Raw genomic sequence first — 114,284 nt, 5'->3', positions numbered from 1 at the left:
CCGCCGCCTTCAGCTGCGCATGCTCACGGTGTACTGGCACTTTATTGATGTGCTTTGGCTGGGTTTGTTTATGTTGTTCCTGTTCCTTTATTAGCCGCTGGCTGGTTTTGTAGAAAAAAATGAAAGAAGCCCTGATGCGCATCATCAGGGCTTCTGTGTTTTAGAATACAAAGCTAGGTTCTACAAAACAGCTACTTGACGATAGTGACCGTGCCGCGGAAGCGTTTCTTGTCCGTGTATTCAATCAGGTAGTAGTACACGCCGGCCGGCAGACCGTGGCCATCCCAATGCAGGTCGCGGTTGGTGGTGCGGTATACCTCATTGCCCCAGCGGGTGAAGATTTTGATACTCGCCAGGTAGGAGCCGCAGAAATCGGGGGGCAGACTCGGCAGCTCGAAGAAGTCGTTTTTCTGGTCGCCATTGGGCGTGAAGACATTGGCCGGCAGAAACGAGGCCGTGTCGGTGCTGAACACTTCGAAGCGCACGGTGCGGGTGATGGTTCTGGGCGAGCAGCTGGCTTCCTGCAACCGGAACGTCACCTCTAGGCCACCGCGGGCCACGGCTTCGCAGGAAGGCTCCCAGCGAAAAATAGCCTGTGCCCGGCCATTGGCATTCACCGGCACGAAGCTCATGCCAAGCGGAGCCAGGTCAAAGCCGTTGCCGGTCGCCGACAGCACCAGCGCATCCTGGTCGATGTCCAGAGCGGTGAGGGTGGCCTCGTAGGTGCCGCCCAGCGGCCGTCGCACCACGGCAACCGCGGTGGCATTAGGCTCTGTCGGGGGTAGGGTAGAGGTGAGCACCGGCGGGCCGTTGATGTACTCCACCTGAATGGGTATGACCACGGTAGTAGCCTGACGCTCAGCGCAGGGTGAAGCCGCTGCTGTGAACACAAACTCGTAGAGCGATGTGCCAACGGCCGCGCATGTCACGCGCCACGAGAAGCGCCCGCGGCTGGTATTGGCAGTGCCGGCGCCGGGCGTAAACTGCGCCCCTAGGTTCGCGGGCGTAAAGTTGCGCCCGGTCATGTCCAGCGTTACAGCGTCATTGTCCGGGTCGGTGGCAACAACGTCGAAGGTAACCACATCACCTAGGTGCACGCGCAGGGGCAGGGCCGCGCTGGTGGTCAGGAGTGGGGCGGTGTTCGGCTCGGGCTTGGCCGTGAAGGCGACGCGCACCGTGTCGCGGCGGGGCAGGCTACAGCCATTGTCGGCCACAATCACATCGAGCAGATACACTTTCCCCTTGGTATCGAAGCACGTAGGGAAGCAAAGCTGCGAAGCCAGGGTGTCGGGGGCGCCGGGCGTGCGTACGGTTCCCTGCACGGTGCTGAGGGTGGGAAGCAGGCCCGAGAAGTTAACTGGACTCAGCGACAACGTGAGCGTCGATGCCGGGTCCGAGTCGGTGAAGCGCAGGTTCAGGCAGCGGTTGCTGCCCTCTACCAGGCGCAGCGTGTCGCGACTGGCCTGGTAGAGGGTGCGGGTGCCGGGCTTTAGCACCTGCACGCTCGGGTCGGTATTGGAAGAGCAGGTAATAACCTTCAACTGAAAGTCGCGGCGCACTTCCCCGATCTTTTCCCCGTTGCGGTATTCGCTGCACCGGATGCTGAAAACAAACAAGCCAAGCTGCGTAGGGCGCACCTCCAGGCGGCCTGTCGTGCGGCCGACAGAGAGAGCTGGCGCTCCCGGAATCTGATTCTGCTCGCTGAAGCCCGGCAGCCAGCGGATAGGATCGTACGGCAGCGGTTCGGCCTGAATCGGCATGGTGTTGCCCGCGCCGCAGTGGCCATTCAGCGGCGTCGCCAGCTCGTACACCAGCGAATCGCCATCGGCATCCTGCCCGCCAAAGTTGTAGTAAAACAGCTCGCCCCGGCAGGCATAGTCGCTCAGGGGCGGAAAAATATGCGGCGTTGAGTTGATGAAGGGCCGGCCATTGCGCACGACGGCCGGAAAATCGAGGTAGAACGCCTGCCCGGAACCGCCCGGATTTACGATGTTGCTGATGCCGTTGTTGCGGTAGCAGCTTTCCACGGCCACGTAGTAGCCGCTGGGGTTTGAGTAGACGGCGGCCGGCAGCTCCACGTCGCTGGTGTACACCATCAGGCGCGTGCTGAGGCTAGGTATCGTGCAGGCCGGGTTAGAATACGCCACGAAGGTGTCGCTGACGCGCGGCAGCCGCACGTTCTGCATCCGCTGGTTGCTGGTTTTAGCGAAAATACTTGCTGTCAGGCTGAGTGCTTCCGCGCTCCGGTTGCCGTTAATGGCATCGAAGTACAGGTTTAGCGTCAAGCGGTAGGTGTTGCCGGAGCGGTATTGCAGTTCCAACTCGCCCCCAACGATGTGCGTCGCCTGCCCGGTCCGCAGCAGGAACAAGAAGGGCAGCAGAAGCAACAAGCGTTTTGAGAAGAAAAAGGAGTACGAATTTGGCATAGGTAGCAGGTTAGCAGGTAAATAGCTTCTCTCGAAAGATAAGCAATATGGTGAGATGGCGAAGTGGTGAAATGGAGCGGTGTTGAATCTTCTTGCAAAGAGTTTATTTATATTTTCTCTTATTTACATCTTATTCTTCCTCAGTTCACTATCTCGCTAATTCACCACTTCACCACTTCACCATCTCACCACTTTCGTATGCGTCAATACTTTTACTCAGCTTTTGCCAGCTTGCTTTTAATGACGTCCCCGGCGTGGGGGCAGGAACCTAGCCCTCCGTCCGGCAGCTTCCTGGATGCGGCAGAACGGTGCGCAGCCGGACACGTAGCGGCTGCCCGGTTCGAGCCAGCTACCACCGTGCGCCATCGGCAGAAGATGGAGCGCTACGACGTAAGCTACTACAAGCTTGATATTTCCCTGGAAAATAATTCGCGCGCCGTTGGTGGTGTTGTTCGGATGCAGGCGCGTGCTAAACAGACGCTCGACTCTCTGGCTTTCGAACTGTACCCGACCTTTACCATCGACTCGGTGGTGGTGAATGGGCGCCGCTCGCCGGGCCTGCGCCGCGCCGCCGGCGACGTAACGGCGGGCCTAAGTAGCGCAGTGGCGGGCAACACGGTGTTCAACGCCTTGATCTATTACCGGGGCATTGCGCCCAACAGCAACACTGGCGGCGCGGCTATCGGTAATGCCCTGAACACCGGCCGCCGGGCGCCCTGGAACGTAGACGTGACCTGGAGCCTGAGCGAGCCTTTCGGGGCCTACGAGTGGTGGCCCTGCAAGCAGGTGCTCACCGACAAAGCCGATTCATCGGACGTTTGGGTAACGACAAGCAACCCGAACAAAGTCGGTTCCAACGGTGTGCTGGAACGTGTAACGCCGCTGCCCGGCAACAAGAGCCGCCACGAGTGGAAGTCGCGCCATCCGATTGATTATTATCTGATTTCGGTGGCTGTTGGTCCCTACGTGGAGTATGTGAACTACGCTAATCCAGCCGGCGGACCTAGGATTCCTATCGTCAACTACGTGTATAATGCGGCGGCCCTGGATTCGTATAAGGTTGAGATTGACCGCACGCCGGGCTTCATCGAAAACTACTCGTCGCTGGTGGGCTTGTATCCGTTTGCCGACGAGAAATACGGGCATAGCATGGCCCCGCTCGGGGGCGGCATGGAGCACCAGACCATGACCACGCAGGACGGCTTCGACTTCACGCTCACGGCCCACGAGCTGTTTCACCAATGGTTTGGCGACAACGTGACCTGCGCTTCGTGGCAGGATATCTGGCTCAATGAAGGCTTTGCGTCTTACGGGGAATATCTTTCCTACCAGCGCTTTATCCCCGGTAATGCTAGGCCTTGGATGGACCAGGCGCATAGCAGCGCTATGAATAACAACGGCAGCGTGCTCGTGACCGATACCACCAACACCAACCGCATCTTCAACTCGGCGCTGAGCTACAAGAAGGGCGCGGCCGTGGTTCACATGCTGCGCTACCTGCTCAACGACGACACCAAGTTCTTCCGGGCGCTGCGTACGTATCAGACTATCTACCGTGGTAGCACCGCCCGCACCAGCGACTTGCAACGCGTTTTTGAGGCCGAAGCGGGCCGTTCGCTCACCTACTTCTTCCAGCAGTGGTACGTTGGGCGGGGCTATCCTACGTTCAGCGTGCGCTGGAATCAGGTTGGGGCTAGCCTGTACCTGCAAACCACCGAAACGGCCTCTTTCCCGAGCGCCACGCCCTTCTTCGATACCGACCTCGACTACCGCGTCAGCTACAGCAACGGCACCAGCCAGATCGTGCGCTTACGGCAAGGGCAGGCGGTTTCCTCGTTCAGCGTACCGGCGGCGGGCACCGTCAGCAGCATCGACCTAGACCCAAATCAGTGGGTGCTCAACGGCGTGGGCACCATCGTGCGCGACAATACCCTGGTGCTGGCCAATAAGGCGCTGGCCCAGGCGGCTCCGCTGCACGTTTACCCCAACCCCTGCCACGACTTCCTCCAACTGCCCGACCTAGGTTTGGGTCGTACGGCGGCTACGGCCGAAGTGCTGGATGCCACAGGGCGCGTCGTGCTGCGCCAAACAATGCGCGCCGAGCAGCAGCAACTGGATACGCGTGCTTTAGCCTCGGGGCTGTATCAGCTGCGCTTCACCACCGCAACGGGTGAGGTACTGCGCGGGCGTTTCGTGCGGGAATAACTCTAGACAGACCTAGCTCTTCTTGACTTTTGAGGAGAGCTGGGTTTGTTTTTGTTTAAGCGGATTAGAAATGTGAGTAATGGGGTTTATTGAGATTGTATTTATAACTACCACTATGTTGAGCAACTTTTTCAAGAATCATGAAAGCTAGCCTTCTTTAGCTTTTTGGATAACCATTAGTAGCCCATAGGCCACCAAGGTGCTGCCGAGTGGAACAGCTCCTACTAAGACATTAATTAAGCGTCGAGTATCATAATAAGGCCATTCGTCCGTCAGCCTCCACACCAAGAAGGTTGCAAGCAGGTAAATAGTGACCAGCAGTGCTTTTTTAGCGTAGGATATTCTAATTAAGAGAACCGTTACTAGGAAGAGGAAGAACGAGCTGATCTGTAGGAAAACAGTTTCTAGAATTTCTTCCCCATGCGCGAAAGCTCCGAGCGGTAGGAGCAAGAGCAGCAAGAGCAGCAGATTTCCTTTGCGGTCAGCCATGTGGGAGAAAAAGTAGTAGCTAGAAGTCTCTGGCTTATGGAGCTAAAGATTCGCTGTCCGAGAAGTAAAGGCTATGCCAAGTAGAGAGGATTTTTCCCTTATTACTCAGTTACCAGCCATTCAATTGGTTGCCGTACGATGGATTCTGCTAATGCGAGGGTTTCTGCTAAGTCTAATCCTCCTACTGTGAAGCTTTCACGCGTGGTAAAGGTCTGGTCCATCCAGAGCAGCATGTACATCTCTCCCTGTGCATTCAACTGCGGGGTTTCTCCTGTTTGATCAACTCCTTCCTCCTGTTCTAATTCATACCAGTAATCGTAGTTGATGGCCTGAATGAGGATTCCTTTACGCAGGAGCCCGTCATAGTGCCAAAAGCCTCTTTTAACTTCTCGCTCTTGGTGTTCAGGCATATACTAGCTTATAGGAGGCTGGTAGCTTGGTCTCGTAAGGAAGTCTAAAATAGAACAAAAGACCTATAATGGCCTGCTGCCTAGGCTGCTTACTAACCCTTCGCGTACTGCTTAATCTTAGCTTGAACCTCAGCCGGTGCAGCCGGCAGATTCAGCACCAGATCCAGCAGCTCATCGAAGGTGTGCGCGGGGGTAAAGATGGCGTCCTGGTAGGGGTTGCTGGAGAAGCGAATAAAGCCAGGCTGCTTATTAATCATCACCAGATCAATCGTGACCGTGCCGAAACGCTGATTGCAGCGGCCAGTTTCGGTGCAATCCTTGGGTTGCGGCTTCAGAAAGTGCTTGTAAATCGTCTCGGTGTAGCTTGGCTGGTGGTGCGTGCGCTGGTCGGAGGTAGAGAGGTTGTAACCTAGGTCCAGCACTCGGTCGCGCAGAAAATCGAAGAAGTGCTGAAAGTTGCCGGGCCCGATGCTCGTGTCGTAGAAGAACACGGCACCGTGTCGGCCGCCGTCATTCAGGAGCTGCGCGCGCAGGCCTTGGCCGCTGGTAATGTGAGCTTTGCAGAAGTGGTAGGCCTTAAAATAAGGGCCGGCCCAGTTGAGGTATACCTGTTGAGCTACCCATTGGGTATGCGCCCGCTGCTCGGCGGCGGTCCGAGTCAGGGGTTGCCATTCGCTCTTGGAGGTGGGAGAAGAGCGACGCGAAAAAAGGTCGTTGAAAAGCTTAAACAAGGCTGAGGTTACTACTTGAAGGACAAACACTAGCCGCCTGAAATAGTTTTCTCTATCCCATTGCATCTTGCCTGCTGGCAGCTGCGTCTTTTGCGTCCTGATCTATCCCACTCAAAACCATACCATGACGACCAAAGAACCTACTACGCTCAAACAACAGCTCTTGGCCGAGTGCCGCCGCGTGCAGCAGCAAAAGGCGGATACGGCCCGCCAGGCCATGCTCGATGTGCAGGAAAGCGCCAACGAAAGCCAGGGCGCCATTGAAGATAAGTTCGAGTCGTTCCGGGAGGCCTGCCAGATTCAGCGCGACCTCTACGCCCGCCAGCTCGACGAGGCGCTCAGCAGCTTGCAGGTGCTACAGCGCCTGCCCGAAACCCGCACGCCCCGCGAAGAACCCGGCCTGGGTAACATTGTAGTTACCAACGCCCAACGCTTCTACATTGCGGTAAGCCTGGGCGAAATTGCGGTGGAAGGCGAAAAATATTTTGCCATTTCGGCCTTCTCGCCCATGTACCAAGCCATGGCCAAAAGCCGCGTCGGTCAGACCTTCAACTTCCGCGGTAAGCCCTACCGCATCGAGGCTATTTTTTAGGTGCTTAGTACCTGGGTCTCAGGACAGGGAAGATAAAAGAAGAGCTGCATGAATGAGTTCATGCAGCTCTTTTGCAACCTGGCTTTTTAAAAGTAGCCCCTAAGCTCTATTTAACCCGCGTCCAGGTTTGGGAGCGCCCAATCACGGAGAAGCCGATGTAGCCTTTTACTTCCATCGTCGTAGCGTTTAGCACTTTCATGTAGCACGAATAGGTTTTGCCGTTCTCGGGATCGTAGATCTTACCGTCGTCCCACTTGTTCTCGCTATCGTAGGAAAAGTCCCGCATGAAAACCAACCCTAGCAGTGGCTGCGTGCGAAGCTTAGGTTCAGGGTTGTTCTTATCTAATTTCGGCTTGCCGGTCGCCGGGTCGTTGGGGGCCGCCACCGTGATAATCTTGCCGCAGAGCTTATCGCCGCACTTATAGATTTCGAAGGTAGCTTTTTTGTCGGCGTTGGTCCACAAGCCCAGAGGCGAGAGCTTCTGTGCGGAGGCTATTCCCGTAAAGCCCAGTAGAAATGCCAGGCAGAGGAACAAGTGTTTTTTCATGTTAGGAAAAGATTGAATGGGTTTTGTGGGAAAAAGATACTTCAAAAGTTTCTAATCTGTGATAATATCCTAGGGTGTACCTAGGTAGTTAGAGCATCTGCAGACCTGGCTAAAGATCTTTTAGCAGGCTAAAGTGGTAATGCCCGAATTTTTTTGAACAAAAACTACCTGACAATCAAGGGGCTGGAAGAAAAGCTACCGGATTTGCTTAAAAAATGAGGTTTTTGTTTTGAACCATCCGGCCCGCTTTTAACTTTACCAACCAGTAGTGAGTGCTACAGCCTCACCCAAGCAAGCCCTAAGGTGCTGGGTAACACGGGTGAGGAGATGTCGAACGTAAAGAAAGGAGGTACAAAATGTCTAGTAGTCCCAACCAAATCCTGCCAAGCCTGTCGAATGTAGTCTGCTTCACCGCCGGACGCGCTTAACAACAGCTTTCGCGCGGAACATCTGTTAGCCCCTCAGGGCGTGTTCCCGCATTCTGGCAAGGTCTTACCTCCAAGGATGACGGGGCTGTACCCCAGACTCGTCGCTTGGTAAGATTTGAAGGATTAGATACCCGGTTTGCCCAGCAGCCTCCGAAGTGAGGTTCTGCATAGGCGAACCGGGTATCGCTTTTTATAGGTGAATTGGTGAACTGGTGAGTTTGCTGTTCTGTTTGTGTGAATCGCGGAGTTTGGACAGCAACTCACCAGTTCACCACCTCACCAATTCACCTAATCACTCGCCGTACGCTCATAAAGCGGCGCTCGTAGTCGGTGCCTGCTACTTCGCTGATCTTCACGCCGGAGTCGCGGCGGGCCGAGGAAGCGTGCACAAACCGGATCGGCTCACCTGGATTGGAAATGACAATGCCAGCGTGACCCGGTATAGTGGAAGTGGCCGCCGTGCCCGTGAATACCACAATATCGCCCTTGCGGGCCTGTTGGCGCGGCACCTCGCGCCCCACGTTGATCAGTTGCGCCGTGGAATGCGGCATGGCAATGTCGAAATGGCCATACACGTACATCACGAAGCCTGAGCAATCGAAGCCGCCATGTGGCGTGCTGCCGGCATATGTGTAAGGCGAACCTAGCTGCCTAAGCGCGAAGGTGATGATGCTATCGGCCTGCGACACTGGACGCGGCAGGACCAGCGCAGTCATCTGCACCGGCAGATCGGTGGCCGCTTGAGTCGCCACGGGCGCATGGATCGGCTGGCTATGCCGCCAACCAATCAGGCCGAGTAGCACCAGAGTCAGACTAATGAAGGTAATCCAGACGTAGCGCATAAGTTTCGGTCGTAGCGGCGTGAGGCTGCTGCCGTTCTCCCAGACAAACGGCGGAGCTAGGATCGGGGTTCCGGGAGTGGTGAGGTAGTAGGAATAGACTTAACAAGATAATGCGTGCAAAACGAAGCGTTATCTTGCAACCTCTGTCATTTTTTCGGGTCGGAAAAGTAGGTGAGGCCTTGTTTTTACTCACCATCTCACTAGTTCACCATCTCACCAGTTCACCCTTCATGCTCCCCAAACGTTTACGCCTGCTGCTAGTCGCGGCTCTGGTGCTGATTCTGAGTCAGTTTAGCCTAGCTTTAGCGGCGCCCACGCTGCGCTACACCCTTTCGATGTCCGCGCCGCAAACTCACTACTTTGAGGTTGAAATGACCCTGGGTGGCTTCGGCAAGCAGTATACTGATGTGAAAATGCCCGTGTGGGCTCCCGGTTCTTACCTCGTGCGGGAGTTTGCCAAGAACGTAGAAGGCTTCACGGCCCAAGCTGGCGGTCAAGCATTGCGCGCCGAGAAAATGGATAAGAACACGTGGCGCGTATATCACCCGAGGGCCAAAGATTTTACGGTGCGCTACAAAGTGTACGCCTTCGAGTTGAGCGTGCGCACCAGCTTCATTGATGCTTCGCACGGCTACCTGAACGGCACGAGCGTATTCATGTACCCGGCTGAAAACAAAATGCTGCCGAGCACCCTCACGGTGCAGCCCGCTACCGGCTGGACGCAGGTTTCAACCAGCCTGAAGCCCGTGGCTGGCGGGGCACCCTTCACGTTCAGCTCGACGAGCTACGACGAGCTGGCTGACTCGCCCATTGAAATCGGCACGCACAAGGTGCTGTCGTTCGTGGCCAATGGCACCCCGCACACGGTAGCCATGTACGGCAACGCTTTGTACGACGAAGCTAGGTTGCTTGCCGATATGAAGCGCGTGTGCGAGGAAGCACACCGGGTAGTCGGCCAGAACCCGCTGGACCGCTACGTGTTTATTGTGCACAACATTGAGCGTGGTACGGGTGGTCTGGAGCACCTATATTCTACCACGTTGTCGGTGTCGCGCACGGCGTACAGCTCCGAGAAAGGCATTAAGGATTTCTTAGGGCTGGTGGCGCATGAGTACTTCCACCTTTGGAATGTGAAGCGCATCCGCCCCATTGCCCTGGGGCCGTTCGACTACGACCACGAAAACTACACGCACATGCTGTGGGTGAGCGAAGGTGGAACCGAGTATTTCAGCAACATCATCAACCAGCGCGCCGGCGTCGTGACGCCGGAAGGCTACCTGGCCGACCTAGGTAACAGCATTGGCCGCGTGGAGAATACGCCCGGTAACAAGGTGCAATCAGCCGCCGAATCGAGCTTCGATGCCTGGATTAAGTACTACCGGCCCAACGAGAATTCGGCGAATACCGGCATCAGCTACTACGATAAAGGTGAGGTAATCGGGGCAACGCTCGACCTGATGATTATCAACGCGACGCAAGGACAGAAGAGCCTCGACGATGTGATGCGCTACCTTTATGCCGAATACTACCAAAAGCGCAAGCGCGGCTTCACCGATGAGGAGTATCAGGATGCCGTAGCGAAAGTGGCCGGGCAGCGCTTCGATGAGTTCTTCCTCACCCGCGTCTACGGCACCCAGACGCTGGACTATAGCACCGTGCTGGGCTACGCTGGTCTGACTCTGAATGTCGCCCAGGCGACGGGCGCGTCGTTGGGAGCTAGCTTAGCAGCTACGGGCGTCAGCCTGAGCGCGGCGGGCACCCCCAGCGGCGGGCGTTACGTCGTGACCAGCGTACTGCGTGATGGCAGCGCCTGGCAGGGCGGCCTGAACGTGAACGACGAAGTCCTGACCCTGGATGGTACCCGCGTCACCGAAGACCTGAACAAGCTGCTCGCCGACCGCTCCGTGGGCAGCGAAGTGCGTCTGATGGTGAATCGGGAAGGGCAGCCGAAGGAGCTGCGCTTTCCGCTGCTGGCCAGCCCGGCGCGGCGCTATCGTATCGAGCAGGTGGCTAGCCCAACGGAGGCGCAGCTTGTCGTGCTGCGCAAGTGGCTACGAGCAAAGTCGTAAGCTGCTGAAGTAGAAATACCAACAGAAAAGCCTCGCTGATTTCAGCGAGGCTTTTCTGTTGACAAAGGCTAGGTAAGCGGCAGTTACGAAATCCGCTTCAGGGCCACGTCGCGTACGGGTGTAATTACCAGCGGCACTTTCTCGACTTTCACCGAACTGGTATCTAAACCAAAGTATTTGTCTTCGGAAGCAATGAACTGCTTGATGTAGAAGTAGGCCTGCATCACCAACTTCTCGACCACCGGGAATTCATTCTCGACCGACAAGAATTTCTCCAGCACCACAAAGCGGAAATCGCCGGTAACGTGCTGGCGGCTCAAGGACTCGTAGCGCGAGGTGATGTCCACTTCCTTGTTGCGCACGAGGTCTTCCACCACCTTGCGGAAGTAGAGATTGATGCGCTGCTCCACGCGGAAACCTAGGCGGAATGTGATGCGGAAAGCGTCGTCGGGGGCTAGCTCTACCACTTTATATTCCATCGTGTAGGGCTCGTCGGTGGTATCAACGTGCACAAACCAGTAGATATCCGCACGTTTCGGACGCTTCTGGAAGATGGAGTAGATGATTTTGGACTCAATTTCGGAGGTGCGCTCAGCCGAAGTCATGAACACGAGGTGCGTGGAATATTTCGGCACCGTCTCGTCGCTGCTGAGCTGCTTGAGCGCTTCCATGTACGGCTCAATCTTAACGAATTCGGTGAGGCGCTTCTTGATGTAGTAAGCCCGCAGCCACACGTACATCACCCCAACCAGCGCCGTGCCGATGGCCAGCGACACCCAGCCGCCATGCGGGAACTTGATAAGGTTGGCGACCAGGAAAGAGCCCTCAATGAGCGCATAAACCAGCGCAAACAACGCTACCACCGGCACCGGCACGCGCTTGGCGCGCAGCCATACCGTCAGGAGCGTAGTAGTCATCAACATCGTAAGCGTGATGGCCAGGCCGTAAGCCGCTTCCATGCGCTCCGACTTCTGGAAGTACAGCACCACCGCAATACAGCCGATGAGCAGCAGCCGGTTCATGCTCGGCACGTATAACTGACCTTTTACATCGGTTGGGTAGTTGAGCTTTACTTTCGGCCACATATTCAAACGGATAGCTTCCGCTACCAGCGTGAACGAACCCGTAATCAAGGCCTGTGAAGCAATGATGGCGGCAATCGTAGCGATGCCAATACCGATGAGCAGAAACCAATCGGGCATCAGCTCATAAAAAGGGTTGCGACCGGCTAGCTTTTCGCCTTGATGAGCCAGCAGCCAAGCGCCCTGCCCGAAGTAGTTGAGCAGCAGGCAGAGTTTCACAAAACCCCAGCTGAGGCGGATGTTGCCCTTGCCGCAGTGACCTAGGTCTGAGTACAGTGCTTCGGCCCCCGTGGTGCACAGAAACACGGAACCTAGCAGCCAGAAGCCGCCCGGATACTCGACCAGCAACTCGTAGGCGTAGTACGGATTGGCCGCTTTCAGAATACTAGGGTGCTGGATGATGAAGGAAGTGCCTAGCACCGCCAGCATCGAAAACCAGACAAACATAATGGGTCCGAAAGCTTTGCCAACAATCTGAGTCCCAAAGCTTTGTAATAGGAACAAGCCGAGTAGAATGGCAATGACAATCGGGACGGTGTTCAGGCTAGGATATACGGCCTGCAACCCTTCAATAGCCGACGAAACCGAAATTGGGGGCGTAATAACGCCGTCGGCCAGCAGAGCCGCGCCACCCACGATGGCAGGGATGGTGAGCCACGCCGCCCGGCGGCGTACCAGGGCGTAGAGCGAGAAAATGCCACCCTCCCCGTTGTTGTCGGCATTAAGGGTGAGTATCACGTACTTAACGGTGGTTTGCAGCGTCAGCGTCCAGAGGACGCAGGAGATGCCGCCGTACACCAGGCGTGGGTCAATTACGCCCGGTACAATAGCCTTCATCACGTACAGCGGCGAAGTACCAATGTCGCCGTAGATGATGCCGAGGGCGATGAGCAGACCAGCGGTTGAAATAGCGGAGTGCTGGTGTTTGGCGTCCATGAATGAGTAGAAGTAAAAGAGGGGAAGAGTGCCTAAAGGTAGAGTAATCAACCTAAACAGAACACTCCGCAGTCTTACACATTTGGGGGTGGAAAAGTGCCGGAATCCGGGGGGAGGGTAGATGGGGCGTCGGCAAGCAGCGCGGCGGTAGCTGCGGCGGCTTCATCGTGGGCCCGGCGGATGCGGCGGTTGGTTTCGGCAGCGAGCTTTTGCCACTGGGCAGCCTCGCCGGATAAGGCAAAATGCACAGCCTCCCGACCTAGCCGGTGCAGCCGCAGCCGGTTGGTGCCTCGGCGGCCATAGGCGAGCAGAAGAGCGCCGGTTGCCAGCCCCAGCATGGCCGGAAACGTACGAAGCCAGTTTTGCAGAAAACCTAGCGCAAAGCCTGCCAGCGTCATGCCACCCAGCAGGTACCACAGCAGCCAGCGCACTGGCGTCAGTTCCACGGCCTCCAGCTCCAGCAGACCGATAGTGCTGCCATTTACCGTCAGCGAAGTGGCTGTGAGCACCAATCGTCCGTCTGTGCTTCGTAGCGTAGGCAACGGAGCCGGCTGGCTACTGGGGGCAACCGGCGTAGCAATGGGTTGCTCTAACGGGCTAGGTGGCGGCGGGTCTGCGGGTGCTGAGCTGACCGTAGCGGGCTCTTCCGGCGCAACGCCGGCCGTCGAAACGGCCGCCCCGGCCGTTGTCGTGCTCACCCAGCGGGGCTGGGTCGTAGCAGTTGCAGTCGGGGCGGTCGATTCGGTACTTCAGTTGTTCACTTTCAGCAGCTCCACGTCGAAGATGAGTGCTGAGTCGGGGCCAATATCACGGCCGGCACCGCGCTTGCCATAAGCTAGGTCGGAGGGGATGTAGAGGCGCCACTTCGAGCCTTCGGGCATAAGCTGGAGAGCTTCCGTCCAGCCGGCAATTACCTGGTTCACGCCAAACGTAGCGGGTTGGCCGCGCTGGTAGCTGCTGTCGAACACGTTGCCGTTGATCAGCGTACCGTGGTAGTGCGTCGTTACTGAGGAGCGTGGGGTAGGCTTCTTGCCGGTGCCTTCAGTCAGGACTTCATACTGGAGGCCGCTGGGCAGCGTCGTTACGCCGGGCTTGTTCTTGTTTTCGGCGAGGAAGGCTTCGCCTTCGGCTTTGTTGTTGCTCACGTCGTTGCTTTCTTGTTGAGGTTCGTTGGCTTCAAATTGTTCTTGGAGCTGGCGCATGGCCGACTCCATTTGTTCCTGGGTAAGGCGGCTAGGCTGGCCGGCCAGGGCTTCTTTCAGGCTCGCACCCAGTACGTCAATGTCTAGGTCGAGGCCTTGCTGCGAGAAATTACGGGCTAGGTCGCGCCCGATGATGTAGCTGATTTGCTCTTTGTGGCTGCTCAGATTCATAAGAGAAAGGAAAAGAAAACGATAAGAACCGCTTGGTGGGCGGCTACTACCAGGCAATACCGAATTTCGGCCCGAATGGATGTGTATTTTTCGGCCCGCAATAGTAACACTCGAATTTCAAAACCTTCTTTCTTCTGGCCGCAAAAACAAAACGGGCCTCGCTGCCAAGCGAAGCCCGTTGCCTAAAAACCTAGGATACGCCTCCTAGGCGCCCTTAAAAGCTAGCAGTAGTAAATGTCGTCGTCCTCGTCGCGCAGGTCGAAAAACAGGCGCAGGTCCAGAACTTGCGCGGCCAGGTAGGTCAGGCCTCCCAGCAGTAGCAACGACGAGAGGACAGCAGTGCTCTTTTTCATAGCGAAGAAGATAAAAGAAAGTAAGACAACAACTTGCCTGCAAATATACGGGAATTGCGTTAAAGTATCGTGATCTGGCTATAAACTGTTTATCAGCTAGCCTACGTTGCGGAGTAAGCGAACCTAGCCAGCTTCAGCGGGGTGACACCAACGATTCAACAACCAATGCTGTCCCGCGGGGGCTAGTCTGGACTACTGCGTTGGTTGCTACCGTATATTGTGCTCCGCATATTGTGCTCCGCCGGAATTAGGCCCGTCTGTTTCGCAAATCATAAGTTAGGGATGTATTTGCCTTAAATCGGATTGCTGCAAGGTTATGCAGCTTTGCCTTAACCTATCAACCGCGTGGCGCGCAGCCCGTATAGATAGCAGAAGCGACTGGCAGCACCAGCGTTGTACGCGGCGAGCTAGCTTAGGCCAGCGGCGCGGCGCTTTTCTTCCACCTCTTTCTTCCACCCCACAACCATGAGCGACACCCAAAGTAATAAGTCTTCAACGACGCCGCCTACCAACGACGGCACCCACGGCGGCAACCGGGGCGGCGACCAGCACGCTAACACTGACGGCGCCAAAGGAAGTAGTCGTCAGGGCGGCCACACCAGCGCCGACCAAAGCAACCAGGGCGGCGGCGCCGATGCTGAAAAAGCCAACCAAACCCAAAACACCACCGAGTATAAATCGGATTACGGAACGGGTAACGCCGCTTCCAGTCCCGCTAATGATGGTGGTAGAATTGACGACGAAAACAACAGCTAACCAACGCCCCTTATGAACACTCCCTCCATTCCGTCGCAAGACGACGAAGAGCAAGGCCGCATCGATTCGCCGAACACCAAAAACGCCGACGCGACCATTGCGGATGGTGCCGGCGACGGCGGCCAGCAATACACCGATTCGGCTGAGCAGGCCAAGAATAACCCGGAAGCAGGCACCGTAAGTACCCAGGAAAACATGGGCGACGGCAGCGGCATTCGCGGCGAATACGGCGACAGCAGCCAGACCAACGGCAAGGAAGGCTAGGCACCGTTCCAACCTAGGTTTATGTGGATCTAGGCTAGGTTAAACTAAGAAGGACGGCATACTGCGACAAGCGCAGCATGCCGTCCTTTCTTGTTTTTGGCTAAGCTCCAAATACGATCCTAGCTACTTTTTAGCGGCCGGGCTCTGCTGGTACGCCTTGATCTTCTCGGCCACCTCCACCATCGGTGCCACCCAGATGTCCTTTTCGTGGGCTTTCAGATAGCGCAATAGCTGGCGGTGTGCCTTCAGATCGACGTTCAGTGAATGGCCGCCGCCCACGCCGTGGAACAGGAACACCACCAGCGTGTGCGACTGTTGCGCTTTCTTCACCAAGTCAATCAGATAGTCGCCCGATTGCCCGTTGATCATGTAGCTGTCGATATTCGTCAGGTCGACTTCGGCGGCTGTTTGCAGGCCGCTCGTCACGCCGCGAGCGGCTACGAAGTCGTTTTTCAGCTGATCATAAAACTTAACGCCGCCAATCGTCAGGTCGCCACACGGGTAAGCGAAGGTGCGGACAGTTTTGCCGTCGATGGCGCTGAGCAGGGTGTTGTTCACCCTAGCCTCCATCACGGCTCGGCTCACGGTGTACTTGCTCAGGTCATTGTCGGGCGTCACGAAGCCGCGGCCGGGCAGGCTGCCGTCGCAGGGGTGCATCAGGGCGTGGTTGCCGAGCTCGTGCCCGCGCTTGGCCGCTTGCCGCCACTCCGGGAGCCGCTTCGCTACCACGGGCGAAGAGCCGATCAGGTAAAATGTGCCCCGCAGCTTCACGGAGTCGAGCGCCGGCACCGCGTTGTCGAGGTCCACGTCGATGGCGTCGTCGTAGGTCAGCACCACGGCGCACTGCTTGTTGTTCCAGGTGCTGGTGGTTTGGGCAAAGCTAGCCGACTTGCCCGTGAGCAGCAGGGCAGAAGCTAGGGTGAGGAGCTTGAGGTTGTTCATTGGGTGGAGTTGGCGCAATAGCTAGCAATCAATACAAGTTGGGCGCAAGGTAGCGCTTGCTGGTTGCTGGCAAAATAGCGCCGGCCGGTAGCACACCCGGAAATACGCATGTTGTATAATCATCCGGCTAGTATAAGCCGCGCTACTGCTTGCTTTTTTGCTCGTGCCGTTGCCGGTTCTCTGCTTTAATGCGGGCCCGCACGCCGTCATCTACGCCCTGGCCGGCTTTCATGGGCTCGTACACCGAGCCGGCGGTGGGGGGCAGGGAAGGCGCCGTCTTGATCTGGTAGTGGTGGCTGATGTTGGCTGAAATCCGCTCGGTAAAGTGCGGCAACAGGTGGTGCGAGATGGTAGCGCCTCTTGCTTTCCAGCCCACCGGCAGTTCCTGGCGCGGCCGCAGGGAAGAGCGCACCATGGCATTAACCACTTTCGTGGGCGGGTCCATGGCAGCCATGCGGGCAGTGCCGCCGCTGTAGTTAGCCGCATGGGTCCAAAACGGCGTATCGACGGCCCAGGGCTCAATGGTTACTACCTTGATGTTCTTGTAGCCGCTGAGGCGCAACTCGTTGTTCAGGGCCTGGTCCAGGTTGCGAATGGCGCCCTTCGTGGAAGCGTACACGGCATGGTAGGCGAGGGGTACTTCGCTTTCCACCGAACCTAGGTTCATGAGGGTGCCGGCGTTCTGCTTTCGGAATATGTTGATAGCCACCTGACTACCGTATACAATGCCCTTAAGGTTGACATCAATGAGGCGCGAATAATCGTTGATGGGAATCTCCCAGAACCGGCCAATACCACCCACGCCCACATCGTTCACCCACACATCCACGCGCCCGTACTGCTTCACCGCCGCATCAGCCAGGCGTTGCACCTGGTCGGGCTGGCTGATGTCGGTGGTGACGACCAAGGCGGTGCCGCCGGCTGCGCGTATTTTGGTGGCTACTTCCTCCAGCACCTCCGTGCGGCGGGCGGCCAGCACCACGTTAGCGTGATAGGCACCCAATTGCTCCGCCATGCCCCGGCCAAATCCGCTGGAAGCGCCAATGATAACGTAGGTTTTGCCTTGCACTTTTTGCTGCCCGGCCGCGCCTAGCTTAGCGGTAGCGCAACCGCCGAGCAGCAATCCGAGCAGCAGCCACGCGTTGCTCCAGGTGAGCCGATGCCGCTTGGTGGTTGCGGGTCGGATGCGGATGCTGGTGCCGTTGATGGTGTCGGCCACGCATAGTTGCCGAAGTAAGGGGTGTTTCATACAGAATTAGAGCGAGGTAGGTAGCACGCTCTGGCTCGTACGACAGGCTAGGTAACATTGATATAGCTCAGCTTGCTTAAAACAGGGCTCTGACTGGCTTTTGAATGGTTGGCCGACTGCGTGCTTCACACGGGTGCGAGCTGCAAGCTCGCGCCAGTACAGTAGTGCCAGTAGTAGCCAACAGTAACTCTAGATACGGGTGCGCCAGTCAGGGAAGAACGATTATCTTGCCGGGACTCCTTAACCTGCGCACCATAAATTTTCTCAACCGCAATGCGTATCCCCTCCGTCGCCAAGCTACTCAACCTAGGTCTGCTGTGGCTGCTGGCCGGCACTGCTTATGCCCAGCAATCTTCCCTCGTAACGGTGCCAAACTCAGAGCACCAGGTAATTCAGTCGAAAGTAGCTGGACACCCGTACGACGTGTATGTTCACTTCCCGGCGGGTTATGCGACTTCCGGTAAAAAATATCCCGTGTTGTACGTGGTAGATGGCGACAACGACTTTTCGCCCACGCTCGAATACCTAGGTCTGCTCATGGCCGAGTACCACATCCCGGAGCCGCTGGTGGTGGCCATCGGCGACGGTGGGCTGATCGGGACGCCCGGCAACCAACGCAACCGCGACTTCACGCCCACCGCCATGGCCGACCGGCCTGGCAGCGGCGGCGCACCGGCTTTTCTGGGGTTTATCGAGCAGGAATTGATGCCTTTCGTCGAAAAGAAGTACAAAGCCGACCCCGCGCAGCGCACGCTCTACGGCTACTCGATGGGCGGTTTGTTCGGCACCTACGTGCTGTTTCAGAAGCCCACGCTGTTCCAGAATATCCTGATCGGCAGCCCGGCCCTAGGTTACGACAACGGTAAAATCTTCGACATCGAAAACGCCTACCATGCAAAGCATACTGATTTGCCGGTGCACGTTTTTGTGGAAGTAGGCGAGCTGGAAACGCCCGGTCAGAAAGATCCTTACCAGAAGCTGGTGCAGCTGCTGCAAGCCCGCCATTACCAGAACCTGGATCTGCACACCGTTGTCATCGAGAAGGTTACGCACATGACCGGCAAGCCCGTCACGATGCTGAAAGCGTTGGGCTGGGCTTACACCAGCCCGCACGTTGTGTTCTAATCAGCGCACAGCGTATTGGGATATCATGTAGTTTGATTGAGCACCCTATTTCACCTCCGCCACTTCCACGCGGCGGTTGCGCACGTCGGGGGAAGGATAGATCGGGCGCGAGTCGCCGTAGCCGATGGTGCTGATGCGCTCGGCCGCAATGCCCGCCTTCACCAGATATGCCTTCACCGCCGCGGCGCGCTGCTCCGACAAGGCTAGGTTTTTCTGCGGCTCGCCAAGGCGGTCAGTGTGGCCGGCCACCTGGATGCGCAGTGTGGGCCGGGTGCGCAGCTCCGCCGCCAGCTGGTCTAGCGCCGGCAAGCCCTCGGGCAGCAAATCAGGCTTGCCCTGCCGGAACAGCACCGTCGGCAGCACTACGGGCTTCTCCGAGACAAGCGGCGCCGGGCGAGTTGTATCGGGCGGAGCCGGAGCCGGAGCTAGGTCCGGAGTAGACCTAGGTACGGGCTGAGGTTTGGTCTTGGCTGCGGCGCCACTGACTTGCACAGTAATGGGCACCACGGCGCTTTCGCGGGTCGGGTAGTAGCCCTGGGTCAGGTAGAAGGTGGTGGCTTTGCTGAGTTTGGTGCGGTACTCGTTGCCGCTGTTCACGAGCTGCTTCAGGTCGGCATCGGCGTACCAGCGCACATCCCGGCCCGACACGCGAATAGTGGTTGCCGCGCCGGCCCGCACCGTCGCTGCCGACTTCAGCTTGACGCGGTACAAGACATAAGTGCCTTTGTCACAGCGGCCAATGGGGTCGTAGTCGGCGCGACCGGTTAGCTTTTCCAGGGCCGGGTCGTAGGTGAACAGGATGATGCCTTCGCACCAGTAGCTGAATGGGCTGGCACCGGTTTCGTCCAGCTTGCGCAGGTGCTCAAGGCGCATCCCGCCGGAGGTGCGGCTAGCCTGAATCTGAAATGTGACTGTAACACCCGGCCGGCCTGTAGCCTCCTGGTACATCACACCAAACAAGCCGGTGCCCTTGCCGTTCTGCATCCGAAGCACCGACGGCCAGGAGGCGCCCGGCTGATCGGTGTCCGTTTCCACGCCCTGCCAAATGCCCGCCAACGATTGCGCCTTTACCGGCCCTGCCAGCAGGACCGCTATGCCAAGCCAAATACTGCGTTTCATACGATAAAATGAACGGAGTTTAAGGCAAATAAAAACAACAGGAACGAGTAAAACACGGTCGGCTAGTCGTGAATAGCAGATAGTTACACGTCGAGCAGGCGCCTATGGTAGTTGATCTGACCTAGGTGATACGTCAGATGCGCTGACAGATGCACCAGAAAATACTCCGTTGAGGTTTTGTGGTCAAAAACCAGAACGGGGTATTCCTGGGCCAGCACCTCGGGGGCTAGGTTGCCGAGCGCCACATCCACGATGGCGCTCGTCTCATCCAGCTTCTGTAGCAGCTCCGGGCGCGGAACATCCTTTAGCGAAAACTCTAGCTCCCGGTGCCGGGTATAGGCTACGCCGCCAAGCTCCAGCCCGATATAAGTGTTCAGATTACCAACCAGATGCAGGCACAGATTGCCGGCCGAATTGGCGATGCCGCGTTCAACGTGCCAGATTTTTTGCTCGTCTTGGTACAGCTCGATTTCCTGGCTCACCCGGTTCAGGTCGCGCCGGAATAGCAGGCGTAAGGTGTCCGTCAGCATAGGCTGCTACTGGTTTCTTGGTTCAGGTGTAAGCGCTGGCTATTCCAGATTAGCCATGTCCTCCGCACTCAGCTGGATGTCCTTCGTGCCCATATTCTCCCGGAAGTGCGCCAGCGACGACGTGCCCGGAATTGGCAGAATCCAGGGCGAATGGTGCAGCAGCCAGGCTAGGTTGATCTGCGCCGGCGTGACGTTGTACTTGCGGGCTACTTCCGCAATTTTGTCCAGCTGCTTGGGCAGAGCGTGCAGCAGCGAGAAGAACGGAATCAGTGGAATGTTGTGCTGCTCACAGAGTTCCAGTACTTCCTCGCCGCCGGGGTTGTGGCCGTGGGCGTGCGAAAGAGTGGTGCGCTGGGCATAGCTGAACATGTTTTCTACGGTGGCAATCGGACCTAGCTTCAGGCCGGCTTCCAGCTCCTCACGGGTCACGTTGCTCAGGCCTACGTGCAGAATCTTGCCTTCGCGCTGCATCTCAAACATGGCACCTAGCTGCTCATCCAGCGGCACCGCGTCGTGGCCCATCAGGCGCAAATGCACCAGCTGAACCTGCTCCTGACCTAGGGTGCGAAGGTTATTCTCGATGCTGGTGCGCAGGTTTTCGGGCGTGTTAAAAGGCACCCAGCTTTTATCGGGGCGGCGGGTGGCGCCCACTTTGGTGCAGATAACCAGATCGTTCCGGTAAGGATAAAGCGCCTCGCGGATGAGCCGGTTGGTCACGTCCTCGCCGTAGTAGTCGGCCGTGTCGATGAAGTTCACGCCGCTTTCCACGGCGGTGCGCAAAATTTGCAGGGCCTCGGGGCGGTTGGCCGGCTCGCCCCATATTTCGGGGCCAGTCAGGCGCATGGTGCCGTAGCCGAGACGGTTGACGGTGAGCGGGTGCGCGGAGTTTTGGGCGATGGTGATGGTTGAGGGCATGACGGGTGTGTTAGGTTGAGAGCTATTCGTACTTGACAAAGCCTTCTTCTGTCCACCTAAACAAAGTAGGCGTCAATTGGTAAGAGCCTGTTTCATATAATTCACGCGCTTTCTTGCGTAGTGCTTCTACGCCCTTACGGTTCTTGCTGCCCGTGATAAACAAGGCGTCCCGATTAGGAATGGCAACAATAAAATCACCTTGTACCGGAAAGTTTTCGTGCGTCCAAATAGATTTCAGTAAAAGCAAGCTTGCTTCATAATCACCACCTGCAACGATCATATAGTTGCCCTTCTCACCCATTCGCTCAATTTTGGGCAGAACTCTTTTTAAATTCTTCAGAGCTATAGGGCGTAGGGAATCTTGCTTGATTTTTTGTTTTGCAAAAACGTCTTGGTTAAAGTACCTGATGCTCTTTTCATCGTCTTCACCATAGAAGATAACTAGTTCTGAGTTATAATCTTCATAAGCCAAAGCCATAGGTTTATTCTTGTTATCTTTAGCTATTTCCTTGGCTTCTTCAAGAAATCCTCTGTCCTTAATGATTGGCACAACTCTATTGATATTTATTTGCTCATCAGACTTATATAAGTCATCAGTAGATTGTGCATACTTTTCTAATGTTTGATCAATAGACTCTGGTTCTGCTTTATATTCTTTATAAGCATTATCAAGGAAGTGTTTGAAACTGCTGCCTGAAATATTAGCGGTTATGGTTAATACGGAGTCAATAGTATATTTAACTGACGGATGATGCTTTTGCAGCAATTGTAAATAGCGCTCAGTAAATTCTTGCTCAGTTAGTCTTTCTGTTGGGCTATTGCAGCTGAAGGAAATAAAAAGCAAGAAAGTAATAAAATGCTTCATGTATTAAATTATGATGGCGTATTAGGCACAAATTACGCTATTACTGAATGCACGTAAAAGTATGCTAAAAGGAACCGTTTTAGATTCCTAATACCCGTTCCGCGCCCGATTCTGGATGCGCTTTTCCCAGCGCTTGCGCTTGGGTGCAATGTAGCCGCGCAGGTGCTTCTCCATCACCAGCACGGCGCAAGGGGCGGCGGCCGTAGCGCCGAAGCCTCCATTTTCGAGGTACACTGCTATGGCAATCTTGGGATTATCGGCCGGGGCAAAGCCGACGAACGCCGCGTGGTCGTCGCCCTCGTCATTTTGCACGGTGCCGGTTTTGCCGGCCACCTTGATGCCCACATCGGCTAAGCTGGAAGCATCAGCGGTGCCGCCGCGCTGCATCACGGCCACCATGCCGGGGATTAGCGCCGCGAAGTTGGCGCTGTCGATGAGGGTGCGGTGCTTCTCGGTGAAGCGTGGCAGCGGTCCGCTTTTGCCCACGCTACGCACCAGGTGAGGCGTGTAGTACCAGCCCCGGTTGGCAATAATGGCCGCCATGTTGGCCATTTGCAGACCCGTCAGGTTGATTTCGCCCTGCCCGATGCTGAGCGAGTAAATGGAGCGGTAGGTCCAGTTCGTTGTGCGGCGGGCTTTGTCGTAGTAGGCCGGGGTGGGCAGAAAGCCCGGCGCCTCGCGCGGCACATCTACGCCCAGCACCGAATCCAGCCCGAACGACCGAACGTAGCGGCGCCAGAGGGCTAGGTTTTCGTGACGGGCGGCCACGGTATCCACGGCCAGGCTGTCGGGCATGCGGTTGATGAGGCTCTGCATTACCTGGTAGAAGTAGGGGTTGCAGCTGTACTTCAGACCTAGGGTTAGGCTTTTGGCCGTGGGGTGGCGGTGCACGCAGTTCACCAGCGACTGGTCGCAGGGGAATCCGGTAGCGGGGCTGATGGCGCCTAGCTGCAACGCCACGGCGGCATTCACCAGCTTAAACACCGAACCGGGCGGGTTGGCCAGCATAGCGGGCCGGTTCAGCAGCGGCATGCCTTCGCTTTGCAGCAACTCGGTGCGCACGCCAGCCTGGTCGGGCGCGGTGATGGTGGCCGCCTTGTACACCGGCGCCGACACGTAGCACAGAATCTCGCCGGTACTTGGGTCCAGCGCGACCAGGTAGCCCTTGCGGCCGCCCATCAGTTTTTCGGCGTAGGCTTGCAGCTTCACGTCGATGGTCAGGTGCAGGTCCTGGCCTTGCAGGAAAGCCGTGTCGCGGGCCCAGGTGCCGTGCGTTTTACCTTGTTTATCTACTAGAGGGTGCAGAAAGCCGTGGTGGCCGTTGAGCAGGCCGTTATAATAGCTTTCTACGCCGCCGCTACGCAGCCGGTAGAAGCGGCCCCGTCGGTAGCGCATGGCTTGGCGGTAGAAGGCTTGCGCCTCCGAACCTAGGTAGCCCAGCACAGGAGCGCCCGCGTCGGTGGTGTAGGTGCGGCGGCGGCTTTCAATTAGGCTGAGCTTTGGAACGGTGGTGCTACTGTCGCGGCGCACGCGCTCAGCTTCGGTCGCGGTGAGGCGGAGCTGAACCGGGTAGCCGACCTGCCCTTTACCGTAGGGTAGGGCATCGGCAATGCGCTGCCGGACGGTTGTCGAATCCCAGCCCAGCAGCTGACCTAGGGCTAGGGTGTCGAGGGGCGGGCGACGCGGCAGCTTCAGCACGAACTGCATACGGGTGTCTACCAGCACCGAATCGTGGCGGTCGAGCACACGGCCCCGGAACAGCGAGTCGGCCACTACCACGCGGCGCCGGGTGTAGACCTCGCCCGTAGCCGGGTCCTGCGCTGGGTCGCCATTCTGCTGATCCGGGGATGAGCAGGCAGCCAGTGCTGCTAAAAGCACTGTTAGTAAGCTAAGTTTCCAATCATCAAACGCAATGCGCATGAAGGTAAAGCTAGGCAATTGTCGGGCTTCAGTCCGTACTTTTTGATGAACCAGGCTCGTCGCTGCTTACTTAAACCAGACCAGAATCGATTCCTGCCTAAGCGCTTTGCTTTCTCAACTGGCACGAGGTACGTCGCCGCCTGATGCGCGGAATGCTAAACGCGCACTCTTTGGCTCTACTGGTTTCTTGTCCACTTCACGTTCAAGATCTTCGATTCTTGGCTGGTTTGTGGATCTAACCGATAGATTTCGAGTACTTCCGTATTTGCATCTATGATAGTATAGACTTCCTTCATATCCGCGGCTTTGCCCGTGGCGTTATTCAGCTGTTGGTAGCGAAACGTCATGGTTTTCGCGGTAGCATCCCAGGGCCCTTCCATCGCTACGCCGTTGCCGCCATCTTGGATCATAGCGCGGGTGAAGATCTTTTTGTTGGCGTCGTAGCCCGTCACCCGAACCCCGGTGATGGACTTACCCATAATAACGTAGGTAATCTCCGAGACTTGGTAGAGCCCACCCATCGCCATGTGATTGGTTAGGGTAGAGGTACTCGTCATCGGAGGGGCGTCCGGGGAAAACGTCATCGTGGCCTGACCGGTCCATGCGCCGTTCGACCGCGCCAGCATCTTATGGAATTCGTCAGCAGCGCCGGGTTGCTCATTGGCTACGGAAGTAACCGGGGCAGACGTTTTTGCCTTGGTCGCGGCGAGCGATTTTTGGCCCAGCGCACCGTGGGCTAGGAAGAGGCTCGAAAGGGCAGTCAGCGCAACGAGTTTCATATACGGAGGGGCGTAATGATTTGGAAAAGGATCATTGGCTGCGTTCCTATACATAAAACCTTCCTGTGCACGGGCTCGGCGCCAAAGGGGCTAGGCCTTGCTGATTAGCCACATGAAAGTTGGATCCTACTGGTTGGAAGCACACGCCAGTTCAAGGTAAAGAACGGCTACCAGTAGAATATTATCAATCACATAAGCATGTGGTTATTAGAAAGCTAGGTCTGTATTTTTGGGCAAGCACAATTCCTGCGAGCCGCTGCGCTTTCCACTTCTTACTGAGCTCGTTGTTGCTAGTTGAACAAGCGGCACGATACTAACTTGCCGCTGGCGCGGCAGTGGAAGTACAACCTCCACTCAAAACTAGGTACGAGTTCTAAACTCGCGCTAGTTGGAGGTAGGCCACTTGTTTGCTAGGCGCGCGTTTGCCGCCGACGGAAGTACACGAAAAACGGGAGCCCGGTCAGAATCAGCCCTAGGCCCAAAAGCGACTGGGTAGGCTGCGTAATCAGTGTATGGCCGGTGAAGGTGAGGGCAAACAGGATGAGCACGATTTGCACGAACGGAAAGCCGGGCACCGGGCCTGGAATGCGGCCTTGCCATTTCATTTTCACTACGGCCACGGCCAGCAAGCCATAAAAGAGGAAGGTAGCAAAAATAACTAGGTCAGTCAGGCGCTCGAAGGTGCCGGAGATAATGAGCAGGCTACTCCACGTTAGGGTGTAAGCCAGGGCGCGGTAGGGCGTGCGGTAGCGGGGGTGCACTGTCGCGGCCGACCGGAAGAAAAAGCCTTCCTGAGCCATGCGGAAGTGCACGCGGGTGTGCGAGAGCAGCACCGCGTTAAGTGTGCCGAACACGCTCACCAGAATCAAGACCGTGACGCCCGTTTTGCCCCACTTGCCCAGCAAGGCCTCAGCCACCACGGACGCCCCGATTTCGTTTGGACCTACTGCCGCCAGCTGGGCCAGGGGCAACGTGCGCAGGTACACGTAGTTGACCAGCACGTACAGCACAATAGCGATGCTGACCCCGCCAACGATGGCCCGGGGCACATTGCGCCGCGGGTTTTTGATTTCGCCCGTGACAAAGGAGAGGTCTACCCAGCCGTCGTAGGCCCAGAACACGCTGAGCAGGGCGCCAAAAAAGGCACTGGCCAGCGACACACTTCGCGTGGGCACTACCGCCGCCGACGTGTGGCCGGAGTTTGGCGAAGCCAGAAATAAGCCCGCGAAGATGAGCAGCAGAATACCCCCGATTTTGGCCGCCGTGAAGATGTTGCTGAGCCGTCCGCTGCCGCTCACCCCACGGTAGTTTACCCAGGTGAGGGCCGCCGTGGTGCCGATGGCCAGGAGCTTGATGCCCGAGTCGGCGAAGGGGTAAACTAGTTGGCCAATGGAGAGGTGCGCCCAGGCCTGGGCCGGGTTGGGTAGGGGCACCAACGCGTTGATGGATTGGGCGAAAATGAAGGCCAGCGCCGCCACCGAAGCAGAACCGATGATGGCAAAATCCGTCCACCCGAACAGGAACGACGCGAAATTGCCAAACGACAGCCGCAGGTACTCGTAGACGCCGCCCGATTCTTCGGTGAGCGAAGCCATACCCGACAGGTTCAGGGCGCCGCAGATGGTAATCAGGCCCGCCACCATCCAGGCGGCCAGAATCCACTCCGCGCTCAAGCCACTCTGCGCCAGCGGCACAATCTTCTTGAAAACGCCGGACCCAATCACGATGCCCGCCACCAGCAACGTGCCACTAACTACGCCAAAGGCTCGAACAAGCGTTACGGGAGCAGCGACAGGTGGCTTTTCTGGAACTTTCATGCTCCAGGTAACTCGTTTTGTCGCTAAGGGGTTGCTATCAGTTTGCCGCTGGCGCGGCAAGGCTTCTAAAACGAATTTCATTGTAGCTACTCGCAACCACATCATTCACGGCTACGATTCCGTGTCGGATGAAATGGTCTGAGCATTGTCGTGCGGCACTTGCCCCAACTTAAGTTAGAAATAACAGGGCTGTTGGCGGGGAGAATAACTTAAGAAAAGAAAACGCTGCTCGGATTGCTCCAAACCGCGCAATACGGGCTTGCCGCTGACGCGGCAGTGGAGGTACAACCTCCACCCAAAGCTAGGAACGAGTCATAAACTCGCGCCAGTTTTGGGGCAAGTTGCGTTGTACCAAACTCGCTCCAAGTAAGGGTAGATCCTTTGTATATTTTAATATTGGGCTTAAAAAGAAAATAATTGTAATATGGCCTCCTGACTTAACATTCCTAACTCATGTACTCACCCAGAGAAGCCGAAATGGCGGCGCTTAACAAATGCGGAGCACTCTTAGAAGAACTCGATGATAATGCTAAGTTAAGAGTGCTAAGATATTTAGTAGATGTATTCGATTTGGCTAAACATCTACAAATGAATGGGACTTATGTAGATGACCAAAGAGCTGCCTCTAATAATCATAATGTTACTCCTGAACAAAAATTGGTTCCTGTGAATAGCAGTAGAGATTCGGATAATCCTGTTAAAGATGATGAGGTGCAGTTTGAAGAAACGAGTAACGAGTATCCTACTTTAAAGGATATTGTCATGAGGGACTTACCTAAAGTGGAAACTGATTGGGTGCTCTTATATGCGTTTTACGCTTCTAATTTTGCTAAAGATCAGTTTGTTAAATCAGATATTTCAGATAAATATGATGAAAGTGGTAGGAGAGATAAGCAAAGAATAAAAAACCTTTCGCAGAATTTCAAGAAATGTGTTATGAGAAAATGGCTTAAAAATATTAGTGGAGAGACTTATTTGATAACTGTCGATGGTAAAAGTTATGCGGAACAAATTATAAATGGAAACTCGCAGGGAAAACCCAGGAGTTTAGCTCGGAAAAAAACAGCCAAAAGCAAAGAATAGGCAATGGATGTCGCTAATTTCGTAAGGATAATTCCTGACTTCTATGAATTGAAGCAATCTGAGAAGTGCCTACATTTTGCTTTTTATAACATTGCTGTTTGTAAAAAACAATTTTTCAATAAAGATTCTATAGAATCATGCTTCAAAGATGCCAACATTCCTGTATACACCAAAGTAAGAGAATATCTGATTAACAACTCCAAGGGGCGCAATCCTAACTTTATAAAAGTAGAGGGCGGTTACAGTATTAGTCAGTATAAGCTTGATGAATTATTTAAATTACTCAAAATTGATAAGCCAATAATTGAAGTAGAGGAAGATTTGAACAGACTAAAAGATGAGGTTGCCGACGCTAACAGCAAAGATTTTTTAGAGGAAACCATTAAAGCTGTTGAAGTTGGTTCGTATAGGGCATCAGTGATTATGGTTTGGATTCTCGGTATAGATCATCTTTATAACTATATCATAGGATGCAAGCTTGATGATTTCAATGCTAAGTTGGTATTGCAAAACAATAAAAGAATAAAAGTTAGTAAGATTCAAAATAAGGATGATTTCTCTGATATACCAGAAGGGGTTTTTATCGAGCTTTGTAGAGAAGCAAAAATTATTTCAAATGATGTTAGAAAGATACTAGAAGAGAAACTAGGTACACGCAACTCCTGTGCACATCCATCTGGTATTAAGATATCTAAAAACAAGGCTGTTGAGTTTATCAAGGATATATTGTATAACGTGGTTTTTAAGTTTACATGTAAATAAAACGGGTGCTACCTTGTGAAAGATAGCACCCGTTTTATTCAGCCCAAGCAGTCGTGGTTTACATATTCCGCCGATACTGCCCACCCACCTCAAACAGCGCATTCGTAATCTGCCCGAGCGAGCAGAACTTCACGGTGTCCATCAGCTCGGCGAACAGGTTGCCGTTTTGCACGGCTACTTGTTGCAGCTGCTTCAGGCGCTGTGGGGCTTCGGTGGCGTTGCGGGCGTGGAGCAGACCGAGCATGTCGATCTGGTACTGCTTTTCGGTTTCTGTGGCGCGAATAACCTCGGCGGGGATGATGGTCGGCGAGCCTTTGGAGGAGAGGAAGGTATTCACGCCGATGATGGGGTACTCGCCGGTGTGCTTCAGCGTCTCGTAGTACAGGCTTTCCTCCTGAATCTTGCCCCGCTGGTACATGGTTTCCATGGCGCCTAGCACGCCGCCGCGGTCGGTGATGCGGTCAAATTCCAGCAATACCGCTTCTTCCACCAGGTCGGTCAGCTCCTCGATGATGAAGGAGCCTTGGAGCGGGTTTTCGTTTTTGGCCAGACCTAGCTCGCGGTTGATGATGAGCTGAATAGCCATAGCCCGGCGCACCGATTCTTCAGTGGGCGTGGTGATGGCCTCATCGTAGGCGTTGGTATGCAGAGAGTTGCAGTTGTCGTAGATGGCGTAGAGGGCCTGCAACGTGGTACGGATATCGTTGAAGTCGATTTCCTGGGCGTGTAGGCTGCGGCCGCTGGTCTGGATGTGGTACTTCAACATCTGCGAGCGGGCGTTGGCGCCGTACTTCAGCTTCATGGCCTTGGCCCAAATGCGGCGCGCCACGCGGCCAATGACCGCGTACTCGGGGTCGATGCCGTTGGAGAAGAAGAACGACAGGTTGGGCGCGAAGTCATTCACGTCCATGCCGCGGCTCACGTAATATTCTACGAAGGTGAAGCCGTTGGAGAGCGTGAGGGCGAGCTGCGTGATGGGGTTGGCGCCCGCCTCGGCAATGTGGTAGCCGCTGATACTCACCGAGTAAAAGTTGCGCACCTTCTCCTGGATGAAGTACTCCTGCACGTCGCCCATGAGGCGCAGGGCAAACTCGGTGCTAAAGATGCAGGTGTTCTGGGCCTGGTCTTCCTTCAGGATGTCGGCTTGCACGGTGCCGCGCACCTGGCTGAGCGTGCGCGCTTTGATCTGCTGGTACACGTCCGGGGGCAGCACTTGGTCGCCGGTCACGCCAAGTAGCATTAGGCCTAGGCCGTCGTTGCCCTGGGGCAGCTCGCCCTGGTAGCGAGGGCGAGGCTGGCCGTACTGCTGATACAGGGCGTCAATCTTCTGGTTGACTTCGTCTTCCAGCCCGTGCTCCTTGATATACAGCTCGCACTGCTGGTCGATGGCGGCATTCATAAAAAACGCCGCGAGCATGGCGGCTGGCCCATTGATCGTCAGGGAAACCGATGTGGCGGGGGCGGCTAGGTTGAAGCCGGAGTAGAGCTTCTTGGCGTCGTCGAGGCAGGCGATGCTCACGCCGGAGTTGCCGATTTTGCCGTAAATGTCGGGGCGCACGTCGGGGTCTTCGCCGTAGAGCGTCACCGAGTCGAAGGCCGTGCTTAGGCGCTTGGCGGGCAAGCCGGCCGACACGTAGTGGAAGCGGCGGTTGGTGCGCTCGGGGCCACCTTCGCCGGCAAACATGCGGGTGGGGTCTTCGCCCTCGCGCTTGAAGGGGAACACGCCGGCCGTGTAGGGAAACTCGCCGGGTACGTTTTCCTGCAACTGCCACTTCAGCAAGTCGCCCCAGGCCGTGTAGCGGGGCAGGCTCACCTTCGGGATTTGCAGGTGCGACAGGCTTTCGGAGTGCGTCTGGATGCGAATTTCCTTGTCGCGCACCTTAAAGATGAACTCCGGGTCGCGGTAGGCTTTTACTTTCTGCGGCCAGGTTTCCAGGAGTTTCCAGTTTTGGCCGTCCAGCCGGAGCTTGATTTCCGCGAAGGTTTTCTCCAGACCGGCGACGAGTTCTCCGGCCTGGGGTCCGTCGCTGCTGTTCCCGCCGCCATGTCCTCCGGCTTGGAGGCTTCGGACGGCGTCAATTGATTGGGAGAGCCCGAAAAGATGCTGGGCAACCTCGGATTGTTTCTGAACCCAAAGATCATAACTACGGTTGGTTTCGGCGATTTCAGATAAATACCGCGTGCGGTGCGGCGGAATGATGTAGATCTTCTCCGAGTCCTCTTTGCTGGTTTCGAGGTGGGAGGCGAAAGCTAGCCCAGTTTTTTGCTCTAGCATGCTCAGGATAGCACGGTAGAGCCGGTTCATGCCGGGGTCGTTGAACTGCGAGGCGATGGTGCCGAACACCGGCATCTCGTCCAGGGGCTGGTCCCAGAGCTGATGGTTACGCTGGTACTGTTTGCGTACGTCGCGCAGGGCGTCGAGGGCACCGCGCTTGTCGAATTTGTTTAGGGCAATAACGTCGGCGAAGTCGAGCATGTCGATTTTCTCCAACTGCGTGGCCGCGCCGTACTCGGGCGTCATCACGTAGAGGCTAGCATCGGAGTGCTCGATGATTTCGGTGTCGGACTGGCCGATGCCACTGGTTTCCAGGATGATGAGGTCGAACTCGGCGGCGCGTACCACGTCCACGGCGTCTTGCACGTAGCGGCTCAGGGCTAGGTTGCTCTGGCGCGTGGCGAGGCTGCGCATATACACCCGCGGCGAGTTGATGGCGTTCATCCGAATCCGGTCGCCGAGCAGGGCGCCACCCGTCTTGCGCTTGCTCGGGTCGACGGAGATGATGGCAATGGTCTTGTCGGGGAAGTCCATTAGGAAGCGCCGCACCAGCTCATCCACCAGCGACGACTTGCCCGCGCCACCCGTGCCCGTAATACCTAGGATGGGCGCTTTCTTCTGGTCGTCGGAATCAATACGCTGGTCAGAAGCGCTTTCCGACTGCTGGAAATCGGCAATCAACTGGCCTTTCACCCGCTCAAATTCGTCGGGGAAGTTCTCGGCGGCCGAAATGAGGCGACCGATGCTACGGGCGTCTTTCTCTTTTACGTGGGTTACTTCGCCGTTTAGGTTCTGGCCAGTGGGAAAGTCGCAACGCTGGAGCAAGTCGTTGATCATGCCTTGCAAACCGAGGGCGCGGCCGTCGTCGGGGGAGTAGAGGCGCTCGATGCCGTAGGCGTGCAGCTCCTCAATCTCGGTGGGCAGAATCACGCCGCCCCCGCCGCCGAAGATCTTCACGTGGCCAGCGCCACGCTCCTTCAGCAGGTCGTGCATGTACTTGAAGTACTCGTTGTGGCCGCCCTGGTAACTGGTAATAGCAATAGCCTGGGCGTCTTCCTGCACCGCACAATCGACGATTTCCTGCACGGCGCGGTTGTGACCTAGGTGAATTACTTCGGCGCCGCTGCTCTGGATGATGCGGCGCATCACGTTAATCGCCGCGTCGTGGCCGTCGAACAAGGCCGCCGCCGTCACGATGCGGATGTGATTTTGGGGTTTGTAAGGGGCAACTTGGGTGGGTTGCATAGTGGGTGATTTTGGGTGGTATTAGAACGATGTAGAGACGCGACACTTCGCGTCTCGTCGTTGAATCGAAGATCAGCGTAGCTAACGACCTAGGTCGCGCCGTGCAGAACAAACAACATCAGCAACGACGAGACGCAAGTATGCGCCTCTACACCGTTCGGGTGCTGTACAAACGTAAACAGGGTTCAAGGTACGAAAAAGCCCCGGCTGGGTAGGCGCGGGGCATTTAGGGTACATAATCTTATCAGGTTGTTTCTTCAGAGTCTTCTTCAGGATCAACAATAAAGTTTCTTCCTCCAGTCGTATTGAAATCGTTTAGAACAATCTCTAGTGCTTCATATGGAATGTCCATTGGCTCAAACGTTTCAAAGCTTATTTTCTTGAGGTCATCATGCCTGAATATCTCAAGGAGCAAAACTGATTTACGGTTAGTGTATTCCCATAGCTGCCAGCCAAGCCCATCCCGTGGGTTAACGTCACTGGCTAGTACCAGTCCGAAGCGTCTGTTATCTATTGTGAAGCCCATATAATACTTAAAGACCTAAACCTGAAAACTTGGTTACCGCAGCTCCGCCAGCCGCAGCCGAAACCCCGGCAGCACATCTTCCCCCGAAAGCTCCTGGTCAAACCCTTGCATTATCTCTGGCTCTGATTGCCCGGCGCGGTAGATATAAGCGGTTTCCGTTTTCGGGGCGATGAGCCAAGCTAGGCGGGCGCCATTGTGCTGCCAATCAAGCATCTTCTTTTGTAATTCCTTCACATCGTCGGAGTCAGAAGCTAGCTCTACAATGAAATCAGGGCACAGCGGGGCATAGCGACTTTGCTGCTCTGGGGTCAGGCTGTTCCATCTTTCGGCTACTATCCAAGATACGTCGGGTGATTTGACGGAGCCATCCGGTAAGGCAAAGCCGGTGCTGGAATCAAAGTATTCCCCTAGCTCCTCGTGTTGCTCGCACCATTTGCCGAGCTGGAAAGTAAGACGAGCATTGCGTTTGCCGGAGCGGCTGCCAGTAGGCGACATAATTAGAATTTCATGATGGGCAGTGCGCTCGATGCGCAGCTCAGGATGTTGCTGGCAGAAGTCGAAGAACTCGTCATCCGTCATCTTTTCCAGATACGGGCCGCGCAATACCAGACTGTGTTCGGAGAAGGAGGGAAGCATAGCAGAAAGATACTAGTTTGGCTGTAATGCCTAACGTTAGATGTGCGTCCGGCGTTTGAATGGTACCAGCTTCGGGTAATAAGCAGTTAAGGCAAGCTAGAAAGCTAGCCAACAAAAAAGCTCCTGTCAACGGCCATCGTTCGGCCGGATTTGCAATCCGTATAGGCTCTACTCTGAGTAGGCCAAGGCCGTGAAATAGAGGCTGGTATTTGCCCCCATTCGGCGCCAGCTTTCTTGGCTTTTATCTCGCAAGAAAGTACTGTGAAAGGGCGACAGGTGAGTGGCTATTCCAAAGTATTTGCTGGTGGGCTGGTCGCTCTGACTTTGTAGCCATTGCACAGATGCTACCACATCTTGGTGTCCAGCCAATTCGATAGCGTAAGGTCGCAAATCAACCTCCCGCCACCCATGCTGCCGCCCAGCTACCTCAAAAATGACGTCTTTCTGCAATAAAGGAGCTTGCGGTTGATCGTTTGCCACGGCGTAGATCGTGAGGCGAAACGTTACGGATGAGAAGTCACTGTTGAACACAAACAGATGAAAGCTCTCCAGACGAACAGGCTGTTTGACTTTCATGAGCAAGCCCACTTCCCGGCCGAGGCGGTCGTGGGGCACTGTGTCTTTGGTCGTGTAGAAGTTAAGACTAGTAAACAGGCTCCAGCTGTTATGGCCTAGGATTGTGCGCTTGGGGTGCTTGCTATGCACTACTACTTCCTGAAGCTGAGTTGCCATTGGAAGAAGCTGTACCGCTGGTTGTTGCCGTAACTGACTCATTAACATCTGACGCGACTGGTACCCTACGCATGATACAATGACGGTATCTGTAGGGGCAGTGGGCGCAAAAGTGGAAAGCGGAAAAGTACCGTCCGAAGCTGCTACTGTCCCGAGGGGTTTGCCCTTGACCCCTGCTGACGCATAGGCTACCGGGGCACCGGCAGGAGTTGTGATCTTGCCCGTTGAGATGGACTGCGCACAAGCAGGAGAGGAGATAAACAGGGAGAATACAAGCAGGCCAGTAAGCCAGAGCCGGAGATACCGCATACGCAGATACTAAATGAGTGAACTCCGCTAGGAGGCCTGCTACCCACTCAGGCGTTGCATCGAACTATAAGGCCAACAAAAAAGCTCCGGCCAACGGCCGGAGCTTTGCTATAAGGCTTGAAAACCTAGGTGCCCTCTAGACCCCGTCAGCGTTACGCAGCGTCGAACGCCTCGCGCAGTTCCTTGGCGGCGGCGGCTGGGTCAGCGGCGCCGTAAATAGCGCCACCGGCTACGGCTACGGCCACGCCCGCTTGCTTCACGGCTGCAATGTTGCTCAGGTTGACACCGCCCGCGATGGAAACCGGAACACCGGCGCGCGTGGCTTCATCAATCAGGACCTGAATGGAGTAGCCAGTCTGGGCTTGCTCATCGAGGCCGGCGTGCAGCTCTACGAACTCAACACCTAGGGCCGATACTTCCTGGGCGCGCTTCACGCGGTCGGTTACGCCGATGGTGTCTACTACCACGCCTTTGTTGTGGGCTTTGGCGGCTTTCACGGCCCCGATAATGGTGGCGTTATCTACGGCACCTAGGATGGTAACGAGGTCGGCGCCGGCTTTGAAGGCCATGTCGGCTTCCAGCTCGCCAGTGTCAGCGGTTTTGAAGTCGGCAAACACCAGCTTGTCGGGGTGGGCTTGCTTCATGGCCGTGATGACAGCCAGGCCTTCGCTTTTGATGAGGGGCGTACCTAGCTCAATGATATCCACGTAGGGCGCTACTTTCCCGGCAAGGGCCAAGGCGTCTTTGGTGGTCAGGAGGTCGATTGCAACTTGTAATTTAGCCATGTTATGGGTTGGGTTTTGAGGGGGAGAGTAAGTAGGTAAAGGATTGCCAGCCAGCGTTATTCCAAATTTGCGTGGCGCTTCCAGAGTTCTGCGGCCGGGGTGCCGTCGAGGCCCCACAGTGTCTGGAAAATGGCGTCGAGGAGCAGCAGCACGCCCTGTTCGAACAAGCTGCCGGCGTATTGCTTCGAGATTTCGCCGCCGTGGTCCTGCTTCTGGGCAGCGGGCAGCACGACCACTTGCGTGGCCAGGTTTGCCAGCGGCGACGTGGTGGTTGTGGAGATGGCCACGACTTGGGCGCCCGCTGCTACGGCCTTTTCGGCCGCTTTCACGATGCTGCTGGTCGTGCCGGAGCCGGAGCCTGCGAGCAGCAAGTCGCCGGCCTTGATGGCGGGCGTGGTGGTTTCGCCGACGACAAACACCGTCAGACCCAGGTGCATCAGGCGCATGGCGGCGGCCTTCAGGGCTAGCCCCGTGCGGCCCGCACCGACAACAAAAATCCGCTCGGCGTGTTGAATAAGCGGGATGACGGCCACCACCGCCGCTAGGTCGAGCTTCTGGGCCAGCTGTTGATTTTCCTGAAGAATGACCTGCAGATTGTCTTGTAAGGCAAGGCGCAGCTTATCGGACGTTGGGGTGCTCATCAAGTAGGTGGGTTGCATAACCGGGCGAAAGAGCCTGGCAGAAAGACGGCATATCGGCGCGCCGCAAGGTGTTCCGACGAATGCGCTGCAAAGCTAAGTCAGCCCCAAAGGAGGCCTTTGCAGAATGATATCAATCGGTGGCACTATCCTATCAAACAAGCCCGGTCGGGTGGGGCCGACCTGTTTTTGCTCGTAATCCATCCTGTACTTGCCACCCCAATCCTCGCGGATTGCTTGTTGCCTACTTCCGTAATGACCGTAACTGATTTGCTTCCTCGCATCCCGCTCACCAAAGCGCAGGACCTCGCTACCCTGATTGATCATCGCCGGGTGCAAACCCTCGAAAAGTACGAGCTCAGCATCCTCGAAACGCACCTGCAAAGTGCCCAGGTGGAGCAGTCGTACAGCGACCTGGTGCTCACTAATATGCTGCGCGGCAAGAAGGTGATGCACCTCTTCAACCAGGAGGAGTTCAACTACCTGCCCGGCAACACAATGGTGGTGCCGCCCAACCTGAAAATGGTGATTGACTTCCCGGAGGCGTCCGATGAAAACCCGACCCAGTGCGTGGCTCTCGCCATTGACCGGCTCCAAATCATCGACACGGTGAATTATCTGAACGAGCACTATCCCAAAACCGAGGATGAGAAGTGGGCTTTCGGCTTCAATCAGCACTACTTCTATAACGACGAAGAGGTAACGGCGCTTATCTATAAGCTGGTCCGCATTGGGTTTGGTGGCGGGCAGAACAAAGACATCCTGGCCGATTTCACCGTTAAGGAGCTGCTGCTGCGCATTATGCAGGTGCAGAGTCTGCACGAGAAAGAAAGTAACGTGGCGGTGCTGGCAACCTCCAATCGGTTTGCGCACATCCTGCACTACATCAAAGAGAACATTGCCGAGAAGATCAGCGTCGACGACCTGAGCGCGAAGGTGTACATGAGCAAGCCCAACTTCTACCGGGCCTTCAAGCAGGAGTTTGGCCTGTCGCCCATCGACTACATCATCAAGGAGCGCATGCGCCTGGCGAAGAAGTGCCTGAAAAACCCGGCGCTCAGCATCACCGAAATCTGCTTTAAAGCGGGCTTCAACAACCTGAACTACTTCACCCGCATGTTCCGCCAGATGGAAGGCATGACCCCAACCGATTACCGGGTGTTGTGCGCGGTTAATTAACACGCGTCGAGGTAGGCGAACCTGGCCCCCCGCCAGACGACACCCAACCTAGGTGTTGCCCTGCGGAAGTCAGGTTGTTTTTACGGGCTGTTTTCTACCAATATGGCGCCGCGCGGGACCAGGCTCGGCTGCCCTATAACGTGCGTCAAGCAGGCAACCAACCTAGGTAGCGTAGGAAAGGTGGACGCACCAGGAAGCGGGGAAGTAGCATTTGTTCGAAGTAAATGCCTAACTAATAGCCGTTAAGCACGACTATTCTCACCCTGCATGGTTTTACTTGTCATTCTGCTGGCGGTGCTGGCGCTTATTGCCCTCATCAGCTGGGGGAAGGTGAATGCTTTTCTGGCGTTTCTGCTCATCACGTTGCCCGTCGGCTTTGCGCTCGGCCTGACCTCCACTCAGGTGCTGGAGGCCGTGCAGAAGGGGCTAGGTGATACGCTCGGCTCGGTGGCGCTGGTGGTGGTGCTGGGCGCTATGCTGGGCAAGCTGGTGGCGGAAAGCGGTGCCGCTCAGCAGATTGCCACCACCATGATTAATGCCTTCGGCACCAACAACATCCAGTGGACGCTGATGGTGACGGGCTTCATCATCGGCATTCCGCTGTTTTATAACGTGGGCTTCCTGCTCATCATGCCGCTGATCTTCTCGCTGGTGTACCGGTTTAAGCTGCCGGCCGTGTACATCGGCTTGCCCATGCTGGCGTCGTTGTCGGTGCTGCACGGGTTCCTGCCGCCGCACCCGGCGCCGACGGCCCTGGTGGTGCAGTTTCACGCCGATATGGGCCACACGTTTTTCTACGGTCTGCTGATTGCCATACCGGCCATCATCCTGGCCGGCCCGCTCTACACCCGCACCCTGAAAGGCATTGTGTCGAAGCCGTTGGCCAGTTTGGTCGCCGAGCCGCTGCCTGACAGTGCCCTGCCGGGCAAGCTCAATAGCTTCTTGTCGTCGCTGCTGCCGGTGCTGGTGCTGGTGGTAGTGCTAGGTCTGCAAGCAGTGCTGCCGCCGAAAGACCCCTTAGCGCCGACCCTGGCGTTTCTGGCCGATCCGGGTATGGTGATGCTGCTGTCGGTGCTGGTTGCCACATTCAGCCTCGGTACGGCGCTGGGCAAAACCCTGCCCGAGGTGATGGAAAACTACGCCGCAGCCGTGCGCGATGTGGCGCCTATTCTTCTCATTATCGGGGGCGCCGGGGCGCTGAAGGAGGTGCTGCTCGCCAGCGGCGCCAGTCAGGAAATTGCGGCGGGCCTGCGCGGCACGGGACTGCCGCCGCTGGTGCTCGGTTGGCTGATTGCCGGCATCATCCGCGTGTGCCTGGGGTCCGCCACCGTGGCCGGCCTCACCGCGGCGGGCGTGATGCTCCCCACCATGGCGCATTCCCCCGCCGACCCCAACCTGATGGTGCTGGCCATCGGGGCCGGCAGTCTGCTGTTCTCGCACTTCAACGACGGCGGGTTCTGGCTGTTCAAAGAATACTTCAACCTCTCGGTGCACGACACGCTGCGCTCGTGGTCGGCCATGGAGACCATCGTGTCGGTGGTGGGGCTGCTGGGCGTGCTGCTGCTCGATTGGGCGTTGCCGCTGATGGGCGCTAACCTAGGTCCGCATTAGCGGCGTGCGCAGCGGCTTCTTGGAAACGGGCATTGATTACTACCCTGACGTAGCGCCTCACTCCCCGGCCCCCTCTCCGAAAAGGAGAGGGGGAGCCAGACGCTAGACAATGAACAATTTGCAATGAGCAGGGAGCAATTGTTCATTGCAAATTGTCCATTGCTCATTGTCTCTCGGCTCCCCCTCTCTTTCCGGAGAGGGGATCGGGGGGTGAGGCGAACCGCCTGAACGATAAAGACCAACTCACCCCAAGCGTTAAACCGCGTGTTAATCAACCACCTGGCTTTATGAAAACTTCCGTATTCCTCCTGCTCGCCAGCAGCTTACTGCTAACCATGAGCTGCGCTACCGCTCCCAAAACGCCGCAGGCGGAGAAAGGCTACCAAGCTATTTTCGACGGTAAAACCCTGCGCGGTTGGGAGTACGACACCACCTACTGGCACGTGCGCGATGGGGTGATGGTGGGGGAGGTCACGCCGGCGACCATTCTCAAGCGCAACACCTTTATCATTTGGCGCGGCGGGCAGCCCCGCGACTTTGAGCTGCTGGTCGACTACCGGATTTCGGCCCTCGGCAACAGCGGCATCAACTACCGCAGCGAAGAGGTGCCCGATCTGCCCTATGCCCTGAAAGGCTACCAAGCCGACCTCGACGGCCGCAACCGCTACGCCGGGCAGAACTATGAGGAGCGGGGCCGCAAGTTCCTGGCCCTGCGTGGGCAGCGCGTGCGCCTCGTGGAAGGCCAGCCGCCGCAAGTGCTCGATAGCCTGGGCGGCGGCCGCGCGGCCCTTCAGCAGCACATCAAAGCCGGCGACTGGAACCAAGTGCACCTGGTGGTGAAAGGCAACCACATGCAGCACTACATCAACGACGTGCTCATGGCCGACGTGACCGACGATGACACCGCCAACCGCAAGATGAGCGGCTGGATCGGGGTGCAGGTACACGTAGGGCCGCCCATGAAAATCGAGTACAAGAACTTTAAAATCAAGATGCTGGATTGACCTAGGTTTTGGTCTAAGGCTAAGTAATATTGTAGAATAGGAACAAAGAACTCACATTGTAAAAAAAGTCTCATGAGCTCATTACATGTCGGGCATATAAAAGCCAAATTAGAAGAAGTTTATAAGGGTAAAATAGATATTTCTGACGCTAGAAGTGAAGAAGAAAAGGAGAATTTTCTTTTAACTAGATCTTTCGCTGCATATACTTTACAGACTCTTGCTTTGCTTGATCAAGACGAAGCTTCTGCATCAATCGTTGATGGATTTGGTGATAATGGTATCGATGCAGTATACTTCGATAGGAAGAACAAAGAATTGTGGCTCCTCCAGTCTAAATGGATTAAATCTGGTAAAGGAGAACCAGAAACAGGAGAAGTTTCTAAATTTTGTAATGGTATTCATGATTTAATAGAATTTAAAATAGATCGTTTTAACGATAAGGTAAAAAAGAAGCAAGCTGATATAGAAGATGCACTCAGCGATGCTGCTGTTAAAATAAGAATCGTGTTGACCTATACAGGACAAGAGAAGTTGTCTGAACAGAATATTCAAGTGATAAATGATTTGATGAGTGAATTAAATGATCCAACTGAATTAGCTATATTTACTAAATTTACTCTTAAAAATGCCCACAAAGCTTTGCTGGGAGTCTTAAGTGGTGCTCCTATTAATGCTGATATAATTTTATCCAATTGGGGTAAAGTAGATGATCCTTACAAATCAATATATGGAATAATAGACGGAACTACGTTAGCGCAATTATGGCATGAAAACAGAGGGCGACTCTTTGCTGATAATATTCGTGAATTTGTTGGATTCAGTGATGTAAACGAGAATATGAGAGATACAGCTTTAAAAGAACCTCAGCTATTTTACTATTATAATAATGGAGTGACTGCACTGTGTCAAAATTTTGCTAAGAAAGCAATAGGAGGAGCTGATAGAACTGTAGGTAATTTTGAAGTGCGAGATATTAAAATTGTAAATGGAGCACAAACTGTTGGGAGTATAGGACATGTATTTGAAAATGATCCAACAAAGGTTGAAAATATCAAGGTCTTTCTGAAGATTGTTTCACTAGACGGGTGCGCAGAAGATTTTGGAACAAATGTTACTAAGAAAACTAATACTCAGAACCGAGTAGATAAAAGAGATTTTGTTTCGTTAGATCCTGAACAAGAGAGGCTGAAAACAGAGTTTGCTTTAATAGGCATCACCTACCATTATAAAAGGTCAAACGAAACAACAAGAATTGATGCTCTCAACGCATATGTCGAGGAGCTTATAACAGCCTTAGCTTGCTTTAAAGATAATGTCGATTTGGCTGTTCAAGCGAAAAGGGAAGTCGGTAAGTTGTGGGATGATATTTATAAACCTCCTTATACTGATATTGTTAATAGCTCTTTAACGGCCTTAAAAGCTTGGAGGTGTATACGCATATTAAGAGAGGTTAATAAGTATCTTAAGAATAAAGAAAAGACTTCCAATGGCAGAGATAAGAGTAATTGCATACATTCAAATAGGTTTGTTGCACATATGGTGTTTAGATTAATTCCATCGGAAGTTATTCATAATCCGTCGTTTGATTTTGATGGTTTTGCTAGTCGTAAACTCGACTCGCTAATTGTAGATGTTGAAGCCAAGACAATGACTGCCATAAATAAGCTGTATAAGACTTCTTTAATACATCAAGTATATAGAAATTATACAAAGTGCCGTGCTATAAAAGATAATATGCTTAAATCATTAAAGACTGTTGTGGTTTAAACTATGTTCTTTTGAAAGCTTTTATGATAAATAATGGAATTCAACAAGTTAAGCACCCTTCTCATTTAAGTCGATTGTGAGGGTTATACTAGAGGAATGTGCGCGTGCAATGGATAGCACGATAAGAACAATTTCTCCCTGAGTTTTGCTTACTCAACTTTCCACGTCGCCTCCCGTTAGGAAGAGTTGATTTTACGCAGCAGCCATTTAAGCGTCAACCCATGGCGCAACACCTAACCCGCTGCACTCTCCGTTCTTTCAACCCTAGGTTTCCAATGAAGAAACTAGCCGGCAAAGTAGCCCTCGTAACCGGTTCAGATTCAGGCATCGGCCAAGCCACGGCAATTGAGCTTGCCAGGGAGGGGGCCGACGTGGTGATTGTGTACCACACCGATCAGGAAGGCGGCGAGCAAGCGCAGAAGATTCCGATGAAGCGCGCCGGCAAGCCCGAGGAAATTGCCAAGCTAGCCCTGTTCCTGGCCTCCCCCGATTCGGACTACGTATCCGGCTCCACCTACGTGATGGACGGCGCCTTTATGCGGCTGCTCGGGCAGGGAGCCTAGGTCTGGGTGAATCGGCAAGCCGCCGTCGGACGGGTTGTCGTTCTGGTGTCCCAGGGTTGAAACCCTGGGCTACGGCGCGGCTCTCGTGCTTTACCGCTGACTACTAGCCCAGGGTTTCAACCCTGGGATGATAGAACGGCTTGTTTGGACCGGCGGGTGGTGGCTGGGTCAGAGGAGGGTGGAGCAGCAGAGCAGCAGCACCAGATCCAGCAGCACGCCGTGGGCCACGAAGTAGTGCCGCAGAAACTTGAGCGCCTGCGTCATCTGGTTTTCCACGGTTTTGATGGAGATATTCAGCTCCTGGGCAATCCGGGCGTTGGAGAGACCTTGCTGCCGGCTCATGGCAAAAATCTGGCGGCGCTTGGCGGGTAGCTGAGCCAGAGCGTTGGTGTAGAGGTCGTTGAGCTGCTCCAGCTCCAGGCCGCTGCTTTGGGGTTCGTGCTCCACCATCAGGTCGTCGGGGCAATCTTCGTACACCCAGTAGTGGCGGCGGCGCACCTGGTTCAGGATGGCGTGGTAGGCCGAGGTATAGAGGTAGCCCTTGGCCGCCCCATCGCCGGCACCGACCTCGTGGCGCTTTTCCCAGAACTTCAGAAAGCAATCCTGCACAATCTCCTGCGCCTCCGCTCGTGAGCGTAAGTGATTGTAGGCCAATTGGTACAGGCCTGGGGCGTGTTGTCTGAACAGCATTTGAAACCACTGCTGCTCATCAGCCGACGTGACAGCACCCGCTTCTTCCGGTAAGTTCCTGGAAAGCTTCACTGGGAGAGAATACGTTGAGGAGAACCCAGAGTGCGCTGGAGGCTAAGCCGTCTTTCGGGAGGCAGCAAATAGGCAGCGCTTCACTAAGATAAGTTTAAAAAAGAAGCCGTACTCTCCTGCACTCTCATGAGTGGCAGTCGAGCTGGCGGCGAGGATAGATTGTGCTAACGAGGCGCCTCACCCCCCGGCCCCCTCTCCGAAAAGGAGAGGGGGAGCCGAGCGAGAATGTGCAATGGACAATGAGCAATTGATAATTGCTAACTGCTCATTGACGACTGGCTCCCCCTCTCCTTTTCGGAGAGGGGGCCGGGGGGTGAGGCGAACCGTCTGGTTTGCTGCGAAAAATATTTTTCGCCATCAGAATAGGGGTTGCTATCCGCTTAGGTGTCGTTTGTAATAGAGGGAAACACACCTAGCCATATGTCGACTCCGGTGGATTTTGAAGCGTATCTGCGGTACCTGCGGCGCGAATCGTCGCCCGCGGAAACCCGTGCCGTCCTGAGCTGGCTCGCGCAGCCCGCCAATGCCTTGTTGGCGCAGCACTGGATGGAGCAGTACGCGCAATTGCTGGAGCAGGAACAGGCACCCAGGCAGGACGCGCCGGATTTCGACAGCATGGAAAAGATGCTCCTGCGGAAGCTAGGTTTTGTAGAGGCTGTAAATCAAGCAGAAGTAACCCGGAGCCCGCTATGGCGGCGCTGGGCGGCGGCCGCGGCGGTACTGGTTGGCGTAGCGGCGGGCGGTGGTTGGTTCTGGCAAGCCGGGCACGAGCAGCCAACTCTTACCCAACTCTCGACGCCCTACGGCCAAACCCGCGTGGTGCAGCTCCCGGATGGCTCCACCGTCACGCTCAACAGTCACTCGACGCTGTGCTACGCTGCCAACCTAGGTCAGGCGGGTGTGCGGGAAGTGTGGCTCGATGGGGAAGCCTATTTCGCCGTTAAGCACCTGCCTAATCATCGGCGCTTTGTGGTGCGCACCACGGCCGGTTTCAAGGTAGAAGTGCTCGGCACGAAGTTCACCGTGTACCGGCGGCACCGGCAGGGGCGGGTGGTGCTGCTTTCGGGCAAAGTGAAGGTTGACTTCGCCGATAGCACCCGCAGCAACGACGTGGTGCTCCGGCCCGGCGAGCTGGTCGAAACCTGGGACACGCAACCTAGGCAAGTGGTGCACAAAGCGGTAAACGTAGCGCCCTACGCCGCCTGGAAAGACGACAAGCTCGTGTTCGACGGCACCTCCGTGGCCGAAGTAGCGACCCGCCTGAGCGACACCTACGGCGTGGCCGTTGTGGTCGAAAATCCGGCGCTGATGCAGCGCAAAATCACCGGCACGTTCCCCGTCGGCGACATGGAAGCGGTGCTTCAGCTCCTGGAGAAAAGCTTTCAGCTAACTGTACGGCGGCAGCCAAATCAAATTACGCTTTCTGATCATTCTACCCACCATTTCCTATGAAACGAGACCTTACCTGCTGTTCCAGAGGCAATTGGGCGCGCGCGGCTTCGCTGAGCGTGTGCGTCCTCTGCCTCCCTCCCTTAGCCTCGTCTGCGTCGGCGCAGCTCTTGGCCTCCACCCAACAAGTGGCGCGGCAACCCACCACCACCTCGCTCAAGCAGTTGCTGGCGCAGTGGGAAACCCAATACGGCGCCTCGATCGGCTACGACACCGATCTGATCGGCGACAAAGTAGTGGTGCCGCAGGAAGCCGACGGCAGCCTGGATGCCAAGCTCAAGGCGGTCTTGTCGCAGGTGGGCCTGCGCTTCGAGAAAACCCGCTCGAAGTATTACATCGTGCTGCCCGCCAAGTCTACGGGTGCTGTACCCGCAAACGTTTCCGCTGATGTACTTGCTACTGCAAACGTTTCTTTTAAGCGCGATTTTCCTGTGTCGGGCCGCATCACGCAGAGCAACGGCCAGCCGCTGCCGGGGGTAACGGTGGTGGTAAAAGGCACCACCATCGGTACCAGCACCGATGCTGAGGGACGGTTTACGCTGAACGTGCCGCCCGGTAGCACCTTGGTCATTAGCTCGGTAGGCTTTGTGCGGCAGGAAGTTTCGGTGACGGAAGCCAGCACCGCGCTGGCCATCCGGCTGGCCGAAGACACGCAGGCGCTGAAGGAAGTTGTGGTCGTAGGCTACGGCACCCAGAGCAAGCGCACCGTCACGACGGCTATTTCGAGCGTGAAAGGGGAGCAGGTAGCCAACCTGCCCGTCACGAACCCCACGCAGGCGCTGGTCGGGCAGGTGTCGGGGGTGCAGTTGCAGCAAACGAGCGGGGCGCCCGGCGACCCACCGAACATACGCATTCGGGGCGCGGGCTCTATCACCAGCGGCAACAGCCCGCTATACGTTATTGATGGTTATCCTACCAACGACGGAACGCTCTTCAACGCTATTTCGCCCCAGGATATTGAAAGTATTGATATTCTGAAGGACGCGGCCTCGGCGGCTATCTATGGGTCGCGGGCCGGCAACGGGGTTATCATCGTGACGACCAAGCGGGGGAAGTCGGGCAAAACGACATTTTCCTTTAATGCCACCGCCGGCGTCGAGACGGTGATGCACCGCTACGATCTGCTGAACGGGCAGGAGTTTGTGGATATGGCCAAAGAAGGTCTAGCTTACCAGAATCGCCCGATTCCGGCCTTCCTGAACCAGCCGGAGCGCTGGGCCAACACCGATTGGCAGGACGTAATTTTCCGCGCGGCACCCTTCCAAAACTACCAACTCAGCGCCACCGGCGGCAGCGACAAAGTGCGTTTTTCGGTGTCGGGCGGCTACATTGATCAGCAGGGTACGCTGAAAAACACCTTCCTGAAGCGCTATAACCTACGGGCTAGCCTCGACGCCGACCTGACCAGTAAAGTAAGGGTAGGGGTGAACCTGCAACCGTCTTACACTCAGCGGCGGGTGCAGCAAACCGCGGGCGGCAACACCTCCACCGGCGTCGATGGCATCTTGGCCGAGGCGCTGACGATGCCGCCGATTCTGCCGGTGTGGCGGCCCAACGGCGACTACTTCGTGATTACGCAGGACCCGGAGATGAAAACCATCTTCAACGATGAGCTGTCGAACCCGCTGGTGAAGCTCGATGCGAACAAGGACTTTTTCTACTCGTTCCGGCAGACGGGTAATGCATATTTAGAATACGAACCACTTGAAGGTCTTAAGCTTAGTTCGCGCATGAACGTGGGGCTGGTGTCGGAGCGCGAGGAGTGGTTTGTGGAGCCTTTTCTGGCCCGCGGCAACGGCAACACCGGCAACATCTCCACCCCGAACCTAGCCCAGATCCGGGCCCGCCGCAACAACACTACGAACCTCAACTGGTACTGGTCGAACACGGCTACCTACGATTTTTCCTTGCACCAAGACCACAACTTCACGGCCCTGCTAGGCTACGATGTATCGCGTCAGAACGACTTCTACGTGACCCTGGAGCCCCGCACCGACCGCGACAATCCGGTGGCGTTCGTGAACTCCAGCGTAAAAAACGTGCAGGGCGCCGTGCTGACTAAGGGAGAGTCGCAACGGCGCGAGTATGTGTTTGACGCCGTTTTTGGCCGCGTTAATTACAACTACAAAGGGCGCTACCTACTCTCCGGCTCGTTGCGCCGCGACCGGTCGAGCCGCTTCGGACCCACCAACCGCGCTGGGATATTCCCATCAGTATCAGCGGGCTGGAACGTGAGCGAGGAAAGCTTCCTGGCCGACAGCAAAACGGTTTCCATGCTGAAAATCAGGGGCAGCTACGGCGAAACCGGCAACGACCAGCTGCCCGGCTACTACCCCTGGATTGCCACCATGCAGCGCGAAGCCTACAACTTCGGCACCGCCGACGCGCAGGTGGTCGCCTTCAAGCCCAGCGGATTTTCCAACCTCGACCTAGGTTGGGAGAAGAACAAGCAGTTTGACGCCGGTCTGGACCTAGGTTTTCTGAAGGACCGCATCGGGCTGTCGGTGGATTTCTACAACCGCAACAGCAACATCATCCTGTCGGCCGACATTCCGAGCATTAATGGCAAAGCGGCTTCCGTGATTCAGAACGTGGGCAACGTGCGCAACCGCGGCCTGGAAGTCACCCTGAACACGCTCAACATCGACGGGAAGCTGAAGTGGAACACCAACTTCAACATCTCTTTCAACCGCAACCAGATCATGAGTCTGGCCAGCGGCCAAACGCAGCTCGCTAACCAGGGCGTGGTGCGCAACTACGTGGGCCGGCCCATGGGCGACTTTTACCTGTACATCGTGGAGGGTACTTTCAACAACCAGAATGACGTGGACACCTACCCGAAGCTAGGTTCGCAGGGCATCGGCGACTTGCGCTACCGCGACGTGAGCGGCCCCGGCGGCGTGCCTGACGGCCGCATCACCGCCGACGACCAGGTGCGGGCCGGCAACTACCAGCCCGACTTTGTGTACGGCTTCGGCAACACCTTTACCTACAGCAATTTCGATCTGAATATCCTGCTCGATGGTTCCCAGGGCGGCGAAATCTACCGCAGCCAGGAGCTGCCGCTGGCCCTGGGTCGGTGGCTCGAAAACGGCTCGAAGCAGTCGTTGGAGCGGTGGCGCTCGGAGTCGGACCCCGGCAATGGCAAGTTCCACCGGGCCGGCACCCTGAACCTCTCCTCCGACATTTCCTCCAGCACCCGCTACCTCTACGATGCTAGCTTTTTGCGCATCCGCAACATCACGCTCGGCTACACGCTGCCAGCGGTGCTCTCCGAGAAGATCCACGTGCAGCGCCTGCGCCTCTACGCCACGGGCCAAAACATCTACACCTTCACCAAAGCCGGGGGCTTCCGCAACCCGCAGGCCAACAGCGCCACGACCAACGGCGCCACCGACAACCCCACCAACAGCGGCGTGGATGGTGGCACCTACCCGATTTCGCGCAACATCTCTATGGGCTTAAACCTAACCTTCTAAGGCAATGAAAACGGCCAAATTCCTTTCCGCCCTCGCCCTTACCGTGAGCCTAGGTGCCTGCAAAGACGAGTACTTCGACCGGACGCCGCTGGACCAGCCCGCCGAGAGCACCTTCTACACCGACGAAACCAGCGTGCGGCAGGTGCTGAACGACGCGTATTTCACGCTGCGCGCTTCGTATGAGTTCAGGTTTGCCTTCGGCGACCTAGCTTCGGATGACGTGTACAACAGCAAGTTCAACAACTCGGCTAACCATATTACCATCAACGAATCCAATGTGGTGGCCGATAATGGGCTGGTGAATGACATGTGGAACCGCTCGTACGCCACCATTTCGCGCTGCAACCTGGTGCTCGATAACATCGGCAACATTCCGATGAACGACGACACCAAGCTGCGCTACATCAACGAAGCCAAGTTCTTACGGGCCTTGATGTACTTCAACTTGGTACGCATCTACGGCGACGTGCCTTTGGTGCTGAAGGACATCAAAACCAGCCAGGAAGCCTACGAGTATGGTCGCACGCCGGTGGCGCAAGTCTACGAGCAGATCATTGCCGACCTGAAAGATGCCGAGCAGCTGCCCGCCACCTACGCCCAAAACGCCGACATCGGTCGGGCTACGCGCGGCGCGGCGAAGGGCTTGTTGGCCAAGGTGTACCTCACGCTGAAGCGCTACAGCGATGCCAGTCCTAAGCTGCTGGAAGTCATCAACTCCGGTACCTACCGCCTACTCGACAACTACGCCGATGTGTTCGACGCCGCCCGGCCCAACAATGCCGAAGTCATCTTCGCAGTGCAGTATGCCCGTGGCTTCGACCCGGTGCAAGGCAACCCCTTCGTGCAGGGAGCCTTTGCCAACGAAGACATTGGTACCGGCGTGCTGCGGCGCGGCACCGGCACCTTCCTGATAACGGATGAGCTGTACAACCTGTTCGCGACCAACGACACGCGCAAGGCAACCATCACGCGCCTGACTGGCTCGCGCCGTGCCTACAACTTCACCACCAAGTACTTCGACAAAGGCATGACTTCGACCGTGGACTCGGGCAACGACTGGATTGAGCTGCGCTACGCCGACGTGCTGCTGATGTACGCCGAGGTGCAAAACGAGCTAGGTAACACCGCTGTGGCCTTCACCTACCTCCAGCAAGTGCGCACGCGCGCCGGCCTTACAACTCCTGAAACGCTGCGCGGCAACCAAGGCGCCATGCGCCTAGCCATCGAGCAGGAGCGCCGCCTCGAACTCTACAACGAAGGCCACCGCTGGTTTGATTTGCTGCGCACCGGCCGCCTGCTCACGGTGATGAACGCGCACTTCGCCAGTAACTTATCAAACGACGAAATCGGGAGCGGCAACTCGGTGCAGCCGTACGAACAGCTGTTCCCCGTTCCGCGCTACCAGGTGAACCTGAACCCAAATAAGATCACGCAGAACCCTGGGTATTAAGGTTCTGGTGGGCGCCTCACCCCCCGGCCCCCTCTCCGAAAAGGAGAGGGGGAGCCTTTACCGGGGCTGTTAGCTCTGGTTCGCGAAAAAGCTAGCCGCTAACAGCCAATAGCTACCAGCTCAATCGTCTGGCTCCCCCTCTCCATTTCGGAGAGGGGGCCGGGGAGTGAGGCGCCCCGTTAGCTCAAACAGGACAGATCAGGGAGGGTCGCTGCTACCTTTCTCCTACACTTACCACGCGCACCAAACTATTCCCACAACACAAAGCATATGGTTGTTTTTCGTCGCTGGCCTAAGCCGCAACTCTTGGTTTGCCTGGCTCTTACGGCGCTGCCGCTCACTACTTGGGCGCAGGATACCGGCGCTGCGCTGGAACAAGGTTTTAAAAATCCGCCCGAAGCCGCCTGGCCCCGTACCTGGTGGCACTGGACCAACAGCAACATCACCAAAGAGGGCATTACCAAGGACCTGGAGTGGATGAAACGCTCCGGCATTGCGGGCTTTCAACTCGCCGACGTGGGGGCTGGCAGTGGGCAAACGGTGAATGAAAAAATCGTGTTCGGTACGCCCGCCTGGCTCGATGCCGTGAAGCATACCGCCGCCGAAGCCGATAGGCTAGGTCTGGAAATGACCATGTTCACTTCGCCCGGTTGGAGCCTCACCGGCGCGCCCTGGGTGAAGCCCGAGCAGGCCATGAAGAAGCTGGTGTGGAGTGAGTTGCAAGTGGAAGGTGGCAAGACGTTTAAAGGCAAGCTACCGCAGCCACCTTCTGTCGAAGGGGCGATTCGCAACCTGGCTCGCAGCAAGAACAGCCCAGCTACCGGCTACTACGGCGAAACCGCCGTTATTGCCTTCCGCACGCCCACGGCCGAAGCCGACGAGACACGTCTACAGCCAACGGTGACGACCAACGCTGGTCCCATCGACGCCAAGGCGCTGCTGGACGATAATTTGAATACGTCGCTCACGGTGAGGCCCACGGAAAAGCGCGGCACGGCTTGGGTGCAATACAGCTTCAAGCAACCCACGAAGGTACAGGCGTTTACCGTGGCCGGCACCCGCGGCATCCCGTTCGGACGGCTGCAAGCTAGCTCCGATGGCAAGCAGTTTACCACGCTCACAGCGCTGCCGGGCAAGCAAGGCTACCGCGGCGGCACCGTCCGCACCTTTTCTATTCCGACCACCACTGCCCGCTACTACCGCCTGGAGCTAAGCGGCGCGCCGATGAAGCCCGCTGAAGTAATTTCGGAAGCCGCCGCTCAGCCTGATAGTAGCTATGCCCTCAACGAGTTTCAGCTGCACACGGGAGCTAGGGTGAACCGTTGGGAAGATAAAGCAGGCTTCAACTTTCTATTCGAATACGAATCAACGGCCACGCCACCGGTGGCCGCGCCTGCTACCATCAGCCCGACGAACGTGGTGGTGCTGACCTCGAAGATGCAGCCCGACGGCACACTTACCTGGCAGGTGCCGCCCGGCAAGTGGACGATCTTGCGCATGGGCTACTCGCTCACGGGTGCTAGAAACCGACCCGCCGTGCCCGCTGCCAATGGGCTCGAAGTCGACAAGCTCAGCCGCAAGCACACCGAAGCGTATATGCAAGGCTACACCGAGCCACTGCGGCAGGCCCTAGGTCCGCTTTACGGCAAAAGCCTACGCTACATGCTGATGGACAGCTGGGAAGCCGGCATCCAGAACTGGACCGACGAGATGCTGCCCGAGTTTCAGAAGCGCCGCGGCTACGACCTCACGCCGTACTTGCCAGTGCTGGCCGGCAGGGTGGTGGGCAGCGCCGAAATCAGCGACCGGGTGCTGTGGGATTTCCGCCGCACCCTCGTGGATATGTTCGCCGAGAACCACTACGGCACCGTCACCGATTATCTGCACAAGCAAGGCATTCAGACGTATGGGGAAGCGGGCGGCGTGTCATTGGAGACGATTGAAGATGCACTCTTATATAAGAAGTACGTCGACATCCCGATGGGCGAGTTTTGGGTGAAGGACCTGCACCCGTCGAGCATGTACTACGAGGACGTGCGGGGCGCGGCCTCGTCGGGGCACGTGTACGGCAAGAACTTGATTGCGGCGGAGTCCTTTACGGGCGGCAACTACGAGTCGCCGTACACACTGAAGAAGATCAGCGACTATTGGTTTACGCAGGGAATCAACCGCTTGGTATTCCACACCTCCGCCCACCAGCCCCTCGACACCAAGCCCGGCAACACCATGGTGGGCACTCACCTGAACCGCAACATCACCTGGGCCGAGCAATCCAAGCCGCTGATGACCTACCTGGCCCGCAACACCCATATGTTGCAGCAGGGCCAGTACGTGGCCGATGTGGCCTACCTGCTCAACGAAGGCGCGCCGTCGACGATGCCGTTCTGGGGTGCGGGTTTGCAGCCGGCTCTGCCCGAAGGCTACGCCTTCGACTACATCAACGCTGACGCGCTGATTACCCGCATGTCGGTGAACGACAAGGGCCGCCTCGTACTGCCTGACGGCATGAGCTACGGCGTGCTGGTGCTACCCGAAATCGGAGAAATGACTTTGCCCGTGCTGCGCAAAGTGCGCGAGCTAGCACAGGGCGGTGCTACCATTGTAGGCCCGAAGCCGGTGAAAGCGCCCGGCCTAACGGCTTATCCTAGCTCCGATCCGGAGTTGCAAGCAATTGCCAGCGAGGTGTGGGGCGACTTGGACGGCCGCAGCCGCACGAAGTGCCGCTACGGCAAAGGTCAGATTGTGTGGGGTTTGCCGCTGGCGCAAGTGATGTCCCTGGCGGGCCTCACGCCCGACGTGACGTGCAGCCGGCCCCTAGGTAGCGAAGTGCCCTGGATTCACCGCCGCGTGGGCGACGCTGATGTGTACTACGTAGTCAACCGCTCCGACAGCACCCAGGACCTGAAAGCGCAGTTTCGGGTGAGCGGCAAGGACGTGGCGCTGTGGCATCCGGCTACTGGCCAGACGGAGCCAGCCGGCTACACTATCAGCGGCGGACAAACCACGGTGCCGCTCCATTTGAAGGAGCGCGAAACGGTGTTCGTGGTGTTCAATCATGCTACGTCCGCTACGGCCCGCGCGGCAACGCCGGTGCCGACTGAGTCTACGCTGCTCACGGTGGCGGGCCCTTGGCGGGTGACGTTTGCTCCTAAGCTAGGTGCCCCGGCCGAAGCAACGTTCCCGCAGCTAGCTTCCTGGACCGATAACGCGGATGCCGGAATCAAGTATTTCTCCGGTACCGCGACGTATCACAAAACCCTGGAAGCCAGCAAAAAGTGGTTTCACACGGGCCGAAAAATCATGCTCGACCTAGGTAGCGTGGGCGACATAGCGGAGGTGACGGTGAACGGGCAGAAAGTAGACCTGCTCTGGCAAGCGCCCTTTCAGGCCGATGTAACTAACTTGCTCAAGCCAGGCAAAAATCAGGTCGAAATCCAGGTAACGAATGAATGGACCAACCGCCTGATCGGCGACAAGCTGGCCGGGCCCGACAAGAAAGTGCTCGATTCGTACACGGCGCCTTTCGGTGGGCAATATCAGCTGGGCCGCTCCGGGCTGCTGGGGCCGGTGCGGATTATGGCCGTTGAGAAAGTAGATGCCCCTGGCGGAAAAAATCCATCCTTAACCATGCAAACCAAATGAAGTCAGCTTTCTTCTTCGGTACCCTAGGTTGTGCTGCTTTCAGCTTGTTGCCCACTGTGTTACTGGCCCAGGCGCAGCCACCGCCTACGCCGCAAGCGCCCGCAGCGAATAAACCGGCGCGGGTGATAGCCGGCATTCCGGTGAACTACAGCGAAGATTCGGTTGGCACCTACACCTTGCCCGATCCGCTGGTGCTTGCCAGTGGCAAAAAGGTGACCGATGCCGCCACCTGGACCAAGCAGCGCCGCCCGGAAATCCGGACGTGGTTTGAGAAGAACGTGTACGGCCGCGCCCCCGGCAAACCCCCAAAGCTGCGCTTCGAGGTGTTCGACAAAGGCACGCCCGCGCTCAACGGCAAAGCCACCCGCAAGCAGGTAACCGTCTATTTCTCTGAGCGCAACGACGGGCCGAAGATGGACTTGCTGGTGTATCTGCCAGCCAACACTACCAAGCCCGTGCCGCTGCTGCTCAACATCAACTTCATGCCGAATTCCATGCTGATCAACGACCCTGGCGTGCGGCAGGGTCAATATTGGAACAAGGACAAGCAGAAAGTGCCCGCGCCGGCCTACAACCCCAATGGCTTTATGAAGCTCACGGTGGAGCCGTTTCTGGACAAAGGCATTGGGGTGGCGTCGGTGTACTACGGCGACATCGAGCCCGACTTCGATGGGGGTGTGAAGTACGGCGTGCGCAGCCTTTACCTGAAAGCCGGCCAGGAGAAATTCGGGCCCGACGAGTGGGGCGCCGTGGCGGCGTGGAGCTGGGGCCTGAGCCGCGCCCTCGATTATTTTGAAACCGATAAATCCGTGGACAGCAAGCGGGTAGCGTTGCTGGGGGCCTCGCGGCTGGGCAAAACCGTGCTCTGGACCGGCGCCAATGACCCTCGGTTTGCCCTCACGATTGCTAGCGTTTCGGGCGAAGGCGGCGCGGCCCTAGCCCGGCGCAACTACGGAGAAACCATTGCGCACCTGGTAGCACCTACCCGGTACCCATATCAGTTTTGCGAGAACTACCAGAAGCTCGCCAACCGCATCGACGCGCCCATGGATTCGCACATGCTGGTGGCTTTGGTGGCGCCGCGCCCCTTGCTGCTGCAAACCGGCAACACCGACTACTGGAGCGACCCGAAAGGCGAGTTTCTGTCGGCGGTAGCCGCTACGCCCGTCTATAATTTGCTAGGCCAAAAAGGAGTGCCTGCCGTACCGATGCCTGCACCTAGTCAACTAGTTGGGCAAACGCTGAGCTACTACATGCACGACGGTGGCCACGGCATCATCCCCTCTGATTACAACGTGTTTGCCGAGTTCATGCGCGCTCATTTGCTACAAAGCAAGTAGCTTGTTTCAGCAAAAGCTAGGTAGTAACGCGTAAAATAAAACAGCCGAGTCACGGGGAAAGTGGCTCGGCTATTTTCGTAAATACTATAGTTTCGTTACGCGCTTTGCAGCGCATCTAAGCCTGCCTGCGCCACCGTATGGTCATTCTCCACCGTGTCGCCCGATACGCCGATAGCACCGACTATTTTGCCGCTACCGTCTTTAAGCGGTAAGCCGCCGGGGAAGGTAATCAGCCCACCATTAGAGTGCTCGATGTTGTAGAGCGAACCACCGGGCTGCGAGGCTTGCCCTAGGTTGCCGGTGGGCATATCAAAGAAACGGGCGGTGCGCGCCTTGCGAATGGCAATATCAATGGAGCCGAGCCAGGCATCATCCATGCGGGAGAAGGCTGTGAGGTTGGCCCCGGCATCAACGATGGCGATGTTCATTTTTACCCCTAGCTCACGGGATTTTTGCTGAGCGGCCTTAATGGCTTGTTCGGCCTGTTCTAGTGTGATACTCATTGGAATAGAGGTGTTTAGGTTAAGGAGAATTGTTGTAAATATATCTAAAAAACAGAACGTCATGCTGAGCCCCGCTCAGCATGACGTTCCAACTTTCACAATCAAATCTTTAACCGGCCTTCTGTTCCAGGGCTTGCAAAAGTTCATCCGCAGCTTTCTCGATATCGGTGTAGCCTTGCTGGGCGGCGCGCTCTTTAGCCGCAATCAGCCCGTCGCGGTGCACAGTTTTGAAGTCGCCGTAGGGAAACTTGTAGCGGCCTTTAGTGTCTTCGCCCTTGCTACTGTCGAGGCCTAGGTGCCAGTTGCCGTACTCCTCAATTTCGTGTTTTTCAAGAAACTTGTTTTCGTCGTCAGAATCGGGGTTGTGCTCGCCCCACTGGCCTTCGTCGTTTTTGATCTTGCCTTCAGTAATTAGCCGCTGGGCGAATTTTACGGCTTGCGGATTTAGTTGGGTGCTCATGAGGGGAGAAGTTTGGTGAGGTGGAATAGGGTAGGCTAGGTGTCTTTCTGCTGCTTACGCTTGAGTTGTTATTCGGTTAAGTTCAATCGGCTGTCATTCCGAGCAACGCGAGGAATCTGAGTTACCAACCTAGGTCTTGACTCAGATTCCTCGCGTTGCTCGGAATGACAGGCGCCTATACAAACTGGTGTCCGCCGCGCTGACCCGTTTGCCGGGCGTCTAGGTCGCGGTTCAGCTGGAATGCGGCGCTGATTAAAGCTAGGTGCGTGAAGGCCTGCGGGTAGTTGCCGATCTGCTCGCCCTGCGGGCCAATCTGCTCGGAGTAAAGGCCTAAGGGGCTGGCAAAACCGAGTAGCTTTTCAAACAGTAACCTAGCTTTATCCAGCTCGCCACCCCGCGAGAGGTTTTCAATGTACCAAAACGAGCACATCGTGAACGTGCCTTCCTCGCCCGTGAGGCCGTCGGTGGCCCCGCCGTTGGAGTGGTAGCGAAACATCAGGGAATCAAGCAGTAGCTCTTTCTCAACGGCCCGCATGGTAGACTGCCAGCGCGGCTCGACGGGGCTAAACATGCGGATAAGCGGGAGCAAGAGCACACTGGCATCAATTACCTGGCTGCCTTTGTACTGCACAAAGGCCTGCTTTTCCTCGCTCCAGTAGTTGTCGTACACCTCCTTGTAAATGTCGTCGCGCACGCGGTGCCACTCGGCCAGCGGCGCCGGGAACGACCGGTCGCGGGCAATACTGATGGCGCGGTCCAGGGCAACCCAGCACATGACTTTGCCCGATAAGAACAGGCGTTCTTCGTCGCGCACTTCCCAGATGCTGTGGTCGGGGCGCTGCCAGTTTTCGGCTACGAAATTCACGAGCCGCGTGATGTGCTGCCAGAACGCGTAGGTGATACGGCCGCCGTACTTATTATAAAGAAAGATGGTGTCGAGCAGCTCCCCGTAGATATCGAGCTGAAACTGCTGCGCGGCGCCGTTGCCAATGCGCACGGGCCGTGAGTCGCGGTAGCCGCTGAGGTGGCCTAGCTCCAGCTCGGGCAGGTCGGAGCTGCCGTCGACGGCGTACATCAGCTGCAAGTCGCCGGCATCGGTGAGCTGCTCGCAACGCTCCATAATCCAGCGCAGAAAGTCCTTGGACTCGCGCGTAAAGCCCAGCCGCAGAAAGGCATACATGGTAAACGCCGCATCCCGGACCCAGGTGTAGCGGTAGTCCCAGTTCCGATTGCCGCCAATGCACTCGGGCAAACTAAACGTAGCAGCGGCGACCGTAGAGCCGTGTTCGAGCGAGGTGAGCAGCTTCAGCGTGATAGCCGAGCGCAGCACTGTCTCGCGCCAGCGGCCCGTATAGGTGCTGCTTTCCACCCACTCGCGCCAGAAGCTGAGCGTGTCCTGAAAAGCCACCTCCGTGTAGTGAGCTAGGTCGCGGGCTGTAAAGCTAGGGTCATCCACTGGCGTAGCTTCAATAACGAAGCTCACGGTATCGCCCGCCTCCAGCTGCCAGCTGCCGGTAGCATCGCCTGCGTTAGTAGTATCAAACGGCCGATTACCCAGCAAGCGAAACTGAAAGCCATCAGGGCCGTCGCTGCGGAATAGCAAGCTGCCATCTTCCTGTGGTTGAATGGTATGCTGCGTGCGGGCATAGTCGAAACGGGGGGCGCACCGCATTTTAAACTCCATGGTGCCCTTCACAATGTGCAGGCTGCGCACCACGGCGCAATTCTGCTCGTTGCGCTTTACCGGCATAAAGTCGGTAAGCTCGGCAATGCCGTTATCAGTGAAAAAGCGCGTAAGCAGCACCCCCGTGTCAGGTAGGTAGAGCTGCTTGCTGCGTACCTCATCGCCGACCGGCTGGAGGCTCCACGAACCGCCTTTTTCCAGATCCAGCAACGCCGCGAAAATGGTAGGTGAGTCGAAGCCGGTGAAGGGGAGGTAATCCAGTGAACCAGCCTTGGAGACGAGTGCCACCGTGTGCAGATTGCCAATCAGGCCGTAGTCTTCCAGCGGAGTAGCTTGCTTCATAGCGAAAGTCAGTTTGAAAACCTTAACGTAGAAAGCGGCCGCGCTGCCGAGCTATGCGGGAGAATTTCCTTGGATATGTAGCGCAGACTTTGTAGTCCGCGCATCGGAGTAGGCAACTGTAGACTACAAAGTCCGCGCTACATCACCTTATCAACCTAGCTTTTCCCGGCCGATTTGATTACCTTCGCAGTTGGAAAAAACCGCCTCTAGTGAAGAACATCCGTAATTTCTGCATCATTGCTCACATCGACCACGGCAAGAGCACCCTGGCCGACCGCCTGCTGGAATTCACCCAGACCGTGGCGAAGCGCGATATGCAAGCTCAGCTGCTCGATAACATGGATCTGGAGCGGGAGCGGGGCATCACCATCAAGAGCCACGCCATTCAGATGCAGTATCAGTATAAGGGCGAGCAGTACACGCTCAACCTGATTGATACGCCCGGTCACGTCGACTTTAGCTACGAAGTAAGCCGCAGCATCGCCGCCTGCGAAGGCGCTCTACTTATCGTGGATTCATCGCAAGGTATTGAGGCTCAGACCATTTCGAACCTGTACCTAGCTATCGGCTCCGACCTGACCATTATCCCGGTCCTGAATAAAATCGACCTGCCGCATTCCATGCCGGAGGAGGTGTCCGACGAAATCGTGGACCTTATCGGCTGTGATCGGGACGAAATCATCCACGCTTCCGGCAAAGCGGGCATTGGCATTGAGAACATTCTAAATGCCATCTGCGACCGGATTCCGGCCCCCAAAGGCGACCCGAACGCGCCCCTACAAGCCCTCATCTTCGACTCCGTCTTCAACTCGTACCGCGGCATCGAGGTTCTGTTCCGCATCAAGAACGGCACCATGCGCAAGGGCGACAAGCTCCGCTTCATGGCGACGGGCAAGGAATACGGCGCCGACGAAATCGGTATCCTAGGTCTGAACCAGGAGCCCCGCCCCGAAATGTCGGCCGGCAACGTGGGCTATCTGATTTCGGGCATCAAGGAAGCCCGCGAGGTAAAGGTGGGTGATACGATTACCAACGTCTTGAACCCGACCAAAGAAGCCATTCACGGCTTCGAGGACGTGAAGCCGATGGTGTTTGCCGGTATCTACCCCGTCGAAACCAGCGAGTATGAGGAGTTGCGTGGCGCCATGGAAAAGCTCCAGCTCAACGACGCCGCCCTGGTGTGGGAGCCGGAAACGTCGGCGGCCCTAGGTTTTGGTTTCCGTTGCGGCTTCCTCGGCATGCTGCACATGGAAATCGTGCAGGAGCGCTTGGAGCGGGAGTTCAACATGACGGTGATTACCACGGTGCCGTCGGTGCAGTTCCATGCCGTTGGCACCAAAGACCAGCTCATGATTGTGAACGCGCCGTCGGAAATGCCGGAGCCGAACAACATGAAGTACATCGAGGAGCCGTTCATCAAAGCCCAGATCATCACGGCTTCGGAGTACGTGGGCGCCATCATCACGCTGTGCATGGACAAGCGCGGCATCATCAAAGGCCAGAGCTACCTGACTTCTGAGCGGGTGGAGCTGAACTTCGAGCTGCCCCTGTCGGAAATCGTGTTTGACTTCTTTGATAAGCTCAAGACCATCAGCCGCGGCTACGCCTCACTCGACTACGAGCTGATCGGCTTCCGTCAGTCGGACATGGTGAAGCTCGATATCATGCTCAACGGCGAGAAGGTCGATGCGCTGTCGGCCATCGTGCACCGCTCCAAGAGCTACGACTGGGGCCGCCGCCTCTGCGAAAAGCTCCGCGAGTTGCTGCCCCGCCAGATGTTCGAAATCGCCATTCAAGCGAGTATTGGACAGAAGATTATCGCCCGCGAAACTGTGAAGGCCCTACGCAAGAACGTAATTGCCAAGTGCTACGGCGGCGATATTTCTCGGAAGCGCAAACTGCTTGAAAAGCAGAAAGAAGGCAAGAAGCGGATGCGCCAGGTGGGCTCCGTAGAAATCCCTCAAGAAGCCTTCCTGGCCGTACTAAAAATCGATTAATCCAAAACGCGCCCTAGCCGGGCGCGTTTTTTTTGCGCTTATAGTCACTCTTCTTTTTTCACCTCATACACTTCTTGACACGGCGTGCTATGATAACCTCAAAACCATGTCTGAGAATCTCACCAAGAACTGTACGAACGAAGCACAGCTAGAGAAAATCCGCAAAGGACAAGAGCGCAAGTTCCGTTGGAGGGACGATTGGCCTGCTATGGAAAAAGCCATCATGGCAGCGGGTGCCACTGCTATTGCCGCCTATGAAGACAAGCACAAACAAGAACCACACGCATAAAAGCATACACATGACCACTGCCTCCGAACCGACTACCTACCAGCTCATCGACGGTAAGAAAACCGCCGAGGACATCAAAGTTGAAATAGCCGCCGAAGTCGAAGCGTTGAAAGCTGCTGGTCAGAAAGCACCGCACTTGGCTGCCATCCTCGTCGGCCACGATGGCGGCTCCGAGACGTATGTGCGCAACAAAGTGCTGGCCTGCGAGCGAGTAGGCTTCGGCTCTACGCTGTTGCGTTACGAAGATGACATTACCGAGGCGGAACTGCTGGCGAAGGTGGAGGAGCTGAATCAGAATCCGGAAATCGATGGGTTCATCGTGCAGCTGCCCTTGCCCAAGCACATCAACCCTGATAAGGTAATTGAAGCTATTCGGCCGGAGAAAGATGTCGACGGTTTCCACCCCATGAACTTAGGTCGGATGGTGGCGGGGCTGCCGGCGCTGCTGCCCGCGACGCCTTCGGGCATTGTGGAGCTGCTGGCTCGCTATAACATCAAGACGAGCGGCAAGCACTGCGTGGTGATTGGGCGCAGTAATATTGTGGGTACCCCCGTTAGCATTCTGCTTGCGAAGAACTTGGAGCCTGGCAACTGCACCGTTACTTTATGTCACTCGCGCACGAAAGACCTAGCCAGCATCGTGCAGCAAGCCGACATTGTGGTGGCAGCCCTGGGTAAGCCGGAGTTCGTGACGGCCGACATGGTGCAGCCCGGTGCCGTGGTTATCGACGTGGGTACGACGCGGGTAGAGGATGCCAACCGCAAATCGGGCTTTGTGCTGAAAGGCGACGTCAACTTTGCGGAGGTGGCGCCCAAAGCTAGCTACATCACGCCCGTGCCCGGTGGCGTTGGCCCCATGACCATTGCCATGCTCCTGCGCAACACCTTGCGGGCGGCGAAAGGCGAAGTTTATCCGCGGTAAAAGCGAATCTAACGGGCGGAATGTGAGAAGATTCCGCCCGTTCTGCTACTTTTAGGGTCTGACTGTTGGTCATTAGCGGACTTTTTTTGCGGTCCGGTTGTTGTACCCCACAGTCAGGCTCTTTCGTTTTTATTTCGCTTTGCTACACTCACTTTCCATACTTACGCCGTCTGCTGAGCCCACGGCGGCTGTGGCACTGCCCCTGATGGAGCAGTTCTACACAATTCAGGGCGAGGGTTACAACACGGGCCGCGCCGCGTACTTTTTGCGCCTAGGCGGTTGCGATGTAGGCTGCGTCTGGTGCGACGTAAAAGAGTCGTGGGACGCTGACCAGCACCCGCGCGTGGCCATTGCCGACATGGTAGCCGCCGTTACTGAGCACCCCGGCCGCAACGTCGTGATTACCGGCGGCGAGCCCCTCATGCACGACCTTACGGCTTTGACAGGTGCGCTCAAAGAAGCCGGCTGCCAAACCTGGATTGAAACCTCCGGCGCTTACCCGCTCACCGGGCAATGGGACTGGATCTGCGTGTCGCCCAAGAAATTCAAGGCGCCGCTGCCACAAGTGCTCCAACACGCAGATGAGCTGAAGATTATCGTCTTCAACAAGAGTGACTTTGCCTGGGCGGAAGAGCACGCCGCGCAAGTAGGGCCGCAAACCCGTCTTTACTTGCAGCCCGAGTGGAGCAAAGCCACCGCCATGATGCCACTCATTGTCGATTATGTGAAGGAGCATCCGCAGTGGCAGGTATCCTTGCAAACCCATAAATTCCTCGACATCCCGTAGGTTCCCCCACCTCGCTATGCGCTGTTTGCTCCCCGCTTCCTTATTGCTGCTCGCGCTGGCGGCGGTATCGCCCACGTCAGTTCAGGCCCAGGCTAAGCTTTCTACTACGAACACGAAGGCGACTAACCTGTGGGAGAAAGCCCAGGAGCAGGCCAAAAACCGGGACTTTCCGAAAGCCATTGAGACGCTGACCCAGCTTAATCAGAAGTTTCCGTCGCTGCCGGAACCGTTCGTGATGAAGGGCTCGATGCTGAAGGCAATGGGTGAAAACCAGGCGGCTTTCGAGGCGTACCGCGACGGCTTGTCGAAGACGCCGCTCAACCCAACGCGGGCCAACGACTACTACACGCTGGGCGAGCTAGCCATCAGCTTCGGCGACTACCAGACGGCCGCCGACAGCTACAAGAAATACCTCAAAGTTGCTCCTAAGAGCCAGCGCACGCTCGCCCGCGCTCAGCGGCAGCTGCTGAACTGTGAGTTCGCCGTAAAGGCCATGGCCAATCCGGTGGGCATTGCACCTACTCGTTTAGGTGAACCGCTCAATACCTTTCATTTTCAGTACTTTCCGGCCCTGACGGCAGATAACCGCTTTCTGCTGTATACCATCCGGCCCACGGCGCAGGTGCAGAGCAACGAAGACCTGTTCATCGCCAAACAGAACAAAGACGGCAGCTTCGCCGCACCGGTTTCGATTTCGCCAGTCATTAACACGCCTTATAACGAGGGCGCAGGCACCATCTCGGGTGACGGCAAAACCCTCGTTTTTGCGTCCTGCGACCGGCCTGGTGCCGTTGGCAACTGCGACCTGTACATCTCGCGGCGCACCGGCAACAACTGGAGCAAGCCCGAAAACCTAGGTCGCAACGTGAATTCGGTGGAGTGGGACTCGCAGCCGACGCTTTCCGCCGACGGCCGTACGCTGTACTTCACCTCCACGCGGCGCGGTGGCAAGGGGCAGGAAGACATTTACATGACAACCTTGCAACCCGACGGCACCTGGAGCCTGGCCAAGAACCTAGGTGAGCCAGTGAATACAGCGGGCAAGGACATGGCGCCCTTCATTCACGCCAGCGGCACCACGCTCTACTACGTCACGGACGGGCTGGTGGGCATGGGCGGCCTCGACGTGTATCGTTGTGAGCTTGAAGCGCCTACGCGCTGGAGCATCCCGCAAAACCTAGGTTATCCGCTGAATACGTTTGAGAATGAAGCCTCGCTCTTCATTAGCTCCGACAACCGTCGCGGCTTCTGCTCGCGCTCCAGGGCTGCGGAACCCGGCGTGAAGTCGGAGCGCGACCGGCCGGTGGAGCTGTTTGGCTTTGAAGTGCCCAAGCAGGTGCAGGCCCGCGAAACCAGTACCTACACGCAAGGCCGTGTGTTTGATGCCGTTACGAAGAAGCCCATCAAGGCCGACGTGCAGCTCTACGACCTGAATTCCGACGAGCTAACGCAGTTTGTGACTTCCGACCCCGAAGTGGGCGACTACACCGTGGTGCTCAACGAAGGCCGGCAGTACGCCATGTACGCCGCCGCCGACAAGTACCTGATGAAGAGCCTCAACTTCGACTATACGGATAAGCATAGCTTCGACCCGCTCACGCTCGATATCTACCTGGAGCCCGTGCGCGCCGGGCGCAGCATCGTATTGAACAACCTGTTCTTCGATACCAAGCAGTACGAGCTGAAGCCGAAGTCGCAAACGGAGCTGAACCGCCTGATTCAGTTTATGCGTCAATACAAAGATATTCAGGTGGAAATATCCGGTCACACCGACGACGTGGGTGCCGACGCGGACAACATGACCTTGTCGCAGAACCGGGCGCGCTCCGTGTACAATTACCTGGTGAAGCAGGGCATTCCGGAAGCTAGGTTGCGGTTTAAAGGCTACGGCGAAACCAAATCGCTCGTGGCGAACGACTCAGAAGCCCACCGCCAGCAGAACAGACGCATCGAGCTGCGGATTCTGTAAATAATCCAGCCGAGTACAAGTAGCAAAAGTCTCAGCGACAACCGTCGCTGAGACTTTTTTTATTTATACTATTCCTTCTCTGTTGGACTATGACTAGGCTGACAATGAGCCTAAAGACTAGGATAGGTGAAAGTTATTGATTAGAATAGTGATAAAAAATAATATTATTGTTAAATATATATTCTTACATTTGATCAGGTAGAACAATAGTACTAAACGAGGTACAGCACTTTTGTAGTGGCTTGGTAGCCGTTTTATCTTCCTGAATCATGATGTTTTTCTAATTCTTTTTAACCCTTAGTATTATGATAAAACTTTGTCTCTTAGCCATTACCGTATTCACGCTGCAAAGCGGAGGCGGTAATCACGGCCGTTCTGCTGCCGACATGCCGCCTTCCATACGAGCCCGGGCTTTGAACATGACGCGGGCATTGTCGGCGAAGGTGAACCTGGAAGAAGGGCAGTACGTGAAGGTGAAGCAGCTCAACGAGCAGATGCTAACCGAGGTAGAGGTTATAAAAATCCAGTATGCCGCTGATCAGGCGGCTCTGGACCAGCACCTGGCCGAAGCGCAGTCGCAGTATGACGCGGCCTTGCTGGACCTGCTGCGCCCAACGCAGCTGGCTTCCTATAAACAAGCTCGCAGCAGCATGACGGCATTGCTCAACCCGGCTAAGTAGCGCTCCTGACCCACAACCAACTTTGAAGAACCTAGCCCACGAAGAAGGTAAGTTGACCGCCAGCCTTCTTTGACGGGTGAAAGAAAGGCGAGTTGCTACGGGCTTATATCAGGGGTTGTAGAAGACAGTTGGACAGGCTTGGCAAAGAGCTGTTCAGCTATTGGCTAAAAGCCAGATATAAAAAATAGTAATAAACCTTTTATTTATAATTTATTTCTAATATATTCAAGTGTTCGATGCAAACGCGAGGCTATTCTGCCAACGGAAATCCGTGGAAACCTAGGTTCGCATCGGGCGGCTTGTCACCACTTTCTTTCAACTCCACTCAAAATCTCCACCACCATGAAAAAAAGCTACTTCGCCCTCGGACTTATTCTAAGCCTCAGCGCTCCGCTTGCCACGCAAGCCGGACAGGGCAACGACAATGTGCTCAACAGCCGCGCCACTACCATGACCCGGCAAATCGCCAGCAAAGTGAAGCTGAGCGAAGGACAATACGTGAAGGTTCGTAAGCTAAACCTGCAAATGCTCACCGCCGTCGCCGATCTGAAGGCGCAGTACGCCGCCGATCCGGCTGCCCTCGATGAGCGCATGGCAGAGGTGCAGATGCACTACGAATGGGATATGGCCGCCATCCTGTGGCCTACCCAGATGATGGCCTACAACCAAGCTAAATCCAGCATGACGGCCCTGTCGATCCATTAAGTCAGCTAAACCTAGGTCCACAAAAAAAGCCCGCATGTAGCGGGCTTTTTTTGTGGCTTAGCCAACGGAAATCTAGCGGTTGCCGATTTCTACGTAGTCGCGCTCGGTGGCGCCGGTGTAGATCTGACGCGGGCGGCCGATGGGCTCTTTGTTCTCGCGCATCTCTTTCCACTGGGCAATCCAGCCGGGGAGGCGGCCCATGGCGAAGAGCACGGTGAACATTTGGGTCGGAATGCCCAGGGCTTTGTAGATAATGCCCGAGTAGAAGTCGACGTTCGGATATAGCTTACGCTCAACGAAGTATGGGTCGGTGAGGGCGGCTTGCTCCAGCTCCTGCGCGATGGTCAGCAGCGGGTCATTGACACCTAGCTCTTTCAGCACTTCGTCGGCGGTTACCTTGATGATCTTGGCGCGCGGGTCGAAGTTCTTGTAGACGCGGTGACCGAAGCCCATCAGACGGAACGGGTCGTTCTTGTCTTTGGCTTTGTCCACGAACTTCTGGGTGTCGCCGCCGTCGCGCTGAATGGACTCCAGCATCTCGATCACCTCTTGGTTGGCACCACCATGCAGCGGGCCCCACAGGGCGTTGATACCGGCCGAAACTGAGCCGTAGAGGCTGGCATTCGAAGAGCCTACCAAACGCACCGTCGAGGTCGAGCAGTTTTGCTCGTGGTCGGCGTGCAGGATGAGCAGCTTGTTAAGAGCACGGGCCACCACCGGATTTACCTTGTACTGCTCGGTGGGGAAGCTGAACATCATGTACAGGAAGTTCGAGCAATAGTCGAGGTCGTTGCGCGGATAGTTCAGCGGATGACCCATTTGGTTCTTGTACGTCCAGGCCGCAATGGTCGAGATTTTGGCCATCAATCGGTAGATGTTCAGGTCGATTTCTTCCTTGCTCTGCACCGGGTCGATGCTCTTGGGGTAGAAGCCGGTTAGCGCGCAGACCAGGCTCGAGAGGATAGCCATGGGGTGGGTGCTGCTCGGGAAACCGTCGAAGATCTTGCGCATATCCTCGTGCACGAGGCTGTGCATGGTGATGTGGTGGCTGAAGTTATCCAGCTCCGATTGGGTAGGCAGAGCGCCGTAGATCAGCAGGTAGGCTACTTCCAGAAAGCTGGATTTCTCCGCGAGCTGTTCGATGGGGTAGCCCCGGTAGCGCAGAATGCCTTCCTCGCCATCGAGAAACGTGATGGCACTCTTCGTAGCGCCCGTGTTCTTGTAACCCGAGTCGAGGGTTACGTAGCCGGACTGGTCACGCAGCTTGGCAATGTCAATTGCTTTCTCGTGCTCAGTGCCCTCTGTGACCGGAAAGGAGTAGGTCTTTCCGTCCAGGATAATTTCAGCAGACTCTGCCATAGGGATAGTTGGAGGTGGTGATGAGGCGAAACTAAAGAATTAGCCGCAAGGCCAAAAGTCAAAGACGATTTGAATACTATACTACAAGCTGAGCGGGGTGGTTGTTTCGGTAAACCATGCCAGCCAAGCGGCAAGATAGGGCTAATCTTAAGCTTAGTGGCAGTGGCAAACGAGAGAAACTTGCAGTTAAATGGCAAATACCTGACACCTAGGTGTGCTTCGAATGAACGATCAGCCTGCAAAGCAAAACCTAGGTCGGGGAAACTCACCCGGCTGCCCCGGAGTACACCGCGTACACCTGCTTCTCTGAAACGAATGAACTACCATGCACTCGGCAAGTCCGACCTGCGCATCAGTGAAATCAGCTTCGGCTGCATGTCGCTGGGCGACGACCATGCCGCCAACACCCGGCTGCTGCATCAGGCTTTGGACCTAGGTATCAATTACTTCGATACCGCCGACCTGTATCAGCAAGGCGAAAACGAGGTGACCGTCGGCAAAGCCTTCCACGACCGGCGCGATAAGGTTATTCTGGCCACTAAAGTCGGCAACCAGTGGCAGCCCGATGGCAGCGGCTGGGATTGGAATGCCAGCAAAAGCTACATTCTGCAAGCCGTCGACAAGAGTCTGCAGCGCCTCCAAACCGACTACATCGACCTCTATCAGCTGCACGGCGGCACCCTCGACGACCCCATTGACGAGACGATTGAGGCGTTTGAACAGCTTGTACAGCAGGGCAAAATCCGGTACTACGGTATTTCATCTATCCGCCCCAGCGTGATCCGCGAGTACGTGCGGCGCTCCAACATCGTGAGCGTGATGATGCAATACAGCCTGCTCGACCGCCGTCCCGAGGAAAGCTGCCTGGGCTTGTTGCAGGAACATCAGATCAGCGTGTTGGCAAGGGGTAGCTACGCGCAGGGCTTGCTGCTCGGCAAGCCGCTGAAGGAGTACCTAGGTCATACACCGGAGATGATAGCCAAAGCGGCTACGATGGTCAAGGAACTGGCAGATGCAGACCGAACAGCCGCCGAAGTGGCCGTGCGGTTCGTGCTAGGTTCGCCGGCAGTGGCGTCGGCAGTACTCGGTATCCGAGCGAAGGAGCAGCTGCACGAAGCTAGCCAAGTGGCGAAAGCGCTGCCGCTGACGCCAGCCGAGCTTGAAGAGTTGCGCAGTACGGTGCCGCCCAACCGTTATGAGCAGCACCGCTGAGGCCGAAATCTGACGTTAATTTTCCGATTTGACCTTCACGGTGCCATCATCAGTGTCTTTCTTCACTACGTTGCCTTCGGCGTCTTTGACCTTGATGTCGCCGTCGGCTTGCTTCTTAATTTTGCTGCCGTCGGCTCCTTTCACGGTCGTGCCGGCCGGCAAATCAGCGGCTTGTTCCATGGGTGATTTGTCTTGCGAGCAGGAGGTGAAAGTCGTCGTGGCGAGGCCGCAGCAAAGTAGGATGAGGAGTGCTTTCATGGGTAGATGAAGACAGGTGTAAGATGACCTGTTCTCATCTACGCACACCTAGATTTACTGTTGTGCTTGCGCCTGAAAGAGTTAGAAGAGATGGTGCGCAGTAGACAAACTAAGCCCTAGTGAGGCGGCACCTAACCTAGGTGCCGCCCCGTTGGGGCTCCAGTATTATATCACTGGTTTTTTACCAACATATCGCCCCACTGGAGCTAGACCTTCGGTATTCTGTAACCTAGGCTACGCGCCCTCATTTACCGATGCAAAACTGGGTGAAGATGCTGGTCAGCAAATCATCGGAGGAAATTTCGCCGGTGATTTCACCCAGGGCAGCCAGGGCCTGACGCAGGTCGGCGGCCAGCAGCTCGGTGCCCGTTCCGGTGTTCAATCCGATCAGCACGGCATCGAGGGCGGCGGCCGTGGCTTCCAGGCTGCGGGCGTGGCGCAGGTTGGTGACGATGGTCGTGGCGCCAGTCTGATCTAGTCCTTCGCCACGGACGCGGGCGAGCAAGGCTTCCTGCAATTCCTCCATGCCTGCGCCACTGGCCGCTGCTATCAGCACGGTGTCGGGCAGGCGGCGGAAAGCCTCGATCTGCGCCTCAGAAGCTAAGTCCAGCTTGTTGCCAACGAGCAATGTCGGGATCTGCTGGTCGGGATTTAGAGCTTCCAGCTCTGCTTTAACTTCAGCTGGTGTATTTAGCGTAATATCAGTTAGATATAGCAGTAAAGCAGCCTGCTGAACCCGCTTACGGGTGCGTTCCACCCCGATGGATTCTACCACGTCGGTCGTCTCACGCAAGCCGGCCGTATCCACGAAGCGGAAGCGAATACCCTCGATGCTGACCTCATCCTCAATCAGGTCGCGGGTAGTGCCTGCTACGGCCGACACGATGGCGCGCTCCTCGTTGAGCAGGGCGTTCAGCAGAGTCGATTTGCCCGCGTTAGGCTTGCCGGCAATAACGGTCGTCACGCCGTTCTTGATGACATTACCTAGCTCGAAGGAGCGTAGCAGCCGGCGAACCAGCACCTGTACTTCTTGCAGAAGCGCCACCAAGCCGGTACGGTCGGCGAACTCCACATCTTCTTCCCCAAAATCCAGCTCCAGCTCCAGCAACGCTGCGAACTGCACCAAGCGAGCCCGCAAAGCGCGCAACTCCTGCGAAAAGCCACCGCGCATCTGCTGCAACGCCACCTGATGCGACAGCGCCGAGTTGGCGGCAATCAGGTCGGCTACGGCTTCGGCCTGGGCCAAGTCGAAGGCGCCGTGCAGAAAGGCGCGCTTCGTGAACTCGCCGGCTTCGGCCAGCCGGGCGCCGCGGCGGGTGAGCAGACCCAGTATCTGCTGCACGATGTAGTCGGAGCCGTGGCAGCTGATTTCCACCACATCCTCGCGGGTGTAGGAGTGCGGCGCCCGAAAAAGCGAAACGACTACTTCGTCCAGGATCCGCTCTCCGTCGCGAATGGTGCCGTAGTGGAGCGTGTTGCCGGGCTGGTCGCGCAGGCGCTTGCCGGAAAACACGTCGTCGGTGAGGGCAATTGCATTCGGACCCGAAAGGCGCACGAGCGCAATAGCGCCCGCGCCCGGCGGCGTGGACAGCGCCACGATGGTATCGGAAAGAACGGGAGGTAAGAAAGCGGCCACAGCGAAAGAAGTGATAATTGCCGCAAAGGTACGCAGTTCAATTTCGTGTTATCTGACGTCTAGGGGAGCCATCCCATTTTTGGGTCAAAACGTATTTCGTTAATTCTTTCTGAGGATAGTTTCCGTCAAATGACCAGATATCAAGGTGGTCGATAATACCTTCTCTAATAATCAACGTTGCGTTAGCTCCAATAGCTAACTCAGGTGACCTAATCTCAACGCCATCAAAGATGTTGGCGCCGTCTGCCAGCTTGAAATTATGAATAAGTGACGAGTGGGAGAATTGAACGATAAGACCTACTCCTGTATAGTTGTATTCAGTATCCGTTAGGAACTGAACTTGGTTTTGCAGAAGTAACTCGTCACCATCAAGTAGTAAATTCAGGATATCTGCTACAAGCTTCGACTGAATCATTTAAGCCACGAATAAATTACGACTAACCTCAGCCGAAATCAACGTCTTGCGCTGATTGTCTATTTTGATTTCTAGCGAGTTATCAAAGACTGCTTTATCTAATACTTCAATGCGAGTGCCCAGGCCTAGGCCAGCCTTATCCAGATACTGGAGGAACGATGGAGACGTATTCCGGACCGCTACCAAGGTGCCACAGTCATGAGGGTTGAGGTCGGCGAGCAGGCGATTCTGGGGCTGCCGCATGGCGCCGTCTTCGGTCGGGATAGGGTCGCCGTGCGGGTCTATTTGGGGGAAACCCAGAAACTCGTCGAGGCGAGTAATGAGCAGGGGCGACTGAAGATGCTCCATTTCCTCGGCTACGTCGTGCACCTCGTCCCAGTTGAAACCTAGCTTTTCCACCAGAAACACCTCCCACAGCCGATGCTTACGAATGGTGAGCAGCGCCAGCCGGCGGCCTTCGTGCGTGAGCGACACCCCACGGTAGCGTTGGTAGTGCAGCAGGCCTTTCTCACCGAGGCGGCGCAGCATATCCGTCACCGAGGCCGCCCGCGTTTGCAGCACTTCCGCAATGCGGTTGGTGCTGACCTCCGTGCCGGGTTCGGCCTCCGCGAGCTTATAGATGGCCTTCAGGTAATTTTCCTCGGTGTAACTCGGCATTGCTTTACGTGTAAAACTAAAGTTGTCATGCTGAGCTTGCCGAAGCATCTCTACCGCCAAAGTAAATGATTACTACTGCAGTAGAGATGCTTCGACCAGCTCAGCATGACGTGCTGGCATGACTTGCCAGTAACTTACCACTTAATCAAAGCGGAAGCCCACGTGAAGCCGGAGCCGAACGCTGCCATGCACACCAGGTCGCCGCGCTTGACGCGACCTTCCTGCACGGCTTCGCTTAGGGCAATCGGGATGGAGGCGGCGGTCGTGTTGCCGTAGCGCTGAACGTTGCTGAAAACCTTATCGTCGGTCAAACCTAGCTTTTGCTGCACATACTGACTGATGCGCAGGTTAGCCTGGTGCGGAATCAGCATATCGATGTCCTGGGGCTGGTAGCCGTTCTGATCAAGGGCTTCCTTGATAACCTGGGGGAAGCGCACCACGGCGTGCTTAAACACGTTCTGGCCATTCATGTAGGGGTACATATCGGGCTCGTTGTTGATGGCGACATGCACCCGGTCTTCGCGGTTGGAGCCGGGCTCTTTCACGATCAGCTCCTCGGCGTGCTCGCCCTGTGCGTGCAGGTGCGTGCTCAGAATGCCATGCCCTTCGCGGGTGCTGGGCCGCAGCACCACGGCGCCGGCGCCGTCGCCGAAGATGACGGACACGGCACGCCCGCGCGGACTCTTATCCAGACCTGACGAGTGGATTTCGGAACCAACCACCAGCACCGTGTCGTACATGCCGGTCTTGATGAACTGATCGGCCATCGAGAGGGAGTAGATGAAGCCCGAGCACTGGTTGCGCACATCGAATGCCGGTGTGGTATTTTTCATACCTAGCTCGCGCTGCATCAGCACGCCCGAGCCGGGGAAAACGTAGTCGGGCGAGAGGGTGGCAAACACGATAAGCTGCACGTCGTCGGGGGTGAGGCCGGCCGCGTCGAGGGCGCGTTGCGCGGCCTTGGCACCCATGTTGGCAGTTGTATCGACGCCCTCCGTAAACCAGCGCCGCTCCTGAATGCCGGTGCGTTCCTGAATCCAGGCGTCGGAAGTTTCCATAAGCTGTTCAATGTCCGCGTTGCGGATGACACGGTCGGGAACGTAGTGGCCGACGCCGGCAATTTCAGAATAACGGAGAGTAGACATAGGCGGGAGAGATTGGGCAGGGGAGATGGGTGGAAAAGTCAGTCGAAACTACTAGAAAGCGTCAAATTCTGGGCTATTGCGGCCGAAAACGGGCGCCAAAGTTCGGGAGTTATACCAGAGAATCTACTATATGCCACAATTTAGGTGCTTCTGAGGTCCAGAGGGCGTCTTTAGAGGCGCCGTGGGGGTAGAACACCCGGGCCCGTAAACGCTCGACAAAGTTCGAGTTTTCTAAGGGCGGCCGAAAGCGGACGATCATGCCGGCCTGCTGCGCTTCCACAACTTCGGTCCAAAGCGCGGCTGGCGGCGTCAGAATAGGGAGGCCGTTGGCCAGGTATTCGAACAGCTTGGTGGGCATACAGCGTGCCGAGCTAGGGTGCCGTTGATAAGGCAGCAAACCTAGGTGACTGCGCTGAATTTCAGCCACGATGCGCGCATGCGGCACCAACTCGGCGCCGCCGATAAGCGTGATGCCCGGATCAGCCGCTACGATGGCTTGGAGGTGCGCCAGCACTTCCGGCTGCTGGCAGAACCCAATGATGGTGAGGTGCGCCGCCGGCCATTGCTCCCGCAGTTTTTGGGTGAAGCCAATGGCTTCGAATACGCCGTTTAGCTTCGAAATTGTACCTGAGTACAACAATCGTAGCGGCTCGCTGGGTTCCGGCAGCGCACGCGCTTGGGTCGGTACACTTTCGCCTGGCTGCGGCTGGTATTTATTTTCTAGAATAACGGTGTGCTCTTCGGTGGTAAAGGGCAGCTCGTCGGCGTAGCTGCGCTCGGCCAGAATAATCTGGGCGGCGCGGCGGGCAGCGGTCGTTTCTATGCGGCGCACGAGGCCGGCCAACGTCCGGCGTAGCCAGCCAGGGTAAACCTGCTGGGTGAGAATGTTGAGCGCATAGTTCTCGCGCACGTCGTAGAGGAAGTGTCGGCCCGGACCTAGGCTGCGCCACAATAGCGTGAGCGGCAGCAGCTCTGGCGCGTGCACAATCACCAACCTAGGTTTCAGCGTTTTTAGCAACCGCCAATAGCGCCACTGGGCCACCAGCCGACCCAGGCTCAGGCGCGAGCCCGCCAGCAGCTCGTGGGTATGTAGGTTGGCGGGTGCATTATCAGGCCTTGGCGCCCGGCGGCCAGCCACATGCACTGTCAACTCCGGCCGACTAGCCAAGGTGCGCCCGAACTTGCCGAACATGCGCGTGTCGTCGAGGGGTTTCAGGACGGAGGCCAGCAAAACAGAGGTCAAAGGCGGCATATTGGCCGTGAAGATGGTAAGTTTGCGCCTGAATGGCTGAATTGTTTCAGAGCTAAATGGTTGATTGCTCTGTGAATGATTGAAACCGCTGTCGGACAATCAGCCATTTAACCTTCAACAATTCAGCTATTTGATTTAAATGACCGACCTCCAAAGCATTATTGAAGCGGCCTGGAATGACCGCAGCCTGCTCCAGCAAACCACCACTACCGACGCCATCCACGCCGTTATCGAAGAGTTGGATAAAGGCCGCCTACGCGTGGCTCAGCCCATTGAGGGCAAAGAAGGCGAGTGGCAGGTGAACGACTGGGTGAAGAAAGCCGTCATCCTGTACTTCCCTATTCAGCAGATGGAAACCATTGAGCTGAAGCCTTTTGAGTACCGCGACAAAATGCGTCTCAAAACTGACTATGCCAGCCAGGGCGTGCGTGTGGTGCCGCCCGCTACGGCTCGCTACGGCGCCTACCTAGCTTCCGGCGTCATCCTGATGCCGAGCTACACCAACATCGGCGCCTACGTGGGCGAGGGCACGATGGTGGATACGTGGGCTACTGTTGGCTCGTGCGCGCAGATCGGCAAAGGCGTGCACCTGAGCGGTGGCGTGGGCATCGGCGGCGTGCTGGAGCCCGTGCAGGCGGCCCCAGTTATCGTGGAAGATGGCGCCTTCATCGGCTCGCGCAGCATCCTGGTAGAAGGTTGCCACATCGGCAAAGAAGCCGTAATCGGTGCCGGCGTAACCATCACCGGCAGCACCAAGATTATCGACGTAACCGGCCCTGAACCGAAGGAGTATCGCGGCATCGTGCCGGCGCGCTCGGTCGTTATTCCGGGTTCGTACGCCAAGCAGTTTCCGGCCGGCGAGTTCCACGTTCCGTGTGCGCTCATCATCGGTCAGCGCAAGGCCAGCACCGATCTGAAAACGTCGTTGAACGACGCCCTGCGCGAGAACGACGTGGCGGTATAAAGAAGTTTTGAGTGTTGAATGGAAATCACTCGCTCAAACTTTCTAACTGGTTTACAAACAAAAAGGCCGCTGCTCAGAGGAGCAGCGGCCTTTTTAGTAAAAGGTAGGTCTTACTTCGCGGCCGTAGCCGACTTCTTCAGCTTGTCGCCGAATACGGCACGTACTTTATCGACTTTGGGCTTCACCACAAACTGGCAGTAAGGCTGAGTGCCGTTCAGGTTGTAGTAGTCCTGGTGGTAGTTCTCGGCCTTGTAGAAGGTCGGGGCGGCGGTGATTTCCGTCACAACGGGGTTCGGGAAGGCATGAGCGTCGTTGAGCTTCTTCTTGTACTCCTCGGCTAGGCGCTTCTGCTCGTCGTTATGGTAATAAATCACCGAGCGGTACTGAGTGCCTACGTCGTTGCCCTGGCGGTTGAGCGTCGTCGGGTCGTGGGTTTTCCAGAACACCTCCAGCAGCTCCTCGAAGCTTACTTTGCTTGGGTTGTAGGTGATGTTCACTACTTCAGCGTGACCCGTCAGGCCCGAGCATACTTCCTTGTAGGTGGGGTTCGAGATGCGCCCGCCGGCATAGCCTGATTCCACTTTCTCGACACCTTCCAGGTCCTGAAAAACGGCTTCCGTGCACCAGAAGCAGCCCGCGCCAAATGTTGCTAATTCCATGTTCTTAGTTGAAGTTACAGGTTGAGTTACGGCCTTGCCCTGCGCAAAACTGACCGAAGAAAGGCCCAGCGCCAGCAGCACGGCCGTCAAAAGCTTTACCATACGAATACAAGGATATTGCAGGCGAAAAAGTTTAAAAAGCTGAACGGTGTAGGAACGCGCCACGGCGCGTTCGGCGCAGGTGCCGCCTGAACGGTGCTCGTTGCTTTACCTAGGTTTACTCAGCGCGTCGTGCAACGCCGAACGCGCCGTGGCGCATTCCTACGCAAACCGCTCGGCCAGCACCAGCTCCTTCGTACCGTGACCCCAGGAGTAGAACCCTTCGCCCGATTTTACGCCCAGGCGGCCAGCGGCTACCATATTTACGAGCAAAGGGCAGGGGGCGTATTTCGGATTGCCCAAACCTTCGTGCAACACCCGCAAAATAGCCAGGCACACATCCAGCCCGATAAAATCGGCGAGTTGGAGCGGGCCCATCGGGTGGGCCATACCTAGCTTCATCACCGTGTCGATTTCGGCCACGCCGGCCACGCCTTCAAACAAGGTGTAAATCGCCTCGTTGATCATCGGCATCAGAATGCGGTTGGCGACGAAACCAGGGTAATCGTTCACTTCCACCGGCGTTTTGCTGAGCTGTCGGGCCAGGTCCATCACCTGCACCGTTACAGCGTCGGAGGTAGCGTAGCCGCGGATAACTTCGACGAGCTGCATCACCGGCACCGGGTTCATGAAGTGCATCCCAATCACCTGCGTCGGCCGCTGGGTGACGGCCGCAATCTGGGTGATGGAAATAGACGAGGTATTGGAAGCTAGGATGGCTTCTGGCGGCGCGTGCTGGTCCAGGTCACGGAAGATCTTCAGCTTCAGATCGATGTTCTCAGTGGCCGCTTCCACCACGAGCCGCGCTTCGCGCACGCCATCGGCTATGCTGGTGTAAGTCGTCAGTCGACCTAGGGTTGCGGCCTTTTCGTCAGCGGTGAGGGTGCCTTTGGCGAGCTGCCGGTCCAGGTTTTTGCCGATGGTGCCCAAGGCTTTGTCGAGGGCGGCCTGATTGATATCGATGAGGGCGACGGGAAAGCCGTGCTGCGCGAATACGTGGGCAATACCATTGCCCATGGTACCGGAGCCAATAACGGCGACGTTGAGCATGAGAGGGAGAATTTGGGTGGAGGTAAAAGCTGCCCGGCCGCGGCTGCCGGGCAGTAATAGCGGCAAAGCTAAGCGGAAAAACAGTGTGCCGTCGACTAACTGTAAGCGGCACTAGATCCGCCGAAAGAAAAAAATCGTATTGGCGAAAAACTGCGCAATACGCTCAGAAACTGGCTGTTTTCCGCAAAAAGCCCAACAAATTGCGGTAATTCTTTAATCCAAATATATCCTTTTGAAATACCGCAGCGTACAAACCTCCAAATCGTCGCACCAAGTGCCTCTGTAAAGAAGAACTTGGTATGAGGCGAAAGGTTTCTCTCCCCCTTTCCATCATCAAAACTCTTCCAAACACCATGGGTAATTTGCTGTACATCATCGCCGTCATTCTCATTATCATCTGGGCGCTGGGCTTCTTCGGCGTATTAGGTACTGGCATGGCCAGCGGTAACCTGATTCACATTCTGCTGGTGCTGGCTATCATCGCCATTGTGCTGCGCCTGATTCGCGGCGGCACAGTATAGGTTAGCCAACTAGTTGTCTGAAAACAAAAAGGAGCTGCTCTCACCAGAGCAGCTCCTTTTTTATAGGTTTGAACCTAGGTTTACTTACCTAGGTAATACAGGAAATTAAAGCGGATTTCCGGCTGGCCGTAGGGCGATTGCCGGTAGCCTTCACTATCAACTCCGTCGTTGAAATTGTATAGAATCACAATGTCAGCGGCGAACCGGTCACTGAACTCCTGCCGGTAGCCAGCACCAGCCAACAACGTATTGGCTACGGAGTGGGCCTTTATTACTTCCCCTGTGTCGTAAGTGCCCTTCGCATTTAGCTGCGTAACCTCGTACTCTCCGTGCAGGAAAAACTGATCTATTATCCGGTACTGCGCAAAAGCTTTCACCCCCACATTGTTGTAGTGAACGCTCTTAATGTATGGGCTCCTTGGAGGCGTGTAGTACGAGTTGTTGACGCTGATGTAAGAGTAACTTATTCCAGGGCCTACTGAAAAACGGTCGTTTACTCTATAACCAATAGCTGGCGCTACGCCAGCATTAAACTGCCCTTGTCCGTTGAAGCTCGTATAACCTAGACCGAAATTGGTGTACAGGAAATACTTGCGCACCGGCTTCGGCTGCTCAGCAGAAGACGTGCCTTTTGGAAAGCTCAATCCAGAAGGATTGTCCTGGTTAGGCCTAGGCTGCTGCGTGGGCAGCGGCTCATCAATGGGCGGTGGTGCCGGCACGGGCACCGCTGGTCGCGGCGCCTTTTTCTCGTACGAAGGATAAGAAGGAGCTGTACTGGCCGGCGGAGCCGTGTTGAGCTGCGGCTTGGCACCGGGCGGGGCCGTGTTCAACTGGGGCTTGGTAGAGGTAGTGTCGGTTTGTGCCAGGGCCGCCCCAGGAGCCACCAGCAGGCTAGCCCCCGCAAGGGCTAGCATGGAAAGAAGACGTTTCATAGACAGCTACAACGTGCTTACGACACGAGTTGGTACATGCGCTGGCGTTGCGCTTTTATCTGCTCGTCGGCCAGGTATTCTTCGTACGTCATCCGACGATCCAGGATGCCGTCTGGTGTCAGCTCGATGATGCGATTCGCCACAGTATCAATGAACTGCAAATCGTGGGAGGCAAAGATGAGCGTGCCGCTGAAGTCGCGCAAGGAGTTGTTCAGCGCCTGAATGCTTTCCAGGTCGAGGTGGTTCGTCGGGTCGTCGAGCACGAGCACGTTGCCGGCTTCCATCATCATCTTGGAGAGCATGCAGCGCACTTTTTCGCCCCCGCTCAGCACGTTGGATTTCTTCTGCGACTCCTCGCCCGAAAACAGCATGCGGCCCAAGAAGCCCCGGATGAAGCTTTCGTCCTTTTCGGTTGAGTATTGCCGCAGCCAGTCTACCAGGTTCAGGTCGGTGTCGAAGAACTCGTTGTTCTCCTTCGGGAAGTAGCTCGGCGTGATGGTAGTGCCCCACTTGAAGGTGCCTCTCTCCGCTTTGATCTGCTCGAACAGGATGTCGAATAGGAGGGAAGCGGCGCGGTCGTCGCGGCCCACGATGGCCACCTTGTCGCCTTTATCGAGCGAGAACGACACGTTGCGGAAAATGGTCTGTCCATCCACCGAAGCAGCCAGGTTCTCTACCGTCAGCAGCTGGTTGCCGGCCTCGCGCTCCGCCTTGAACGCAATGTAGGGGTACTTGCGCGACGACGGCTTAATCTCCTCCAGCGTAAGCTTTTGCAGCAGCTTCTGGCGCGAAGTAGCCTGCTTGCTCTTGGAAGCGTTAGCCGAGAAGCGGCGCACGAACTCTTCCAGTTCCTTGCGCTTGTCTTCGGTCTTCTTGTTCACCTCCTGGCGCTGACGCAAAGCCAGCTGCGACGACTCGTACCAGAACGAGTAGTTGCCCGGATACATCGTGATTTTCGAGAAGTCCAGGTCGGCCATGTAGTTACACACGGCGTCGAGGAAGTGGCGGTCGTGGCTCACCACAATTACCGTGTTCTGGAACGAATCGAGGAAGTTTTCCAGCCACAGCACAGTTTCGGCATCGAGGCCGTTGGTAGGCTCGTCGAGCAGCAGCACGTCAGGGTTGCCGAACAGCGCCTGCGCCAGCAGCACCCGCACCTTATCGGAGGTACCTAGGTCGGCCATCAGGGTGTGGTGCTTGTCTTCGCCAATGCCCAGGCCGCTGAGCAGCTCGGCGGCTTCGTAATCGGCATTCCAGCCTTCCAGGTCGGCAAACTCGCCTTCCAGCTCAGCGGCGCGCTCACCGTCGGCGTCCGAAAAGTCGGGCTTGGCGTAGATGGCGTCTTTTTCGGCCATCACCTTCCACAGGCGCGTGTGGCCCATAATCACGGTTTGGAGCACCGGATAGTTGTCGTACTCGAACTGGTTCTGCTTCAGTACCGAAAGGCGGGCACCTTTGGGCATGTCAACCGAACCCGTGTTGGCTTCAATCTCACCCGACAGAATCTTCAGGAAAGTTGATTTGCCGGCGCCGTTGGCCCCGATGAGGCCGTACACGTTGCCGGGCAGAAATTTAATCGTAACGTCTTCAAACAGAACGCGCTTACCGTAGCGCAGACTTACGTTGGAGGTGCTGATCATAGCAGAAAAAAGCGGGAAAACGAGATGTCAACTAGTATTCGAATCTAAACCTAGCTGTCGTGGCGCGCAAAAATACGCAAAATGCCACGCCTTGTAGCTAGTGAAAGCCTGCCAAAGCTGAGAAAGAGGAAACTCCCCAAAAAACTTGGCGGCTCATTTTCAAGAGGTTGGTTGATCGAAAAATGCGGTTGCAAGCCGCTAAATCAAAAAAAATGGCGGGCTGCACAACATCAGCTTGCCGAAAAGAGTATAGGAAAATCAACGTGGAAATGCCCGCTGCTCTGGGTGTTATCTAACACCGAACCACAGGGCGGCAGTTCCGCTGCGCTTCTCTGATCTATCTCCAAAACATTTTTCCTGACTCCTATGGGTGACGCTCGCCTTACCCCCGAACAAAATGGCTTCCGCTACGGCCTTCTTACCGCCGGTGCTATGATTGTGTATACCCTGATAGCCGTCTTTGCCGGTTTCTTCGACCGTCTGGAAGCGGGTGGCTTCAATCTGGTAATTATCTCTGCCGGCATTGCCATGGCCATTGCCAACTTCAAACGCTCCAAGGACAACCGCATTGGGTATCTGCAAGGGTTAGGAACGGGTAGCGTTACGGCAATGGTAGCCAGCATCACGCTGGGCTTCTTCTTCATCATCATGAGCGCCATTAAGCCGGAGCTGCTGGACCTGAGTCACGCCCGCGACCTATTCGGCTACGATCTTTCGGCCCTGATGGCGTTTCTGGCTATTATCCTGATGGGTACCCTAGGTGGTGTCATTATTTCGCTGGTGGCTATGCAATATTTCAAGAGCCCCGACCACAAGCCCATATCAGGCATCGAATAATCTCTTGACTTTTTACTGGGAGAAGCCAATCCTTGTTCAGGGGGTTGGCTTTTTATTTGCTCCATAATATAGCGACAGGATAATATTTAGTTCGTTTGTGAATTTTTTTACAAAACTTACGGCCGAGCTATTGCGTATTAAACATATGTAATATATATTTGTATTATATATAGCACTTCGCTAAAGCTGAACAGCAAGTTCTGCGTAGTTTTGAGAAGTGCTGAACCCACGTACCGCCCCACACCTTTCTCCTGCTTTATGAAAGCGCTGTTCTCTACTCTTCTTCTGATCGTTGCGCTGGCTGGTTCGGCCGCGGCGCAAATGAAAGACTGGCACGCCGAGCGCGCCGTTTCGAGTGCGCCACCCGCCGAGCTGATTGATGCTCTCACGCGGCAGATGGCCGAAAAACTGCACCTCAACGAAGGGCAGTACATCCGGCTACGCGCCGTAAATGAGATAAAGCTGACCGCAATCGACGAGATTGAGTGGCAATATCAGGACCTAGCCAAGCGCAACGCCAAAGTGTCGGAGCTGGAAAGCCAGTACGAAGCCGAGTGCAGCCGCATCCTGACGCCTTCGCAGCTAAGCCTCTACCACACTGAATTCCTGCATGATGCAGTGCCCGCCAAAACAGCCTCAAAGGAAAACGGGGTAGGGTAGAACTTCATCCTATTCTTCATTTCACTCTCTCCCAAACAAAAGGCGCTGCCGGTATACCGGCAGCGCCTTTTGCGTCTTTATCTTGGCTAATAATATATTGACTATGTGTGCGTTAGTCTAGATTCTGTGGGTAAACTGGCTTAGGTTAACTGCTATCTAAGTCGCTCGTAGCGGATTTCGGTGACGGTGCCCGTTGCGCCGAAATGAATCAGCAGCTTATTGGCGGCGGAGCGCTGGTGGCCTTTGTCGCACTGCGGGCCTGGCTCGATGTAGTAGAAGTATGTTTTCTCGGTTTGCTCATCCAGCTCAGCGCCATCGGGTTTGCCGAGCAGCTCATCAATGGCGTTGGTGCGGGCGCCAAAAAGCTCCTGGCGGTGCTTGTCGAGGGTGGGCAGCAGGGCGGCACGCTGGTTTTGGCAAGCGTAAGCATCGCGCCGCCAGCTGGCCGCGTCGAAGTCAGGAAAGCTAGGTAGCGAGTGGCCGCAACCCGTGAGCAGGAGCGTGGGCAGCAGTAAGCCGCTGAACAGTAAGGGGCTGAGAAAACGACGAACAAGCATAGAATAACGCCAGCAACCGCTGACCTAGGGCGAATTTCTGGTACGGAAGTAGAACGAAAGTACTAGATTTGTAACGCCCGCCTTCGCGGCGTTGAGTTTTCGAGCCATTCACTGTTCTGTTAGCTTCCTCTAGCCAATGAATCAAGCGCCGACTACGCTTACCTGCATCCTGCTGATTTTCTGCTCTTTGCTGCTGCCGGTGACGGCCGCGCCGGCTGCTGATGCACCGCATCGTGCACACAAGCCTACCGCCGATGCGCCTGTTATAACGGATGCCGCCCGCCGTGCCATGTACCAGGCCGCTTTCGAGCAAAACCTGATGCTGACTTACGTTCAGACGGGCTTGGCAACCAGCGGTTTACCGGTTACCGTATTTCGGGAGGCCTTACTAGGGTTTTACAGCTTGCAGTGCCAGGGTGCCGTTTCAACGGATAAGCAAGTCCTGACTGTGATTGACTTCAGCCGCTCTAGTCGCCTGAAGCGTTTGTGGGTCATTGATTTGCGGCAGCAGCGGGTGCTGTTCAATACGCTGGTGGCGCACGGCAAGAACACCGGGGAAGAGTTTGCCCAGAACTTTTCCAACGTAGAAGGCTCCGAGATGAGTAGCTTGGGTTTCTACCGCACCGGCCGCACTTACCAGGGCAAACACGGCCTCTCCCTGAAGCTGCACGGCCTGGACCCTAGCTACAACACGAACGCCAACAGTCGCTCCATCGTGGTGCACGGCGCTGATTACGTGAGCGAAGACTTCGTGCGGCAGCATGGCCGCCTGGGCCGCAGCCAGGGTTGCCCGGCCCTGCCCTCCGATCTTAGCTCCAGTGTCATTCAGGCCATCAAAGGTGGAAGTGCCATTTATATCCACGGTCCCGCCACGGCCCGCTACGCTTCCGATTGGCTGCAGCTGGATGCGGCTTTGCTTGGTTTTGCGCGCAGCAAAGGCCTGCCCACCAGCTAGGATACGCGTCGCTAACTGGTTTGCTCTGAAGCCAGAACGCCCGACCTACCTAGGTCGGGCGTTCTGGTTTTTGGCTTATCAAGTCTAGGCTCGGTCGCTGGTCGTCTTCACCAAGTTGATACCGGCAAAGAAGAAAATGAGGCCGACCAGGAAGGGCACGAGCGAGTTCATGCGGCTCAGACCTAGGCCGGCGATTTGCATAAAGCCTAGTGCGCCGTAGATAATACCAATAATGCCAAGCAGGGTAAGGATGGCGCCGAAGGTGCGTTTCTGATTCATGAGGAGAGGGTTACGTTGAAAAGTAAAAGGAGGAGAGAGGAGGAAAGTAATATTAACTGAGCCTAATACGACAACTCCGATAATTTGGCTGTCTTCCGCCAGCACAACCCTACTGTCGACTTCGCGTTACAACCCCGAAAGCGGCTTTCACGCTGCTTTTTCTCCCTATTCCCACTTCAAAACACCTTTTGCCATGAGAGGAAATCTTCGCTTCCTGATTGCGCTGGCGATGGCTGCTTTTTCCTTCGCTACTTATTACTGCAACCGCTCCACCAACGAAGTAACCGGTGAAGTGCAGCACGTTGCAATGAGCGCCGACCAGGAAATTGCCCTAGGCTTGCAGGCTGCGCCCCAGATGGCCCAGCAGTACGGCGGCATTCACCCGGACCGGGCGGCCGGGGCGGCGGTGCAGCGCATCGGCGAGCAGATCGTGCGTAGCACCAAAGCCAGCCAGACGCCCTACAAATTCCAGTTTCACCTGTTGGCCGATGAAAACACCATCAATGCTTTCGCGCTGCCGGGCGGACAAGTGTTTATCACGGCGGGACTGCTCAAAAAGCTAGGTTCTGAGGGCGAGGTAGCCGGCGTGCTGGCCCACGAGATTGGACACGTAGTGGCGCGGCACTCGGCCGAGCAGGTTGCTAAGTCGCAGCTTACGCAGGGCCTGACCGGCGCGGCCGCCATTGCCAGCTTCGACCCCGATCGGCCGGGTACCATCGCCAATGCCGCCGTGGCCGCCATGATTTCGAAGCTGCTCACGCTGCGCTATGGCCGGCAGGACGAACTGGAGGCCGACAAACTGGCCGTCGACTTTACACCCCAGGCCGGCTACGATCCTAGGTCGATGATCAAGGTGATGCAGGTTTTGCAGCAGGAAGGCGGCAGCAGCAGCCCACCCGAGTTTCTGAGCACGCACCCCAACCCCGGCAACCGAATTCAGGAGTTGCAAAAAGATATTGCAGCCGATTTTCCGAATGGTTTGCCCGCTGGTTTGAAACAATAAATTGTTAATAAGTACTGGAGTTTCGTGCTACTATTATAGTTCTTGTATTCGTGTATTTCTTGCTGTTTTAGTGTATTAATCATCGTTTTATCAGGATTTTGTATTTTTTTGAATATGAAGAATCGGATCTGGTTTACTCTAGTGCTTTTAACACTGCTACCTTCTATCAGTCATGCGTCTGAGGTTACCAGCATCATGGAAGGCCTAGATACCTTGGTGGAGCTTTTCCTTTTGTTCGTCGCTGGATTTATACTCCTGATTTGGTTTCTAATTAGGCGAAGCTCAAAGAAGTAGTAGCCACTTAAGCAGCCTGCGGAGCTACATCAGTAAGCAGAAGCATAAACGTGGCCGGGATACTATTCCGGCCACATTGCGTTTGTACGGTTGAGGTACCTCGCTATTCCCACCCAAGTAGCCTTATTATGACCAGGAAAAATGCGCATCTGCTTCGCTTATTGTTCGTGCTGAATCCAGTTTCGGGCGACATTGACAAGGGACATCTGGAAGATGAGCTCACCACTTTTTGCACCGAACGGGGCCGCACGGCCGCCTTTTTTCACACCACCGGCGAAGACGACCTGGGTAAGCTGCGCCAGCACCTGGCTGATCATAAATACGATGCGGTGTTTGCCGCGGGCGGCGATGGTACGGTAAAGCTCGTGGCAGAAGCCTTGCTCGGCAGTGATATGCTGCTTGGTATTCTGCCCCTGGGTTCCGGCAATGGCCTCTCGAAAGACCTAGGTATTCCGCAGGACCTGGATGCGGCGTTGCGGCTCATCTGGGAATACGAGATTCGGGAGATTGACACGATGCTGGTCGGCGGCCACTTTTCGGCCCACCTCGCCGACCTAGGTTTCAACGCGCTGGTCGTGGAGCGGTTTTGCAGCGGCGACACCCGCGGACCGGGCGCCTACATTCGCATTGCCTTGCAGGAGTACCTGAACTACGAGCCGTGCACGTACCACATCGAAACAGATCGGGAAACCTTTGAAGGTAAGGCGTTTATGCTGACCGTGGCCAACGCTAACACCTTCGGCAGCAACATGGTCATCAACCCCGACAGCCGCCTTGATGATGGCGAGTTTGAGCTGTGCCTCATCGAGCCCTTTCCAAACACTGCCATGCTTGGTATTCTGTACCAACTCTACAACGAAAACTTCGATGCCTCGGCCTACACGCGCCGGCTGCGCTGTCGCCGGGCCAGCATTTCGGTACCGGGGCAGCAGCAAGTGCTGGCGCAGGTAGATGGCGAGCCGATTGAGCTGACCACGCCAATTGCAATAGAAATCAGTCCGCGGAGCCTGCGGGTGCTGACGCCCGCACCGTCGTCGGGAGCGGAGTAACGCTGGTTTGGGGCGGTATTAATCGTTGACGAAACACTTCCGGCGCCGGGTCCGTGGTGTCAGTCGGCTCCAGCGTCCGCAGCCACACTTCCCCATTTTCGTAGAAATCGAGGCCAAAGAAACCGGTGTGCTCGTGAATGAAAGTGGCGCGGCCCCCCTGTTGCACAAATGCCGTTTTGCTGCCCGCGCCGCTGACCAGGTAGTGCCCGTTTTTGTAGTGAAAGTATTGCAGGTTGTGGTCGTGGCCGGCGGCGTAGATGATGTTCGGGAACTGCTGTAGCACCTTTAGCAGCCGCCGCCGCATCTTGCGGTAGCGCGGGTGCGCCATATCTTCCTCGGCCCCAACCAGGTTGCGGTAGAGCGGGAGCAGGGAGCCGATACCAGGCAGCGGCACGTAGGCTTTTTTGTACACCGTCGTCAGCGGAAAAACGTGCTGCTTGGCCGTGAACTTGCCCCCGTGCAACGCGTTGGAGTACAGCGGGTGGTGCCCGGCTACCAGAATTTGCTGATGACGGTTTTGCTCCAGAATCTGCTGTAGCTGCCGAAAAGGCGTTTTGGCGTCGGCCGCGGTGCAGCCGTGCAGGGCGCCCAATGGCTTCGGGCCATGCTGCACCCACCATTGCGTATTCAGCACTACCAGCAGCAGGTTGTCGGCGAGCTGAAGCGTTACGGGGCCGGGGCAGCCGTTGGCAGGCAGATAATACGCGCCCGGCAGCCGCTGGCGCACATACGCCTCCTGACGCAGCAGGTACTGATACCCGTCGCGCCGGCCTTTATTCCAGTCGTGGTTGCCACTTAAATAAATGATGCGCCCGGCATAGTCACGTAGGGTAGCCAGCTGCACATCGAGGCGGCGCTCGGCAGCTTTGCGGCCCGGAGCATCCTCGGCCGGCAAGCCCGTAGGATAAATGTTGTCACCCAAAAACACGACGGTACTCGCCGCATCAGCCTCACGCAGCCAACCCTGAAGCAGATTCAGGATCGGGTCGGAGCCATCCGTGGCCACGGCGCCGGCGTCGCCCACTAAGGCCACCCGGTGCCGCAAAGCTAGGTCGGGCGCAGGGTGGTGGCTGGCCCACTCCTGCGCTTCGGGAGCCACGTAGGGCCGCCGCCGGTAGCGGCGCTCCTGGGCGTAGCGCAGCACGAGCCACACACTTAAGGCCACAAGAGCAGCTACGAAGGCATAGAGCAGGAGTGGCGTGATGGGCATGTTGGGAAAGCTTGTTAAGTGCTAACGCAATTCAATTCTGTCTGTTTACTGATGTAGCCCAACTGACTTGAATTACAGAGTTTTGCCCTAAAAATTCGGCGGCGTCAGGTTCTTGAAGTGCCCGTTGAGCCGGGCTCGCTCCTTCAGGCGCTCGGTTTCAACCACCACCGGCAGAATAGCCTCCAGGTGTTCCAACACGATTTCCTGCCGCTCACTCTCGCTGGTAGCGGCCAGCAGCTGGTACTCCTGCTCGCTCGTGAAACCTAGGTGGTGCGCAATATCATACACCCGGTAGTCGGGGGCTAGGTCGAGAAAGAGCTTGCGCAAGCCCAGCGCCTCGTAAAGTTGGCGGACGTATTCGGTGATGCGCGGCTTGAGCATAGCGTCTTCGGTAGTGTCGTCGGCAATGTCTTCGATGCGGGCGGCGGCGTAGAGCTTGCCGGGTGCCTGCCGGTAAAAGTCACGAATACGGAACACGCTCACGCCCTGCGTCCGAACGTCCAGCTCGCCGCTGGGATAGGTTTTATCGATGCCCAGCAGGCGCACTTCCGTGCCCAGCTCGCTCACGCTTTCATTTAGGTAAGGCGGAATGCCGAAGGTGATGCCCGTTTCGATACAGTCGCGCACCAGCTGCCGGTAGCGGGGCTCGAAGATATGGAGGTTGAGTTTTTCGCCGGGAAAAACAACAAGATTCAACGGGAAAAGGGCTAGAGTACGGGGCATAGCAAGTAACAGAGAAACGCAGGAAAAGTACCGCAAAAAGCCGTAGAGTCTTCCGGGGGCGGTGCCAAATCTGCTACTTTTGCCCGCGGGCCCGTTGCGGCTTTAACCCTGAAATCTCCCTTTTACACAGTGTCAACAGACTTTAAACGGTATTGGCGGATAGCCCAACGCGTGCTCCTGCAAGTGGTGGCGGCCTTGTTTCTGACGTCCATTGCCTGGGTACTCATCTACCGGTGGGTGTCGCCGCCCGCTACTTTCCTGATGCTGGACCGCCGCGCCCACGCGCCCGTCGGCAAGGGCTACTACGGTATTCAGGAAACCGACCGGCGCATTCGCTACCGCTTTCGTAGCCTGGATGAGGTAGCCCCGCACGTCCCGCTAGCCCTGATTGCGGCCGAAGACCAGCGTTTCCTGATCCATCACGGCTTCGATGGTAATGCTTTGTGGGAAGCGGCCAAGTACAACCTGAGCGGCGGCAAAAAGCTGCGCGGTGGCAGCACTATCTCGCAGCAAGTTGCGAAGAACGTGTTTCTGTGGCAGGGCCGCAGCTACATTCGCAAGGCCGCGGAGGCGTACTTTACGGTGCTTATTGAGTTATTCTGGAACAAGCGCCGCATTATGGAAATGTACCTGAGCGTGGCCGAAATGGGCGATTGTACCTTCGGAGTGGAAGCCGCCGCCGAGCGGTATTTCCACAAATCGGCCGACCGCCTCACCCCGCCGGAAGCGGCTCTGCTGGCAGGCGTGCTGCCGAATCCACTGCGTTTTCGGGCCAGCAATCCTGGTCCGGTGGCCCGCGCCAAGCAGCAGCGCGTGCTGCGCAACATGCGGCGGCTAGGTGGCACCGCCTACGTGCGGGAACTGGTGGAAGAATAACAACTTGAACGCTCAACGCGCATGAAGCTAGGTTTGTACCTCCTGAGTCTGCTCCTCTTTACCGCCTGCGCCGTGGAGCGCCCGGCCGCCATGCGCCACGACATTAGCCAGGTGCTGGCTACGCAAACCGCCGCCTGGAACCGCGGCGACGCGGCCGGCTTCATGCAAGGCTACTGGAATTCTGACTCGTTGGTGTTCATTGGCAAGCGTGGTCTCACCTACGGCTGGCAGCCAACACTCGACAACTACCGGCGCAGCTACCCCAACGCCGCGGCTATGGGGAAGCTTACGTTTTCAAACCTGCACATCACGCCGCTCGGCGCCCGCGCCGCGCACGTGGCGGGGCGCTGGCACCTCGCGCGCCCGGCTGCCGGCGACCTAGACGGCCATTTTCTGCTGGTGTTCCGCCGTATTGATGGCCGCTGGGTGATTGTGGCCGATCATTCAAGCTAGGTTCTGTTCTACCTCGTAGCCAGCGGCGACTTTCAGGCACCTTGCTCTTTGGCTTTGCCGGGGTCTTCCGGCGTGGTTTCGTCTTTGTGCTTGCCTTCCTCAATGGCCGGAATGGCTTCGGTGAAGATGAGGCCCGTTTGGGCGGCGTGCTCGGCGGCCTGCACGGTGTCCTGCACCAGCAGCATTTCCACTTTGTGCTCGTCGTCGCGCAGGTCTTCGGCCACTTTCTCCACGAGGGCGGCACGGTCGGGGCGCATCACGTCGCGGATGTAAATGGCCAGAATACGGCCGGGATGCCGCCGCACAACTTCGCGGTAAATGTTGGCATCTTCCTGCCCACTGTCGCCGATGAGCACGAACGGCAACCTAGGGTAGGTGAGCAGCAGGTTATCGATTTCCTTGAGCTTATGATCGTGGTGGGCGCTGGGATGCTGCGAGTTGCCCTTGCGGGCGAGGGCCATGTCGCGCAGCAGGATCGGGCCGGCTGGCACGTCGTTCAACGCCAGAAAATCTTCCAGCAGATCATACAGATTCCAGGGGCTGCTGCTCACGTAGAAGAACGGGTTGTTGCGCTTACCGTTCCGACCTAGCTGCAACGCCCGGTAAAACTCCGCCACCCCTTTGAATGGCAGCCGCGAGCGGGCATTGCGCAGCAGCACCGTGCGGGCCATGCGCAGCAAGTCGGTAGCCGAGGTTTGAATAACGGTATCGTCCAGGTCGCTGATGATGCCGTACTCGGCGTCGGCGGGCGGAATGAGCACATGGGCCTGCACTTTTAGGCCAGTAGGCGTCGGCAAGGGTGCTGGTGCCGCCTGGAGACGTATTTCCACTGGATACCACAAGTAGTCAATGGGTTCGGGTAAACACGTTGGTTCCAGATTGAGCCGGAAATACCCTTCTTCATCGGTAACGATGGGGTGCTCGGAGCCATCGGCCGGGCAGATTAGGAGCTGAGCGTCCGGAATCTCGTTGCTCTCAAAACGCCGGTACATATTCAGCAGGTTTTGCAAGCGCGAATCGTCGGCACTTGGCTCACTAATGCCTTTATCGGTGAGCAGACGCCCGGTTACGTAGAGGCGCGTGGGCGTGCCGTAGCTGCGGTACGGCACCAGCTGCAACGGGTGCAGCAAACCTAGCCGGGCGCGCATTCGGAGCACCAGATCATCGGCGCGCTCCGCCCAGTCGCTTAATTTATCGAGAAGTGGAGGCATAGCAGGAGGAAGGAAAGGAAAGCATTGCCAAAGGATACGTGCTAACTCAGCGCTAATGTTACGGCTTGTCCGGTTTAGAGTAGCAATAACTGGAAAAGCAAGAAGGCCAGCTACCGGGGTAGCTGGCCTTCTAATACCTAGGTTTGCAGAAGCTTACAGCGCCTTTTGCAGCGCCAGGAAAGCAGAGTTGTCAACGGTGCGGCCCTTGCAGCCTAGCTCACCGGCTTTGGTGTTGATGGCTTCAATGCGAGCACCGGGGTCGGGGTGGGTGCTCAGGAACTCCGGCGTGCTCTGCTGCCCGGCGGCTTGCGCCTTAATAAAGAAACCAGCCGTGCCGTCGCAGGCGTAGATGGTTTTGTTGAGGTACGCCACGGAGTAATTGTCAGCTTCCCGCTCAAAGTCACGGCTGAACTTAAGCTGACCTAGGCCCGCGGCAATCTGAGCGAGCTGGTTGGGGTTCTCACCCAGCACCAAACTCAGCAGCAGCGAGATGCCATATTGCTGCTGCAGCTGTTGAGAGGTGTGGCGACGGTCGGCGTGGGCAATTTCGTGGCCCAGCACCCCTGCTAGTTGGCTTTCATTATCCAGGAACTTGATCAGGCCCGAATACACATAAATGTGCCCACCTGGCGAGGCAAACGCATTCTGAATAGAGTCGTCCTTGATGATCTTTACGTCCCACACAAAATTCTGGCGGTGAGCCAGCTGGCCAGAATTAAGAACGCGATTCACAATCGGGTCGAGCAGCTGATAAGCGCGGGCGTTGGTGGAATTACGCTCCAAAAGCTGCCCTTTGGCGCGGTACGTCGAATCGGTTTCGGCCGCGACTTTATCGCCCAGGGCGATATCGTCTTCAATGGAAAAAAGGACCACGCCGTCGCCATCACTAGAACAGGCGGTGGTGCCCAACACGGTAGCTAGGGAAAGGAGTAGCCAGGGTTTGAGCAAGAAGTTGCGCATACTGATTAGAAAGGAAGTAGAAGGGTAAGTAACTGATTAAAAGCTAGGTGCTGCTGAGGAAGAAAGCTGGCAGCGAGTATTAAAGCAGCTTTTTCAGCTCCGTGAGGTTCGTGCTCGACGACGAGCGGCCCGTGCAACCTAGCTGCTTCGCCCTGGCCTGGATGCTGCTGATGCGGGCGCCAGGGTTGGGGTGCGTGCTCAGGAACTCGGGCGGGTTCGACTGGCCCGCTTTCTCTGCTTTAATGAAGAAGCCCGCCGTGCCGTCGCAGGAGTAGTAATTGGTGCCTTTGAGGTACGCCACGGAGTAGTTATCGGCCTCCCGCTCGTAGTCGCGGCTGAACTTAAGCTGACCTAGGCCCGCGGCAATCTGGGCGAGCTGGTTGGGGTTCTGCCCTAGCACCAGGCTCATCAGAATGCTGACACCCATCTGCTTCTGCAACGACTTAACGGAGTGGCGGCGGTCAGCGTGGGCAATTTCGTGACCGATTACACCGGCCAGCTGGTCTTCCGAATCCAGGTATTTGATCAGGCCCGAATACACGTAGATGTGGCCGCCGGGCGTGGCGAAGGCATTTTGAGTTGCGTCATCCTTGATGATCTTCACATCCCAAGGGAAGTCTTTGCGGTAGGTGATCTGGCCGCTGTTCAGCACGCGGTTCACCACGGCATCGAGCAGCTGGTAGGCACGGGCGTTCTTGCTGTTGCGGTCCAGGAGCTGTCCTTTGGCGCGGTAGGTCGAATCCGTCTGGGCCGCCACCTGGGCACCTAGGGTCTTGTCGGTTTCGATAGAGAGCAGCGAGAAGCCCTGGTAAGGCGGATGAGCAGCGCCGGTAGCAGCCAAGGCACCCAGCGAAAGGAAAAGAGAAACCTGCAAAAAGGGGCGTTTCATAGAAAGAAAGGAGCTTGGAAAGGTGAATAGAACAGCAAAAACAAAGAAAAAACGGTGCCAGAACCAGGTGGGGCACGCTTACGATAGATATTAGGGTTTGGTTATATTATCCGGCATAACTAACGCTGTCAGCAAGCGTGACATTGCCTTGATGGCGGGTTAGCACGCAGAGGCAGCGCTACTTTCGCGGCGCATCTACGTAGAGGAAAAACCACCAGTGCCGCCTTAGGCGGTGCCTTCCTTGTATCTCCTATGTCAGTTGCCGCTACGCATCCGCGTCCGAAAACCAAGAAAAAGAAGCTCGCTCCGCTGGAGGAAGCGCACGAACTCTATAAAGACCCTGCACGCCAGGCTGAGCTAGCCGGGCTGCGCTACCTCACCGATACCAAACCTGGCCTGACCCGCCAACCTGGCCCCGACGGCTCCTTTACGTACGTAGATGCTAAAGGCCAGCCCGTTACTGATGAGAAGGTGCTTGAGCGCATTCACAGCTTTGTCATTCCGCCGGCCTGGACCGACGTGTGGATTTCCCCCGTGGCCAATAGCCATTTGCAGGTGACCGGGCGCGACGCCAAAGGGCGCAAGCAGTACCTCTACCACGCGGGCTGGGACGCCGCCCGCAGCCTTACCAAGTTCAGCCGTTTGCGGGCTTTTGGCGAAAAGTTGGCCGGATTGCGCGCCCAAATTCAGAAAGACCTAAAGCGGCCTCAGCTAGATAAGCAGAAGGTAGTTGCCCTGGTGCTGAACCTGATGGATCAGTCATTTATCCGCGTCGGGAACCGCGAGTACGCCAAGAAAAATAAAACGTACGGCCTGACCACCATGCGCGACAAGCACGTGCAGGTTAGTGGCGACGACGTGCGGTTTAGCTTCGTAGGCAAGAAGGGTGTGCCCCATGATCTGACCATCCACGACCGTAAGTTAGCCCGCCTGGTGCAGAAATGTAAAGAAATTCCGGGTCAGCACTTGTTCCAGTACTACGACGCCGACGGCCACCGCGCCGAGTTGGAATCGGGCGACGTGAACCAGTACCTGCACGATGTAACCGGCCTGAGCCTCTCGGCCAAAGACTTCCGCACTTGGGGCGGCACCGTGAAAATGGTGGAGTGTCTGGAGAACGTATTGCACGAAGAGCCAGACCTACCCAAAACCAAAGTGCTCAAACGCGCCGTGAAAGAAGTGGCCACCGGCCTAGGTAATACACCCACGGTGTGCAGTAAATACTACATTCATCCTCAGGTAGTTGAGTTGTTTAATTCTGACAAGCTGATCAACTACCTGCGCAAACACGACGCCGACCCCAGCGAAAACGACCTGCTCTCACCCACCGAACACATGGTGCTGGAGATGCTGGAAGAGGTGAAATAGTGAAATAGTGAGGTGGTGAGTTTGATGTTTTATATGCGCAATAAGAACACTAAACTCACCACCTCACTATCTCACCATCTCAGTCTCCTTCCCGGTCGTAAGCGTGCATTTGCACGCCTTTGTGGGTTTTGTCGCGGGTAGTGGCGCTGGCTTCCAGCGTGTTGCCGCGGCGCGTGTCATAATAATACGTCTTTTTGCCGCCGCGCCGCACGTGCGAAGTGTCCTTCACAGTATCAGGGTTTGGGCCGCCGAAGATGTCGACGCGGATGCTGCGGCTTACGTCGCCGGTTATTTCAAATACGTCCTCGCCACCTAGGCCATGTAGCGTGATGAGTTTGGTTTCCGCGGTGCGAAACGTGCGGCGGTAAAGTAGCGGTGCCTTGTCGGAAAGGGCGTACAGGCTGACCAGCGTGGTCGAATCGGTGAGGCGCTGCACCACGAAGCGCTCGGGCTGGTCGGTGCCGGCGATGGTAACTTGATGAGCTAGCTTGCGATAGTAGGTGCGGGCCGCCGCAGGCAAGGCAGCCCGGCGCGCCCGGAGAAACGCCGCCGTGCGCTCACCTTCCAAGGCGTAAACCGGCGGCGGCAAATGACGCAAAGCTGCCTGAATAACATCATCGGAAAGCCGCGTTTGCAGCTCGGAAGCTAGGTGCTGAAACTGCTGGTCAGTCACTTCATTCAAGGCGCGCTCATCAATGAAGCGGGCATTCTTGACCAGGCCAGGAATGTTCTCATAATGGGGTTTGAACGTGCGCAGCTTGCCCACAATAAACGGCCGGCTGACCAGCCATGGCACCAGCCCATCATCGAAACGGTAGAACACCTGGTCGCGGTCCTTCGGGACCGGGCGGTAGAGCGTGCGGCCTTTCTCTTTGTACACCGCCCATTGCCACTGCCCCTCGTGCCGGTCCCAGTCGCCGAGCCAGATGTCGAGTAGGCGGGCGCGGGCAAAAGCCAGTTGGTCGAACTGAAAGCTAGGTTCCTGATAACGAGCGCGCAGCACGTCCTCACTGTCTTGCAGATCCTGGGCGTCGCCGAAAGCGGGCGTCAGGTTGTTTTTGCCGTCAAACTTTTCTTCCAGCAAAGCCACCTTGCCCTGAAACCTAGGTGCATTTTCACCCAGCCCTGTCTCGTCGGGGCGGATGTACAAAAGGCGGGGCGTGGTGTGCAGCACCCCGGCCGCCTGCGCCAGGGGCGGCACCACAAAGGCGCCGTAGGGGTTGATGGCCGAAGTAGCATCGCGCACTAAGTTCAGCACAAACGTTTTGCGCAGAAAAGGTGGCAGCGTCTTGTACGGGTCTTTGTCGAGGGTGCGCAGCGCGTACTCACGGCCGTTGTTGCCGAGCAGCGTCATACTGGTGCTCTGAAACCCACCACCTAGCTTGCCGGCCCGCAAACCGCCTGCTATGGTCGTTTGCAGATTCAGCACCGGGACCGTCACGGGCGTGGTCCAGACTTGGCGGTAGTGCCGGCCGAAGAAAATGGTGTGGAACCCACTGGCCTTGTAGTGCCGCCCGGCCGTCACGCGGACGCTGTCAGCGGTGGGCGCGAGCGGGGCCGCGCCGGGCACGCGGGCATCGGTCTGAAAGAAATTCTGTCGGGCGCAGCCAGCAGCCAGCAGCCAGCAGAGGAGGAGGAAGAGTAACCGAAAAACCATGTAAAGATCAAAAACGCAGCTTAACAGCTTCAACGCAACGGAACGATAAAAGATAATAGTACAACCGCTGCCCGATGGTTTGCGGTATAAGAGCGACCGTCCGTGTGGCGTGCATTATCCTAGTACCTGTGCTTCCTTTTTCCTTTTGTTCCTGGAGCGGTTCTGTGGTGATGGTTCTGTGGTGTGGGCTGCTGTGCGGCTCGTGCTCGGCGCCAGCTGCCCACATCGGGCCACTGCCTGCCATCGGCCCCGATTCGACGGTGCAGGTGGCCGCCGGACCGCAGTACATGCGCAGCGCTGTGCACCAGCTCTTTTGGGGAAAACACTACCGGAAGCTGTGGGCCGTGCCCGTACCGGCGCGCGTGTTCAACCTGCGCACGGCCGTGCCGGGTGGCTTCACGCCGGTGCGGGAAGGCGGCAGTTTTCAAACCAAGAACCTCCGGCTGATCGACCGCGACGATGTGGAGTACGTGCTCCGGTCCGTCGATAAGGACGCCACCAAAGCCTTGCCCGTGCGCTTTCAGAAAGGGTTAATTGCCAATCTGATGAAAGATCAGACCAGCGTAATTAACCCATATGGAGCCTATATTGTGCCGCCGCTGGCAAAGGCGGCCGGCGTGTACTACACCAATCCGCGCCTGGTGTGGGTGCCCGACGACCCGGCGCTCGGCGAGTTCCGACCTAGCTTTGCCAATGCTTTATATCTGCTGGAAGAACGCCCCGACGGCGACCAGCGCGACAGCCCCAACTTCGGCCGCTCGGCGCGGGTCGAAAGCTCCCGCAAGGCGTTTACCAACCTAGCTTACAGTCACCACTACCGCGTCGATGCGCGGCAATACCTGCGGGCCCGCCTGTTTGATATGTGGCTCGGCGACTGGAGCCGGCGCGAGGATCAGTGGCGGTGGGCTAGCTTTCCGACGGCGGGCGGCACCGTGTACCGGGCCATTCCCCGCGACCGGGACCATGCCTTTTTCAAGTTCGACGACGGCGTGCTGACGCGCGTTATCAGCTGGATAAAAACCAATTATCAAAGCTTTCACGGCAAAATTCGGTTGCAGGATGTGGAAGGGCTCAACCGCGCCGCGCTGCCGATGGATAAGTCGCTGTTAGCCTACCTCACGGCCGACGACTTCCGGCAAGTAGCCGACTCGATGCGCCAGCAGCTCTCCGATGCCGTGATCCGGCAGTCGCTGACGGTGTGGCCCCGGCAGGTGTACGCGCTGGCCGGCGAAGAATTCGATACCAAGCTGCGGCAGCGGCGCGAGCAGCTGCCCGCCGTAGCGGCCAAGTTCTATGAGCTGCTGGCCCGCGACGTAGAGCTGCCCGGCACCGACTTGGCCGAGCGGTTTGTGCTGGAGCCGCTGAATGAGTGGCAGGTGCGCGTGCGCGTATTTGCCCTGCAAGCCGGCCGCCGCGATAGTCTGCTCAATGAGCGCACATTTGATGCGCACCAGACCCGCTCTATCAAGCTCTTCGGGCTGGGCGGCAACGATGTGTTTGAGCTGCACGGGCTGCCTGCTGCACGCTTTGCCCTAGGTATTTACGACGGAGCCGGGCAAGATGTGGTGAAAGCGCAAAATGCTTCCGACAAACCTGGCTTCACCAACATTGTGGTGTACGACAGCGGCGACGGAAACACCATCAACGGCTCTGTCAAAGGTCTGAAAGTGGAACCGTACCAGCCACGCGCGCAGGAGTTCGACGCGGCTGGCTGGCTGCTGCGCCACCGCCTGTTCTGACCTAGGTTTGCTTAGGCTTCCAAAAGCCAGCGTTCCGCCAGGTGGAGGTCGTCGAAATAACGGATAAGAGGCCGGTCAGGTAGCTGATCCGTTATGCGGCGATTAGTCAGCTGGCTGATAACATCGTGGGCTTGCATGAGGGCACCGCGGGCGTAGCCGCACTCCCGCACAGCCCTAGGCACCCAATCGGTCACTATCCAGCGCTGATCGTCGGGCATGAGTGGAGCCCGGAGCTGATGATCGGATAAAATCCTGTTGAGGCCTGATTCGCGTAGCAGCGTTAAGACTTGCCCATACACCTCGTGCAGCTCACCGCTGCGAATCACGACCGGGTGCCAGTCGATTCGGACGTATCCGAAGCTATGCTCGATTATGCTAGCCAGGCTGTTATGAAAATAAAGAGACTCGTGAGTCGGATAACGCAAAGCAAGCATCGCGCGGAACGCTTAAAAAAGTACACATTGATGTCAGAGGCAGGAACGTGCAAAGAGGCAGAAAAGAGCGGAGTTACAAAGTAGTACTTTTAAGCGGCTAATTGCCTATGAACAGGATAAAATTAGAATGTTTCAGGGAAAACCTAGGTGCTTCTCCCGTAGGCGTGAGCTGTTGAAAGAGTAGCCAGGGAATAGTATTTATTTGAAAATCTTGACTTTGTCTTTGTGCTTGGTGCGCAGGTACTGGCGAATAATCTGCTGCACGTCCTTATTGTCGTTGTAGCGCGTAATGACCTCTTTGAAATCAGCCAGCCTGCGCGCCGAAAACGTCTCCGCATCCACGTAGCCAAAACCTAGGTAGCGGCCGTGCTCGACGACGACCACCGTTTTTTCCAGCTCCGTGCGGCCCTGCCCAATCACCACAAACGAGCTGTGCTCGAAGGTGAACGACTCAATAGCTTCTTCCACGCGCTTGTTGTACTCCTCAGGTGCTTCCAAACCTAGGCAGGCGCCCTTGCAGCGGTGCACCTGGTAGTCGAAGCAGGCGCCTTGCGTTTTGTACAGGTCGCAGAGCTTCTGGCATAGGTTGAACTTGGCAACCTTGTGAAACAGAAAGCCTTTGGCCTTAAATTGATTAGTGAGCGCAATGAGCGGGTGCGAGGCCGCGTGGTCGTCGGCGCGGCCGTAGTAGAGGCGCTTGTAGCCCTGCTCATCGGTGCGCAGGAAAATGCCGGCTGGAAACACCGAGCGGCGCTGCTGCCGATTATAAAGTGGCTTCAGGCGCTTGATTTCGTGCGATTCGTAGAGCAGCGCGATTAGCTCCGAACCCGTCAATTCCCACGTAATATCCGAAATAGAGTTCTTGAACTCCAGACTCTTGCGCGACTTATAATCGATGGCAAAGTGCTGCTGAATCCGCTTGTAGATGTTGATGCTCTTGCCCACATAAATCACTTCGCCCTGCTCGTTGTGGAAGTAATACACGCCCGCTTCCTGGGGCAAAGCCGCCACCTGCTGCGGCGTGATGTTGGGTGGGAGCAAAGCCGTTTTGATTGCCTCTTGCACCGCTGCCACGCGCTTCGGGCTAGGCTGCTTGGCTTTTTTCTGGCCGCTGGGCGCCGTTGCATCCACGGCGGCCAGGGTTTCGGCGGCACTAATACTGGGTTTCGTTAGGGCTTCCTCCTGCTGCGTTATTTTCAGGAGCCGGTCGAACAAGATGGCCGTAGCGGCAGCGTCGCCGGCGGCGCGGTGGCGGCCTTCCAACGGAATCCCGATGTTCTGGCACAGCTTGCCCAGGCTATAGCTAGGTTGCCCCGGAATGAGCGAGCGGCTCAGGCGCACCGTACAGAGCGTTTTGCGCGAGTAGTTATACCCTAGGTCCGCAAATTCCTTCTTCAGAAAAGAATAGTCGAAGCGCACGTTGTGGGCCACAAACACGCAGCCTTCTGTCAGCTCCACAATCTTGCGGGCCACCTCGTGAAACTTGGGCGCGTCGCGCACCATGTCGTCGGTGATGCCGGTGAGCTGCGTGATAAAGAAGGGGATAGGCCGTCCAGGATTCAACAAGGTCGAATACTGATCCACGACCTGCGTGCCATCGTGGATGTAAATGGCAACTTCCGTAATCCGGTCTTGGGTGGGCTGCCCGCCGGTGGTTTCCAGGTCAACTATAGCGTACAAAAGCGAGACGGTAGCAAGGACAAAAAAATAGGCTAGGTATTGCTAACAAAGATAGCCTACCAGAAGGTTGCAAAGCGCGGCAGTGCGCTAGCCAGAAACCTAGGTCTGTTTCAGCGCAAATGGTTTGCTACTGCACACAAAAAAAGCGGCTTGCCGAAGCAAACCGCTTTTATATTAGTATGAAAACCTAGGTTGAGTCTAGTGCTTCAAAGACGTAATGCTGTTTTTGGCAGCCAGAATCTGGCCGTGCTGCTGCTGAATCACTGATTTAGCTTCGGCGGGCAGGTCAGCAGCTTTCAGAGCTTGCTCGTAGGCTTCTAGCGCCGTAGCGTCGCCAGTTTCGCACTCGCCCAGGATGGCGTTATCGTCCTGGCCCGTTACGACCGACTTCAGGTTGATCCAGCCCCGGTGAACGGCAGCGGCAGCATCCGTCAGCACGCCTTCAATGGTGTTGCCACCTTCCGTCGTAATGCCGTATTGTTTAGCATGCTGCTTCAGCTCCGAAGCGAACTGAGCACGCTGCTGGCTGTACTGGGCCAGTTGCGATTTTAGCTGGGGGTTGCTTACGCCTTCAGCGGCTTCCTGGTAGCCTTTCGCACCAGTTTCGTTGATTTCTACGAGGTCGTTGTAAGCGCGGGCAGTTGATTCGTTGATAGCCATTTTGGTTGGGTGTTATGAAGAGAGTTGGGTTCAAAACTAACTCAGCATCATTCTACTGTGCTGGTTGAGGGAGTATACTACCGACGTACGTTTGAGGTTGCGTGCTCACCCCGAATCCGCTGCCAAATGCGGGCAAAAAATCCGGGCTTATCATCCGACTTGTCCTTCTTCGTGTCCTCACCCGCGGCAATGTCGCCGAGCAGGAAACCCCAGGGCTCGGTAGCTTTCGACGAGTCAAAAATGACCTTCAGCACGGCCGTGAGCGGAATGCTCAGAATCATGCCCGGCGTGCCCCAAAGCTCGCCACCTAGGATCAGGGCGATAATGGCTGCCATCGGGTTGATGCTCACCTTCGAGCCTGTGATGGTCGGTGTGATGAAGTTGCCTTCCAGAAACTGCACCACCATAAATACGCCCACCACGCCGAGCGCCCGCAGCGGCGAGCCGGTTTCAACCAGCGTAATTAGCGTGGGCAGCGCCGACCCGATGAAGATGCCGATGTAGGGAATGACGGCCAGCACCGAGGCAAACACGGCAAAGAAGATGGCAAACTTCACCCCAAGTACCAGCAAACCAATGGCATTCAGCACGGCTACAATGACGATAACCGTCAGCAAACCCGTGATATATGCCTGAATGACGTTCTGGATGCTGTCGATAGTGTGCAGCACCGACGTGCGCTTGTCGGGGGCTACAAAGCGGAACATGAACTGCCGCATATGGTCGCGGTAGTAGAGCAAGCAGAAGATATAAATCGGAATCAACGTCACCACACTCAGCACCGAGGTGGTGGTGTTCAGCGTGGTGCCCAGCCAGCCGCCAGCACGCGTCTTCAGCGAATCCAACGATTGATCAATGAACTGATCTTTGCTAATTGGCTGATAGCCAAAGCGGGCGCTTAGCATCTGTTGCACCTGGTCGAAGTACTGCGCTAGGCGTTCTTGCAGAAGTGGCAGCTCGTCGCGGAACTGCACGATTTGAGAACCAAAGACGTAGAACAAGCCAGCAACTGCCAGGATGACTATCAACAGGCAAACGACAATAGCGAGGGTGCGCGGAAGTCCCCAATTCTCAAAGCGCCGGCAAAGCGGCAACAGCAGCACAGCCAGCAGCCCCGAAAAGAAGATCGGGAGTAGAATGTCGTCGAGCCGGTGGAGCACAAACACCAGCAGCGAAAGGCCGATGAGCAGGAAGGTGTAATGAACAACGGCCGACTGCTTTATCTCAATGGGAGGGTTGGAGTGGCGCGGCGTGTTAAAATTGTTAGGAGTTGGTAGCATTGGCTAATAGAATTAGATACAGGGAGAGAGGAGAATAGCCGGTTTTTGGCTATATTTGAGTGTTTCGAATGAACTGCGAAGCTCGGTAGCGGGTTTTAGGAAAAGCGTTTGCCAATTGTATTAGTCTTTAGCAAACGCGTTTTTCTAAGCTGCTTCTTTGGTCCGGCTTTACGAAGTCGGTCGGGAAAAAGCCGATTTTCTGCGTTATTTTACCTCAAATTTGAATTAGTAGTTTCTGATGGCTGACGAACAACTTCCCCTGGTCCAGCACGCGTACACCGAAGACAGCATCCGCTCCCTGGATTGGCGCGAGCACATCCGGCTGCGGCCCGGCATGTACATCGGCAAGCTAGGTGACGGCTCAGCTTACGACGACGGCATCTACGTGCTCGTAAAAGAGGTTATTGACAACAGCATCGATGAGCACGTGATGGGCCACGGCCGCACCATTGACATCAAGATTTCCGACCAGCGCGTGCAGGTGCGCGACTACGGCCGCGGCATTCCGCTGGGCAAAGTGGTCGATGTGGTGAGCAAGATCAACACCGGCGGCAAGTACGACTCCAAGGTGTTCCAAAAGTCGGTCGGCCTGAACGGCGTGGGTACCAAGGCTGTCAATGCGCTTAGCAATTACTTCCTGGTGCAAAGTGTGCGTGACGGCGTGATGAAGTCGGCGGAGTTCAACCAGGGCAACCTGGTGCAGGACCCGAAGCCGGTGAAGACCTCCCAGCGCAATGGTACGCTCATCGCCTTCCAGCCCGACGATACCATTTTCCGCAACTACCGCTTCATTCCGGAGTACCTGGAAAACCAGATCTGGAACTACGTGTACCTGAACGCGGGCCTCACGATCAACTTCAACGGCCAGCGTTACCACTCCGAAAACGGTCTACTTGATCTGCTCGCTCGTAAAATTGACGAGGAAAGCCGCCGCTACCCGATCATTCACCTGAAAGCGCCCGACATCGAGCTAGCTCTCACCCACGGCAACGACTACGGCGAGGAGTATTATTCGTTCGTGAACGGTCAGTACACCACCCAAGGCGGTACGCACCTGGCGGCTTTCCGCGAAGCCGTGGTGAAAACCCTGCGCGAGTTCTACAAGAAGGAGTACGACGCGGCTGACATCCGTGGCAGCATTGTGGCCGCTATTTCGGTGCGGGTGCAGGAACCCGTGTTCGAGTCGCAGACCAAGACGAAGCTAGGTTCCATCAACATGGGCGAGGACGGCCCAACGGTGCGCGGCTTCATCCTGGACTTCGTGAAGGAGCACCTCGACAACTTCCTGCACAAGAACCCCGCTACGGCCGAAGCGCTGAAAAAGCGTATCGAGCAAAGCGAGCGGGAGCGGAAGGACATGGCCGGCGTGAAAAAGCTAGCTAACCAGCGCGCCAAAAAAGCCAACCTGCACAATCGCAAGCTCCGCGACTGCCGCCTGCACCTCGACGACCACAAGCACGAGAACGAAGCTCTCACCACGCTCTTCATCACCGAGGGCGACTCCGCTTCGGGCAGCATCACCAAGAGCCGCAACGTGGAGACGGAAGCCGTGTTTAGCCTGCGCGGTAAGCCGCTGAACTGCTTCGGGCTGAAGAAGAAAGTGGTGTACGAAAATGAGGAGTTCAACCTCTTGCAGCACGCCCTGAACATCGAAGAAGGCATTGAGTATCTGCGCTACAACCGCGTGGTTATCGCCACCGACGCCGACGTGGACGGGATGCACATTCGCCTGCTGCTGCTCACGTTCTTTCTCCAATTCTTCCCCGATCTGGTCCGCAATGGGCACGTCTATATCCTGGAAACGCCGCTGTTCCGCGTGCGCAACAAGAAGACGACCATCTACTGCTACAACGAGCAGGAGAAGCAAGCCGCCATGCGCAAGCTAGGTCGCAACCCTGAAATCACGCGCTTCAAAGGGCTGGGAGAGATTTCGCCGGATGAGTTCGGCAAGTTTATCGGCGAGAACATCCGCCTGGAGCCGGTTATCCTGCAATCGGACCGCTCGATTCAGCAGGTGTTGACGTATTATATGGGCAAGAACACGCCCGCGCGTCAGGAATTCATCATTGAAAACCTGCGTTTAGAAAAGGACCTGATTACTTCCGACATACTGCCCGTGGAGGAAGTCGCCGAAGCGGATTTAGCCTAAGCACCTAGCACAGACACTACGCAACGTTTCTCAACATACTGCCATGAATGATCTGCACCTCCGCTCCGATATTATGGTGTATTCGGCTGACCAGCAGCTCCAGTTGTTGGTGGAGGTGAAAGCTAGGCCGCTTCATCCGGTGAATGAATTAGATCTGGAGTGGTCTTATGAGGTACGTAGTGAATACGGACACTTTGACTGCTACTTTCTGTTGGTCACTCCGGAACGTATGCTTCTGTTTACGCCCGGTGAGCTTGGTAAAGGCAGTGAAGTGTTTAGCGCTGATTCAACGGCTGTGCTAAGCCGTCAGCTGGATACGAACCGCTTCCCTTTGCGGCAGTTGGACGGGGTAGAGCTAGCTTCCCTAGTTTACTCCTGGCTGATGTTTACGCAATTCAAATCTGAGGAAGAGCTGTTGGCAGATCCGAATCAGCAATGGGTGGTAAAGTTGGGTTTGCACGCGGCCATATTTCACGGCGATATTCAACAAGAAGCCGCCTAGATGAAGGTATATGCCGAGTCTAATTTTATCTTGGAGCTAGCCCTCAGCATGAGCAAAGCGCATGTGAGCGGTTGCTGCAAGCCGCCGAACAAAACGTCTTGCAGCTCCTGGTACCTGTTTATTGCTTAACGGAAGTCTTTCAAACATTGGGCAGCAGGCGGATAGAGAGACTGGCGGCCGAGCAATTTGTCCGACAGGAAATGAAGCAGCACCTACGGGAAACCGGAGTTGTTACAGCTGATATGGAACGTCTTGGCAGCTTATTACGCGAGCTATTATTAGCTCGAACTAAGTCGCAGACAGCAAGCTTGTTTGCTACAACTGAGAGGATTTCTCGCGTAGCAACTCTTTTGCCTCTTATCACAGAAGTCCTGGTTGGTGCAAAAACTGCCCAGCGCATTCATACCTTAACTCCGCAGAACGCTTTGGTTTATGCCTAAATAAAGGCTGATCTTACAAAAGGAGAAAGTAGTACCAGTTTGTTCGTTTCGCGGAATGAAGCGGACTTTAAAAAGCCGGAATTACTGAGTGAATTACACGGTTACGGCTGTGAGTATTTTAGTAGCTTCTCGGCTACTATTGGTCGCTTGCGACTTAGTTAATGAATAGTCCTTCCAACCACCTAGGTCGGGAGAGAGGTACAAGAACAATAACCGTGGCCCCTGCCACACCCTTTATGTCAGAAGAGAAAAACCCCCAGGACCCAAACCACGAAGAGCAGCCCAACCTGTTTGGTGCTGGCGACTCCTTTGAGTTTGGGGCCGAGCCGGCTGCTCCGGCAGATGCCGACTTTGCCGCTGAAGAAGCGCAGCTTGTGGTAAGTGAAACCGGCGAGCTGCTGGCCGAATCGTCGGCGGAGATTGAAACGGTAACCGAGCCGGAGCCAATTGTCGAAGCAACGGAAGAAGAACCTAGGTTTGCTCCCGGCGAAACGATTCACGATGTAGCAACCGTGAACGGCATGTACCAGAACTGGTTTCTGGACTACGCCAGCTACGTGATTCTGGAGCGGGCGGTGCCGGCCATTGAAGATGGCCTGAAGCCTGTGCAGCGGCGTATTCTGCACGCTATGAAGGAGATGGATGATGGCCGCTTCAACAAAGTTGCCAACGTCATTGGCCAGACGATGCAGTATCACCCGCACGGCGACGCAAGCATCGGCGACGCCATGGTGAACCTAGGTCAGAAGGATCTGCTGATTGAAACCCAGGGCAACTGGGGCGACATCCGCACCGGCGACGGCGCGGCGGCTCCGCGTTATATCGAGGCCAGGCTCTCGAAGTTTGCGCTGGATGTGGTGTTCAACCCCGACATTACGGAGTGGCAGCTGAGCTACGACGGTCGCAAGCGCGAGCCGGTTACGCTGCCCGTCAAGTTTCCGCTGCTGCTGGCGCAAGGCGTAGAAGGTATTGCCGTCGGCCTGAGCACCAAGATTATGCCCCACAACTTTCGCGAGTTGTGCAAAGCTAGCATTGATGTGCTGCGTGGCCGGGATTTCGAGCTATACCCTGACTTCCCGACGGGCGGCCTCTGCGACATCACCAACTACAACGGAGGCTTGCGCGGCGCCAAGCTGCGTCTGCGCGCTACCATCGAGAAGGTCGACAAGACCATGCTCGTCATTCGCGACATTCCCTACGGCACCACCACCACGGCGCTGATGGAAAGTATCGTGAAAGCGTCGGAGGCTAACAAGATCAAAATCAAGAAGGTAGTCGACAACACGGCGGCTGACGTTGAGATTCAGGTGCACCTGCCCGCAGGCGTGTCGCCGGACCTGACGATGGATGCACTTTACGCCTTCACCGACTGCGAAATCAGCATCTCGCCCAACACCTGCGTTATCATTGAGGATAAGCCGCACTTTGTAGGCGTGGAGGATATGCTGCGCCTGAGCACCCAAAAAACGGTGCGGTTGCTGGAGCGCGAGCTGGAAATCCGGCAGGACGAATTGCAGGAGAAGTGGCACTCAGCTTCTTTGGAGAAGATCTTCATCGAGAACCGCATCTACCGCAAGATCGAGGAATGTGAGACGTGGGAAGACATTCTCGCGACTATTGACCTAGGTTTGAAGAAGTTTGTGCGCATTGATGGCGAGAAGGTGAAGGCCAACGACACGCGCATTGTGCTGCGCCGCGCCATCACGGAAGAAGACCTCACGCGCCTAACAGAAATTCGCATCAAGCGCATTTCCAAGTACGACGGCTTCAAGGCCGAAGAATATATTCTGCGCCTCGAAGCGGAGCTAGCTGAAGTGGCCGACCACCTGGCCAATATCACGCGCTACGCTATTCAGTACTTTGAAGGCTTGCTGAAAAAGTACGGCCAAAGCCGCGAGCGGAAAACGCAGCTACGCACCTTCGACGTGGTGACGGCCCAGAAGGTAGCCGTGGCTAACCAGAAGCTCTACGTCAACTACCAGGATGGCTTCGTCGGCTACGGTCTCAAAAAAGACGAAAAGGCCGTTACGGTTTGCGACTGCTCGGACCTGGATGACATCATCGCTATTCGCCGCGACGGTTCCTTTATCGTGACCAAGATTGCGGAGAAGACCTTCGTGGGCAAGGACATTCTGCACGTCGGCGTTTACAACAAGAACGACGACCGGCTGGTGTACAACATGATCTACCAGGACGGCGCCTCGGGCATCAGCTTCGCTAAGCGCTTCCTCGTCACCGGCATCACCCGCGACAAAGCCTACGACCTCACCAAGGGCACGAAAGGTACTAAGACATTGTACCTCACGGCGAACCCTAACTCCGAGTCGGAAATTGTGATGATACAGCTGTCCGACAAAGCGCCGGCCCGCGTGAAGCAGTTCGACTTCGACTTTGCCGAGCTAGCTATTAAAGGGAAGGGCTCGATGGGCAACATCGTGACCAAGCAGCCCATCAAGAAAATCACGCAGAAAAGCCGCGGCGACTCGACCCTAGGTGGGCGCGAAACGTTCTTCGACGAGGTAACGGGCCGCCTGAATACCGCCGGACACGGCCGCTACCTAGGTGCCTTCGACACGGACAATACCATTCTGCTGGTGCACAAAGATGGTACTTACGAACTCAAGTCGCCTGATCCGGCGCACCACTTTGATGTGCCTAACATCATGCTGATGCGCAAGCTGGAAGCCGATACGGTGATCAGCGCGGTGTACGTAGAAGGAGAAACAAAAACTCACTACGTAAAGCGGTTCAAGGTAGAAACCACCACGTTAGACAAGCGCTTCGCCTTCATTTCGGAAAGTAAAGGCTCGAAGCTCTTGTGCGTCACTTGCTTTGCCGAGCCGCAGGTAGAAGTGAAGCTCCAGCGCGATAAGAAAGCCGACAAGGAAACGGAAACGCTTCTCTTGCAAGAGTTTATCGACGTTAAAGGCTGGAAGGCGATGGGCAACAAGCTAGCTTACTTCAAGATTCACGCGGTGAACCTGCTCACCGACGAAGGCCCGGAGCCCGAACGCCGGGAAGCCGCCAAGCGCCGCGGCCCCGCCACCATTCCGCGACCAACACCAGCCGCCACTACAGCCGCCGATTTGCCGGAGTTGGCCGGGCCAGTGGAAGTAACGGCCGAAGAGGTGGCGCAGTCACAAGCGCTGCTGCGGCGCCCCAAGTCGCAGCTCAAGTTGTTCTAGCAAATGCAGAGCCCCGGCAACGAAACCGGGGCTCTTCTTTGCGTGTCCTGGTCTGAGAAAATCTAGGTTTTATAGGGGCGTTTTCTGGCTTGTCGTTCCAATTATAGTATGCCACTGCGTTGCTGTCATTTGCTGCGAAGATTGCTGTTGCTGGCTCTGCTGGCCGGGCAGAGCAGTGCTTTCGCGCAAACGCAGGCAGAGGCTGCCAAGGCCCCGACTGATGGGCAAAGTTTGCAACCCAAAACGCCAGCTGCCGTGCTCGACTTGCCCAAGCTGCTGGCTGAAGCCCGGAGCCTACAGGAGAAATACCGCGAATCGGAGGCCTTGGCGAAGTTTGAGCAAGTGCTTGGCAAGCTGCCCGGCAACTACGAGGCGCTGTGGTCAGCGGCCGTGCTCAGCGTCCGCATTGGCTCGCGCTACACCGACGAAACCCGGAAAGCCGCTTATTTTGCCGCCGCCCGCCTCTACGCCAATCGTGCGCTGGTCGTGAGCCCCGAAGGTGCCGAAGCCAACTACGCGGCCGCTTATGCTATTGCTAATCAGGCTACTCTGCTAGGTATGCGGCAGTACTTGCTGGCTTACCGCGAGATGAAGCCGTATGTATTTCTGGCCGTTGCCCGCCGTCCCGACTGGGCCGATGCCTGGCAGCTGCTCGGCCGCTGGCACTACCGCGTCGACCATTACAACATCATGGAGCGAATCTTTAGCCGGTTGTTCCTCGGCGGAACGCCCAGTGGGGCCGGCAGCCGCAAAGCCATCGACGCACTAAAGCGGGCGCACGAGCTTGACCCCAAGCGCATTCAATTCTGCTACGATCTGGCGCGGGTATACCGCAATCAGGCGCAGTTTACCAATGCCCGAACTGTGCTGGAAGAAGCGTTGAAGATTACGCCGGTGACCAGCGAAGAGCTGGAGATGAGTCGTCGGAGCCGCCTATTGCTTCAGCAGCTCAGGCGCAGAGCCCAGCGCAAACATCAACTTATCGAGGTGAGCCCACTAGGTGCCGACCAGCCGCAGCCGCAAGTCAACAAATAGTAGAAGCTAGGTTCCTGATCTGAATCTAAAGCTAGGTAGCCTAAAGGTCTCAGTAAACTAACAAACTAACGTACGAGCGTATCTTTACCTATTCTTTCACTTGCCTGATCTGTTATCGTGGCTTTTTCACGCGCTGCTTTTCTGTTTTCTGGGGTAGTCGCTGCCGCAGCTTCGGCCTGCGACCGGACGCCTACCGAGCGGCCCGATAAGATGGTTAACCTAGCTACGGTGCAGAGTGGCCCGCAATTGCAGGCGCAGGAGCTGGAAGGAGCCATTGCCCGTCAGCCCCAGAACGCTTCCCTTTACGCCCGGCGTGCCAGCTTTCGCCTCGCGGCCGGCCAGCTGGGCGCTGCCCTGGAAGACATCAACCGGGCTATTGACCTGGATGACGAAGAAGGGGAGTTCTATTTCATCAAAGCGCGCACGCTACGCGGACAAAACCGGTTGGCGGCAGCCTTGGAAGCCGCCGAAACCGCTGCGCAGCGAGGCTTTTCGTCGCCCGAGCTGAACCTGCTGGTAGGCGAGGCCAACCTAGCTTCCCGGCACTATGAAGCCGCCCTGGAGCAGCTAGATCGTACACTCCGCCAGGAGCCTGACCATGCTGCCGCTTTATTCTATAAAGGCTTGGCCTACGCCGCCGTAGCTGATACCGTGCAAGCCCTCGACTACCTGCGCGCCAGCCTTGCCCGTGAGCCGCACCAGCCGGAAATCCTGCATCAGCTGGCTTTCCTCAACAATGCTTATCGTCAGCCGGCGGCAGCGGCGCTCTATTCTGCTCGAGGCTTGCGCGTAGCACCTAGGTATGCGCCGCTTTGGTACGACCACGGCCGGCAGTTTGAACTACAAAGTCTACCGGATAGTGCGCATCGGTGCTATAGTCGTGCTATTCAGTTTGATACCACGTTTTACCGTGCGGATTACCGTTTGGCGCTGGCTGCTTACCGGCATCACCAATACGCGGCCGTAGTTCCGCATCTGCAACGTGCCCTGCGTCGTGCGCCAAGGTTACAGGATGCCCGGCAGATGTTGGCTGAGAGCTACGAAGGCCTAGGTCAACATGCCGAAGCATTGGCACAATACCGGCTGCTGGTGGCCGAAAACCCCGGTAATCGGCATTGGACGTACAAGGTCTGGAAGGTACGGGGGCAGGCTCAGCGGCAGCAGAATGACACGTTTGGCATAGAAGCGCAACCGTCGGATGCGTCGATACTGCAAGAATAAAGTATCCCTCGAATACCTAATGCACTAAGAAACTGCCAACAGTTACTGTTTAGCTTTTTGGGAATTTCTAGGCCTGTCCTCTCTGTTAGAAACCTAGCAAGGCCAGAGCTCTAAGCATCAAGCTTGTTTTGCTTCCTCAAAATCCGCCCTAAGCTGCTAACTTGCGGGCCTGTGCTTGTTTTTAGTAACCTCTCAATATGATTGATATTACGCTCCCCGACGGTTCCGTGCGCCAGTTCGAAGCCGGTGCATCGGGCTATGATGTGGCTGCCAGCATCAGCGAAGGCCTGGCCCGCAACGCTTTAGGCGTGCGCGTAAACGGCGAGGTTCGCGACCTAGCTCGCCCAATTACGGAAAATGCCAAGGTAGAAATCCTGACCTGGAACGATCCGGCCGGCAAAGCTACTTTCTGGCACTCCTCGGCCCACTTGCTGGCCGAAGCTTTGGAGGCACTGTATCCAGGCGTGAAGCTAGGTATTGGTCCGGCCATTGAAAATGGATTCTACTACGACATCGACCTAGGTGAAGGCCGCACGATTTCGACGGATGATTTCCCAAAGATCGAGCAGAAAATGGTAGAGCTGGCCCGGAAGAAAAGCCAGTACGTGCGCCGCGAAGTGCCAAAAGATGAGGCTATTGCCTACTTTGAAGAAAAAGGCGACCCGTACAAGCTCGATCTGCTCCAGAACCTGGAAGACGGCCAGATCACCTTCTACACCCAAGGCGATTTTACGGACCTCTGCCGCGGACCGCACCTACCTGATACCAGCTCCATTAAAGCGGTAAAGCTGATGAACGTTGCCGGTGCTTACTGGCGCGGCGACGAAAAGAACAAGCAGCTGACCCGCATTTACGGCATTACTTTCCCCAAAGCCAAGGAGCTGGCCGAGTACCTCGAAAAGCTGGAAGAGGCCAAGCGCCGCGACCACCGCAAGCTAGGTAAGGAGCTGGAACTGTTCGCGTTTTCGGAGAAAGTGGGCGCAGGACTACCGCTGTGGCTGCCCAAAGGCACGGCCCTTCGTGAGCGGCTGGAGCAGTTCATGCGCAAAGCCCAGGTGAAGGCCGGCTACCTACCCGTAGTGACACCGCATATTGGGTCCAAAGAGCTGTACGTAACCAGTGGCCACTACGAAAAGTACGGCGCTGATTCGTTTCAGCCCATCAAGACGCCAAACCCCGGCGAGGAGTTCTTCCTCAAGCCGATGAACTGCCCGCACCACTGCGAGATCTACAAGACCAAGCCCCGCTCGTATCGCGACCTGCCGTTGCGCCTGGCGGAGTTTGGTACGGTGTATCGCTACGAGCAAAGCGGCGAGCTGCACGGTCTGACGCGCGTGCGTGGCTTCACCCAGGATGATGCGCACATCTTCTGCCGCCCAGATCAAGTAAAAGAAGAGTTTACGAAGGTTATCGACCTCGTACTCTATGTGTTTCGTGCCCTAGGTTTCGAGGATTATACGGCGCAAATATCGCTGCGTGACCCTGAGAACAAAGCCAAATACATCGGCACCGATGAGAATTGGGCGCTGGCTGAAACGGCTATCCAGGAGGCCGCCGCTGAGAAGGGGCTGCCCACCGTAACGGAGCTAGGCGAAGCCGCCTTCTATGGTCCGAAGCTCGACTTCATGGTACGCGATGCCCTAGGTCGTAAGTGGCAGCTCGGTACCATCCAGGTCGACTATAACCTGCCCGAGCGCTTCGAGCTAGAGTACGTAGCCCCTGATAATTCGCGGCAGCGCCCCGTGATGCTGCACCGGGCGCCGTTCGGCTCGCTAGAGCGTTTTGTGGCAGTCCTCATCGAGCACTGTGCCGGCAATTTTCCGCTGTGGCTCTCGCCCGAGCAGTTTGCCGTACTCCCGATTTCGGAGAAGTACCAAGACTACGCTCAGCAAGTGTACGACCGCCTGATACAGGCTGAGCTGCGCGGCAGCATGGATAATCGCGACGAGAAAATCGGCCGCAAAATCCGTGATGCTGAAATTGCCAAGATTCCTTACATGCTCATTGTAGGGGAGAAGGAGCAGGAAAACGGCATCGTTTCCGTGCGTAAGCATGGCGAAGGTGATGTAGGCAGTATACCCATTGACGCCTTTGTGCGTAGCTTCCAGGGCCAAGTAGCAGACATGATGGAGGGCAAAGTTGTTGCCTGAGCATCTTGATTTTGTGTAAACGCAGCCTGCCGCCAGCAAGCATTTACCAGCAAAATCTAACAAAACCGGTAAGCCTGCCGTTTGTATTAGGAAACAGACGGCAGGCTTACTTGTCGTAGAGAATGGAAATTCAGCGTAAAAGCTAGCTTGAATGCTTAACTTGTTGCGTATGAGCCAGAATCTAATTGTCATGTTCTAAGGCAATTTTATATAGCGGCTTTTTTAGATTGCAAAAAAAGCCGGATATTTGCCCGCTGATTAGGATGGCTGGTTTACTGGTTATCCTAGCTTCAAATTAAATTATCTGTTCACCTTTCAGAAGGAGACCCAACTCATAGCAACTCCGAATCGTCGCTACGTTCCCCGTACTCAGGTGGAGGAGCCGTTCAAGATCAACCAGAAGATCACGGCTCGTGAAGTACGCTTAGTCGGTGAAAACATCGAACAGGGCGTTTACTCCATTGACCAAGCCCGACGCATGGCTCAGGAGCAAAACCTTGACCTGGTAGAGATTTCACCCACCGCCGTGCCACCGGTGTGTCGCATCATTGATTACTCGAAATTCAAATACGAGCAGAAAAAGCGCACCCGTGAAATGAAGGCAAAGGCCACGAAAGTGGTCGTTAAAGAAATTCGTTTTGGTCCTAACACCGACGAGCACGATTTCGCCTTCAAGCTCAAGCATGCGCAGGAGTTCCTGAAAGAAGGTGCTAAGATCAAGGCATACGTACACTTCGTAGGTCGCTCGATTGTGTTCAAAGAGCGCGGCGAGATTCTACTCCTCAAATTTGCTCAGGCTTTGGAAGACTTAGCAAAAGTAGAGCAGCTTCCTAAACTCGAAGGCAAGCGGATGTTCCTGTATCTGGCGCCTAAAGTAGCTGTAGCCACGGCCAAGCCGAAGCCTGCTGCTCCTAAGGATGCAGCCCCAGCTCCTAAAGAAGCTCAACCAAAGGAAGCTCAATAGAATTATTGCCCTGCTTCTTACGTTGGCTTACTCCAAAAGCATTTCCTTTTTCTCAATTTATACCACAATGCCAAAAGTAAAGACGAAATCCGGTGCTAAGAAGCGGTTTACGCTCACCGGCTCGGGCAAGGTGAAGCGGAAGCACGCCTTCAAAAGCCACATCCTCACGAAGAAGACGACTAAGCAGAAGCGTGCTTTGACACACGTAACCTTGGTTAGTTCGGCTGACATGAACCGTGTGAAGGATATGCTGAATATCTAAATGACTCAACTTCTGAAGGTTACTTATTTAACCCTAGGTAATACTTCTACAATTAGTAGTTCAGTCATTTAATTTTTTAACCAGGTGCCCGGTTTATAAGACAAGCTTGTCACCGGTCGCCAAAAAAAGTAGGTTATGCCAAGAAGCGTCAATCACGTGGCCTCGCGCCACCGTCGCAAGAAAGTAATGAAGTTGGCGAAGGGCTATTTCGGCCGTCGCAAAAATGTTTGGACCGTTGCTAAGAACGCAGTCGAGAAAGGCCTGCTCTATGCCTATCGCGACCGTAAGACCAAGAAGCGTGAGTTCCGCGCTCTTTGGATTCAGCGTATCAACGCCGGCGCCCGCGAGCATGGTTTGTCTTACTCGCAGTTTATGGGCGGCTTGAAAAGAGCTGGCATCGACCTGAACCGTAAAGTTCTGGCTGATCTAGCTTTGAATCACCCAGAAGCTTTCCGCGGCATTGTGGAGAAGATCAAATAGCTTTAACGTACGCTGATAAAAAAACCGCTTAGCCAATTTGGCTAAGCGGTTTTTTTGTGTTTTGTTTTTAGCTTAATAGAGGTTGCTAATGTCAAATATCTTTGGCATTACGAGGGCTAGTTTGGTAAACTGCCAAGCCAAGCTTCTGCTTCTACGCTGGTAGCAAAGCGCTTAAAAACAAACTCGGCGGGAGCTTGCATGATTACTGTTTGGGTCGACAAACGATGCATTGGGTTGCTGCCATCTACAATGGCGCAGTATTCGACACGTACCTGCTTTATGGCACGCGGAATCCAGTCGTGGGTGAGCCAGTGCTGAGCCGCCGCTGGTAGTGGCTGACGTTGACCGTGCTCAGATAAGATCTTACGCGAGTTTGTACTGTCCAATAATGATAACGTCTGCTCGTAGAAAACTTGCAACTCGGTTAACTGGATGCGTTCTGAACTCCAGGTTAGTTGTATATAGCCCTGCGAGCAGTAGTATATACTGCCTACAGCGTTCGTAAAATGAGGGATTTTAGGAGAGCGGGCGTAGAGAACAGGTATCAAAGCGGCAGGCAAGTCGGTTGCGGTATGCAAATAAGCCCAGAGCAAATACCCTGCGTGACTTGCTGTTATTTAAGATCAATTTTAAAAAATTTAGATTCCTCTGATAATGCCAAAGTGATTTGGCATTATCACGAAGCAAGAAAGCAAAAATGCAATGCGTCAAGCGGTTTGCTCCAGGCGGCTCTGCTACTGTTGAGCTAGCATGGCATCGCGCATTAGCATTTTCAGGGATGTCGTGTAACTTCCAAGCATCTTCTTCTACAACCCTACTAGTTTAGCTCACGTTTTATTTCTTTTATCAAGAAGGGAACAATTTCAAAGAGGTTTAGTGCAACTTTCATTAACTGGAAATCAGTCAGCGTTTCTATTTAACACGGCTATTCGTGCTGAGGTATTTATAACTGCCCAATCGGCAGCTAGTGCATCGACTGCCACTCAGATCTGTTGCCTAAGTATCACCTTGCCTACACCTGCCAGATACGTTTTTCAAGCAGATGATAAACCTGCTCACCCGCCAGCAGGTACCAAAAAAGAGATTTTGCGCCTCTAAGTCCCTTGCGAAGCGGGTGAATAACATACTTATCAGCTACATTGATGCTTAGAAGTATGCTGATGCCCGTGAGTGATCCTACTTTTACTACCGACCCCTTACACAACCAACAAAACACGTATGAAACAAACAGTCCTGATAACTGGTGGAGCTGGCTTCATTGGATCACACCTAGCAGATGAGTTGCTAAACCATGGATACGCGGTAAGAGCCTTGGATAATCTGTCGGAGCAAGTGCACGGAAAAGATTGTGTACGACCCGATTACTTGCACGAAGACGTGGAGCTGATAGTGGGTGATGTTCGCGACCCAGAAGCTGTAGAGCGTGCTTTGGAAGGTGTAGAGGCAGTTTTTCACTTCGCCGCAATGGTGGGAGTGGGCCAAAGCATGTACGAAATCAAAGAGTACACCGAAGTTAACAACGTCGGAACTGCCGTGCTGCTGGAGGCTCTGATTAAGAAGCCAGTGAAGAAGCTAATCGTAGCTAGCAGCATGAGCATCTATGGCGAAGGACTTTATAAAAACGCGGCCGGTAAGCAAATAATGGCTACTGAACGCCCGCTGGAGCAGTTGAAAGAAGGTAATTGGGAGCTTCTTGACGCCAAGGGGCAGACGCTGCAACCTATTCCGACCAACGAAACAAAGTTGCCGTGCCTGTCGTCGGTGTACGCACTGTCGAAATACGACCAAGAGCGCATGAGTCTGATGGTGGGGCGCGCTTATAATATTCCGACCGTTGCCATGCGCTTTTTCAACGTGTATGGCACGCGGCAGGCGCTTTCAAACCCGTACACGGGAGTGCTAGCTATTTTTGCTTCGCGCCTGCTCAACGGCAATGCGCCGATGATTTTCGAGGATGGGCAGCAGCAGCGCGACTTTGTGCACGTGCGCGATGTGGCCTTGGCTTGCCGCCTAGCTTTGGAGAAAGACGAAGCTAATGGCCAGGTATTCAACGTGGGAAGTGGTAATAACTATACCATCAGCGAAATATCGGAGCGGCTTGCAAAGGTGCTAGACAAGGCAGACCTGATGCCCCAGATTACGGGTAAGTACCGCGTCGGCGACATTCGTCATTGCTACGCCGACATCTCCCTCGCCAAGGAAAAGCTAGGTTTTTATCCGCAGGTAGAATTCAATAGTGGCCTGGAAGAGCTAGCTTCTTGGTTAGAAGGGCAAATTGCTTACGACCGTGTCAACGAGGCTAGCGCTGAGCTAGCAGCTCGCGGCCTGACGGTTTAATGCAAGCAATGCTTCTTCTAAAATACTGAAGGATAAGAACATGAATAATTCTGTAACCGCAGAGCAAAAGGAAAGTCATCCTCTTATTGGCATTGTAGAATGGTTTCAGCCGGGTAAGTACGAGCGTGTTACGCAAGTGCTAAGTGATTTGAAGGAGCTTGGCGTCACGGAATTACGTACCGGCGTCTCCTGGGCTGATTTTTATGCAGAAGGCGGACGGGAGTGGTACCAGTGGCTGTTGCCAACCCTCGCGAAAGAAGTGAAGGTATTGCCTTGCTTCTCACAGACGCCGCCTTCGCTGGGCGTGCGCCCCAAAACCGCTGCGCCGTTGGTGCAGCCCAAACAGTACGCCGACTTCCTAGATATATTCATTACCGAACTAGGGGAGCACTTCGAGTGGGTGGAACTGTGGAATGAACCAAACAACCGCGCCGAGTACGACTTCACGCTTGATTTCGGCTGGTTTAAGTTTGCCGAAATGGTAGGTGGCGCAGCTTACTGGGCGAAGCAGCGCGGCAAGAAAACCGTGCTAGGTGGTATGAGCCCCGTCGACCCAAACTGGCTGCACACGATGTTTGAACACGGCGTGATGCAGCACATCGACGCGGTTGGCATTCACGGCTTCCCCGATGTGTACGATCAGCAGT

103 protein-coding genes (2 of these 103 cut by a window edge) are annotated in these 114,284 nt (G+C 56.1%); 50 read left to right on the top strand and 53 right to left on the bottom strand.

Annotated features, from left to right (window positions below; all coding sequences use genetic code 11):
* Nucleotides 1-94 carry the end of a cytochrome c oxidase subunit 3 gene (locus tag IEX74_RS10700; protein WP_188813878.1) on the top strand. Its footprint begins 548 nt before the window's first position, so 94 of the gene's 642 nt are visible here — the last part of the coding sequence; its start codon lies off the left edge, out of view; it ends in the stop codon at nt 92-94.
* Between the two features lie 97 nt (nt 95-191).
* Here IEX74_RS10700 and IEX74_RS10695 read toward each other — a convergent pair whose 3' ends face one another.
* Entirely contained in the window at nt 192-2,426 is a 2,235-nt protein-coding gene (locus IEX74_RS10695) for a T9SS type B sorting domain-containing protein (protein WP_188813876.1), read from the bottom strand.
* A 198-nt stretch (nt 2,427-2,624) separates the two neighbouring features.
* Between IEX74_RS10695 and IEX74_RS10690 the strand changes: the two genes are divergently transcribed.
* Entirely contained in the window at nt 2,625-4,631 is a 2,007-nt protein-coding gene (locus tag IEX74_RS10690; protein WP_188813874.1) for a M1 family aminopeptidase, read from the top strand.
* Between the two features lie 147 nt (nt 4,632-4,778).
* Here the strand turns inward: IEX74_RS10690 and IEX74_RS10685 are convergent, their stop codons facing one another.
* The 3 genes from IEX74_RS10685 to IEX74_RS10675 all read right to left on the bottom strand — a co-directional run bounded on the left by IEX74_RS10685 (nt 4,779) and on the right by IEX74_RS10675 (nt 6,261).
* Nucleotides 4,779-5,120 carry a hypothetical protein gene (locus tag IEX74_RS10685; RefSeq protein WP_188813872.1) on the bottom strand — a complete coding sequence of 114 codons (342 nt, stop codon included), beginning with the start codon at nt 5,118-5,120 and terminating at the stop codon, nt 4,779-4,781.
* A 101-nt stretch (nt 5,121-5,221) separates the two neighbouring features.
* Nucleotides 5,222-5,530, bottom strand: coding sequence for a hypothetical protein (locus IEX74_RS10680; protein WP_188813870.1), 309 nt, complete (start codon nt 5,528-5,530; stop codon nt 5,222-5,224).
* A 92-nt stretch (nt 5,531-5,622) separates the two neighbouring features.
* On the bottom strand, nt 5,623-6,261 hold the full coding sequence (locus IEX74_RS10675; RefSeq protein ID WP_188813868.1) for a hypothetical protein: 639 nt from the start codon (nt 6,259-6,261) through the stop codon (nt 5,623-5,625).
* Nucleotides 6,262-6,385: 124 nt separating this feature from the next.
* On the opposite strand from IEX74_RS10675, the gene IEX74_RS10670 reads away from it, so the two are divergent.
* On the top strand, nt 6,386-6,853 hold the full coding sequence (locus tag IEX74_RS10670) for a hypothetical protein (RefSeq protein WP_188813865.1): 468 nt from the start codon (nt 6,386-6,388) through the stop codon (nt 6,851-6,853).
* A gap of 106 nt (nt 6,854-6,959) precedes the next feature.
* Here the strand turns inward: IEX74_RS10670 and IEX74_RS10665 are convergent, their stop codons facing one another.
* A complete protein-coding gene (locus tag IEX74_RS10665; protein ID WP_188813863.1) occupies nt 6,960-7,400 on the bottom strand; it encodes a DUF2147 domain-containing protein in 441 nt (146 codons plus the stop codon).
* Between the two features lie 712 nt (nt 7,401-8,112).
* Nucleotides 8,113-8,670: a C40 family peptidase gene (locus IEX74_RS10660; RefSeq protein WP_188813861.1), complete on the bottom strand. Its 558-nt coding sequence runs from the start codon at nt 8,668-8,670 to the stop codon at nt 8,113-8,115.
* 230 nt (nt 8,671-8,900) lie between these two features.
* Between IEX74_RS10660 and IEX74_RS10655 the strand changes: the two genes are divergently transcribed.
* Nucleotides 8,901-10,739, top strand: a complete 1,839-nt coding sequence (locus IEX74_RS10655) for a M61 family metallopeptidase (RefSeq protein WP_229755201.1) — start codon at nt 8,901-8,903, stop codon at nt 10,737-10,739.
* Between the two features lie 83 nt (nt 10,740-10,822).
* On the opposite strand, the gene IEX74_RS10650 is transcribed toward IEX74_RS10655, so the two are convergent.
* The 4 genes from IEX74_RS10650 to IEX74_RS23370 form a co-directional block, all read right to left on the bottom strand.
* Nucleotides 10,823-12,757 (bottom strand): KUP/HAK/KT family potassium transporter, encoded by a 1,935-nt coding sequence (locus IEX74_RS10650; protein WP_188813859.1) that lies wholly within the window; start codon nt 12,755-12,757, stop codon nt 10,823-10,825.
* A 74-nt stretch (nt 12,758-12,831) separates the two neighbouring features.
* Entirely contained in the window at nt 12,832-13,455 is a 624-nt protein-coding gene (locus IEX74_RS10645; RefSeq protein ID WP_188813857.1) for a hypothetical protein, read from the bottom strand.
* A 51-nt stretch (nt 13,456-13,506) separates the two neighbouring features.
* Nucleotides 13,507-14,130, bottom strand: coding sequence for a BamJ family beta-barrel-assembly machinery protein (bamJ, locus tag IEX74_RS10640; RefSeq protein ID WP_188813855.1), 624 nt, complete (start codon nt 14,128-14,130; stop codon nt 13,507-13,509).
* 221 nt (nt 14,131-14,351) lie between these two features.
* Nucleotides 14,352-14,483, bottom strand: a complete 132-nt coding sequence (locus tag IEX74_RS23370; RefSeq protein ID WP_262892032.1) for a hypothetical protein — start codon at nt 14,481-14,483, stop codon at nt 14,352-14,354.
* Between the two features lie 465 nt (nt 14,484-14,948).
* Between IEX74_RS23370 and IEX74_RS10635 the strand changes: the two genes are divergently transcribed.
* Nucleotides 14,949-15,239, top strand: a complete 291-nt coding sequence (locus IEX74_RS10635; RefSeq protein ID WP_188813853.1) for a hypothetical protein — start codon at nt 14,949-14,951, stop codon at nt 15,237-15,239.
* A 12-nt stretch (nt 15,240-15,251) separates the two neighbouring features.
* Complete coding sequence (locus IEX74_RS10630) at nt 15,252-15,503, top strand: hypothetical protein (RefSeq protein ID WP_188813851.1); 252 nt, start codon at nt 15,252-15,254, stop codon at nt 15,501-15,503.
* A gap of 123 nt (nt 15,504-15,626) precedes the next feature.
* Here the strand turns inward: IEX74_RS10630 and IEX74_RS10625 are convergent, their stop codons facing one another.
* Nucleotides 15,627-16,445 carry a polysaccharide deacetylase family protein gene (locus IEX74_RS10625; RefSeq protein WP_188813850.1) on the bottom strand — a complete coding sequence of 273 codons (819 nt, stop codon included), beginning with the start codon at nt 16,443-16,445 and terminating at the stop codon, nt 15,627-15,629.
* 142 nt (nt 16,446-16,587) lie between these two features.
* Nucleotides 16,588-17,694 (bottom strand): SDR family NAD(P)-dependent oxidoreductase, encoded by a 1,107-nt coding sequence (locus IEX74_RS10620; protein WP_188813849.1) that lies wholly within the window; start codon nt 17,692-17,694, stop codon nt 16,588-16,590.
* A gap of 273 nt (nt 17,695-17,967) precedes the next feature.
* On the opposite strand from IEX74_RS10620, the gene IEX74_RS10615 reads away from it, so the two are divergent.
* Nucleotides 17,968-18,819 (top strand): alpha/beta hydrolase, encoded by an 852-nt coding sequence (locus IEX74_RS10615; protein ID WP_188813848.1) that lies wholly within the window; start codon nt 17,968-17,970, stop codon nt 18,817-18,819.
* Nucleotides 18,820-18,864: 45 nt separating this feature from the next.
* Here the strand turns inward: IEX74_RS10615 and IEX74_RS10610 are convergent, their stop codons facing one another.
* The 7 genes from IEX74_RS10610 to IEX74_RS10580 all read right to left on the bottom strand — a co-directional run bounded on the left by IEX74_RS10610 (nt 18,865) and on the right by IEX74_RS10580 (nt 26,764).
* Nucleotides 18,865-19,938 carry an OmpA family protein gene (locus IEX74_RS10610; RefSeq protein ID WP_188813847.1) on the bottom strand — a complete coding sequence of 358 codons (1,074 nt, stop codon included), beginning with the start codon at nt 19,936-19,938 and terminating at the stop codon, nt 18,865-18,867.
* An 83-nt stretch (nt 19,939-20,021) separates the two neighbouring features.
* Complete coding sequence (locus tag IEX74_RS10605) at nt 20,022-20,468, bottom strand: DUF1572 family protein (RefSeq protein ID WP_188813846.1); 447 nt, start codon at nt 20,466-20,468, stop codon at nt 20,022-20,024.
* A 39-nt stretch (nt 20,469-20,507) separates the two neighbouring features.
* Nucleotides 20,508-21,383 (bottom strand): aldo/keto reductase, encoded by an 876-nt coding sequence (locus tag IEX74_RS10600; protein WP_188813845.1) that lies wholly within the window; start codon nt 21,381-21,383, stop codon nt 20,508-20,510.
* A 22-nt stretch (nt 21,384-21,405) separates the two neighbouring features.
* On the bottom strand, nt 21,406-22,248 hold the full coding sequence (locus tag IEX74_RS10595) for a DUF1444 family protein (protein ID WP_188813844.1): 843 nt from the start codon (nt 22,246-22,248) through the stop codon (nt 21,406-21,408).
* A gap of 87 nt (nt 22,249-22,335) precedes the next feature.
* Nucleotides 22,336-24,168: a peptidoglycan D,D-transpeptidase FtsI family protein gene (locus IEX74_RS10590; RefSeq protein WP_188813843.1), complete on the bottom strand. Its 1,833-nt coding sequence runs from the start codon at nt 24,166-24,168 to the stop codon at nt 22,336-22,338.
* Nucleotides 24,169-24,344: 176 nt separating this feature from the next.
* Nucleotides 24,345-24,947, bottom strand: a complete 603-nt coding sequence (locus tag IEX74_RS10585; protein WP_188813840.1) for a DUF1579 family protein — start codon at nt 24,945-24,947, stop codon at nt 24,345-24,347.
* Between the two features lie 410 nt (nt 24,948-25,357).
* Nucleotides 25,358-26,764: an APC family permease gene (locus IEX74_RS10580; RefSeq protein ID WP_188813838.1), complete on the bottom strand. Its 1,407-nt coding sequence runs from the start codon at nt 26,762-26,764 to the stop codon at nt 25,358-25,360.
* 453 nt (nt 26,765-27,217) lie between these two features.
* Here IEX74_RS10580 and IEX74_RS10575 point away from each other — a divergent pair, with 453 nt between their 5' ends.
* Complete coding sequence (locus tag IEX74_RS10575; protein ID WP_188813836.1) at nt 27,218-27,847, top strand: hypothetical protein; 630 nt, start codon at nt 27,218-27,220, stop codon at nt 27,845-27,847.
* Between the two features lie 3 nt (nt 27,848-27,850).
* Nucleotides 27,851-28,609, top strand: a complete 759-nt coding sequence (locus IEX74_RS23210; protein ID WP_229755199.1) for a hypothetical protein — start codon at nt 27,851-27,853, stop codon at nt 28,607-28,609.
* 58 nt (nt 28,610-28,667) lie between these two features.
* Here the strand turns inward: IEX74_RS23210 and IEX74_RS10565 are convergent, their stop codons facing one another.
* From IEX74_RS10565 to hxlB, 6 genes are all read right to left on the bottom strand, one after another.
* Nucleotides 28,668-32,129 (bottom strand): methylmalonyl-CoA mutase family protein, encoded by a 3,462-nt coding sequence (locus tag IEX74_RS10565; RefSeq protein ID WP_188813835.1) that lies wholly within the window; start codon nt 32,127-32,129, stop codon nt 28,668-28,670.
* A 244-nt stretch (nt 32,130-32,373) separates the two neighbouring features.
* Complete coding sequence (locus tag IEX74_RS10560; protein WP_188813834.1) at nt 32,374-32,655, bottom strand: hypothetical protein; 282 nt, start codon at nt 32,653-32,655, stop codon at nt 32,374-32,376.
* A 33-nt stretch (nt 32,656-32,688) separates the two neighbouring features.
* A complete protein-coding gene (locus IEX74_RS10555) occupies nt 32,689-33,291 on the bottom strand; it encodes a Uma2 family endonuclease (RefSeq protein ID WP_188813833.1) in 603 nt (200 codons plus the stop codon).
* 168 nt (nt 33,292-33,459) lie between these two features.
* On the bottom strand, nt 33,460-34,332 hold the full coding sequence (locus IEX74_RS23365; protein ID WP_188813832.1) for a carboxypeptidase-like regulatory domain-containing protein: 873 nt from the start codon (nt 34,330-34,332) through the stop codon (nt 33,460-33,462).
* A gap of 152 nt (nt 34,333-34,484) precedes the next feature.
* Nucleotides 34,485-35,117 (bottom strand): 3-hexulose-6-phosphate synthase, encoded by a 633-nt coding sequence (gene hxlA / locus IEX74_RS10545; RefSeq protein ID WP_188813831.1) that lies wholly within the window; start codon nt 35,115-35,117, stop codon nt 34,485-34,487.
* A 56-nt stretch (nt 35,118-35,173) separates the two neighbouring features.
* On the bottom strand, nt 35,174-35,776 hold the full coding sequence (gene hxlB / locus IEX74_RS10540) for a 6-phospho-3-hexuloisomerase (RefSeq protein ID WP_229755197.1): 603 nt from the start codon (nt 35,774-35,776) through the stop codon (nt 35,174-35,176).
* Between the two features lie 234 nt (nt 35,777-36,010).
* Here hxlB and IEX74_RS10535 point away from each other — a divergent pair, with 234 nt between their 5' ends.
* The 5 genes from IEX74_RS10535 (at nt 36,011) to IEX74_RS23445 (ending at nt 41,879) form a co-directional block, all read left to right on the top strand.
* On the top strand, nt 36,011-36,934 hold the full coding sequence (locus IEX74_RS10535; protein WP_188813830.1) for an AraC family transcriptional regulator: 924 nt from the start codon (nt 36,011-36,013) through the stop codon (nt 36,932-36,934).
* A gap of 267 nt (nt 36,935-37,201) precedes the next feature.
* The gene (locus IEX74_RS10530; protein ID WP_188813828.1) at nt 37,202-38,545 is read left to right on the top strand and encodes a gluconate:H+ symporter; all 1,344 of its coding nucleotides are present in this window, start codon (nt 37,202-37,204) and stop codon (nt 38,543-38,545) included.
* A 287-nt stretch (nt 38,546-38,832) separates the two neighbouring features.
* A complete protein-coding gene (locus IEX74_RS10525) occupies nt 38,833-39,549 on the top strand; it encodes a 3-keto-disaccharide hydrolase (protein ID WP_188813825.1) in 717 nt (238 codons plus the stop codon).
* Between the two features lie 72 nt (nt 39,550-39,621).
* The gene (locus IEX74_RS10520) at nt 39,622-41,316 is read left to right on the top strand and encodes an AIPR family protein (RefSeq protein ID WP_188813823.1); all 1,695 of its coding nucleotides are present in this window, start codon (nt 39,622-39,624) and stop codon (nt 41,314-41,316) included.
* A 275-nt stretch (nt 41,317-41,591) separates the two neighbouring features.
* The gene (locus IEX74_RS23445) at nt 41,592-41,879 is read left to right on the top strand and encodes an SDR family oxidoreductase (protein ID WP_188813821.1); all 288 of its coding nucleotides are present in this window, start codon (nt 41,592-41,594) and stop codon (nt 41,877-41,879) included.
* Nucleotides 41,880-42,047: 168 nt separating this feature from the next.
* On the opposite strand, the gene IEX74_RS10510 is transcribed toward IEX74_RS23445, so the two are convergent.
* Nucleotides 42,048-42,641, bottom strand: coding sequence for an RNA polymerase sigma-70 factor (locus tag IEX74_RS10510; RefSeq protein WP_188813819.1), 594 nt, complete (start codon nt 42,639-42,641; stop codon nt 42,048-42,050).
* 420 nt (nt 42,642-43,061) lie between these two features.
* Here IEX74_RS10510 and IEX74_RS10505 point away from each other — a divergent pair, with 420 nt between their 5' ends.
* The 5 genes from IEX74_RS10505 (at nt 43,062) to IEX74_RS10485 (ending at nt 54,001) form a co-directional block, all read left to right on the top strand.
* On the top strand, nt 43,062-44,093 hold the full coding sequence (locus IEX74_RS10505; RefSeq protein WP_188813817.1) for a FecR family protein: 1,032 nt from the start codon (nt 43,062-43,064) through the stop codon (nt 44,091-44,093).
* Nucleotides 44,090-47,569: a SusC/RagA family TonB-linked outer membrane protein gene (locus IEX74_RS10500; RefSeq protein ID WP_188813815.1), complete on the top strand. Its 3,480-nt coding sequence runs from the start codon at nt 44,090-44,092 to the stop codon at nt 47,567-47,569. The genes IEX74_RS10505 and IEX74_RS10500 overlap by 4 nt, the downstream gene beginning before the upstream one ends.
* A 4-nt stretch (nt 47,570-47,573) precedes the next feature.
* Nucleotides 47,574-49,019, top strand: a complete 1,446-nt coding sequence (locus tag IEX74_RS10495) for a RagB/SusD family nutrient uptake outer membrane protein (RefSeq protein ID WP_188813812.1) — start codon at nt 47,574-47,576, stop codon at nt 49,017-49,019.
* 270 nt (nt 49,020-49,289) lie between these two features.
* A complete protein-coding gene (locus tag IEX74_RS10490; RefSeq protein ID WP_188813810.1) occupies nt 49,290-52,661 on the top strand; it encodes a glycosyl hydrolase in 3,372 nt (1,123 codons plus the stop codon).
* Nucleotides 52,658-54,001, top strand: a complete 1,344-nt coding sequence (locus tag IEX74_RS10485; RefSeq protein WP_188813808.1) for an alpha/beta hydrolase family protein — start codon at nt 52,658-52,660, stop codon at nt 53,999-54,001. Before IEX74_RS10490 ends, IEX74_RS10485 begins: the two co-directional genes overlap by 4 nt.
* A 95-nt stretch (nt 54,002-54,096) precedes the next feature.
* Here the strand turns inward: IEX74_RS10485 and IEX74_RS10480 are convergent, their stop codons facing one another.
* From IEX74_RS10480 to IEX74_RS10470, 3 genes are all read right to left on the bottom strand, one after another.
* Complete coding sequence (locus tag IEX74_RS10480) at nt 54,097-54,504, bottom strand: GlcG/HbpS family heme-binding protein (RefSeq protein WP_188813805.1); 408 nt, start codon at nt 54,502-54,504, stop codon at nt 54,097-54,099.
* Nucleotides 54,505-54,613: 109 nt separating this feature from the next.
* Nucleotides 54,614-54,964 (bottom strand): hypothetical protein, encoded by a 351-nt coding sequence (locus IEX74_RS10475; RefSeq protein WP_188813803.1) that lies wholly within the window; start codon nt 54,962-54,964, stop codon nt 54,614-54,616.
* Between the two features lie 175 nt (nt 54,965-55,139).
* Nucleotides 55,140-56,990: a glycoside hydrolase family 15 protein gene (locus tag IEX74_RS10470; protein ID WP_188813801.1), complete on the bottom strand. Its 1,851-nt coding sequence runs from the start codon at nt 56,988-56,990 to the stop codon at nt 55,140-55,142.
* Between the two features lie 209 nt (nt 56,991-57,199).
* Between IEX74_RS10470 and lepA the strand changes: the two genes are divergently transcribed.
* The 7 genes from lepA (at nt 57,200) to IEX74_RS10435 (ending at nt 64,339) form a co-directional block, all read left to right on the top strand.
* Complete coding sequence (lepA, locus tag IEX74_RS10465) at nt 57,200-58,987, top strand: translation elongation factor 4 (protein WP_188813799.1); 1,788 nt, start codon at nt 57,200-57,202, stop codon at nt 58,985-58,987.
* A 106-nt stretch (nt 58,988-59,093) separates the two neighbouring features.
* Nucleotides 59,094-59,276: a hypothetical protein gene (locus tag IEX74_RS10460; RefSeq protein WP_086593362.1), complete on the top strand. Its 183-nt coding sequence runs from the start codon at nt 59,094-59,096 to the stop codon at nt 59,274-59,276.
* Between the two features lie 10 nt (nt 59,277-59,286).
* Entirely contained in the window at nt 59,287-60,198 is a 912-nt protein-coding gene (locus IEX74_RS10455; protein WP_188813797.1) for a bifunctional 5,10-methylenetetrahydrofolate dehydrogenase/5,10-methenyltetrahydrofolate cyclohydrolase, read from the top strand.
* 205 nt (nt 60,199-60,403) lie between these two features.
* The gene (locus IEX74_RS10450; protein WP_188814119.1) at nt 60,404-60,985 is read left to right on the top strand and encodes a 7-carboxy-7-deazaguanine synthase QueE; all 582 of its coding nucleotides are present in this window, start codon (nt 60,404-60,406) and stop codon (nt 60,983-60,985) included.
* Between the two features lie 16 nt (nt 60,986-61,001).
* Nucleotides 61,002-62,954, top strand: coding sequence for an OmpA family protein (locus IEX74_RS10445; protein ID WP_188813795.1), 1,953 nt, complete (start codon nt 61,002-61,004; stop codon nt 62,952-62,954).
* A gap of 305 nt (nt 62,955-63,259) precedes the next feature.
* The gene (locus IEX74_RS10440) at nt 63,260-63,634 is read left to right on the top strand and encodes a hypothetical protein (protein WP_188813793.1); all 375 of its coding nucleotides are present in this window, start codon (nt 63,260-63,262) and stop codon (nt 63,632-63,634) included.
* 342 nt (nt 63,635-63,976) lie between these two features.
* Complete coding sequence (locus IEX74_RS10435) at nt 63,977-64,339, top strand: hypothetical protein (RefSeq protein WP_188813791.1); 363 nt, start codon at nt 63,977-63,979, stop codon at nt 64,337-64,339.
* Nucleotides 64,340-64,411: 72 nt separating this feature from the next.
* Here the strand turns inward: IEX74_RS10435 and IEX74_RS10430 are convergent, their stop codons facing one another.
* Nucleotides 64,412-65,698: a citrate synthase gene (locus tag IEX74_RS10430; protein WP_188813789.1), complete on the bottom strand. Its 1,287-nt coding sequence runs from the start codon at nt 65,696-65,698 to the stop codon at nt 64,412-64,414.
* A 315-nt stretch (nt 65,699-66,013) separates the two neighbouring features.
* Between IEX74_RS10430 and IEX74_RS10425 the strand changes: the two genes are divergently transcribed.
* Nucleotides 66,014-66,910, top strand: coding sequence for an aldo/keto reductase (locus tag IEX74_RS10425; protein WP_188813787.1), 897 nt, complete (start codon nt 66,014-66,016; stop codon nt 66,908-66,910).
* 15 nt (nt 66,911-66,925) lie between these two features.
* Here the strand turns inward: IEX74_RS10425 and IEX74_RS10420 are convergent, their stop codons facing one another.
* From IEX74_RS10420 to IEX74_RS10395, 6 genes are all read right to left on the bottom strand, one after another.
* A complete protein-coding gene (locus tag IEX74_RS10420; protein ID WP_188813785.1) occupies nt 66,926-67,168 on the bottom strand; it encodes a hypothetical protein in 243 nt (80 codons plus the stop codon).
* A gap of 244 nt (nt 67,169-67,412) precedes the next feature.
* Nucleotides 67,413-68,804, bottom strand: a complete 1,392-nt coding sequence (gene mnmE, locus IEX74_RS10415; RefSeq protein ID WP_188813783.1) for a tRNA uridine-5-carboxymethylaminomethyl(34) synthesis GTPase MnmE — start codon at nt 68,802-68,804, stop codon at nt 67,413-67,415.
* Between the two features lie 37 nt (nt 68,805-68,841).
* Nucleotides 68,842-69,219, bottom strand: a complete 378-nt coding sequence (locus IEX74_RS10410) for a hypothetical protein (protein ID WP_188813782.1) — start codon at nt 69,217-69,219, stop codon at nt 68,842-68,844.
* Nucleotides 69,220-69,876 (bottom strand): metal-dependent transcriptional regulator, encoded by a 657-nt coding sequence (locus IEX74_RS10405; protein WP_188813780.1) that lies wholly within the window; start codon nt 69,874-69,876, stop codon nt 69,220-69,222.
* 134 nt (nt 69,877-70,010) lie between these two features.
* Complete coding sequence (locus tag IEX74_RS10400; protein WP_188813778.1) at nt 70,011-71,021, bottom strand: 3-oxoacyl-ACP synthase III family protein; 1,011 nt, start codon at nt 71,019-71,021, stop codon at nt 70,011-70,013.
* Between the two features lie 109 nt (nt 71,022-71,130).
* Nucleotides 71,131-72,273, bottom strand: a complete 1,143-nt coding sequence (locus tag IEX74_RS10395; protein ID WP_188813775.1) for a glycosyltransferase — start codon at nt 72,271-72,273, stop codon at nt 71,131-71,133.
* 139 nt (nt 72,274-72,412) lie between these two features.
* On the opposite strand from IEX74_RS10395, the gene IEX74_RS10390 reads away from it, so the two are divergent.
* Nucleotides 72,413-73,237 carry a 2,3,4,5-tetrahydropyridine-2,6-dicarboxylate N-succinyltransferase gene (locus IEX74_RS10390; RefSeq protein ID WP_188813773.1) on the top strand — a complete coding sequence of 275 codons (825 nt, stop codon included), beginning with the start codon at nt 72,413-72,415 and terminating at the stop codon, nt 73,235-73,237.
* A gap of 110 nt (nt 73,238-73,347) precedes the next feature.
* Here the strand turns inward: IEX74_RS10390 and msrA are convergent, their stop codons facing one another.
* Together msrA and IEX74_RS10380 are read right to left on the bottom strand one after the other, a co-directional pair.
* Nucleotides 73,348-73,896 (bottom strand): peptide-methionine (S)-S-oxide reductase MsrA, encoded by a 549-nt coding sequence (gene msrA, locus IEX74_RS10385; protein WP_188814118.1) that lies wholly within the window; start codon nt 73,894-73,896, stop codon nt 73,348-73,350.
* 261 nt (nt 73,897-74,157) lie between these two features.
* The gene (locus IEX74_RS10380) at nt 74,158-75,045 is read right to left on the bottom strand and encodes a 3-hydroxyacyl-CoA dehydrogenase family protein (protein ID WP_188813771.1); all 888 of its coding nucleotides are present in this window, start codon (nt 75,043-75,045) and stop codon (nt 74,158-74,160) included.
* A gap of 353 nt (nt 75,046-75,398) precedes the next feature.
* Here IEX74_RS10380 and IEX74_RS10375 point away from each other — a divergent pair, with 353 nt between their 5' ends.
* On the top strand, nt 75,399-75,566 hold the full coding sequence (locus tag IEX74_RS10375; RefSeq protein WP_188813769.1) for a lmo0937 family membrane protein: 168 nt from the start codon (nt 75,399-75,401) through the stop codon (nt 75,564-75,566).
* A gap of 80 nt (nt 75,567-75,646) precedes the next feature.
* Here the strand turns inward: IEX74_RS10375 and IEX74_RS10370 are convergent, their stop codons facing one another.
* Entirely contained in the window at nt 75,647-76,498 is an 852-nt protein-coding gene (locus IEX74_RS10370; protein WP_188813767.1) for a hypothetical protein, read from the bottom strand.
* A 17-nt stretch (nt 76,499-76,515) separates the two neighbouring features.
* Nucleotides 76,516-78,138: an ABC-F family ATP-binding cassette domain-containing protein gene (locus IEX74_RS10365; RefSeq protein ID WP_188813765.1), complete on the bottom strand. Its 1,623-nt coding sequence runs from the start codon at nt 78,136-78,138 to the stop codon at nt 76,516-76,518.
* A 366-nt stretch (nt 78,139-78,504) separates the two neighbouring features.
* Here IEX74_RS10365 and IEX74_RS10360 point away from each other — a divergent pair, with 366 nt between their 5' ends.
* On the top strand, nt 78,505-78,975 hold the full coding sequence (locus tag IEX74_RS10360) for a DUF4199 domain-containing protein (protein WP_188813763.1): 471 nt from the start codon (nt 78,505-78,507) through the stop codon (nt 78,973-78,975).
* Nucleotides 78,976-79,233: 258 nt separating this feature from the next.
* Entirely contained in the window at nt 79,234-79,635 is a 402-nt protein-coding gene (locus IEX74_RS10355; RefSeq protein ID WP_188813761.1) for a hypothetical protein, read from the top strand.
* Nucleotides 79,636-79,787: 152 nt separating this feature from the next.
* On the opposite strand, the gene IEX74_RS10350 is transcribed toward IEX74_RS10355, so the two are convergent.
* Nucleotides 79,788-80,192, bottom strand: a complete 405-nt coding sequence (locus IEX74_RS10350; protein WP_188813758.1) for a hypothetical protein — start codon at nt 80,190-80,192, stop codon at nt 79,788-79,790.
* A gap of 136 nt (nt 80,193-80,328) precedes the next feature.
* On the opposite strand from IEX74_RS10350, the gene IEX74_RS10345 reads away from it, so the two are divergent.
* Entirely contained in the window at nt 80,329-81,147 is an 819-nt protein-coding gene (locus IEX74_RS10345; RefSeq protein ID WP_229755194.1) for a murein L,D-transpeptidase catalytic domain family protein, read from the top strand.
* A gap of 84 nt (nt 81,148-81,231) precedes the next feature.
* Here the strand turns inward: IEX74_RS10345 and IEX74_RS10340 are convergent, their stop codons facing one another.
* Nucleotides 81,232-81,426, bottom strand: coding sequence for a hypothetical protein (locus tag IEX74_RS10340; RefSeq protein ID WP_188813756.1), 195 nt, complete (start codon nt 81,424-81,426; stop codon nt 81,232-81,234).
* A gap of 193 nt (nt 81,427-81,619) precedes the next feature.
* Here IEX74_RS10340 and IEX74_RS10335 point away from each other — a divergent pair, with 193 nt between their 5' ends.
* Together IEX74_RS10335 and IEX74_RS10330 are read left to right on the top strand one after the other, a co-directional pair.
* Nucleotides 81,620-82,429 carry a M48 family metallopeptidase gene (locus IEX74_RS10335; protein WP_188813754.1) on the top strand — a complete coding sequence of 270 codons (810 nt, stop codon included), beginning with the start codon at nt 81,620-81,622 and terminating at the stop codon, nt 82,427-82,429.
* A 422-nt stretch (nt 82,430-82,851) separates the two neighbouring features.
* Entirely contained in the window at nt 82,852-83,772 is a 921-nt protein-coding gene (locus IEX74_RS10330; RefSeq protein ID WP_188813752.1) for a diacylglycerol/lipid kinase family protein, read from the top strand.
* On the opposite strand, the gene IEX74_RS10325 is transcribed toward IEX74_RS10330, so the two are convergent.
* A complete protein-coding gene (locus IEX74_RS10325; RefSeq protein ID WP_188813750.1) occupies nt 83,717-84,982 on the bottom strand; it encodes a metallophosphoesterase in 1,266 nt (421 codons plus the stop codon). The two genes, IEX74_RS10330 and IEX74_RS10325, sit on opposite strands and share 56 nt — an antisense overlap.
* Before the next feature lie 87 nt (nt 84,983-85,069).
* On the bottom strand, nt 85,070-85,705 hold the full coding sequence (locus IEX74_RS10320; RefSeq protein ID WP_188813748.1) for an LON peptidase substrate-binding domain-containing protein: 636 nt from the start codon (nt 85,703-85,705) through the stop codon (nt 85,070-85,072).
* A gap of 129 nt (nt 85,706-85,834) precedes the next feature.
* Between IEX74_RS10320 and mtgA the strand changes: the two genes are divergently transcribed.
* Both mtgA and IEX74_RS10310 read left to right on the top strand, forming a co-directional pair.
* Nucleotides 85,835-86,581, top strand: a complete 747-nt coding sequence (mtgA, locus tag IEX74_RS10315; protein ID WP_188813746.1) for a monofunctional biosynthetic peptidoglycan transglycosylase — start codon at nt 85,835-85,837, stop codon at nt 86,579-86,581.
* 21 nt (nt 86,582-86,602) lie between these two features.
* On the top strand, nt 86,603-87,034 hold the full coding sequence (locus tag IEX74_RS10310; protein ID WP_188813744.1) for a YybH family protein: 432 nt from the start codon (nt 86,603-86,605) through the stop codon (nt 87,032-87,034).
* 32 nt (nt 87,035-87,066) lie between these two features.
* On the opposite strand, the gene IEX74_RS10305 is transcribed toward IEX74_RS10310, so the two are convergent.
* From IEX74_RS10305 to IEX74_RS10295, 3 genes are all read right to left on the bottom strand, one after another.
* Complete coding sequence (locus IEX74_RS10305; RefSeq protein ID WP_188813742.1) at nt 87,067-88,245, bottom strand: App1 family protein phosphatidate phosphatase; 1,179 nt, start codon at nt 88,243-88,245, stop codon at nt 87,067-87,069.
* A gap of 153 nt (nt 88,246-88,398) precedes the next feature.
* The gene (locus IEX74_RS10300; RefSeq protein ID WP_188813740.1) at nt 88,399-89,205 is read right to left on the bottom strand and encodes a M48 family metalloprotease; all 807 of its coding nucleotides are present in this window, start codon (nt 89,203-89,205) and stop codon (nt 88,399-88,401) included.
* A gap of 79 nt (nt 89,206-89,284) precedes the next feature.
* Nucleotides 89,285-90,094 (bottom strand): M48 family metalloprotease, encoded by an 810-nt coding sequence (locus tag IEX74_RS10295; RefSeq protein ID WP_188813737.1) that lies wholly within the window; start codon nt 90,092-90,094, stop codon nt 89,285-89,287.
* Nucleotides 90,095-90,346: 252 nt separating this feature from the next.
* On the opposite strand from IEX74_RS10295, the gene IEX74_RS10290 reads away from it, so the two are divergent.
* Entirely contained in the window at nt 90,347-91,462 is a 1,116-nt protein-coding gene (locus tag IEX74_RS10290; RefSeq protein ID WP_188813736.1) for a DNA topoisomerase IB, read from the top strand.
* 79 nt (nt 91,463-91,541) lie between these two features.
* On the opposite strand, the gene IEX74_RS10285 is transcribed toward IEX74_RS10290, so the two are convergent.
* Nucleotides 91,542-93,119 carry a hypothetical protein gene (locus tag IEX74_RS10285; RefSeq protein WP_188813734.1) on the bottom strand — a complete coding sequence of 526 codons (1,578 nt, stop codon included), beginning with the start codon at nt 93,117-93,119 and terminating at the stop codon, nt 91,542-91,544.
* A 128-nt stretch (nt 93,120-93,247) separates the two neighbouring features.
* Here IEX74_RS10285 and IEX74_RS10280 point away from each other — a divergent pair, with 128 nt between their 5' ends.
* Entirely contained in the window at nt 93,248-94,858 is a 1,611-nt protein-coding gene (locus IEX74_RS10280) for a hypothetical protein (protein ID WP_188813732.1), read from the top strand.
* An 11-nt stretch (nt 94,859-94,869) separates the two neighbouring features.
* On the opposite strand, the gene IEX74_RS10275 is transcribed toward IEX74_RS10280, so the two are convergent.
* The 4 genes from IEX74_RS10275 to IEX74_RS10260 form a co-directional block, all read right to left on the bottom strand.
* Nucleotides 94,870-95,292, bottom strand: a complete 423-nt coding sequence (locus IEX74_RS10275) for a hypothetical protein (protein WP_188813731.1) — start codon at nt 95,290-95,292, stop codon at nt 94,870-94,872.
* A 198-nt stretch (nt 95,293-95,490) separates the two neighbouring features.
* Nucleotides 95,491-96,972: an exonuclease domain-containing protein gene (locus IEX74_RS10270; RefSeq protein WP_188813729.1), complete on the bottom strand. Its 1,482-nt coding sequence runs from the start codon at nt 96,970-96,972 to the stop codon at nt 95,491-95,493.
* Between the two features lie 198 nt (nt 96,973-97,170).
* Nucleotides 97,171-97,632 carry a ferritin-like domain-containing protein gene (locus IEX74_RS10265; RefSeq protein ID WP_188813727.1) on the bottom strand — a complete coding sequence of 154 codons (462 nt, stop codon included), beginning with the start codon at nt 97,630-97,632 and terminating at the stop codon, nt 97,171-97,173.
* A 77-nt stretch (nt 97,633-97,709) separates the two neighbouring features.
* The gene (locus tag IEX74_RS10260) at nt 97,710-98,912 is read right to left on the bottom strand and encodes an AI-2E family transporter (RefSeq protein ID WP_188813725.1); all 1,203 of its coding nucleotides are present in this window, start codon (nt 98,910-98,912) and stop codon (nt 97,710-97,712) included.
* Nucleotides 98,913-99,150: 238 nt separating this feature from the next.
* On the opposite strand from IEX74_RS10260, the gene IEX74_RS10255 reads away from it, so the two are divergent.
* The 10 genes from IEX74_RS10255 (at nt 99,151) to rplT (ending at nt 111,300) form a co-directional block, all read left to right on the top strand.
* Nucleotides 99,151-101,061, top strand: a complete 1,911-nt coding sequence (locus tag IEX74_RS10255; protein WP_188813722.1) for a DNA topoisomerase IV subunit B — start codon at nt 99,151-99,153, stop codon at nt 101,059-101,061.
* Nucleotides 101,062-101,104: 43 nt separating this feature from the next.
* A complete protein-coding gene (locus IEX74_RS10250) occupies nt 101,105-101,563 on the top strand; it encodes a hypothetical protein (protein ID WP_188813720.1) in 459 nt (152 codons plus the stop codon).
* Between the two features lie 71 nt (nt 101,564-101,634).
* Nucleotides 101,635-102,003 (top strand): hypothetical protein, encoded by a 369-nt coding sequence (locus IEX74_RS10245; protein WP_188813718.1) that lies wholly within the window; start codon nt 101,635-101,637, stop codon nt 102,001-102,003.
* Nucleotides 102,004-102,239: 236 nt separating this feature from the next.
* Nucleotides 102,240-105,188, top strand: coding sequence for a DNA gyrase/topoisomerase IV subunit A (locus IEX74_RS10240; RefSeq protein WP_188813716.1), 2,949 nt, complete (start codon nt 102,240-102,242; stop codon nt 105,186-105,188).
* A 141-nt stretch (nt 105,189-105,329) separates the two neighbouring features.
* Nucleotides 105,330-106,223 (top strand): tetratricopeptide repeat protein, encoded by an 894-nt coding sequence (locus IEX74_RS10235; protein WP_229755193.1) that lies wholly within the window; start codon nt 105,330-105,332, stop codon nt 106,221-106,223.
* A 117-nt stretch (nt 106,224-106,340) separates the two neighbouring features.
* Nucleotides 106,341-107,444: a tetratricopeptide repeat protein gene (locus IEX74_RS10230; protein ID WP_188813712.1), complete on the top strand. Its 1,104-nt coding sequence runs from the start codon at nt 106,341-106,343 to the stop codon at nt 107,442-107,444.
* Nucleotides 107,445-107,641: 197 nt separating this feature from the next.
* Nucleotides 107,642-109,594, top strand: a complete 1,953-nt coding sequence (gene thrS / locus IEX74_RS10225) for a threonine--tRNA ligase (protein ID WP_188813710.1) — start codon at nt 107,642-107,644, stop codon at nt 109,592-109,594.
* A gap of 334 nt (nt 109,595-109,928) precedes the next feature.
* On the top strand, nt 109,929-110,558 hold the full coding sequence (gene infC / locus IEX74_RS10220) for a translation initiation factor IF-3 (RefSeq protein ID WP_188814116.1): 630 nt from the start codon (nt 109,929-109,931) through the stop codon (nt 110,556-110,558).
* Between the two features lie 67 nt (nt 110,559-110,625).
* Nucleotides 110,626-110,820 (top strand): 50S ribosomal protein L35, encoded by a 195-nt coding sequence (rpmI, locus tag IEX74_RS10215; protein ID WP_086593416.1) that lies wholly within the window; start codon nt 110,626-110,628, stop codon nt 110,818-110,820.
* 135 nt (nt 110,821-110,955) lie between these two features.
* Complete coding sequence (gene rplT / locus IEX74_RS10210) at nt 110,956-111,300, top strand: 50S ribosomal protein L20 (protein WP_188813708.1); 345 nt, start codon at nt 110,956-110,958, stop codon at nt 111,298-111,300.
* Between the two features lie 116 nt (nt 111,301-111,416).
* On the opposite strand, the gene IEX74_RS10205 is transcribed toward rplT, so the two are convergent.
* Nucleotides 111,417-111,878, bottom strand: a complete 462-nt coding sequence (locus IEX74_RS10205; protein WP_188813706.1) for a hypothetical protein — start codon at nt 111,876-111,878, stop codon at nt 111,417-111,419.
* Nucleotides 111,879-112,518: 640 nt separating this feature from the next.
* Here IEX74_RS10205 and IEX74_RS10200 point away from each other — a divergent pair.
* Entirely contained in the window at nt 112,519-113,637 is a 1,119-nt protein-coding gene (locus IEX74_RS10200) for an NAD-dependent epimerase/dehydratase family protein (protein WP_188813704.1), read from the top strand.
* 40 nt (nt 113,638-113,677) lie between these two features.
* On the top strand, nt 113,678-114,284 hold the beginning of the coding sequence (locus tag IEX74_RS10195; protein WP_188813702.1) for an NAD-dependent epimerase/dehydratase family protein. It continues 1,445 nt past the right edge of the window; 607 of the gene's 2,052 nt are visible here — the first part of the coding sequence; it begins with the start codon at nt 113,678-113,680; the stop codon falls past the right edge of the window.

The organism is Hymenobacter cavernae (assembly GCF_014641455.1).
Taxonomy (GTDB): Bacteria; Bacteroidota; Bacteroidia; order Cytophagales; family Hymenobacteraceae; genus Hymenobacter; species Hymenobacter cavernae.
This window is presented reverse-complemented; position numbering and strand designations above follow the sequence as displayed.

What these genes read in the sequence shown, in the direction of transcription:
- IEX74_RS10650 (WP_188813859.1), bottom strand. Translation starts at nt 12,757, where the DNA reads ATGGACGCCAAACACCAGCACTCCGCTATTTCAACCGCTGGTCTGCTC.
- IEX74_RS10455 (WP_188813797.1), top strand. Translation starts at nt 59,287, where the DNA reads ATGACCACTGCCTCCGAACCGACTACCTACCAGCTCATCGACGGTAAG.
- IEX74_RS23370 (WP_262892032.1), bottom strand. Translation starts at nt 14,483, where the DNA reads ATGAAAAAGAGCACTGCTGTCCTCTCGTCGTTGCTACTGCTGGGAGGC.
- IEX74_RS10255 (WP_188813722.1), top strand. Translation starts at nt 99,151, where the DNA reads ATGGCTGACGAACAACTTCCCCTGGTCCAGCACGCGTACACCGAAGAC.
- IEX74_RS10445 (WP_188813795.1), top strand. Translation starts at nt 61,002, where the DNA reads ATGCGCTGTTTGCTCCCCGCTTCCTTATTGCTGCTCGCGCTGGCGGCG.
- IEX74_RS10685 (WP_188813872.1), bottom strand. Translation starts at nt 5,120, where the DNA reads ATGGCTGACCGCAAAGGAAATCTGCTGCTCTTGCTGCTCTTGCTCCTA.
- IEX74_RS10480 (WP_188813805.1), bottom strand. Translation starts at nt 54,504, where the DNA reads ATGAGTATCACACTAGAACAGGCCGAACAAGCCATTAAGGCCGCTCAG.
- IEX74_RS10660 (WP_188813861.1), bottom strand. Translation starts at nt 8,670, where the DNA reads ATGCGCTACGTCTGGATTACCTTCATTAGTCTGACTCTGGTGCTACTC.
- IEX74_RS10490 (WP_188813810.1), top strand. Translation starts at nt 49,290, where the DNA reads ATGGTTGTTTTTCGTCGCTGGCCTAAGCCGCAACTCTTGGTTTGCCTG.
- IEX74_RS10575 (WP_188813836.1), top strand. Translation starts at nt 27,218, where the DNA reads ATGTACTCACCCAGAGAAGCCGAAATGGCGGCGCTTAACAAATGCGGA.
- IEX74_RS10565 (WP_188813835.1), bottom strand. Translation starts at nt 32,129, where the DNA reads ATGCAACCCACCCAAGTTGCCCCTTACAAACCCCAAAATCACATCCGC.
- IEX74_RS10380 (WP_188813771.1), bottom strand. Translation starts at nt 75,045, where the DNA reads ATGCTCAACGTCGCCGTTATTGGCTCCGGTACCATGGGCAATGGTATT.
- IEX74_RS10585 (WP_188813840.1), bottom strand. Translation starts at nt 24,947, where the DNA reads ATGAAACTCGTTGCGCTGACTGCCCTTTCGAGCCTCTTCCTAGCCCAC.
- hxlA (WP_188813831.1), bottom strand. Translation starts at nt 35,117, where the DNA reads ATGGCTAAATTACAAGTTGCAATCGACCTCCTGACCACCAAAGACGCC.
- IEX74_RS10395 (WP_188813775.1), bottom strand. Translation starts at nt 72,273, where the DNA reads ATGCCGCCTTTGACCTCTGTTTTGCTGGCCTCCGTCCTGAAACCCCTC.
- IEX74_RS10420 (WP_188813785.1), bottom strand. Translation starts at nt 67,168, where the DNA reads ATGAAAGCACTCCTCATCCTACTTTGCTGCGGCCTCGCCACGACGACT.
- IEX74_RS23210 (WP_229755199.1), top strand. Translation starts at nt 27,851, where the DNA reads ATGGATGTCGCTAATTTCGTAAGGATAATTCCTGACTTCTATGAATTG.
- hxlB (WP_229755197.1), bottom strand. Translation starts at nt 35,776, where the DNA reads ATGCAACCCACCTACTTGATGAGCACCCCAACGTCCGATAAGCTGCGC.
- IEX74_RS10500 (WP_188813815.1), top strand. Translation starts at nt 44,090, where the DNA reads ATGAAACGAGACCTTACCTGCTGTTCCAGAGGCAATTGGGCGCGCGCG.
- IEX74_RS10600 (WP_188813845.1), bottom strand. Translation starts at nt 21,383, where the DNA reads ATGCCCTCAACCATCACCATCGCCCAAAACTCCGCGCACCCGCTCACC.
- IEX74_RS10625 (WP_188813850.1), bottom strand. Translation starts at nt 16,445, where the DNA reads ATGAACAACCTCAAGCTCCTCACCCTAGCTTCTGCCCTGCTGCTCACG.
- IEX74_RS10290 (WP_188813736.1), top strand. Translation starts at nt 90,347, where the DNA reads ATGTCAGTTGCCGCTACGCATCCGCGTCCGAAAACCAAGAAAAAGAAG.
- IEX74_RS10485 (WP_188813808.1), top strand. Translation starts at nt 52,658, where the DNA reads ATGAAGTCAGCTTTCTTCTTCGGTACCCTAGGTTGTGCTGCTTTCAGC.
- IEX74_RS23365 (WP_188813832.1), bottom strand. Translation starts at nt 34,332, where the DNA reads ATGCGGTATCTCCGGCTCTGGCTTACTGGCCTGCTTGTATTCTCCCTG.
- thrS (WP_188813710.1), top strand. Translation starts at nt 107,642, where the DNA reads ATGATTGATATTACGCTCCCCGACGGTTCCGTGCGCCAGTTCGAAGCC.
- msrA (WP_188814118.1), bottom strand. Translation starts at nt 73,896, where the DNA reads ATGGAATTAGCAACATTTGGCGCGGGCTGCTTCTGGTGCACGGAAGCC.
- IEX74_RS10260 (WP_188813725.1), bottom strand. Translation starts at nt 98,912, where the DNA reads ATGCTACCAACTCCTAACAATTTTAACACGCCGCGCCACTCCAACCCT.
- IEX74_RS10365 (WP_188813765.1), bottom strand. Translation starts at nt 78,138, where the DNA reads ATGATCAGCACCTCCAACGTAAGTCTGCGCTACGGTAAGCGCGTTCTG.
- IEX74_RS10335 (WP_188813754.1), top strand. Translation starts at nt 81,620, where the DNA reads ATGAGAGGAAATCTTCGCTTCCTGATTGCGCTGGCGATGGCTGCTTTT.
- IEX74_RS10375 (WP_188813769.1), top strand. Translation starts at nt 75,399, where the DNA reads ATGGGTAATTTGCTGTACATCATCGCCGTCATTCTCATTATCATCTGG.
- IEX74_RS10305 (WP_188813742.1), bottom strand. Translation starts at nt 88,245, where the DNA reads ATGCCTCCACTTCTCGATAAATTAAGCGACTGGGCGGAGCGCGCCGAT.
- IEX74_RS10250 (WP_188813720.1), top strand. Translation starts at nt 101,105, where the DNA reads ATGAATGATCTGCACCTCCGCTCCGATATTATGGTGTATTCGGCTGAC.
- IEX74_RS10240 (WP_188813716.1), top strand. Translation starts at nt 102,240, where the DNA reads ATGTCAGAAGAGAAAAACCCCCAGGACCCAAACCACGAAGAGCAGCCC.
- IEX74_RS10610 (WP_188813847.1), bottom strand. Translation starts at nt 19,938, where the DNA reads ATGAAACGCAGTATTTGGCTTGGCATAGCGGTCCTGCTGGCAGGGCCG.
- IEX74_RS10430 (WP_188813789.1), bottom strand. Translation starts at nt 65,698, where the DNA reads ATGGCAGAGTCTGCTGAAATTATCCTGGACGGAAAGACCTACTCCTTT.
- IEX74_RS10325 (WP_188813750.1), bottom strand. Translation starts at nt 84,982, where the DNA reads ATGCCCATCACGCCACTCCTGCTCTATGCCTTCGTAGCTGCTCTTGTG.
- IEX74_RS10595 (WP_188813844.1), bottom strand. Translation starts at nt 22,248, where the DNA reads ATGAAGCATTTTATTACTTTCTTGCTTTTTATTTCCTTCAGCTGCAAT.
- IEX74_RS10655 (WP_229755201.1), top strand. Translation starts at nt 8,901, where the DNA reads ATGCTCCCCAAACGTTTACGCCTGCTGCTAGTCGCGGCTCTGGTGCTG.
- IEX74_RS10345 (WP_229755194.1), top strand. Translation starts at nt 80,329, where the DNA reads ATGAATCAAGCGCCGACTACGCTTACCTGCATCCTGCTGATTTTCTGC.
- IEX74_RS10450 (WP_188814119.1), top strand. Translation starts at nt 60,404, where the DNA reads ATGGAGCAGTTCTACACAATTCAGGGCGAGGGTTACAACACGGGCCGC.
- rplT (WP_188813708.1), top strand. Translation starts at nt 110,956, where the DNA reads ATGCCAAGAAGCGTCAATCACGTGGCCTCGCGCCACCGTCGCAAGAAA.
- IEX74_RS10525 (WP_188813825.1), top strand. Translation starts at nt 38,833, where the DNA reads ATGAAAACTTCCGTATTCCTCCTGCTCGCCAGCAGCTTACTGCTAACC.
- IEX74_RS10580 (WP_188813838.1), bottom strand. Translation starts at nt 26,764, where the DNA reads ATGAAAGTTCCAGAAAAGCCACCTGTCGCTGCTCCCGTAACGCTTGTT.
- IEX74_RS10520 (WP_188813823.1), top strand. Translation starts at nt 39,622, where the DNA reads ATGAGCTCATTACATGTCGGGCATATAAAAGCCAAATTAGAAGAAGTT.
- IEX74_RS10495 (WP_188813812.1), top strand. Translation starts at nt 47,574, where the DNA reads ATGAAAACGGCCAAATTCCTTTCCGCCCTCGCCCTTACCGTGAGCCTA.
- IEX74_RS10620 (WP_188813849.1), bottom strand. Translation starts at nt 17,694, where the DNA reads ATGAAACACCCCTTACTTCGGCAACTATGCGTGGCCGACACCATCAAC.
- IEX74_RS10285 (WP_188813734.1), bottom strand. Translation starts at nt 93,119, where the DNA reads ATGGTTTTTCGGTTACTCTTCCTCCTCCTCTGCTGGCTGCTGGCTGCT.
- IEX74_RS10630 (WP_188813851.1), top strand. Translation starts at nt 15,252, where the DNA reads ATGAACACTCCCTCCATTCCGTCGCAAGACGACGAAGAGCAAGGCCGC.
- IEX74_RS10695 (WP_188813876.1), bottom strand. Translation starts at nt 2,426, where the DNA reads ATGCCAAATTCGTACTCCTTTTTCTTCTCAAAACGCTTGTTGCTTCTG.
- IEX74_RS10405 (WP_188813780.1), bottom strand. Translation starts at nt 69,876, where the DNA reads ATGCCGAGTTACACCGAGGAAAATTACCTGAAGGCCATCTATAAGCTC.
- IEX74_RS10560 (WP_188813834.1), bottom strand. Translation starts at nt 32,655, where the DNA reads ATGGGCTTCACAATAGATAACAGACGCTTCGGACTGGTACTAGCCAGT.
- IEX74_RS23445 (WP_188813821.1), top strand. Translation starts at nt 41,592, where the DNA reads ATGAAGAAACTAGCCGGCAAAGTAGCCCTCGTAACCGGTTCAGATTCA.
- IEX74_RS10320 (WP_188813748.1), bottom strand. Translation starts at nt 85,705, where the DNA reads ATGCCCCGTACTCTAGCCCTTTTCCCGTTGAATCTTGTTGTTTTTCCC.
- IEX74_RS10265 (WP_188813727.1), bottom strand. Translation starts at nt 97,632, where the DNA reads ATGGCTATCAACGAATCAACTGCCCGCGCTTACAACGACCTCGTAGAA.
- IEX74_RS10410 (WP_188813782.1), bottom strand. Translation starts at nt 69,219, where the DNA reads ATGATTCAGTCGAAGCTTGTAGCAGATATCCTGAATTTACTACTTGAT.
- IEX74_RS10530 (WP_188813828.1), top strand. Translation starts at nt 37,202, where the DNA reads ATGGTTTTACTTGTCATTCTGCTGGCGGTGCTGGCGCTTATTGCCCTC.
- IEX74_RS10665 (WP_188813863.1), bottom strand. Translation starts at nt 7,400, where the DNA reads ATGAAAAAACACTTGTTCCTCTGCCTGGCATTTCTACTGGGCTTTACG.
- IEX74_RS10340 (WP_188813756.1), bottom strand. Translation starts at nt 81,426, where the DNA reads ATGAATCAGAAACGCACCTTCGGCGCCATCCTTACCCTGCTTGGCATT.
- rpmI (WP_086593416.1), top strand. Translation starts at nt 110,626, where the DNA reads ATGCCAAAAGTAAAGACGAAATCCGGTGCTAAGAAGCGGTTTACGCTC.
- IEX74_RS10200 (WP_188813704.1), top strand. Translation starts at nt 112,519, where the DNA reads ATGAAACAAACAGTCCTGATAACTGGTGGAGCTGGCTTCATTGGATCA.
- IEX74_RS10435 (WP_188813791.1), top strand. Translation starts at nt 63,977, where the DNA reads ATGAAAAAAAGCTACTTCGCCCTCGGACTTATTCTAAGCCTCAGCGCT.
- IEX74_RS10295 (WP_188813737.1), bottom strand. Translation starts at nt 90,094, where the DNA reads ATGAAACGCCCCTTTTTGCAGGTTTCTCTTTTCCTTTCGCTGGGTGCC.
- IEX74_RS10680 (WP_188813870.1), bottom strand. Translation starts at nt 5,530, where the DNA reads ATGCCTGAACACCAAGAGCGAGAAGTTAAAAGAGGCTTTTGGCACTAT.
- IEX74_RS10390 (WP_188813773.1), top strand. Translation starts at nt 72,413, where the DNA reads ATGACCGACCTCCAAAGCATTATTGAAGCGGCCTGGAATGACCGCAGC.
- IEX74_RS10690 (WP_188813874.1), top strand. Translation starts at nt 2,625, where the DNA reads ATGCGTCAATACTTTTACTCAGCTTTTGCCAGCTTGCTTTTAATGACG.
- IEX74_RS10470 (WP_188813801.1), bottom strand. Translation starts at nt 56,990, where the DNA reads ATGAAGCAAGCTACTCCGCTGGAAGACTACGGCCTGATTGGCAATCTG.
- IEX74_RS10505 (WP_188813817.1), top strand. Translation starts at nt 43,062, where the DNA reads ATGTCGACTCCGGTGGATTTTGAAGCGTATCTGCGGTACCTGCGGCGC.
- IEX74_RS10355 (WP_188813761.1), top strand. Translation starts at nt 79,234, where the DNA reads ATGAAAGCGCTGTTCTCTACTCTTCTTCTGATCGTTGCGCTGGCTGGT.
- IEX74_RS10555 (WP_188813833.1), bottom strand. Translation starts at nt 33,291, where the DNA reads ATGCTTCCCTCCTTCTCCGAACACAGTCTGGTATTGCGCGGCCCGTAT.
- IEX74_RS10400 (WP_188813778.1), bottom strand. Translation starts at nt 71,021, where the DNA reads ATGTCTACTCTCCGTTATTCTGAAATTGCCGGCGTCGGCCACTACGTT.
- bamJ (WP_188813855.1), bottom strand. Translation starts at nt 14,130, where the DNA reads ATGAATCTGAGCAGCCACAAAGAGCAAATCAGCTACATCATCGGGCGC.
- IEX74_RS10475 (WP_188813803.1), bottom strand. Translation starts at nt 54,964, where the DNA reads ATGAGCACCCAACTAAATCCGCAAGCCGTAAAATTCGCCCAGCGGCTA.
- IEX74_RS10330 (WP_188813752.1), top strand. Translation starts at nt 82,852, where the DNA reads ATGACCAGGAAAAATGCGCATCTGCTTCGCTTATTGTTCGTGCTGAAT.
- IEX74_RS10310 (WP_188813744.1), top strand. Translation starts at nt 86,603, where the DNA reads ATGAAGCTAGGTTTGTACCTCCTGAGTCTGCTCCTCTTTACCGCCTGC.
- IEX74_RS10670 (WP_188813865.1), top strand. Translation starts at nt 6,386, where the DNA reads ATGACGACCAAAGAACCTACTACGCTCAAACAACAGCTCTTGGCCGAG.
- IEX74_RS10590 (WP_188813843.1), bottom strand. Translation starts at nt 24,168, where the DNA reads ATGCGCATTGCGTTTGATGATTGGAAACTTAGCTTACTAACAGTGCTT.
- IEX74_RS10300 (WP_188813740.1), bottom strand. Translation starts at nt 89,205, where the DNA reads ATGCGCAACTTCTTGCTCAAACCCTGGCTACTCCTTTCCCTAGCTACC.
- IEX74_RS10615 (WP_188813848.1), top strand. Translation starts at nt 17,968, where the DNA reads ATGCGTATCCCCTCCGTCGCCAAGCTACTCAACCTAGGTCTGCTGTGG.
- IEX74_RS10425 (WP_188813787.1), top strand. Translation starts at nt 66,014, where the DNA reads ATGAACTACCATGCACTCGGCAAGTCCGACCTGCGCATCAGTGAAATC.
- IEX74_RS10275 (WP_188813731.1), bottom strand. Translation starts at nt 95,292, where the DNA reads ATGCTTGCTTTGCGTTATCCGACTCACGAGTCTCTTTATTTTCATAAC.
- IEX74_RS10350 (WP_188813758.1), bottom strand. Translation starts at nt 80,192, where the DNA reads ATGCTTGTTCGTCGTTTTCTCAGCCCCTTACTGTTCAGCGGCTTACTG.
- IEX74_RS10440 (WP_188813793.1), top strand. Translation starts at nt 63,260, where the DNA reads ATGATAAAACTTTGTCTCTTAGCCATTACCGTATTCACGCTGCAAAGC.
- IEX74_RS10535 (WP_188813830.1), top strand. Translation starts at nt 36,011, where the DNA reads ATGACCGTAACTGATTTGCTTCCTCGCATCCCGCTCACCAAAGCGCAG.
- IEX74_RS10635 (WP_188813853.1), top strand. Translation starts at nt 14,949, where the DNA reads ATGAGCGACACCCAAAGTAATAAGTCTTCAACGACGCCGCCTACCAAC.
- IEX74_RS10460 (WP_086593362.1), top strand. Translation starts at nt 59,094, where the DNA reads ATGTCTGAGAATCTCACCAAGAACTGTACGAACGAAGCACAGCTAGAG.
- IEX74_RS10370 (WP_188813767.1), bottom strand. Translation starts at nt 76,498, where the DNA reads ATGAAACGTCTTCTTTCCATGCTAGCCCTTGCGGGGGCTAGCCTGCTG.
- IEX74_RS10605 (WP_188813846.1), bottom strand. Translation starts at nt 20,468, where the DNA reads ATGCTGACGGACACCTTACGCCTGCTATTCCGGCGCGACCTGAACCGG.
- IEX74_RS10360 (WP_188813763.1), top strand. Translation starts at nt 78,505, where the DNA reads ATGGGTGACGCTCGCCTTACCCCCGAACAAAATGGCTTCCGCTACGGC.